Here is a 115,343-nt window from a genome sequence, read left to right as displayed (position 1 = left end):
ATGGCAATGATACCTTATCAGCTGTTGAAACCATCAATAAAGCAAAAGAAACTGTGGCTGTCCGAGCGGATTATTTCATTCCTTTATATGGACTGACTCCGAAACTTGGCCCGATTGCCGACTGGGGATTAAATATTGACAAAAGTGCCATTGAAGTCAATACATTTGATTATTCAACCAATATAGAACGTATTTATGCCATCGGTGACATCAATACTTATCCAGGTAAGCTCAAACTCATCCTCTGTGGCTATCATGAGGCTGCGCTGATGTGCCAAAGTGCTTTCAAATACGTTTATCCGGATCAAAAGCTCTCATTTAAATATACAACCGTTAACGGTATCAATACTTTTTAGCCATGGAAGACTATAATATTCAAGTAACCGTAGTAGATCGTGATGGCACGGAAAATACACTTACCGTACCTACAGATGTCAACTTATCGTTGATGGAGATCCTCAAGGCCTCTGACTATGAAATATTAGCCACCTGTGGCGGGATGGCCTTATGTGCGACCTGTCATATAGAAGTTATTGCGGGGCTCGATCAGCTTACGGCGGCAAGTGATCAAGAACTAGATATGCTGGACACCCTTCCAAATGCAGATGAACAGAGCAGGCTCGCCTGTCAATTACATCTTCAGCCCCAAAACAATGGGATGAAAATCAAGATCAAAGGGGCTTTGCAATAGGTCTTTCATTGTGTACAAAATACACAATGAAAGACCTCTATATTCAAATTATTCAGTCAGCTTCATAATGTACATAATACACTAAGAACCAAAACACTACCTCATTTTGATCGGGGTAAATTGACCCATAAACAATAAAATTCACAAATAATCGATGTAATAAATAAATATTTTTTAGTTTTTTGGTTCAAAATTTAAGATATTTGCAGCTTAATTCGATTGTACCGAATTTTTACAACAAACTATTAAAAATATGCCAAGCAATAGTTCAAATAGGAAATTCCCAAGAGTAATCATTATTGGTGCTGGATTTGGAGGAATTGAAGTTGCTAAAAAGCTTAAAAATAAAGAGGTTGAAGTTCTCCTGCTGGACAGGAATAACTTCCACACTTTTCAGCCATTGATGTACCAGGTTGCTACGGGTACCCTTTCGGCGGACTCCATCTCTTTTCCTGTCCGCAAGATGTTTAAAAATCAGGATAACTTCCATTTTAGACTTGCAGACGTAAAAAGTGTGGACAATGAAGCTAAAGTTGTCCGGACGGACGTTGGCGATTTTGAATACGATTATTTAGTTGTTGCTACCGGCGCCACGACAAATTTCTTCGGCAACCAGCAGATTACGAAATATGCGCTGCCGATGAAAAATATTCAAGAAGCACTCCACATCCGCAGTTACGTTCTTCAAAACCTGGAGGAAGCTGTACGGATAGAGAACCCGGCAGACCGTAAACCTAACATGAACTTTGTCATCGTAGGTGGTGGTCCTACCGGTGTTGAGCTTTCTGGTGCGATTGCCGAGATCAAGAACAATGTGTTAGAGAAAGACTATCCAGAACTCAAAAAATCTGAGATGTCAGTTTACCTGGTTGAAGGATTACCTAAAGTCTTGGCAAACCTCTCTGAAAAATCTTCCAGAGATTCTGAAAAATATTTAAAAGATCTGGGTGTTGAAGTACTGTTGAATGTGCAAGTGACGGGTTATGATGGCAACACGATCACTTTCGCCGATGGCAGGAGCATTGAGACCAAAACAGTTATCTGGGGTGCCGGCGTTGCTGGTCAGTATCCGGATGGTTTCAAGAAAGAAATCATCCAGCGTGGCAACCGGATTCAAACAGACGATCAATGCCGCGTGATTGATATGTCTGCCGTGTATGCTATTGGTGATGTATCCGCATTTATCACAGATGATCTTCCTCGTGGCCTACCGGGTGTTGCCCCCGTAGCGCAACAACAAGGAGCATATGTGGCGAAACATATTCTTCAAACCATGTCCAATCAGCCGACGGAGAAATTCAGCTATTTCGATAAGGGATCGATGGCTACTGTCGGACGCAATAAGGCTGTCGTAGATATGGGCAAAATTCATTTCAATGGATTCTTTGGATGGATGACCTGGATGTTCGTTCACCTAATGTCCATCTACGGATTCAGAAACAAATTGGTCACCTTTGTCAACTGGACCGTCAAATTCTTCACCAAAAATAGTGGGGTGCGCCTGATTTTTCATAAATATGATGAACCGGTCCCTGAAGAAGAAAGCAAAACGGTATAATTATTTTGTCCAATACATCGAAAAGACATCACTATGTTTTTTTCATACACCTCATAAAAAACCCCTGGCATTCCATACCCAGGTTTTTTTTATGAGGTGAAAATTAAAGCTGCAAACCGAACCCAAAAGTAGACAGGCCACCGATTGATAATTTCGGATCTGAAGCGATCTTTCGATTCTGGCACGAAAGTATTTTCATAAAAATAAGTTGGCATACAGGTAAGAATTATAGATTATATTCGTTAAATTTAAAGACAGTTTTTTCCAGTTAGAATTTACTTTCAGAATATAGTTTTTTTTGATGTTGAACCTCAAAAAGATTAATTTTTTTTGTGTAGGTTTGCATATTATTTTAAAATAGCTTAAGGATTAGCAAATGGGCTTATTTAATTGGTTTACGCAAGAAGTTGCGATTGACTTGGGTACTGCAAACACCCTAATAATTCATAATGACAAAGTAGTAGTGGACGAACCTTCTATTGTTGCATTTGACCGCACCACGAACAAGGTGATTGCCATTGGTCGTCAGGCCATGCAAATGGAAGGTAAAACACACGACAATATAAAAACAGTACGCCCTTTACGTGATGGTGTAATTGCTGATTTTACGGCTGCAGAGCACCTGATCAGAGGAATGGTAAAATTGGTCAATAATGGCAAGAGCTGGTTTTTCCCTTCTCTCCGTATGGTTGTCTGTATCCCTTCTGGTATTACGGAAGTAGAAAAGAGGGCCGTACGTGATTCTGCTGAAATTGCAGGAGCTAAGGAAGTATATCTTATTCATGAGCCCATGGCTGCTGCTGTAGGTATCGGCATTGATGTAGAAGAACCGATGGGGAATATGATCATCGATATCGGTGGGGGTACGACCGAAATCGCCGTCATCGCCTTATCTGGGATCGTATGTGACCAATCTATCCGGGTGGCTGGAGATAATTTTGATTCTGATATTGTTCAATATATCCGTAGACAGCACAATATCATGATCGGGGAACGTACCGCTGAGAAAATCAAAATTGAAGTTGGTGCTGCCCTGCCAGAACTACAGGAGCCACCTGCAGATTTTGCTGTTCAAGGCCGTGATTTGATGACTGGCGTTCCTAAACAAATTACCGTTTCTTATACAGAAATTGCCCATTGCTTGGATAAATCCATTTCGAAAATTGAAGAAGCTATTTTGAAGGCTCTTGAGATCACACCTCCAGAATTATCGGCTGATATTTATCAAACAGGAATTTATCTTACTGGTGGCGGTGCATTATTACGTGGATTGGATCGCCGTATTCAGGCGAAGACTAAACTTCCAGTGCATATTGCCGAAGATCCACTCCGTGCGGTAGTGAGAGGAACGGGTACTGCTCTTAAGAATATTGGCCGATTCAAATTCTTGATGCAATAATTAACGTTCAATAATTAAACAATATTTTATTAAAGAGCGATATAATATGCAAAACTATTATATCGCTTGCTTATTAAATACCTGCTATAACAATGAGAAACCTCTGGTTATTCCTAAGACGATATAATGCATTCTTTTGGTTTATCCTATTTTTTGGATTCTCATTATTTTTGATTATTACCAACAACTCATACCAGCGCAGCGCTGTGCTCAACTCATCCAATCGCGTTATCGGCAGTCTTTATGCCAAAGTCAATTCCTGGAAAAGCTATCTGCACTTGGGGGAGACGAATGAAGCTTTAGCGAAAGAAAATGCGCAGCTGCGGAAGGATCTACAGGATTACAAATCAACTGACAGTATAAAAATTGCTCCTTTACCCGCCATCGACAGTAGTGAATTTGGACGTTATCAATTCATTATTGCTACGGTGATCAATAACAGTATCCATCAAAAAGCCAATACCATTACACTGGATAAGGGCAGTAATGATGGTATTGAGAAAGGCATGGGAGTCATTGCCCCCAATGGAGTTGTAGGTATTGTCTTAAATGTCTCACCCCACTTTTCAACTGTACAGTCCTTATTGCATCCGGATACCCGCATCTCAGTAACCTTGGGGCACACTGAGGTTTTCGGATCATTAATCTGGGGCAACAATATCGATTATCGTGCTGGCATGGTTAAGGAAATCCCAAATCATGTCAAAGTAAATAAAGGGGATAAAGTGTATACTTCGGGATATTCGGGGCATTTTCCAAAAGGTATTTTTGTGGGAACAATCATTCAGACGGGTATCTCCTCCGGAGATGCATTCCTGGATCTTAGAATTCTTTTAAGTACAAATTTCTCCAACTTACAGCATGTTTATGTCGTGAAGGATCAATTAAGCAATGAATTAAAAACACTGGAAGAATCGACGAAGGACAATGGCTAGAATTTTAATTTTTAATATTATTCGATTTATCGTTTTGATTGGAATGCAGGTGTTTTTATTCCAAAATATAGGCTATTATAACCTTGCTGCCGCATTTCCCTATATCCTGATTATTTTCCTTCTTCCGACCGCTACGCCCAATTTTATGGTTTACCTCATAGCCTTTCTGACAGGGCTAACAGTAGATGCTTTTTATGATACCCTTGGCGTAAATACAGCCGCCTGTGTGGCCCTGGCCGCTTTCCGGATTTTCTTCATGAAAATCACACTTGAGGTCGAAGAACGTGAATCTTTGCTGACCCCCATGTTGGGATTGATGAATGTACGCTGGTTTTTTTCTTATATCTTTTTTGGGGCATTAATCCATCATGCATTCTTGTACCTATTAGAATCATTCTCCTTCCAACACATTCAATATACACTGCTCAGTATTGTTTTAAGTTGTATATTTACAGTAATTATCATGCTATTATTTAGCATATTATTCTACAAAAAGAAAGATCGGTTGTAGTGATCGATGGATAGAAATTCATTTCTATGAATAGTTTTTTTGCTCGTAAGTACGTCGTATCCGGAATTTTTATCGCCATTGCCTTAACCTTGGTGGCACGTTTATTTTATTTACAGATCATTGATGACTCTTATATACATTCTGCCAATAGCAATGTCATGCGTAAGGTCATTGTCTATCCTGCCAGGGGTGTCATCTTAGACCGAAAAGGTAAGGTATTGGTCCAGAATGAACCTGTATACGACTTGATGGTTACTCCACGTGAAGTCAAAGAAATCGATACTGCTTTATTCTGTAAATTGATCGACATTGACAAAGCAGGTTTTATCAAACGTATGGATAAGGCTAGGGCGCACTCCCCCTACCGGGCTTCCATCTTTGAAAAACAACTTTCAGTCCGAACCTGGGCTCAATATCAGGAGTACCAGTATCAATTTCGTGGTTTTTACGTACAAAAAAGAACCATTAGAAGTTATCCGGATAGTATTGCCGCACAGTTTCTGGGCTATGTAAGTGAAGTCAATGAAAAAGATATTGAACGGTCCGGCGGATTCTATCGGAGTGGTGACTATATAGGCCGTAGTGGAGTAGAGCGTTCATATGAGGATCTGATCCGTGGAAAAAGAGGGGTCAACAATTTAATGGTAGATGCGCTGAACCGCCCGAAGGGGATCTTTATGGAAGGTAAATACGACACCTTGGCTGTTGCTGGTGAAGGCCTGGTCTCTTCCTTGGACAAGGATCTTCAGCTCCTGGGAGAAAGCCTCATGAAAAATAAATTGGGATCTATTGTTGCCATTGAACCTGCCTCAGGAGAGATCCTGGCTTACGTCAGTAGTCCAAGTTACAACCCCAATCTTATGGTTGGCAGACAATCCGGCAATAATTATATGAAATTACTAAAGGATGAGACCAAACCGCTTTTCAACAGGCCTATCCAGGCCTCTTATCCCCCGGGATCAGTCTTCAAGGTTGTTTCCGCATTAACGGCGCAACAGGCCGGAGTAATTGACCGAAATACTGTTTTTTTCTGTCCTCATGGTTATAGTTACGGTGGTGGACGTGGATGGATGGGATGTACCCACTACCATGGATCAACTACCTTACAACGTTCGGTCGCAGTATCATGCAACACTTATTATGGATTTACTTATGCCAAAATGATTGATGGTCGTGGTCTTTCCGGTCCTAAAGCTTATGACCTATGGCGAAATGCGGTCACACAGTTTGGGATTGGACATAAATTGGGCATCGACCTTCCGGGTGAAAAACCCGGGCTATTGCCTACCTCTGATTTCTATACCAAACGATATGGGAATGATAAATGGCGGTCAAGCTTCAACATTTCTTTATCGATTGGGCAAGGTGAAATGGGGATAACACCATTACAGATGGCCAATATCATGGCTATCGTTGCGAACAAAGGTTTTTACTATAGGCCACACCTGATCAAAGGTATTGGCGCAAAAAAAATTGCCAAAAAGGAATTTACCGAGAAAATAAGCGCTGGGGTAGACGAACAATATTATCCAGTGGTCATTCAGGGAATGAGCGATGCTGTCAATACGCCTGAGGGCACTGCCTGGTCAAACCGTATTCCAGGCATTGAAATGTGCGGCAAAACGGGTACCGCCCAAAATCCACATGGTGAAAACCATGCCGTATTTTTTGCTTTTGCCCCCCGCGAAAATCCTAAAATTGCCATTGCTGTATTTGTCGAAAATGCGGGTTATGGTGGCACCTGGGCCGGACCTATAGCCAGTATGATGGTCGAAAAATATCTAAAAGATACGATTACTACACCAAAGTATATTCAGGATCGTATCTATAAGGCAAATTTTCTGCCTGCTCCAAAAAAAGTAGCAGATCCTAAAAGTAAAGATGTCAAGAAGGCTGATTCAGTGAAATCAAAAACGGATACCACAAAATCCAAACGTCAGCTGGCGGCTTTGATAAAACCAAAAGAAACAATTGTTCACCATAGCGCGGTAAGGAGAAGATATGAATAATCAAAAAAATAGTTTCTTTGGAAAGATCGACTGGATTACCATTACCCTATGGCTATCACTATGCCTCATCGGTTTGTTCAATATCCGGGCGGCGGTATTTAATCCTGAACAACCTAATTTTTTTACCTTAGGGACCAATTATGGGAAACAATCATTATATCTTATCTCAGCCATTATTCTGGGGGTATCGATATTGATTATAGATGCTAAATTTTTCAGTTCGGCTTCTCCGATATTTTATGGGATAACAGCCATCCTGTTGGTCATTGTTTTGGTTGTAGGACGCAATGTAGGCGGTAATCAAGCTTGGATTGATCTTGGTTTTTTCAGGCTCCAACCGTCCGAATTTGCAAAGCTTTCCACCTGTTTATTATTAGCTAATTTTCTGAGTTCGCAGAGCAATAAGGCCCCCACGATGCAAACACTTGTCATGGGTGCCGGAATCGTGCTATTTCCTGTATTTCTGGTTATGCTACAGCCTGATACCGGATCTGCACTGGCTTTCTTCTCGTTAATTTTTGTTTTTTACCGTGAAGGATATGTGAATAACGAATTATTAATATTTGGTGGACTCTGTATCCTGCTGTTTGTTTTGGCCCTTCTGTTCAATCCCTGGATTTTGATCTTAGTCCTAGCTGCCATCATCGGTTTTTTCATGTGGAGCTTCCGCAAGAAGAGGAAGTATATCATTAACCTAAGCATCCTCTTTGCAGCAAGCGCTATATTTATATTATGTGTGGACTTGGTTTACGATCATGTGCTCCAATCCCATCAGCGCAATCGTATTGACATCATTTTGGGGAAAATGGACGACCCCAAGGGACAAGGCTATAACCTGAACCAATCCAAAATAGCAATCGGATCAGGACAGTTCTGGGGAAAGGGATATCTGCAGGGAACCCAAACAAAGTACAACTTTGTACCTGAACAAAGTACAGATTTTATTTTTTGTACCGTAGGTGAAGAATGGGGCTTTGTTGGTTCAGTTTCACTGCTGGCGATCTATTTGACCTTATTACTTCGGATTATTCATATTGCTGAACGACAGCGCTCGGCATTTGCTCGAATTTATGCATACGGTGTTGCCTCCATCTTGTTTTTTCACTTCTTCATCAACATTGGGATGACGATAGGGATCGTACCCGTTATCGGGATCCCTTTACCTTTCATAAGCTATGGAGGATCTTCGTTATGGAGTTTTACGATCTTATTATTTATTATGCTGAAGTTTGATTCAAATAGAAAAGGAGTTGTTTAAAACAACTCCTTTTCTATTTGAAAGCCAACAATAAACTCCATAAGGGCACAACTTCCTAAACGGTCACTCATCAGCAATACTGCTCCCACATGTGTAGCCATGTCGATCCAGTTAGATACGTGCCAATACTAACTGTATCGCCTTTTCGACCACAGATTCAGGATTAGCCGAAAATTCCCCGACTACCCTACTGGCCAGGATTGCATTGATCGAGATGGCCTGATGCCCAAACATGCTCGCCAAGGCATAAATACCGGCGGTTTCCATTTCCAGGTTGGTAAAACGAAGATCATGGCACCTAAATGAGTTTATCCAGGCCATTAGATCAGGAATGGTATTATGTGACCTGAGACAACGTCCTTGAGGAGCATAGAACCCTGGCGCCGTCAGTGTCATTCCCGTGGGAAGATCGAAGGCAATACGTGCCAGGAGGTCATCGCTTGCTCGGGCAACATAGGGCTTTAAATTCAGCTGGGGAAAGTCACGGATGATAGCATCCTGAATTCCACGTTCAGTATCATCGTACTTTTTTTGATAATACTGCATCAGTGCATCAAAACCTACAGCATAAGCTGATGCGAGTATCGTTCCCATTTCAACATCTGCCTGTACGGCACCAGAAGTCCCGATCCGGATGATATCCAATGTAGTTAATTCGCTTTTTACAGTCCTGTGCTGAAAGTCAATATTGACCAGGGCATCAAGCTCATTGATAACGATATCGATATTGTCCGTTCCAATACCTGTTGAAATTACCGTTAATCGTCGGGCACCTATGTATCCGGTATGAGTAATAAATTCTCTTTTCCCTTTTTTAAGTTCAATACGATCAAAATACTTTGATACTTTTGCCACACGATCCGGATCGCCGACTGTAATGATTGTATCGGCTACATCTTCGGGCAACAAATTCAGATGATAAATACTACCATCTGGGTTTAAAATCAGTTCTGAATTGTTTATCATATCGTTCTTATATAATTCAATAGACAGCGATCTATTTTTGAGAACCGGTCGACCACCTGATTGACCTGCATCTTGCGCACTTCAAATTCTAAGTAGCAGCTATTGTCAAATTCCTGTTTTTCGATCTCCAGTCCTTCTTCCTTAATAATCCGCATGACGTCATTCATATCCAGATAATCAAACCGCAGCCCATAAACATCATTGACGGTACATTCTTTGATTTCCGCATGGCTTAGCGCGTCCTGTGCCGCCGATTTATATGCATTGATCAATCCAGGAACGCCCAACAATGTGCCCCCGAAATAACGAACGACAACGACAATCACATTTGTGAGATCTGCTGAAAGCAATACATTTAAAATAGGTCGGCCCGCCGTGCCGGATGGTTCCCCGTCATCATTTAATCGAAAGACATTGCGGTCGGGAGTAAGACGATAGGCCCAACAATGATGTCTGGCCTTGGGATGAAGCGCCTTTACTTCTTGTACAAGATCTTTTAATTTCTCCTCGGATTTAAAAGGAAAGGCATAAGCAATGAATTTGCTCCCCTTATCCCTGAAAATTCCCTCATAATTTGTATCGATGGTGCGATATGTATCCTCGAATAAGCTCACAGATATGCAATAATTAAAACTGAAACAATGGAAAGTACTATCCCAAGATAATTTAACCTTGATAATCTTTCCCTGAAAAATAGCACGCCAACCAGTGCCCCCAATGAAATAACCCCTATATTCATTCCAGTGAAGACAATAGATGGATTTTCTGGCAGCGCACGGTGTGCTTTCATATAAAATAAGATATTACAGAAATTAAAAGCTCCCAAAACAGCCCCATAACCTATTGCCTTTATGGAGAAAACTTGCTTTTCAACAATGATAAAATAGAACATGAATAGCAAAGCAGCCAGCATAGCCATAACAAATATAATAAACATCGAGCTGACATAAGGTACAGTTACATGTAAGGCTACCTGTTTAAATAGAATATCAATCACCCCCATCCCGATAAAGACGACAAGCGGATAAAGGGCCATTGTACGGGCACCGGAATCCTTTGCAGCCTTCCTGGATTTTTGCCAGCCAATGGAACATATGATAGCCAGCACCCCTACTCCTATCCCGAGCATTTTATTTGCCTGCCATTTTTCGTGGAAGAGAAAAAAGGCAGCTAGCAAGGGAATAAACAAAGACAGCCTTTGTGCAACTTCTGTCTTTACAAGACCACTGTAACGAATTGACAGGGCTATAAATATAAACATACTGGGCAATAATAGGGCTAAAACACCGTAAAGCAAGAAGGGTAAAGCCCCCCAGTCAATATCATTGAGCTCCGGCTGCAGCATAAAATATGTCAAAGCAACGGCAACGGGATAGTTCCAGACGATAATTTGCTTTGCTTCAACATCATTTTGCTTTGCCAATTTCAGTAATACTGCCACGGTGACACTACAGATAACACTTAATAAGACAAAAATCATTAGTCAGATATCAATTTTAATTTAATTCCAAAGCCCACGTTTAGCTTGCCGGGCCTGACGTTCTAATTTCAAAAACAAATCAGCATATTGCACATTGGGTGCCAATGTATAAGATACAGCATATCCCTGCTTAACCAGCTCTGCATTTACAAATTTGTTTCCAAGATACACATAAGCAAGTAGTCTTCCATAACGGTCTCTTTTTCCTACATCGAATACTAACTTCACCTGTTTACCGTTCAACATAGTTCTTAAATATTCTTTTGCCTCCTGGCCATAATACCCTACTTCTTTCCGCGCTGTTCTTCTCGTTTCAGGCGCGTCAACTCCAATCAATCTTACTTTCTCGCCTTTTGAAGTTCCATTTTCTATCACAAAGGTATCACCATCAATCACCCGCTGTACCCTGGCTTGTTTCTCCTCTCCCCGGAAAGTAAAACTAGACAAAACGACACAAACCAATAAGGCACTCACATAAAAATTAATTCGCTTTAGCATAAAATACATATTTTGCGCAAAGGTAATAAAATCCTTTTTTAACAACTTACGCAGAAAACAGCTTAAAAATCCGTTAAAAAATCACATTATTTAAAGCATAAAAACATTAAATATACCACCTGTTTTACACCACATTTTTCCTATAAAAAACACACTTAATAAAAGACATAAAACAGATAAAAAATCAATAAAAAAACAGATAAAACACGACAAAAACCCTTAAAACACCTATTTAAGTAAAATAAAAGCAATAAAAAACAGATCAATTTACCCCATTAAAAACAACAAAATTTACCCTTAAAAAACAACGAAAAACAAAGTGGAATTCATGGATTATTTTATGAAAAAAATTATTTTTTCTTTGTTATTTAAAAAACATTCGTACATTTGAAATGTCAAACAACACAAGGATGAATAAAACATATACATATTTCTATTTTAACTTCTTTTATTTTAAAGATAAGAGCCGGGATTAGATTGTGTATACATCATAAAAGATATAACAAGAAAGAGTCCCGGTTTAATGACCGGGACTCTTTCTTGTTTAAAGCAAAACAGCGATACAAAAAATGAGTTTAAAAATTGCGATACAAGGAGCAAAAGCTTCATTTCACGAAGAAGCAGCATTCAAATATTTTGGACGAGAAGTTGAAATTGTGGAATGCGATTCATTCAAAAAAACTTGTGAATTGCTCAAGCAAGGAAAAGTTGATTACATTGTCATGGCGATCGAAAATTCGATTGCAGGCAGTCTACTCCCCAACTATAATCTATTGCGAGATTATAAATTCCACATTATAGGGGAGGTATATCTGAATATCCAGCAGAATTTACTGGTCCTGCCTGGTGTTAAATTAAAAGATATCAAGCATATCGAATCGCATCCGATAGCCATTCGTCAATGTGAAGAATTTCTTGCTGACTTGGAAGGTGTACGCATTACCGAGGGGTCTGACACAGCAGCAACGGCCAAGATGATCGCTGAGCGGAAATTGACCGATACTGCCGCTATCGCAGGAGCCTTAGCTGCTGAAATTTACGGTCTTGAGATCCTGGAGAAGAGAATTGAGACCAATAAAAAGAATGCTACCCGTTTCTTGGTACTTTCGAATGAGGTGGTGGAGCACAAAAATGCGAATAAAGCATCGTTGTCATTCCAGACGGGGAACACAGTAGGATCTTTAGCAACAATCTTACAATGCTTTGCGGAGCAAAACATCAATCTCAGTAAAATTCAATCCATGCCTGTTATTGGTAAACGTAACGAATACGATTTTTTCGTCGATGTAGAATGGAAAAAACAATCTGACTATGAGGCAGCTATCCGAAAAGTACTCAAACATAGCATCAATTTCAATATTATGGGTGAGTACATTAAAAATGAAAAGCTGTAAACAATAATTACGCATACAAAATAAAAAGATAATCAAACTTAACATGAAAAATACATTAGACATCGCTCCGTTGAAATCTTGGTTGGATACAGGAGACAAACCTTTAATTATTGCTGGTCCTTGTAGTGCTGAAACAGAAGAGCAACTGGTATCAACAGCACATTTATTGGCCAACACTGGCAAGGTTAATGTTTTACGTGCCGGCATTTGGAAGCCACGTACACGCCCAGGGGAATTCGAAGGTATCGGTTCCATCGGTTTAGAGTGGTTGAAAAGAGCTAAAGCAGAAACGGGCTTATTGATCGCTACAGAAGTAGCTACAGCAAAACATGTGGAAGAAGCTTTAGCTGCTGGTGTGGATGTACTTTGGGTAGGTGCACGTTCAACTGCTAACCCCTTCACTGTACAGGAAATCGCAGATGCTTTACAGGGTGTGGACGTTCCAGTTTTTGTAAAAAACCCGGTTAACCCAGATTTATCGCTGTGGATCGGTGCATTGGAACGTATCAATCGCGCTGGTATCAAAAAATTAGGTGCTATCCATAGAGGATTCTCATCTTACGAAAAAACAGCTTTCCGTAATGAACCGATGTGGGATTTAGCGATTCAACTGAAAACAGCTTGTCCTAATTTGCCGATCATCAATGACCCAAGCCATATCTGTGGAAACCGTGAATTATTACCTTACATTGCGCAAAAAGCAATGGATATGGATATGCAGGGTTTAATCGTGGAATCACACATCGATCCTTCTGTTGCTTGGACTGATGCAAAACAACAAGTTACTCCTGCTGCTTTGGCAGACTTGATCGATCATCTAACTTTGCGTAAAGCAGCTTCTGATAACCCTTCATTTGAGGATAAATTGGCAGAATTACGCAGCAATATTGATAAATTGGATGATTTGATCATTCAAAAAATAGGTGAACGCATGAAAATCGCAGAAAAGATCGGTGAATACAAACGGGACAACAATGTTACCATTTTACAGGTAAACCGTTGGGATGAGATTGTTCAAAAGCGCACAAAACTTGCTGAAGCATTATCATTGGGTAATGAGTTTGCAACCAAATTTTTAGAATTGATCCACAACGAATCTATCCGTAAGCAAAATGCGGTTATGAATCAACAGGAACAACCAACAGCTGAAGCATAATGAATCAACAAGTCATCAGGCTGACGCATCCCTCAAAAAAGGTTAAAGGCACGGTTCAACTCACAGGATCAAAATCTGAGAGCAACCGTGCACTTATCATCCAATCCTTAAGCAAAGGGCAGGTTGCTATTGCGAACCTTTCGGAAGCAGCTGATACGGTCACGCTAAACCGTGTGCTACAGGTTGCTGCAAATCCCCACGCTGGATATAATACCATAGATATTGGCCCAGCAGGTACTGCCATGCGCTTTCTCACAGCTTACTTAAACCTGGTTAAGGGGAACTTTATTCTTACAGGTACGGAACGTATGCAACAACGCCCCATAGGAATTCTGGTGGATGCAATGAAAGAAATTGGCGCCGAGATCCACTATCAGAAAAAAGTGGGTTATCCTCCACTAAAAATTGAAGGAGGATTATTTCAAGGGAAAGACCATGTTCGGATAAAGGGGAATATCAGTAGTCAGTACATATCAGCTTTATTACTCATTGCCCCTGCATTAAAAAAAGGACTCACGCTAGAAATTGATGGTGAGTTGACATCGAAACCATACGTTTCCATGACGTTGGATATGCTCAAAAGCGTGGGTATCCAGTATGTATGGACAGATAATGCGATCAAGATTGAACCCCAGGCTTTTGAAAAGCAGACAATATTCGTGGAGCCCGACTGGAGTGCAGCCTCGTATTGGTATGCTATCGTTGCACTTGCTGAGGCTAATTCATCGATTGTTTTACCCGGGCTAAGAGAGGAAAGTTTACAGGGGGATATAGCGATCGTCGAAATTATGAAATATTTTGGTGTACAATCCAGTTTTGAGCATGATGGTTTACACCTGAGCAAAATACCAGTCAATTCGGACAAAACACGATTTGATTTTAAGGAATGCCCTGACCTTGCACAAACTGTTGTTGTGGTTGCTGCAGCTTTACGCCGTGATGTTTCCTTTACGGGGCTTGAAACGTTAAAGATCAAAGAAACGGACCGTATAGCTGCATTGCAGGCAGAGATCGCTAAATTTGGCGCCGTTTTAATTGAGGATGGGGAAACGTATCATCTACAAACAAGCCAGGTATTTCAACCTAAGGACATTACATTTGACACCTATGAGGATCATCGCATGGCCATGGCTTTTGCACCATTGGCACTTGTCTTTGATCACATTAAGATTGCCGAACCACAGGTTGTCGAAAAATCATATCCAGATTTTTGGAAACATCTACAAGCACAAGCTTTTGTGATTGACTAACATAAGAGAACCGGGACAGATAGAACAGGTATCATCCCGGTTTTCACTGCTATCTCCGCCATAGAAAGATAGGCTAATGCCTTGAGGAGACAGTCTTTGTAAAACAATCAGGAATGCATTTAAATAATCCGTACAGATAATTTGTGTTTTACAGTGATGCTATCATTGCATATGAAAGCAAATTTATCTAAGTTTATTGAAATTTAATTTTTATGGCAGGAAATTCATTTGGCGATTTATTCAGAATCAGCACTTTTGGCGAATCACATGGTAAAGCCATTGGTGTTATTATTGATGGTTGCCCTTCAAATATAACGATAGACGAAGAATTTATACAGTCTGAGCTCGACAAACGAAAACCAGGACAGTCTAAGATTACCACCCAAAGAAAAGAAAGCGACACGGCACAGATCCTGTCCGGCGTATTCGAGGGAAAATCGACAGGCACGCCAATTGCTATTGTTATACCAAATGAAGATCAGCGTTCTAAAGACTATACCCATATTAAAGATATCTTTAGGCCTTCACATGCGGACTTCACTTATCAGATGAAATACGGCATCCGTGACTATCGCGGTGGTGGTCGTTCTTCGGCTCGCGAAACAGCGGCCCGTGTTGCGGCAGGCGCCGTGGCAAAAAGCTTTTTACAGCAATTTGGTATAGAAATCTTTGCCCATGTTTCAGGAGTTGGTACAATAGAGGCGCCCAACGTAGATACAAAAGACCTCAAAACATTGCTTGATTTACGGGAGTCAAATATTGCCCGCTGTGCCGACCCGGCGACAGCCAATGAAATGGTCGAATTTATTGATTCTGTCCGCAAAGCAGGTGATACTGTAGGTGGACGTATTTCTGCGGTGATAAGACATGTCCCAATTGGGCTGGGTGAGCCGGTGTTTGACAAACTCCATGCTGACCTCGCCAAAGCGATGATGAGCATCAATGCCGTACACGGATTTGAATATGGATCAGGTTTTGCAGGATCGGAGTTGCGAGGTTCCGAACATAATGATATATTTGTAGCAGATGACCATGATTTAAATCAAGTGCATACACATACCAATTTCTCTGGAGGAATTCAGGGTGGTATATCAAATGGAATGGATATTACTTTTAAAGTAGCATTTAAACCTGTTGCCACCATCATGAGAGATCAAGAAACAGTGGATATCCATGGTAACCCTGCTATTGCAAGTGGAAAGGGAAGACATGACCCATGTGTTGTTTCTAGAGCAGTTATTATTGTGGAGGCTATGGCGGCACTTGTCATTGCGGATCATCTACTTAAACATCAAAGTTACAAACATGCTGCAAGATAATTATGTCGTCGGCGTTGATATTGGTGGCACACATATTTCCGCCTGTATCATTGACACCAAACAATGGAATATACATTTGGAGAACGTGGTTAGAAACCACGTTTTTTCTCAAGGAGATGCTAAAACGATTTTACACACCTGGGCATCTACCATTCAGGATATTGTAGGCTCTGCTCCTACGGCCATTCAGTTCGTTGGTATAGCAATGCCTGGTCCATTTGATTATGAAAATGGTGTTTCCAAAATGTTGGGACAGAGCAAATACGATAATCTTTACAACAAAGATGTCAAAAGTCTTTTGTCGGCAGAATTAGGTTTGGAGCCCACAGCCATACATTTTATTAATGATGCGGCTGCTTTCTTGCAAGGGGAAATATTTGTGCAAAACCTACAATCCAATGCTAGAATATTGGGGATCACTCTTGGGACTGGACTAGGCTCCTCCGTTTGGAATCAGGGTGAAAAAGCATTTGATGCAGACTTATGGAACACACCTTATCAAGATAGTATATTTGAAGAATACCTTGTTACAAGATGGTTCGTGAAAAGATTTAAGGAAATTACTGGAAAAGATGTAACGGGTCTCAAGCAGATCTTGGATAATTATAGAGAGACCACAGATTTTAAAACCATCAAGGACGAGTATGCCACCCATTTATTTGATTTTATGGAATTTTTCGCGGCCAAGTATCAAACCAATATCTTTATTATGGGGGGCAATATTGCTAAGGCACTTCCTATTTTCATCGCTGATCGGGAGGAATTTAACAAATTCAAGATCCATACAGCCATTCTTGGTGAAAAGGCTGCTATGATTGGTGCTGCAAGTATATTCAGTTAACGGGAATACGGCATAAAAAAGAATGAAAAATATCCATCTATGTTAAAACATAGATGGATATTTTTCTGGATTAGCCTCGTGCATAATTGCATAAACCGCTTCGACGACATCATCTGAAGATGGTTTTGAAAAATAGTCCCCATCTGACCCGTAGGGAGGTCTATGTGCTTTAGCTGTCAAAGTACGCGGCTGGCTATCAAGCAAATAATAGCCGTTTTGCTTTTCAAGTATTTCTTGCAATATAAATGCTGAAGCCCCGCCGGGGACATCCTCATCGACAACCAGTAATTTATTTGTTTTTTTCAGGGACTCGGCACATAATTGACCTTTATCAAATGGCTGTAAAGTCTGTGCATCAATAATCTCGATCAATATTCCAAGCCGTTCAAGTTCTACTGCCGCCTCTTCTACGATGCGTAAAGTCGATCCATAGGAAACCACCGTAATATCCTGCCCTGCTTTCACACATTCCGCATATCCAATTGGCACTGTAAATTCACCTACATTTTCAGGTAAGCGCTCTTTCAAGCGATATCCATTGAGGCATTCAATAACAATAGCAGGTTCATCTGAACGAAAAAGTGTATTATACATGCCTGCTGCCTGTGTCATATTACGTGGTACACAAACATGCAACCCTCGCAGGGCTCCTAAGATAACGGACATAGGGGATCCCGAATGCCATATACCTTCCAGCCGATGTCCCCGTGTACGGATAATGACCGGAGCTTTTTGCCCAGCAAAAGTTCGGTAACTCAAACTCGCAAGATCATCACTGGCTACTGTAATCCCATAGATCAGATAATCTAAATATTGAATCTCAGCAATTGGTCTAAGTCCGCGGATCGCCAGACCAATCCCTTTTCCGATAATTGAATTTTCACGGATTCCTGTATCAAATATACGGTGAGCACCAAGCTTATCCTGCAGCCCAGCAAACCCCTGATTCACATCGCCTATCTTACCTACATCTTCGCCGAATGCCAGTAATCTTTCATCCCTTCTAAAGTTTTCTTCAAAGCAAAGATTCAGAACTTCACGGCCATCAACAATTTTAGCTTCTTCTCCATAAGTAACCGAGACGCTGGGCACATTAAACGGGGAGTCTACTCCATCTGTAAAAAGCTTAGCATTATAACGCTTTGCATTAATTTCCTGCTGTTTTTTATACCAATTCAATAGTTCAAGCCTACCTTCTGTATCTTTTCCTTTTAGTTCATGCAAGACTTTGCGAACCTGTCCATACACTTCCTTTAAGGAGGGTTCGACCATGGATTGTAGTTTTTTGGATGCAAAATCAGCTCTTTCATTAGGAATCTGCTGTAATAAGCCGATGGCTTCTTTAGCTTCCTGATTTAAGGTTTTTATATAATCTGTCCAAGCTCTTTTTTGCTCTTGACGGACGTATTCTTTGGCCTGGGTATCTAACTGATCCAGCTCCTCCTCAGTCGCAATACCCGAGCTTAACATCCATTCTTTCATTTTCGACATACAGTCGAAGTCATTCTCCCATTGTAACCTCTCTTGCGATTTATAACGTTCATGCGACCCGGAGGAAGAATGTCCCTGAGGTTGTGTCAATTCGGTCACGTGCACCAAACATGGAATATGCTTCTCACGTGCTATCATTGTGGCCTGTTCATAAGTTTCACAGAGCCCTGCATAATCCCAGCCCCTTACTTTAAAAATTTCAATCCCATTGGTCAGCTCTTCCTTCTGGAACCCTCTCAATACCTCAGAGATATCACCTTTCGTGGTCTGAATTTCATTTGGAACTGAAATTCCATAACCATCATCCCACACGGAAATAACTGCCGGAATCTGATGAACGCCAACAGCATTGATCACTTCAAAAAATACACCTTCTGAAGTTGCAGCATTACCGATTGAGCAGAATACAACTTCATTTCCTTTATTTGAGAAATAAGACAAGTAATCTAAATTTCTATTCTGCTTATACAATTTGGATGCTAGCCCCAATCCCAGTACCCTGGCCATCTGACCACCTGTGGTAGATATATCCGAAAAGGAATTTTTCTGCACCATCTGGTCCAGCCAATTGCCTTGATCGTCCACAACGCGTGTTGAAAAGTGACAGTTCATCTGCCGGCCCGCTGAAGAAGGATCAGCTTCGACATCCGGGTGCGCATATAACTGTGAGAAAAAATGATAGACATCACTGATGCCTGAAGCAAATATAAATGTTTGGTCACGGTAATATCCCGACCGCCAGTCTCCATTTCTGAAAACCTTAGCCATCGCAATTTGTGCCAATTCTTTTCCATCGCCAAAAATACCAAACTTCGCCTTACCAGTAAGCACTTCTTTACGTCCCAATAAACTCACGTAACGACTTTCCAAGGCAGTTCGATAATCATTCACAATAATCTTTTTGAACTCATCAAAGCTCAAAGCGGAAATAGATTCATTGTTTTGGTCAAATGCAGTATCAAACATATTCTTTTTTGTTTCAACAAATTTAACAAAAATATTATTCTATATAATTGGTGTTTATCAAATAAATTGACAATCAATAGTTCAGATTTGAAATAGAATATTCTAATTTCTCAAATTAGTACTTTTTGAGAAAAATTCCTAATTTTTGCAGATTTTTAATTATTTTGATAATTATACTGTTTATCAACAATCTGATATATTTTGAACTTTTCAGCACTACAACTCCACAAGCTCCTTATTTCCAATCTTGAAAAGCAACAGCTTTCCGTTCTAACGGCAGTTCAAGAAATGGCCATACCGACTATTTTCGATGCAAAAGATTGTTTGGTCATTGCCCCCACTGGGACCGGTAAAACCGAGGCCGTCGCTATTCCTATAGTACAGCGATTATTAGAAAACGAGACTAAAACACAGGTTTCAGTGCTCATCCTCCTTCCAACACGTGAACTTTGCATACAAACAAAAAATAGGATTGCCAATCTCTTAACAGGAACTGATCTCCATCTTGCCTGCTTTTATGGAGGTGGAACTTATGAAAGCCAGCTCGATGAATATGCGAATGCTCATATGATCCTAGCCACTCCAGGCAGGCTTTTGGATTTTATGGAACAGGGCTTCATTGATTTAAAACACCTAAATACTTTAGTAATCGACGAATTTGATCAGTTGTTAAATCTTGGATTCGCCATGGAGATCAACAAAATCCTGCAAGCTCTTCCAACTGAAAGACAGTCGATCTTTATGTCAGCGACCAAAACTGCTGAAATGGAAAAAATTGCCCAGAAAAGATTAAAGGATCCCGTTGAGATTTCAATAAGGGAAGACTTTAAAAAGGGTAAAATTGAAGAGTACGTCCTTTACGTTGATAAAAATGATAAGAAAGATCTCATCCGATATCTCCTTGAAACCAAGATCAAATCACAAGTGATCATTTTTACCCGTACCATACATGCTGTAGAACGGATTGCTGCTGATCTCAGCCGGAATGGAATTTCGGCGCTGGCCTTATATGGTGAAAAGTCGCAGCAGCAACGGGAAGAAATCATCCGAAAATTCAGAAATAAAGAGGATAACATCCTGATTTCAACGGACCTATTGGCCAGGGGAATAGACTTTCCAAATCTGGAAGCTATCATAAATTACGAAGTACCTGACTCACCGGAAATATACACACACCGCATCGGGAGAACCGGACGCTCGGCTGCCAATGGGCATGCATTTACGCTCTGTGACGCTGAGGATAATCAAAAATGGATCAAACTCCAATTATCGTTAAAGAAACAAGTAAACATCGATGATCAACACCCATTCTTATTGAGCTGGGAAAAAATGCTGTCCAATAGCCAAAACACTCGCCGAAAAGGGCAAGCAAAATCAAGAAAACGTCGTTAAATTATAATTATTCTTTTACTTTTACCTGCAATTATCAAAATCACAATCCAAGATGAATACAATACATTTATTTGATGATAGTAACAATGCGAACGACAATCGATTAGGGGATCTCGAAAAGACCATCATCGTTAATAATCTCCTGGAGGTTCCTTTTGAGGAGCGGGATGAATTATGGCGTGACACTTTTTTACAGAATATCGCAGAATGTACCTTAAAATTGGCCGAAACGGAAGTCGTTATCGGTCCGGATGGATTTCCTTATTTTCAATTGGGAAGCATACCAAAGGATCAAAACTTCCAAGCTTTTGTCATTAAAAACAGGGTCAAAGATTTTATTCTACCCAAAGGTTTTGGTATTGCAATTAATACACAAAATGAAAATCCTGATTGGATATTTACCTATGGCGATTTAGTCAATTATTTCTTGAACGGGGAGTTCTATACCGACGATAGCATTTTCTCACAGAAAAATGAACAGACGGTAATTGGCAGAGATGAGGAAATTTTGGTCGGACAACCATCAGAAACCATCCTCCCCTCTCATGCTCGTACACAACTGCGTGAATTTTTGGATTATTACGGTGTGAAAAATGCCAAAATCATGCTTATTGCACGTAATTATAAGGATGAAAATCAGGTTTCGCAAGATCTGGCTTTTAATATTGTTGCGAATCAATTCAGGACAGAGAAGGAATTTACCACAATCATGGAAGCCATTGGCTGGTTTTTACCAAGACATTATTCATATATAGGATTGGATGAATTTGCAGTTGAGAACGGCTTTATGCCACTATAGTAGAAAAAATTGAATATAATATAAAACATAACCAGATAATGTTTCCATTTAACGTAAGAGTATACGGAATACTGATCAATGAAAAACAAGAAGTGCTGATCAGTGATGAAAGGACGGAAAATGTATCATTCACCAAATTTCCAGGCGGGGGGCTGGAATACGGAGAAGGGTTACTGGAGGCTTTGACCAGAGAGTATCAAGAGGAATGTGCATTTGACATTGCTATTGTAAAACATATCTATACCACTGATTTTTACGAAAAATCCAGTTTCAACGACAGTCAGATCATATCAATTTACTACCAGGTTGAAAACACATCTGCGATACAGATCAGAACCACAACAAAGGCTTTTAACTTTGATCCGGATCAACAGCCTGACGATAACAAGCTCCAGTCCTTTAGATGGGTACCCTTAGCTGAACTTTCTGTACATGAATTAACATTTAAAACGGACCAGATTGCATGGATAGAATTTTTAAAGACAATCAAATGCTAATAATTTTTTAATTTTCGTCAATTTTATTTGTATTTAAAAAATAAACATATATCTTTACGTAAACCAATGGAAATACTACATTTTTTTGAAGTATTGACCTTAATAATTACATTTTATTATTTATTTGATATCTCGTTTATCGGCGAGATCAACGAAGGGAAAAATAATATCAAACAGAAGTTGGTTTATTGAATTTGTAAATTCCTAGTCCTATAGGTTTTTTAATAGTTAGTGTGATTTTATGGCGATACTCCCCGTATCGCCTTATTTATGTATTATAGTTTTGAATACTCATCATTTAAACGCCACATAAGACGCAAAACAGAGGTTTTTATGCAAGACATCCACTTCTTTAAATCCTACTTTAGACAATAAATTGAGCTGGTAAACGAGCGATCTTGGTGTATCCTCATGTGCGACATAGGCAAAAACATGATCGCGATATGCCTCATCCTTTAAATGAGTTAAATATTCACCATATTTTTCCCTATAAATTAATTCCTGAAGGTGTGTGTTATTTTGTTCAATTAAATCAAAGATCCACAAGCTTCCTCCTTTTTTAAGTAAATTAAAGAGCTTCAGAAAAGCATTTTCCCAGTCCTGGTCATCTCTTAAATGATGCAGTACCGATGTTGCTATTATGACATCAAACTTGTCTTCGTCTAATACAGCATCGCGAAAATCACGTTTAATTATCTGGATTTCACCCTGAGTCATGACTCCCACACGCTCCTTCGCCCTATCCAACATTGGCTGACTTAAATCTACCAAGGTTACGTTTGGATTCGCTTGTGTTTTTTGGAGTAATTTCACATCATAATTTCCAGCTCCACAACCGATATCCAACACGTTTTCAAGATCTGGATACAGTCTAACGATCGCATCAGTGATAAGTTCCATATTCCAGACTGCATCCATGGTTGTAGCCTGCCCTGTTTCTAAATTAGAAAAACGTTCGACATCTTTGTCGAATCTTACTTCAATCTCTTGTAGTGTCGCTTTATTCATAGCTTAATTTTTAATAATTTAAAGGTAACACTAACTAAAATTCATTAAAAATATCTATTTTGTCATTAATTCATACCAAAAAAGTATCGATGGAAATCCGACATCTTATTTATTTCAAAACAGTTGCCGAAGAACTTCATTTTGGAAGGGCGGCAGAACGTTTATTCATATCTCAGCCACCCCTAAGCAGACAAATTAAGGACCTTGAAGACGAACTTGGTGTCATTCTCTTTTTTAGAACAAATAAACGGGTAGAACTCACTGAGGCAGGCAAGTATTTCTTAGAAGAGGTGGTCGAAATCTTACAGAATATTGAACATAGTAAGACGATTACCAAACAGATCCATAATAATATCTCAGGCGAATTTAAACTAGGTTATATCAGTTCAACACCAAAACAGATGCTGGCAACGGTATTGAAACAGATTCAACAGCAATTTCCATATCTTAGAGTCAGCTTATTCGAAACCTCAACACAGAAGCAAAAAATGGCTTTGGAAAATGGGAAATTAGACCTGGGGATTATGCGTGCCCCCATTTATTCCAACGAATTACTTGTAACCCCTTTATTTGCGGATCCTTTGGTGATTGTTGGATCTGCAAAGGTTAATTTTGAAGGAGTCAACTTCTTTAATGAAAACTTTATTTCTTTCAATCAAAAATATGCTTCCGAGTACCACAGGCTAGTCATCAATACCTGTAATCGTATGGGATTTGAGCCAAAAATTGTGCATCAAAGCAACTCAATGTCCTCGATCCTCGAACTTGTTTCTCAGGGTCTCGGATTTGCTGTCGTCCCTGCCTCCACAATCAAACAGTATCCCCATCTAAAGTTGAAAACCATGACACTTAATGATATGGATAGTAAAACTGAGGTTATTTTAGTTTCCAACATAAAAAGCAAAAATAGTGCTCTTGGTGAATTTATTGAGTGCATTCAAAAAGAATACCTTAAATTTAACACTTGATAAACACTGGATTATAAACCTTATCGTTCCATGTCGACATGAAAAAAATCATTCTTTTCCTATTACAGATCCCTCTACTATCTCTACTATCATTTGGGCAGGAATCCCAGATAGATCAAAAGATAACTGCAATCATGAAGCAATATAAAGCGATAGGGCTTAATGTGGTGGTGGTTAAGAACAATAAGGTCGACTTTCATAAAAATTACGGTTATAAAAATCTGGAAGACAAAACAGTTTTTCAGGAAAATGATATTTTTCGAATCGCCTCAATCTCGAAATCTTTTACAGCCACTTCGTTTATGCAGCTTATTGAAAAAGGCGACTGTGCATTGGATGATGACTTCGGCAGTTTAATTGGTTTTCCCATCAGAAATCCATATTATCCTGATAAAAAAATTACGCTAAGAATGGTACTTTCGCATACCTCGAGTATTAATGACAGTAATGGATACTTCGACCTGGATGTCATTAATCCTGCTAAAAATCCGAATTGGAAAAATTCATACAACCACTATGAACCTGGCAGTCGATATCAATACTGTAACCTCAATTTTAATATGGCAGGGGCAGTTTTGGAGAACCTAACAGGTACACGTTTCGATACGTACATCTCCAACCATATCCTCAAGCCTCTTAATCTATACGGTGGATATTGCATTGACTCACTGGATCACACAAGATTTATTCCTTTATATACTTTTGATGAACAGGGCGTTTTCCATATCGAACCCAATGCGTATCATCCTCGTCGGGAAGAAATCAATAAGTATCAATTAGGCCGCAGTACACCGGTACTCTCTCCCACTGGTGGTATGAAAATATCCGCTATAGATCTGGCAAAATACATGCTTATGCAGATGAATTACGGTTATAGCCAAGGAGAAAGAATTATGGGGAGGGAATATGCAAAAACCATGCAGTCTGCTGTTAACAAGGAATCTGGCTATGGTTTGGCGATTATGAATAACCATGAAGTAATTCCTGAAGTTAGCCTTACAGGGCATACAGGTTCGGCTTATGGACTATATAGCGCCATGTTTTTCAATCCAGAAAGAAAGTTTGGTTTTGTCGTTATCACCAATGGCTGCAATCTTCCTGACAGCGAAGAATTCAACCCACTTCTCAGGGATTGTATCCGTGCCTTATATGACACCTTTATCAAGTAAAATAAAAAAGAGCTGCAGGATCCTGCAGCTCTTTTTTATTTTTTGTTCTGTACCCAATTCACGATAGCTGGATCTAATGGATTGACTGCCGAGCGGAACCGGTGTACCAATTGACCATTTTCATCAATCAGGAATTTCTCAAAGTTCCATTTGATATCTCCAGTAAAATCTGGGTTATTTTGTGTGATCAAATATTTAAACAATGGCGAAATCTGCTCACCTTTCACATCTACTTTTTCTGCCATTAAGAAGTCTACGCCATAGTTCTGCTCACAGAATTCCTGAATTTGGGCATTTGATCCTGGTTCCTGTTGTCCAAAATTATTCGCTGGAAAACCAATAATCACCAATTTATCCCCAAAGGTTTTGTGCAGCTCCTCAAGGTCTTTGTACTGTTTTGTAAATCCACATTTTGAGGCAGTATTTACAATCAGTATTTTTTTCCCTTTGAAATCGGACATTTTTACCTCTTGTCCTTCAAGCGTCTTGAAGGTAAAATTATAAATTTCTGGGTTGCCAAATAACATTGACATATACACCATAATAGTTGCAACAATCATATCTAACTATATTAAAGACTTAATAATGAATTACTCTCACGCTCCAAAACAGCATCAAACAGTTCGTTAATAGGAGATTTCAAAATCGTGCCAACCTTAATCTGATGGGTCTCACACACTTCCCGCAGCAATAGGTCAAAGCTATATGCAATAGATCCTACAAAGTGGCACTCATATTGGTTATAATCAGGGTAGGTCAAAATTGATGCCTGGACAAACTCTTCGAATCCACTTTTCACCAGGTCGATAATAAAAGGATGTGTAATATTATCAGACATAAAAGGAGCAAAAGATGCTAAAAAAGCATTCGGCCGCTCTTTTTGATATACATTTTTAATAACGATTTCCTTATTGATTCTATATTTAGCAGCGAATTTCTCGTTCAGATCTTTTGGCATCCGACCATATAGGAAAAGTTTGACCAGAATTTTGCCAAAATAAGCCCCAGATCCCTCGTCACCTAATACATAACCATTACCATTATGCGAAGGCATAAGCTCCTCTCCATCAAAAAAACTCAGGTCAGAGCCTGTACCCAAGGTCGCAACATATCCTTTTTTATTTCCACATGTCGCCAGGGCACTGCCAAAAAGATCATTTTCTACAGAAATGTAAGCATTTTCAAATAAGGGAGTCAGTGCATTTGACACCATTTCACGTCGATCAGGTGTAATACAACCGGCACCAAAGAAATAAAGCTCAGTGACCTCATCAGCATAGGGAATTATTTCCGGTATTTCTTTAATAACCCTCGTGATTTCTTTTTCATTAACAAAAAATGGGTTTAGTCCATTGGTACTGAACGAAATCGGTGCACTATCTGGCAATTCTAATTTCCAGTCTGATTTTGACGAACCGCTATCAACAACTAAGATCATACATATTCTGATTATTTTCCCCTATAAACTAGTGTATCAAATATACGAAAATTAGCTCCAATCTGAAACGTCAATTCTTAAAGAAAATATGTACCTTGGATTTTCTGATGTGACATCGCTGGCCATGGCTTTATCATTGTATCCTGTTGATTTAACATTAAATTGAGTTTTCCTAATTATAAAAAATAGACTGCTTTTTTATTGGATTAAGCATAGGATACTTTAATTTTGTAAGCTACTAAAATCATCATTCATGGACAGTGACTATTTAAATATACCAGAAATAACCTTTGAGGTATCGTTCCCAGAAGTACAGGCTCATTATGTTGCCATAAAAATGAGCATTAAAAATCTTAACCAACCTTATATTGACCTCAAAATGCCTGTCTGGTCCCCGGGTTCTTATCTAATACGTGAGTATGCAAAAAATGTGGAGCGGTTTAATCCGCTCGATGCAGACGGTAACTCCCTAGTGTGCAATAAGACCTCAAAAAACACCTGGCGTGTTGTCACTGACTCATTGAATCAAATAGAAGTTTTTTATGCCGTATATGGCTTTGAAGTTTCGGTTCGTACTAATTTCTTTGACAGCGACCATGCTTTCATCGTTCCAACGGCGACTTTTCTGTATATAGATGGTTATTTAAGCAATTCGTCCACCATAAAAATAGTTCCGAAAGAAACCTGGAAAAACATATCTACCGGACTTGAACAAATTGAACAGTGCATATTCTATGCGCCTAATTTTGACATCTTATACGATAGTCCTATTGAAGTTGGAAACCAAGATTGTTGGACATTCCAAGCTGCAGGTGTGGAACATGAATGTGCGATGGTTGGCGGTGGTTCCTATGACAAAGAGCGTCTAACCAAAGACATAACACGTATCGTAGAAGAGGAAACCCGAATATGGGGATCAAATCCAAATAAACGTTATGTCATTATTACTCACAATTATCAATCTGGAGGCGGTGGACTTGAACACCTTAACTCTACTGTATTGGGAGCATCAAGAAATGGTTATTTAAACGAAAGCAGCTATAAAAACTACCTGAGTCTTGTCGCCCATGAATATTTTCATCTCTGGAATGTAAAACGGCTCCGCCCAAAAGCTTTAGGTCCTTTTGATTATGATGCTGAGAATTATACGACAGGGTTATGGATCATGGAAGGATTTACATCGTATTATGACAATTTGATCATTAAGCGCTGTGGCTTTTATGATGAGAAGGAATACCTCGCGCTTTTGGCTAATGATTTCAATATTGTACTGAACCGTCCAGGCCATGCCATACAATCGGCAGCAGCTTCCAGTTTTGATACCTGGATCAAGTATTATAGACCTGATGAAAATGCGATCAATTCTTCCATTTCATATTATAATAAGGGAGCCATGCTTACAGCATTGCTCGATATCAAGATCATAGCAGCAACAGACGGAAAAATAAAATTGGATGATGTCATTCGGGCTGCGTATGAGGAGTTTTTTCTTAAACTTGACCGTGGGTTTGAAGAAAATGAATTTCAAAGTCTTGCTGAACGTATCGCTGGAACCTCCCTTGATGATATATTCAAAGCAGCTCATGACGATGGCGAGCTAGATTATAATGATTATTTTAATCTGGTAGGTTATGAAATCATCGATACCAGCACGAGCAGTCCCTTATCCCTGGGAATTACCACAGCCAAAACAGATGGATTAATTACAGTTGTTACCGTCGAAAAAGGATCTGGTGCTTATGATGCAGGATTAAACGTGAGGGATGAGCTTATTGCCATTAATAACATACGACTGGATATAAAAGATAAGGAAATTGACTTCATCACGCAGCATGCCCATGAAGGTGACATCCTTAACTTCTTAATTTCTCGAGATGGATTAATTCGAGAAATACCCGTCCAGATCAGAACCAACACCCGAAAGAACTTTGAAATCCGTCAGCTCAAAGACCAAACATTCTTACAAGAGCTGCTGGGCAAGATCTGGATGGCTTAAAGTTGATCCAGTAAAAACAAACAGCCAGGCAGCATATAGGGCTGCCTGGCTGTTTGTTTTAAAACTTATATCTTACTGAAAAACCAATAGGATCAAACAGTTTAATACTCGATTCATTCAGAAAGTCAAAATAAGGTTTGACATCCAATGATATCTGAAAAGGAGTCCGAGGAATATTATACTCTATTCCGACAATACCATCAATACTTAAGTTTAGATTAGAGTCAAATGAGTGGCGTTGACCATCGATAATCTTATCTTTCTCCTTATAGGAGCCGATACTCCCACCAAAACCGTAGTACCAGTTGAGACCGGAGGTCAGCGGTTTATAAATTTCGTATAATCCAACGACACGAAATCGACGGTAATCTGAATTACTCTGGATACTCATAATCCCTTCCAAGGCATGATTCGTATTCAGTGTATGACGATAGGTCACCCCTTGTGCAGAACCAAATCGTCCACCTATAGCACCTCTATTATCCAACTGAGCCACAGCTTTATTGGATAACATCCCAAACATCAGCATTCCACCGACAGCCAAAAATATTTTTCTCATAAAATAATACGCTTTATTTTCTCCTTTATACTTATCAAAAGTAATAATTACAGCTATAACGACACAATGTTTAATTTGTTATGACATTAATACCGTTATCGCCAATTTTATTTCTGATATTTTTTTTATATTTAAATAAGCAGTAGTAACCAAATAAACTCAAGTGATATGGGCAGAATTTTTGACTTTATAACCTTATATAAAGAAAAATACGCAAAGGACGTCATGGTGGCTGGTAGAGATGCCAATGGGAACTGGAAAACCTATTCCACACAGGAATATATTGGGGCCATTGATACCCTGAGTAGAGCACTGATAAAGCTAAATCTCAAGAAGGGAGACCGCATTGGTATCATGGCTGGCAATAGGCCAGAATGGAATTTGGTCGATTTTGCCTGCAACCAGATCGGCCTTGCTACTGTCCCGCTGTATCCAACCCTATCTGCTCCGGATCTCTCATTCATTATTAATGATTCTGAGGTCAATGTACTGTTTGTAAGCAACCAGGAACTGACTGACCGGGTAGAGCTTGCGATCAAAGAGCACGGCATACAACCACAGGTATATACTTTTGATCAAATCGAAAACCACACGCACTTAAGTGAGTTAATTGCGAGTGCAAAGGACGACTCCACAGACCTTTCTTCCTATAGGGACCTCGTGTCAGAAGATGATCTATTGACTTTAATTTATACATCAGGTACTACTGGTCGTCCAAAAGGAGTATATCTATCGCATAAGAATGTTTACAGCAATGTGACTCCCTGTAATCACTTAATACGAGAAGATTTTAAAACAGCGCTCAGCTTTCTTCCTTTATGTCATATCTTCGAACGTATGGTCGTTTATATGTATTATTCCAAAGGTATGCAGATCTACTTTTCCGAAACACTGGATAATGTGGTCGCAGATATCAATGATGTCAAACCTGACGTATTTACCACCGTGCCCCGGGTATTGGAAAAAGTCTATGACAAAATCATTGAAAAAGGCAAAGCGTTGACTGGCATCAAGAGAAAAATCTTCTTTTGGGCCGTTGAATTAGGATTAAAATTCCAGGAGCCCGAAAAAAATGGGATATTCTATAATCTTAAATTAAGCATCGCCCGTAAACTAATCTTTACGAAATGGCAGGAGGCCTTGGGTGGGAATATTAAGATTATCGTATCCGGTGGGGCTGCGCTTCAAGAACGGCTGGCACGCATATTTTGGGCAGCTGATCTTAAGGTACTAGAAGGTTATGGCCTCACAGAAACCTCTCCTGTAATCGCTGTAAATTCCTATTTGCCACATGGATTAAAGTTTGGGACAGTTGGAAAACCTCTTAAAAACCTGGAAGTAAAAATAGCTTCTGATGGAGAAATTCTGGTTAAGGGGCCAAGTATATCGACCGGCTATTATAAAAATGAGGAAGCCACCAAGGAAGCTTTTGATGAAAATGGCTTTTTTAAAACTGGGGATATCGGTGAAATCACTTCTGACGGTTTTCTAAAAATTACGGACCGGAAAAAAGAGATGTTCAAGACCGCTGGAGGAAAATATATCGCCCCACAATCTATCGAGAATAAATTGATGGAATCGACATTTATCGGTCAAGTAATGGTGGTAGGTGAAAACCGAAAATTTCCAAGTGCATTAATAGTTCCTGCGTTTGATGTGCTTTCAAAATGGGCCAAACAAAAAGGAATCGCTGTTAATTCAAACGAAGAAATCGTCAAAAATCCTGAAGTCATTCATAAATATCAGGAGGAAATAAGCAGGCTATCTAGTAACTTTGGCCATTGGGAGATCGTCAAAAAATTCATTCTGCTACCAAAAGAATGGACGATTGATGAAGGGCAACTTACGCCAAAATTGAGTTTGAAACGAAAAGTTATTTTAAAAGAGCATGAAACTGCAATCGACAAACTGTATCAAGAACAGCAGCAAGAATAACAGTTTGCACGATTATTGGGACTGATGATTTTATTATGAAGCAAGTTAGACTAAAAGATTTATTTACTCTCAGCTACTGGAAAAATATCTGGCATGTAATGATCGATGCTTTCAATGGGTTTAATGACGATAAATGCATGAAGAAAAGTGCATCTTTGGCTTATTATACGATCTTTTCGATCGGCCCATTGCTTATGATCGTTATCTGGTGCATTGGTTTTTTTTATGGCGAACATCTTCAAAAGGGATCCTCGGCTCAGGATGAGGTCCTCGAAGAAGTGATGGTCCTGTTCGGTCAGGACGTAACCAACCAGATACAGTCCTATCTTCAGAAAATCACCTTCGAAAACAGATCTAATTTAGGTATTACAATCGGAGTTGTTACTTTGGTCATCTCTTCAACAACATTATTTGTCGATATTCAAGATTCCATAAACAATATCTGGAAAGTTAAGCCCAAGCCAAAAAAAGGATGGTTAAAATTAGTCATTAACAGATTAATTTCTTTTTCCATCATCATTGCCTTAGGATTCCTATTGATCGCCTCATTAATGATCAATGGGATCATCGTTGCCGTAACAAACCTGGTTATGACTTACTTTCCAATTATTCCAATTGCATTGATCGCATGGGTAAATACTGGGATTACATTTTCAGTCATCGTCATTCTATTTGGATTTATTTTCTCCTTTCTTCCTGATGCTAAGGTAAAATTTCGTGACATGCTCGGCGGCGCAGTCTTTACTGGCCTACTTTTTATGTTAGGAAGATATGGGATTTCCCTGTATCTCAATCTGTCCTCTACGGCAAGTTTTTATGGTGCAGCAGGCTCCATCATTGTTATGCTGTTATGGATCTATTATTCAGCTGCCATCCTTTACTTTGGTGCAGAATTTACAAAATTCTATGCCATTAAATTTGGCGCAGGTATTGTCCCCTCCGCATTTGCTGTAGCCATAGAACAAACAGAAAAAGTCAAAAAAATGGGCAGTGAAGCAGAAGCCCATGTCGGGGATACGATTCAAGTCTTAAAGTAGTCACACTATTTTTTTTCTTTTTTCCCACTGATAGAGCCATCTATTCCGATCACATCAATAACCCTGTCACCAATTTGGGTGATATCTGATTTCACACCGATCATCACTGTAAAAATATTGACAGGTGTTTCCTGTATCTTTCTGAAATTATGTAAGTAGCCTAACTCCAGTCCAAGAAAAAAGCCATTGAATTTGTAGTCAGCTCCTGCACCTAGTTTGCTGGACAGGTTCAAACGATTTATATTTTCCATTTTAACCAGCTTCTGTTCAGCCATCACATGCGCACGGGGCTCACTTGTCAAGCCTATCCCCGGCCCTAGAAAACCGTAAACATTCAATCGGCGCATCTGTTTTCGCACGCCACCCGAAAATGCGAAAGTATAAAAATTCGTATTTGCATCCTCAATACGATAAGCAAAATTTGGATCAGGTAAGCGCTGTTTATATTTGAATGACAGGGTATACAATGTTGGAGACACAAAAAACATCGAATTTTTAAGGGAAATATCCAGACCGATGCTACCCGAAAATTTGGGGGAGAGAATATCTTTCGTCTTGCCTATAGGAAATCCCATTCCGGTTGTTCCCCAATAGTAAACTTTCCGATAATGTATTGTATCAACACCGTACTGACCATATGTAGCAATGCAAAACAAAGGAAGAAGAATGAAAACAAGAAGAAGTCTATTCATTTAAAAGCGTTTAATATTGAACAATATTAAACGCAGAATGTTCAAAACAACTAAAACAATTAAAGATAACTTTTCGATTGAGGACCTTGGTTGAACAATAAGTCAATGATGCTCAAATCTGGATAAAATCCATTTTTATCTGAAAAAACTTGATAATATTCCTTTGGGCTATCCAGTAAGCTAGCTTTTTTAGGATGTATTCGTTCGCGATAATCAACCATATGCTCATCAGCCCCATTATATTCAGCCGTCAAAGTAATGGTTCTCTTTAATTTAATCGATTTTAATAGAAGTTCAAGTTGTGCCACATTAAAATCCAAGAGGTATTCAAACTTCTCCCGGTAAAACCGCACAAAGTCATCCTCGTAATACTCAAAATATGCTGAGCTACGATAAGCCGTTTGTATACTTAACCAATGTAGGCGTTGCCAGTCAAATTCATAGCTTATTCGAATATCCTTCATGGGAACCCGGTCTTTATTTCCATGTTGTATCGGCACGATTAAATCTTGTGTTCCATTGGCAGAAGCGATCCGGGCTCTGGTACGATAACTCTGTTTCTGAAAATGTTCATATTGTTCTATCACTAGAGGACTGCTATTTTCTTGTATGATATGAAAATACGATACAGGTGGAAGATAACAAGCTGGAAGTAGTAACTGCGATTCCATAAAAACTGACGATTTTTGTTATAAGTGACGCAAAAATAACTTAAATTAAGGATATTTGTAAAATACAACTGGGAATTTTAGCTATAGCATGAAACAAAAAGCGTTAAACGCATTAATCTATATTATTTCACTTCTCCCCTATTGGTTTCTATATTTGATTTCCGATGGGTTGTACTATATTCTCTATTATATTGTCGGATATAGAAAAAGCATCGTATTCCAAAATTTAAAAAATGCTTTTCCTGAAAAAACGGACAAAGAAAGGCTTATCATCGCCAAGAAATTCTATCGTTTTTTTCCTGACCTGCTTGTAGAATCCATTAAATTAAAAACGATTACAGCAGCAACAGTTAAAAAGAAGATGACACTGGAGAATGAGGAGGAATTGACCCGTCATTTGGCCGCAGGCAAGAATGTCATAGGTGTCACCTCGCACTATGCCAATTGGGAACTTGGGATACATCGTTTGAGTTTGATTACCAGTTTTCCGACTTTAATCGTATACAAACCCTTAAACAATAAAGATATTGATACTGTCTATAACACTATGCGCAGCCGTTTTGGTGCGGAGATGGTACCAATGAAACAAATTCTCAGGCATATTGTAAAGCTAAAAGGACAGCCCAATGTAAGCATGCTTGTAGCTGACCAGACTCCTTTGTATTCGGACTCCGATTACTTTATCAACTGGTTAAACCAAGAGACATTGGTCTATACGGGAGCGGAACGGTTGTCAAGAATAAGTAAAGCACCGATCGTGTACTGCTATATTGGCAGAAAACCACAAAGAGGGCAATATTTCTGTAAATTTGTAACTTTGGTGGAAGATCCCACAGAATTCGCTGAACACGAAATAACCGACTTGCACAATCAATTTGCGGAAAAGCTAATTTGTGAAACGCCAGAATATTGGCTATGGTCGCATAATCGCTGGAAAAGAAAACGTAGAAAATGAGTAGATTACCTAAAGTAGCTGTCGTTATCCTGAATTGGAATGGTCGTTTTTTCCTAGAGAAATTTCTACCTTCTGTATACAACAGTTCTTATCCAAATATTGAGTTCATCATTGGAGACAATGCTTCAGATGATGACTCCATTTTATTTGTTAGACAATATTATCCGACCATTACCATTCTTCAGAACGACAAGAATTATGGTTTTGCGGGCGGATATAATAAAATATTGGAACGTGTGGAGGCAGATTATTATGTTTTGCTCAATTCTGATGTTGAAGTTAGTCAGAATTGGATAGAACCAGTGGTTGAGTATCTAGAAAGAACGCCTACTATTGCTGCGGCACAACCTAAGATTCTTTCTTTTCATGATAAGCAGAAGTTCGAGCATGCCGGTGCTGCAGGAGGATACCTGGATTACTTCGGCTTCCCTTTCTGCAAAGGACGCATGCTACATGTTGTGGAAGACGACCTCGGACAATACGACCAGGAAAGCGAAATTTTTTGGGCATCCGGGGCAGCGCTGTTTATCCGTGCCGAGGCATGGAAAGAAGCTGGCGGTCTTGATGAAGATTTTTTTGCCCATATGGAAGAAATTGATCTTTGCTGGCGTTTAAAAAAAATGGGCTATGGCATTGGTTATTGCCCAGCATCTGTGGTTTATCATGTGGGAGGGGGGACCTTAAATGCAAGCAACCCTAAAAAGACCTATCTCAACTTTAGGAATAATATGGTTATGCTGCAAAAGAACCTTCCCTTCATAAAAGCAATATGGGTCATCTTCTTCAGACTTTGGTTTGACCTGGCTGCCTTGATCAAATTTCTCATCGATGGCAAACCGAAAGATGCTTGGGCTATAAGCCGCGCACATCAGTATTTTTTCTTGAACATTTTCAAAAATGCTAGAAAACGGAGAAAATACCATACAATTGAGAACAAAAAGGGCTATTATAACAATTCAATTATAATTGATTTTTATGCCAATAACAAACATAAATTTTCACAATTGAACCCCAAGGACTTCAAATAATGCCAGATTCGTTCGAGCAAAAAGATGCATAAAAATGCATTTTATTAATAAAGCACTCTTTAGACTAAGATTCTTTATTTATTTTATTTAAACGTATTTTTTATTTGTAATTTTGCAAAATGTTGGCGATGGATATTGAAAAAAAGATAAAAGACTTAACGGCAGAACTCAACCATTATAATTACCAATACTATGTATTGGCAGCTAGCCTGATTTCGGATTATGATTTCGATCTTAAGTTAAAAGAGCTCGAAGCATTGGAGGCTCAATACCCAGACTTTGCCGACCCAAATTCACCAACACAACGTGTTGGGGGTGATATCACATCTCGATTCAAAACCGAGAAGCATCGTTGGCCTATGCTTTCTTTGGGCAATACCTATAATCAGGAAGAACTGCAGGACTTTGATCAAAGAATCCGTAAAATTATCGGGGATCACTTTGAATATGTCTGTGAACTAAAGTTCGACGGCCTTTCCATTAGTCTGACCTATGAGCATGGCACCTTGACCAAAGCTGTCACCCGTGGAGATGGGATCCAGGGTGATGTGGTCACCAATAATGTGAAGACTATCCGATCCATTCCGATCAAACTTAAAAACGGTGACTATCCTGATCAGTTTGAAATCCGTGGCGAGATATTTATGCATAAATCTGCTTTCCTTCGCCTGAATAAAGAGCGGGAGGAAAATGAAGAACAAACTTATGCCAACCCAAGAAATTTTGCCTCTGGTACCCTAAAGCTCCAAGATTCTGCCGAAGTCGCCAAGCGACCTCTGGATTGCTTCTTATATTTTTTGTACTGTGATCACAGAACAAATTTATTTCATGACCACTGGAATAGTCTTGAACGGGTAAAAAGCTGGGGGTTCCATGTCAGTGAGCATACTAAAAAATGTGCATCATTGATGGAGGTTTTTGAATTTATTGATTACTGGGATACCCATCGTCACGACCTTGGTTATGAGATAGACGGCATCGTAATCAAAGTGAACGATTATGCCCAGCAAGAAGAATTAGGCTTCACCGCTAAGAATCCGAGGTGGGCGATATCGTACAAATTCAAAGCTGAGCGTGTCGAGACCGTGCTAAACTCAATTAGCTATCAAGTGGGCCGTACTGGCGCTGTGACACCAGTGGCTAATCTCCAGCCAGTAAAATTAGCCGGTACAATTGTAAAACGAGCCTCGTTACATAATGCGAATGAGATCGCGCGCTTAGATTTACACCAGGGTGATACGGTGTATGTTGAAAAGGGGGGCGAGATCATCCCTAAAATTATTGCCGTAAATATGGACAAGAGGTTGTTGGCTGCGACCGCATTTATATACCCTCTATCCTGTCCTGAGTGTTCCACTCCATTGATAAGACAAGAGGGCGAAGCTGTACATTATTGTCCAAATGAAACAGGATGTCCTCCACAAATTGTAGGGAAGATGCAACATTTCATTGGACGCAAGATGATGGACATAGAAGGTATGGGGGATGAAACGGTGGATAATTTCTTCAAAAAAGGTCTGTTGCATAATATCGTTGATATATATGGACTGAAAGACCACCAGGAAGAGCTGCAGCAACTGGAGCGTTTCGGTCAAAAATCAATAGACAATATGCTTGCTGGCATTGAAAAATCAAAAGAAAAACCCTTTGAAAAAGTACTCTTCTCGCTGGGCATACGTCATGTTGGGGAGACTATTGCCAAAAAGTTAGCGCAGCATTTCAAAAATATAGACTCCCTGGCTCAGGCTTCGATTGAAGAGATTGAAGCTGTCCAGGATATTGGACGTCGAATCGCGGAAAGTGTCAAAGAATATTTAGACAACCCCATCCATCAGCAGCAGATCATTGCACTTAGGCAGTATGGCCTGAACTTTGAAATTGAAGAAAAGGAAATCGTGCTGGCGAGCAATCGTCTCAATGGAAAAACCTTTTTAATTTCAGGTGTGTTTGCGGAGCATTCCCGTGAAGAGTTGGCTGCATTGATTGAGAGCAACGGTGGCAAGATGATATCTTCTATTTCTGCCAAACTAAGTTATCTCGTAGCGGGGGATAAAATGGGACCTTCCAAATTGGCGAAAGCAGAAAAGTTAGGCATCCCAATGATTAATGATCAAGAACTATTCGAACTCATTAATCTCAAATAAGATTTTTTTAATTAAATTTATATAAATACAAAAACAAGATGAACGAGCTTCACGGCGCAGGAGTAGCCTTGGTCACTCCTTTTAACTCAGATGAATCTGTTGATTTCGAAGCATTAGGTCAGCTAATTGACTTGCAAATCAATGAAGGTATGGATTATTTGGTTTCTTTAGGTACAACTGGGGAAGTTGCCACATTAACCAATGACGAACGAAAGCGCATCTGGGATTTTACTGTCAAGCGCGTGAACGGTAGACTTCCTTTGGTTGCTGGTATAGGTGGCAACAATACCGCTGAGATTGTAGAACAGGTCAAAAACTTTGATCCAACAGGTTTCTGTGCCATCTTATCCGTATCGCCTTACTACAATAAACCGACACAAGAAGGAATTTATCAGCATTACAAGGCCATTGCTGAAGTTTCTCCCTTGCCGATTATCCTATACAACGTACCAGGGCGTACAGGCAGTAATATAACAGCACAGACAACATTGCGTTTGGCACATGATTTTGCAAATATCGTAGCCGTCAAAGAAGCGTCTGGAAGTTTTGCTCAATTCAGTGAAATCTTGCGTGACAAGCCTACAGATTTTATCTTGATCTCAGGTGACGACCCTGTTACTTTACCGATGATGTCTCTTGGTGCTGCTGGCATAATCTCGGTTATCGGCAATGCATTTCCGAAGCGAGTGGCTACGCTAGCCAAATTATGTGCAGATGGCAACTATCATAATGCAAGGACTATACACAATGAACTACTTGATATCACAGATCTTTGTTTTATCGAAGGAAATCCTGCTGGAGTAAAATATATTCTTAAGGAATTGGGAATAGGCACTGATATTGTACGGCTTCCGTTAGTGTCTGTCAGTGAAAAAGTACGCCTCGCAATACAAGAAGAGCTAAAGAAACTGAAGTAAATGCCAAAGACCTGATTCAGTAAAAAGTTTAGTCTCCAGGGAGGCTAAACTTTTTTACTTCAAGGCATTGCAATATACCAATATAATAACTACCTTTGCACTTCCACAAAAGTGGAATTTTAAATAACAAAATTAATTAACACAATGCAACAGTACGAATCTGTAATCGTTCTTACCCCGTTGCTTTCTGAAGATGCTGCGAAAGAAGTAATCGCAAAATTCAAAAACATCTTAGCAGAAGGCGGAGCCGAGATTGTCGCTGAAGACAATTGGGGTTTGAAAAAATTAGCGTATCCAATCCAGAAAAAAACAACTGGGTTTTATCACTTAACTGAATTCAAGGCTCCAGGTGAATTAATCAATAAATTAGAGGTTGAATACAAACGTGATGAGCGCATTATGCGTTTCTTGACTGTAAGCCTAGACAAACATGCTAGAGCATATAACGAGAAAAAACGTAGCGGTGCATTCAACAAAAAAGCTGAAACTAAAACTGAGGAGGGCGCAAACTAATGGCTAACGAAAATATCCAATACGTAACTGCTCCTAAAGTAGAGGACAATCGTAAAAAATACTGTCGTTTCAAAAAGAATGGTATCAAGTATATCGATTATAAAGATGCTAACTTCTTGATGAAATTTGTAAATGATCAAGGTAAAATCTTACCTCGTCGTTTAACTGGTACATCTTTGAAATTTCAACGTAAAGTAGCTCAAGCTGTTAAACGTGCTCGTCACATTGGCTTGTTACCTTACTTAGCTGATGCAATTAAATAAGGAGGACGATAGAAAATGGAAGTAATTTTAAAACAAGATATCAAAGGCTTAGGTGAGCAAAACGATATCGTTAACGTAAAACCAGGTTTCGGTCGTAACTACTTAATCCCGCAAGGATTTGCTATTCAAGCGACTGAATCTGCAAAAAAAGTATTGGCAGAGAACATCAAACAAGCTCAGTTCAAGCAAGAGAAAATCAAAAAAGACGCTACTGAATTGGCTGGAAAATTAGAATCTGTTAAACTTTCAATTGGAGCTAAAGCCGGTGAAACTGGTAAAATCTTTGGTAAAGTAAACAGCATTCAAATTGCTGATGCTTTGAAAGCAAAAGGTTTTGACGTAGACCGCCGTCGTATCACATTCGAAGTAGAACCTAAAGAGTTAGGTGAATATATTGCTAACTTAAACTTACATAAAGAAGTTAAAGTTCAAGTTCCTTTCGAAGTAATTGCTGAATAATTTTATTATTGAGTAAACGATAAAAAGAGGCTACCCAAAAGGATAGCCTCTTTCTTTTTACCTTACCTTACCTTACCTTACCTTACCTTACCTTACCTTACCTTACCTTACCTTACCTTAAAACAAAAAAAACTCGCGCTGCTGAGAACAACGCGAGGCATAATCTAGGGTATTTGAAAGGGAAAATCTTTATCTATATCAAAATATCAACGAAAAACAAAAAATAAAACAAACAAATCAATAAAATATTCATTTTTCACATTGTTTTCATACCCAAAATAAGTTAAAATTATCCATTTATCAAAATTAAATCTATTTTTTTTAACAAAAACATAAATAATCAAAATAAATACATAAAAAACACTATAAAAAAAATAAAATCATAAAGAAAATAACAATAAAATTGGTTTTATATCGAAAATATACCATAAACACCCCTTGAAATAAAATTAAATCAAAAAAAAGACCTGAAACACAAATATTTCAGGTCTTTTTTATAAAAAACGAATTATTAAGCTAATTGTTTTTCTAATTTTTCATTCAAAACTGACTTTGGAACAGCTCCAATTTGTTTATCTACAATTTCTCCGTTTTTGAAGAACAATAAAGCCGGGATATTACGGATACCATAACGAACTGAAATTTCTGGATTTTCATCTACGTTTACTTTTCCTATAACAGCCTTGCCTTCATAATCTTTAGCCAATTCTTCAACAACAGGACCAACCATACGACAAGGACCACACCATTCTGCCCAAAAATCAATTAATACGGGTTTGTCCGCTTTCAAAACAACTTCTTCAAAGTTGCTATCTGTAATTTCTAATGCCATAATCTGTTAATTTTATAAACCGAAGTTATATTTATGATACTACTTAATTGCTAAAATCAATAAACAAAGATAGTAACAACTGTCCATGTAATTGTAATCTTAATTACACAAATTCCAATCCAAACTAATTCAATCGGTAATTAATACCCTCAAACTTGTCTATACAGTCCAAAAACTCATTCGTAAGGTTTATTTTCAGACTTTTAGCTGGCATTTCGACAGAGATCTCGTCTTGAGGATCCCAGATTTTAAATTTCAATTGACAATTTGGCACAACTCCCTCAATTTCATTTTGCGCCAAGATATCCTTGATTCCATCAAGGAACGCTTCATTCAACTTGGGCAATGGAATATTGATGGTAAAACTCTTTGCCATTTTTTCACGGAGCTCGGAAAGCAATTGTACGCTTCTCAACTCAAACCCCCAATTTCCGACCTGTCTAAAACGTTCCTGAACCAATCCACGTAATTGGACAAAATACCCTTCTTGCAAATATCCTTTCAACTTCACATATTCTTCACCAAATACAGCCATGTCGTAAGAATCGCTGTAATCTTCGATAATAAAAGACGCAAATGGTTTTCCATTTTTAGTCAGGCGATGACTGGCCGACGCTATAATTCCTCCAATGACCAGTTCTTTGTTTTTGATACGGTTAAATTCAAGCAATGTTTCCTCATCTACCTCAGCAGCCTTTACTTTATTGATCAATGTCAGGTCCGAAACAGGATTATGGCAAAAATGGTCAATCTCAAAGCGGTAGGTATCCAGCGGATGGCTGGTCAGGTAGATCCCAATAACATCCTTTTCATATTTAAGTTTTTCTATCAACCCCCATTGTGGACAAGGTGTCAATACTGGTTCAGGCAATTCCACTGCTCCTCCAGCTCCAAATAGACTGGCTTGTGCTGAACTTTCATTTTCTTTATAACGCTGTCCAAAACGGATTGCTTTTTCCAGTCCAGTTGAATTATCTTCAGCATGAAAATACTGTGCACGATGCGTACTTTCAAAGCTATCAAAACCACCAGCATAAGCCAGGCTTTCAAACGCCTTCTTGTTGACGGCACGAAGATCTATACGTTTGGCCATATCAAAAACCGACTTGTACAATCCCGATTGTCTCGTCTGCACAATAGCATCCACAGCACCCGCTCCGACTCCCTTAACTGCACCAATGCCAAAGCGGATTGCTCCCCGTTCATTCACCGTAAATTTATAATAAGATTCATTCACATCGGGCCCAAGTACCTCCAGTCCCATTCGCTTACACTCTTCCATAAAAAATGTCACCTGCTTGATGTCATTCATATTATTTGAAAGTACGGCAGCCATATATTCTGCGGGGAAATGTGCTTTTAAATAAGCTGTCTGATAGGCTACCCATGCATAACACGTAGAGTGTGATTTATTAAATGCATAACTGGCAAAAGCTTCCCAGTCAGTCCATATCTTTTCAAGTACTTTCGCATTATGCCCTCTTTCCTCGGCCTGTGAAACAAACTTCGGTTTCATTTTATCAAGTACAGCTTTTTGCTTTTTCCCCATCGCCTTACGCAAAACGTCAGCATCACCTTTGGAAAAGCCTGCAAGCTTTTGAGACAAAAGCATGACCTGCTCTTGATAAACCGTAATCCCATAGGTTTCTTTTAGGTATTCCTCACAGGCATCCAAGTCATAGACAATAGGATCTATCCCATGCTTACGCTTGATAAAACTTGGAATATATTCAATAGGTCCTGGCCGGTATAGCGCATTCATCGCAATCAAATCAGCAAATACTGTTGGTTTAAGATCACGCATATATTTCTGCATTCCTGGTGACTCATATTGAAATACCCCGATCGTCTCACCCCGTTGAAAGAGCTCATAGGTCAACACGTCATCAATTGGAAATTGATCAGGATCCAACGCAATTCCATGACTCAGTTTAACATTTTCCACGGTATCTTTGATGAGTGTCAGTGTTTTTAGCCCTAAGAAGTCCATCTTCAACAATCCGGCACTCTCCACTACATGGTTATCAAACTGGGTGACATAGAGATCAGAATCCTTCGCTAAAGAGACAGGCACAAAATTGGTAATATCATCGGGTGTAATAATTACCCCACAGGCGTGAATACCTGTGTTCCTAACGGATCCTTCCAATACACGGGCTTGCCTGATCGTTTCCGCTTCAAGACCGGCTCCATCTGCAATAGATTTTAACCGATTGACCGCCTCGATCTCTTCACTCCGTAATTTTTCTTTCAAACCAGCATCATCCAAAGTAAAAATCTTCGATAACTTAAGGTTTGGGATTAACTTGGCAATTTCATTGGCATCCCCAAGAGGTAGATCCAGTACACGCGCCGTATCTTTAATAGAAGATTTGGCAGCCATCGTACCATAGGTAATGATCTGTGCCACCTGATTTGCACCATATTTATTGATCACATACTGCATGACCCGGCCACGCCCCTCATCATCAAAGTCAATATCGATATCGGGCATTGAAACCCGGTCTGGGTTTAAGAAACGCTCAAATAGCAAATCATATTTGATAGGATCAATATTGGTAATACCGAGGCAATAAGCGACTGCTGACCCTGCAGCCGACCCCCGGCCCGGCCCCACTGAAACACCCATATCTCGTGCTGCGGCAATGAAATCCTGAACAATTAGAAAATATCCGGGGTATCCTGTCCTTTCGATCGTCGCTAATTCAAAATCCAGACGCTCTCTAATGTCGTCCGTAATTTCTTCATAACGCTTTTCGGCGCCGACATAACATAAATGTGCAAGGTATTTATTTTCCCCTCTCTTCCCCCCATCTTCATTATCTGCTGCCACTTGAAATTCTTCCGGGATTTCAAATTTAGGAAGTAAAACATCGCGATTCAATTTAAAGATTTCGATCTTATCCACGATTTCCTGAACATTAAGAATGGCCTCAGGCAGATCTTTGAATAAGGCCTTCATTTCTTCAGTGGACTTAAAATAGTATTCCTGATTGGGTAAACCAAAGCGAAAACCGCGACCTCTACCTTTCGGAGTAGAAAGCTTTTCCCCATCTTTCACACATAACAAGATATCGTGCGCATGGGCATCGCCCTTCTTCTCGTAATATGTATTATTGGTCGCTACAATCTTAACATCATATTTGCGGGCAAACTTAAGCAGCGTCTGATTCACACGGTCTTCATCCTCCTGACCATGACGCATCAGTTCAAGATAAAAGTCGTCACCAAACTGCTCTTTCCACCATACTAAAGCTTCCTCTGCCTGATTTTCACCTATATTTAACACTTTATTTGGAACCTCGCCCTGTAAATTTCCTGACAGCACGATCAGATCTTCTTTATATTGCAGAATAAGGTCTTTATCGATACGGGGTACATAATAAAAACCTGCGGTATACGCAAAAGAAGCTAGTTTAGCCAGGTTGTGATAGCCGCGTTTATTCTTTGCCAGTAATACGATCTGATAACCATTGTCCTTTCTTGATTTATCCTTATGGTCTTCACAAACAAAAAACTCACAGCCCACAATTGGTTTCAGGATCTGGCCCGTTGGTTCTTCTCCGTTTTCTATGGCCGCCGCATGCTGTGCTTCTACTTCCTTATTATGTCCTATAATACGTGATACAAATTCAAATGCTCCCATCATATTTCCATGATCGGTTAGCGCTACTGCTGGCATATTATCCTTGATGGCCGCAGAAACCAACTTATCATAAGACATTGTTGACTGAAGGACAGAAAACTGTGAGTGATTGTGTAAATGTGTAAATTTTGCCTCTTTAAAAGCTGATAGTGTATCCTTGTCAACAACCACTTTTACCTCATCCGGCTGCGATCTCTTTCTAATCTCATCAGATGCAGCTTTTAGGTTAATATGTTTAAGTCCGACGGTAGGAACAGGCCCAGGATTACTTGTCTTAAAATCAACAAAATACCCTGTATCGACTTGAAGATCCTCGGCTGTGAAGATTTCTCGTCTAACCAGCTCAAGGAAACAGCGTGTCGTTGCCTCAACGTCTGCGGTTGCATTATGTGCCTCTGCAAATGGCACCCCAAACAAGTAAGAGTGTAATTCCGTCAGGTTAGGCAATTTATACCGTCCCCCACGGCCTCCAGGAATCTTCAATAATTCGGCAGTCACTTCAGTACAGGTATCCAATACAGGCATATTCGCCATATTGGATTCTACTCCATAACGGTAGAATTCACAGCCCATAATATTGAGGTCAAAGCCGATGTTTTGTCCCACAACAAATTTCGATCTATCTAATGCCGCATTAAACTTTTCCAGGACTTCCAAAAGTGGCAATCCTTGTTCCTCAGCAAGTGCAGTGGAAATACCATGTATTTTTTCAGAATCATAGGGTATATCAAATCCGTCAGGTTTAATCAGAAAATCCTGATGTTCGACCAAATTCCCCATCTCATCATGAATTTGCCATGCCAGCTGAATACAGCGAGGCCAATTATCTGTATCAGTAATTGGAGCATCCCAGCGTTTCGGCAATCCCGTCGTTTCTGTATCGAAAACAATATACATATAACTCTAAATATCTTTAGTACAACACATTAAATGTAAGAATATTTACATTTTTTAGAACTTGAAATTTACGAAATTCTTAGCTAAGATTGTGTCAGATTTTTGCGAAAATCCACTAAAGTTAGCCTATGAAATAACGATTGATATGGTATTGCTCTGCAAAATTACAACGCTATTTTCTTCAAAATGCCATGATATTATTGTGAGAAAATAAAAATTTAATATTGTACCAGTTACACTATCCTAGGTATTTACTATATTTGAATCTGACAATAAATCCCATGGTTAAAGCTATTTTTTTTGATATTGATGGAACGTTGTTAAGTTTCAAAACTCATCAAGTCCCCGCATCCACCCAACAAGCGTTTCAGCTGTTAAAAGAAAAAGATATTAAAGTGTTTGTATCAACTGGACGATCTTTCAATCAACTGGGCCACATCCGTTATCTTGATTTCGACGGATATATCACATTCAACGGAGGATATTGCCTAACCAAAGAGGAACTGGTTATTTATAAAAATAATATTCTTCAAAAAGATATCCGCTCACTACTTGATTATGCAAAACAGCATAACGATCTTACTTTTTCGTTTATGTCTGAGAAAGAGATATCGTTAAACCGAGACAATCCGGAAGTGACGAAAATGTATCAGCAGGTCAATGTCCCTACACCACCAATACGTGATTATGAAAAAGACTTTGACTTAGCTTCTGTCATGCAGATCAATGTCTTTATTCCTCCTGAGGAAGAAGCTGAATTTATGGAAAACGTTATGCCCAACTCGGTCGCATCACGCTGGACCCCCATCTTTGCTGATATTAATCCCACTGGACAAAGTAAAAAAGTTGGCATAGACATTTTCCTAAACCATTTTGGAATTGAATTATCAGAGACCATGTCATTCGGGGATGGCGGCAACGATATTACAATGCTCGCGCACACCCAAATCGGAATCGCTATGGGAAATGCTAACCCTGAAGTAAAAGAAATCGCTGATTACATCACAGACGATGTTGACAATGATGGTATCTGGAATGCTTTAAAACATTTTAATATTATTTAAAGTGGAGAGTTAGGGTGGCTCTACAGATATTACTGTTGCTGTTCAGCAATAAATTATGTTGCTCGGGGAAAAGATAATCCAGTCTTTTTTGAAAGTCCTGAATCAAAGCGTGCTGAAATTGCCCCTCCAAATAATGGTTCACCCGATGACTTACCTCCAGTTGAATAACCCTAGGCGTTCCAGACAAACGAATTCTTACTGGCTGACTGGCCATACTGTTATAACCCTTTGACAAAGCATGCTGTATCAGAGGGAATAAAATCAGCGGCGGAAGAAATACCTTCCTTTCAGAAGGAAAGCGATTTTCCCATTTCAGCTGAAAAGTGTCGGGCATCAGCTCCTGGACCAACATGAGGTATTGATTCAATCGACCCAGCTCTGCATCCATTAACACTGGCTTTTCAATATCAAGCATCAACATGTTTTTTTGGAATGTCATATATGTGGCTACCAGATCGGGCGTGCGACCTATCACCATTTCAGCGAGAAAACGGTCAAACTGACTATTTCCAAACGACAATCGGTTAGCCAATACCAGCGCCTCTTCATTTCTTACACTCTTTTTACGCAGAAAACGATTGATTATACCTGACATTTCTTAAATTGCTTTAGATTAGAATCACAAAAATAAGGAAACATTATGTCAAATATTGCAATAGTTATCGAAGAAAGAGCCGCAGACATAGGTAATTTCTTGGTTGGAAGATTACTTCCTTTTAGACAAAAACGTATGGTTGGCCCTTTTATCTTTATTGACCATATGGGTCCTGATAAAATCTCCGATCCCCATTTTATGGACATTGCACCGCATCCACATATTGGGTTATCAACGTTGACTTATCTGTTTGAAGGAAGTATCATGCATAGAGACAGTTTAGGGAATGCTATCGAAATAAAACCTGGAGCTGTTAATTGGATGACAGCTGGGCGGGGTGTAACCCACTCTGAAAGAACGCCAGAATCCCTGCGATCAGTAGCCCATGATCTACATGGCCTACAGATTTGGGTGGCCTTACCAAAAGACTTGGAAAAAATGGATCCAAGCTTTGTACACATTGAAGAGCCTCAGCTTCCACATTGGACAGAAGGTGATGTAAGTTACTGCCTGATCGCAGGCGAAATCAATGGACATCGTTCAGAAGTACCTGTCCATAGCCCATTATATCTCATTGAAATTAAAGCCAAAGAAGATGCTCACATTAAACTTGGAAACCATCTATACGGTGAAAGTGGTTTATATATCCTCCATGGTTCCGTTCAGGCTGAAGGACAAGAATTTGGTCCAAAACAGATCCTTGTTGCCAAAGATGCCAGATTATGTGAATTCGAAATGAAAGCCGGAACATCCGTTTATATTTTTGGGGGAGAACCTTTTCCTGAACAACGTTATATCGACTGGAATTTTGTTGCTTCTGATATTGAGACATTAAAAGCTGCCCGAGAAAAGTGGGAACGGCATGAATTCCCCAAAGTACCCGGGGATGACGGCTACATCCCCATTCCCCCAGTAAATCCGGCATTAGGGCAAAAAAAAGCGTAAGGCTTTAATTCATAAATGATAAAAAAGGGTGAAAACATCACAAGTTCTCACCCTTTCTATTGTATCATTGCTATCGTATTAATGATCTATTCCACTGACACCTCCAGAAACAACCAATTTCATAGCATCCGTTGGTGACATATTTAATTTTTTGACCTTATCCCCACTAATAATAACCACTTGCCCCGCAAAAGAATAAGAATAAGGAAAATAAACCATTACATCGTTCTCTAATCCAATACTTTTCAAATCATGTTGTGTCAAAAAGCCTATTTTCTTGAGTCCAAACTCATTTACCGTAATTAATACCGGTTCGTTAAATTTCTTTGCATCGCCAACAAACGCTTCTGTAAAATCCTTGATAGAAGTATATAGCGTATTCAAGAGGGGTATTCTTTTGATCTGATGATTGATCCACCCCTTGATCGGGTCGGTCACAAAATTGGTAAATATCACCCCTGCCAGAACAAGAACCAGCATGACGGTAAGAATTCCTATTCCTGGTATGTACAGGGGATGCCCTTTCTCATCCTGAAGAAAATGTTCCGTTAGATTAAGAGCAGAGTCGATGGACGCAACAATCCACACAATCAAAAAGACAGCTCCTGCTAAAGGCACAACAACCAGTATACCCCGAATTAAATAATTGATAAATCCTCTGAACAGTTTTCTAATCATACGTTAAGTTATCTTCAAATATTAATACAAAAATGCAGAATATCCTTTACTATTCATAAAAATACACTCTTTTTACACGCTGTGAGATACTTGTCAGCAACTCATAAGGAATAGTTCCAATAGATTTTGCAGCTTGCTTGATATCGGGATACACAATCACTTCATCTTCCTCTCCAACCTCGATGTCAGTAACATCCAGCATACACATATCCATACAGATATCACCAATCGTTTGAACAAGATAACCGTTGACCATCATCTTCCCTACTCCGTTCCCAAAGCGTCGATCATAACCATCAGCATAACCGATCTTGATCGTTGCCACTTTGCTGTCCCGGTGCAAAACCCCGTGCCGATTATACCCTACGGTCTCGGTAGCAGAAAGGTATTTTATCTGAGTTACATTTGTCTTCAATGTACTGACTTCCCGGATAGGCAGGTCGTGCCTTTCAATATCAATCCCATATAGGCCGATCCCTAATCGAACCATATCAAAATAGGCTTGGGGCCATAATTCTATGCCTGAAGTTGCTGCAATATGACGGAGAAATGAATAGCCTAATCCCGCTTCCAGTCGTTTCGTAAATTGATCCAAAAGATCAATTTGTCTTTGCGTAAAATCGTTGTCTTTTTCATTTCCTGCTGATGCCAAATGGGAAAATGCTGATTTTACCTGAAGGATGGAATCTGTATTTAATATAGAGACTAGCTGATCCACTTCATCAGGCATAAATCCAAGACGATGCATTCCAGTATCTATCTTAATATGAATCGGAAATGATGAAATACCTTTCCCTTTTAAAAAATTCAAAAAAGCATGCAGTATCCTAAAACTATAAATCTCGGGTTCAAGATCATGCTGGACGATTGATTCAAAAGTATTCTCATCAGGGCTCATCACGACAATGGGTAATGTTATTCCCATACCTCTGAGATCCACACCTTCATCTGCAAATGCAACTGTCAGATAATCAACCCGATTAAATTGAAGAAGATTTGCGATTTCAACGTTTCCACTGCCATAGGAGAACGCTTTTACCATCGTCATCAATTTAACGTGCTTAGGAACCAATTGACGGTAAACATTCAAATTATTCTCCAGTGCATTTAAATTAATCTCAAGAACTGTATCATGCGATTTTGCGACTAGCAATCTGCTGATCCGTTCAAAATGAAATTCTCTCCCTCCTTTTAATAAAATTGTAGAATCGTCAAAATGAACAGATCTAATATCTTTTAAAAATGCAGAGGTGTCCGTATAAGATAGGGTAGGAATATTAAACTGGTCGGCAATCTGTGGGAGAACCTCTCCGATCAATATCAATTTGTCTAAATGAGATTCTGCAAGTAATTTCTTTAATTTGGACAGACTTTTTTCATCACTGACACTGACCCCCGATATATCAGACAAGATCAATATCTTTCGCGCGTGCTGTCCCTGTTGATTCAAAAATTCCAGAGCAATTTGCAGAGCATCCAAATCGTTACTATAGGAATCGTCGATAACTGAACTGTTCTTTTTTCCTTTCTTTAGCTCAAGCCGCATGGCCATTGGTTGCAATTCCTTGATTCGAGAAGCGATCACGTCACTTTCGTAACCAAATCTTAACATCACTGCAACGCAGTTGATTGCATTTTCTACATTCCCTTTATCAACGAAAGGTATTTCTACCGCAAACGTCCGCCCACCATAGAATAATGTTGCCACTGAGCACTTTTCATTAACTTTCTTGATAGAATAGACTTCTAGTGGGAGACCTTCCTCATATCCCCAGGAAAACTTCCTGGGCCTATATGGCAATTGGATATTTACCAGGTAATGATCGGGAAAGATCATCGTTTCAACATCACTGAAAAGATTTATTTTTTCGTATATCTTTTCTTCTTTTGATTCAAAACCAGTCTTATGTGCCACACCTATATTAGTCAATACCCCAATGGTTGGTTTTATCATATTCTCCAACCGCAGCATCTCTCCACGCGCTGAGATCCCAGCTTCAATAATCGCAAGATTATACTGATCGGACAAGCCCCATAACGAGAGGGCCACCCCCAATTGTGAATTATAACTTTTAGGGCTTCGATAGATCTTATATTCTGGCGACATCAGCTGATACAGCCATTCTTTTACAATGGTCTTACCGTTACTTCCTGTGATCCCTATAATTGGGTAATTAAATTTTTGCCTATGAAATGCTGCCAGTATCTGCATGGCTTCAAGACTATTGGATACCCAAATAAGATTAGCATCCGAGAATACGTGTTCCTGCCCTTCATCAATTTGCAATATAAAGTTTCTCACGCCTTTATTGTATGCTTCTTCTATATAACGATGCCCGTCCCTACTCATCTGCAAGGCAAAAAATACACCATTATCTGCTTGGACAATTTTCCGGCTATCGTAAAATAAATGCTGAATTAAAGAATCTGGATCCGTGATAAATGAGCGATTAGGATGTAAAATCTGAACGATTTCCGATATTTTGTACATTCTCCTGATGTTTTGATTGGATCAAAACTGAACATTTTTTTAATTATTTCATATTATTTTTGAAATTTTGACAATATGTTTGAAGAAGAAAAAAAGAACAGCAAATCCCTTACTCCTCGTCAGGCGCAATTAAAAGCCGAGAACTACTGTGCCTATCAAGAAAGGGCACAACAAGAAGTAAGGGACAAACTCTATGGCTGGGGACTTCATGAGGAAGATGTGGAGAATATTATCGCAAATTTGATCACGGAAAACTTTTTAAACGAAGAACGCTTCGCCGTTGCTTATAGCCAAGGTAAGCTTCGGATGAAAGGTTGGGGAAAAATTAAGATTAAACAGGCATTAAAGGCGAAAAGAGTTTCTGAACAATTGATAAAAATTGCATTTCGACAAATTGACACCGATGAGTATGAAACCGTCTTAGCGAATATTATCGATAAAAAAATCCATGAAATCAATGGCCAAACACCTTATATCGTCAAAAATAAAGTTTATCAGTTTGCGCTATCCCGCGGATTTGAAAGCGATCTTATTTTTTCTATACTGAATTCAAAGGAGTTATAGAAAACAATAAAATAAAGTAAACAAATATTTTGCAATATTGAATTTTCGCTCTATATTTGCATCACCAAAAAGGAACGCAAGGTTCTTTTTAAAGTTGAAATAAAATTCCATGCGAAAATAGCTCAGTTGGTAGAGCACAACCTTGCCAAGGTTGGGGTCGCGAGTTCGAATCTCGTTTTTCGCTCACCTGCCTAGGTGGTGGAACTGGTAGACACGCAGGACTTAAAATCCTGTTCCCGTTAAGGGAGTGCGGGTTCGATTCCCGCCCTAGGTACAAAAAAAGCCTCACTATTCATATAGTGAGGCTTTTTTGTTGATACCTACATATAAAGCAATTTACTATAGATTAGACTTAAAGTAATAAGTTATAGCATAGCCAGCTTATACTACAATAAACCATAAAATTGAAGCACTATCGAACTTTGGAGCACAGGCTTTAGTCTATAAAAAAAGCGAGATATTGAATAATATCTCGCTTTTTTCTATGCATAACACCAAAAAGGCTTTATTTCTTATCTAAAATGGTCACCTCTACCCTTCTATTTTTTTGTCGTCCTTCCGGAGTCTTATTATCTCCCACAGGATTCGATTGGCCATATCCTTTTGCTTTAATCCGTGCTTCTGCTACACCAGAATCCACCAAGAATTTCTTGACCGATGCAGCACGTTTATCAGAAAGCCACTGGTTATACTCTTCCGTACCTGTCGCATCTGTATACCCGTCAACTTTAATCTTATTATTGTTTTCTTTTAAAATGAGGGCAAGCTTACTTACTTCAGTTTTTGCCTTGTCAGATAGATAGGAAGAATTTGTTGGAAACAACAAATCCGATGAAATACTAAATTTAATCCCTTCATCTGTCCTTTTAGCATCATTAAATTCCTTTTTCACATTTTTCAGACCGTCATCGGTACCGTCCTTGGTCACAACAGCCCCTGGATTGACCACAATAGCCTGCTGCTTACAGGAAAATAACGATAAACTTGCACATAAGGCTAATATTCCCCAATTAATTTTTCTAAGCATCGTTTTTAACGTATTTAATATCGATTTAAGCTGTGTAAATATAATGAAAAAAGTCCAGAAAATAGCGCTTTCAACCACATCTATCGTAACAAATCTATTTCTTCAAATAGACTGTCGCTAAGGTCTTTTTTATCTCTGGAATCTGTTCATATAACTTCCATATCATCCCTGAATTGGCATTTTCAAGCATGATTGCTATTGTCGCCTGATTTCTGGCACGATAACTTTCTGAGACATCATTATTTCGAATATCGATCCATGCCCGAAATCCATATTGCGTAAATAGCACATCAGCATATTCTTCATAAAATTTACGCAATGCTTTCAACCCAATCTCTTTTTCGAATGGATAGGAAGCAATTGAAATTGCAGGATTGACCAAATATCTTTGATGGGTACTATCAGTCCTTTCCACACCCCAAATATCGGTAAACCTTGTGCCAATGTTCAATTCATTATCTCTTCTTTTATAAGCAAGTATATAATCCTTTAAATATTTCTGATAATCCACAAAATCATCAACTTTTCCACTTGGGTTCATCAGAAGAAATGGTCTATACACTGACACTAATGACTCAGCCAAATTACCGCCGGCAATATTTTTGGCAAAAATCACCTTATCATCAGCATAGATAGACACTGCGGGGTTTCCTTCCTCAGTCCCTCCTATTAATGGGTTTAGACTGATGGACTGTGCTAGAGAATCCCTCAATTTCATTTTTATTTCAGTGGCTAAATCATTGGAATCATCAGGGAAATATCCTGCGTCTATATGCTTTGTTGCAAATCCATTCATATAGGCTGACGCTGCCAAGGGATGAGTGGGTGAAGACATCGCCAATATGTAGGCACTCAAACTCTCATTAAAACCACCCAAAGGTCTTGACCGTGCTGTGCTGTCTATCGGCGACCATTTATCCCAAAGAACATCTGTATTATTGGCGCCCGTAAAATAAGGCCAATCTATGCGTTCCCATAATTTAGTGATGTTTTCCCGCAGAAGCTGCTCTTGAGAATCATCTTTTGAAAAATATTCCCGTGCTACCAACAAGGACTCCATCAAATGCGAGGTCCCCCTGATATCATATGTCGGTATTGAATCCCTATAATAAGGCACTCCTAACCTTCCATCATAAAAAGTTGTAAAAACTCCACGATGATTTTGTGCTGTTTCAAGAAACTTCACCATGCGAGTCAATCTTGACAATAAGGCCTGTCTGGATATCAACTTATGTTCACCGGCAACAAGCAGTCCCAGTATAGCATAACCCGTTTCATTTGTTGAAACAATGGCCTGTCTATTTCCTCTGTCAGGAAGAAACATTCCACTATTTACATCATAATTATCAATAAAGTAGTTTACATGGGCATCACGAATAAATCCCAGCATCTCTGCATCAGTACCTTTTTTTGTCTGTATTTCCTGAACATCAGAAAAAGGTGACTCGACATAATTATAATCAACCCACGCTATTTTATAGTAATAAGTTTTATTATATTCATTCACCTTATTCAGACACTTTTGCATATAGATTGGCAAAATCGCTATTGGTTGAAAATTCACTTTGTCCTCCGACCTATAAATCTTGACGTAACGTATACTAGGTGTCAACGGGAGCTGCCAAACAAGCTCTACTTGTTTATCCACCGAACTGAGTTTAGATAAAATAGCCGCAGATGAGAGTTTTACTTTTGGAAAATTTCTGGGCAAAAACTCGATTTGATCAATAAACAGTTGATGCGTCATCGCTGAGGTGCCGTTTTGTTCCAAAAGTAAAGCAGATACAGCTTTTCCAATTTCAATGCCTTCAAATTTAGCGACTGGAATAGACACATTCAACCAAGTATCAAAAGCGAAATCATCAATAAAACTACCAATATCCAAGAGGCTGGTTCGCATCTCATTTTGTTGTAAAGCTACCCGAGGTAATTGAGTTTTATCCGTATTACTCTGAACAAACAACTTGAAAGTCAAATGATCATCTTTCGAGATCATATACTGGAACTTTTGTTTATCGTTCATTATACTGGCTTCCCATTTACCATTTGGCGACGATACATAACGTAGCGAAAGCGAATTTCCAGGCGTAAAAAATAAGCTATCTGAAACGGGCAGGCTTTGGCTCACACTCTGTATCCAAGATTCTCCTGTATAATTGGTCATACTCTTGGCATAACTTCCATTGATAATGCTATTGTCAAACAGCACTTCGGGATAGCTTTCCGATCGAACAAACAATGGTAAAATCAGCAGGAAAAGAAAATAAAAATATTTTTTTAGCATAAGACAACATTTTTCACTGGCCTATAATCAAAAACTAAGCCATCCCCTCTATTATATCACAAATGTAACAAAGGATTTCCAATGATATTGCGTTCTCCAATTTTAATTTCGGAAAAAATGCGCTAAATTAGCCCTCTGATTATTTTCATAAAATTGATATATGAAAACTACGTTTGATTTTGAAAAGCCAATTGCTGATTTGCAATTGCAGATTGAAAAGGTAACACAGGTTGCTGAAAAGACGCAAGTCGACATGAGTGCAACCGTGCGTGAGCTTGAGGAAAAACTTGCTTCTACAGAAAAAGAGATATATGGCAATTTAACTGGTTGGCAGAATGTACAGATGTCGCGCCATCCGGATCGTCCACAGACCTATGATTATATCGAGGCCATCTGTGACGAGTTTATTGAATTACATGGCGACCGTACCGTAAAAGATGACAAGGCGATTGTAGGTGGCATGGCCTCTATTGATGGCAATCCAGTTATGATCATTGGACATCAAAAGGGTAAAAATACCAAAGAACGCCAATATCATAATTTTGGCATGGCCAATCCTGAAGGATACCGGAAAGCATTACGATTGATGAAAATGGCAGAGAAATTCAATAAGCCTGTCATTACTTTGATCGACACCATGGGTGCTTATCCTGGATTAGAGGCTGAAGAACGTGGGCAAGGAGAAGCAATTGCACGTAATTTAATGGAAATGGCAGTACTTAAGATTCCTATTATTTGTGTTGTAATTGGTGAGGGAGCCTCTGGAGGTGCCTTGGGTATTGGAGTTGGAAACCGGGTTTATATGATGGAGCACACATGGTATTCAGTTATTTCACCTGAATCTTGCTCCTCAATTTTATGGAGAAGCTGGGATCATAAAGAAAAGGCTGCCGAAGCATTGAAGTTAACAGCGCACGACATGCTTGGCAACGGGCTAATAGATGGTATTATTCCGGAACCATTAGGCGGGGCACATCAAGATCCTACAGCAGCGGCCAATAATCTTAAGAGCCAATTGTTAAAAGATATCGCTGAGCTGACCACAAAAGATAGTGATACATTAATTAAAGAAAGGATTGACAAATTCAGCAACATGGGCGTTGTGACAGAATAAATTTTAATCCTATCTATTCCAAAATATAAAGTCGGCAATTAATGCCGACTTTTTTTATGTACCCGTCATAAAAAGGTGCTGATTTCATGTCATCGGCCTATTCGATCATTGTATCACTTTTCTTGCTCCATGATCACACAATAAAAAAAATAAACCACTATAATATAGACCATTACAGATTAACGGCATAAAAGAAAAAAAACATTTGCATTCGTTACGGTATTTTCATACCTTTGCATCACTTTCAAAAACAGAAAGGATTCCGTAGCTCAGCTGGTAGAGCAATACACTTTTAATGTATGGGTCCTGGGTTCGAATCCCAGCGGGATCACAAAAGAAAAGCTAATCTTCCGATTAGCTTTTCTTTGTTTAACGGTATCAGGATTCGAAAGAAGCCCCGGCCGAATTTGATCCTAGGGAGACGCTATAAGCTACATTTAAGTACATTTGATTATTGGCGTTCTTTAGGAAGATGCTCCGACCGAGTTAAAACAACTTCCAAAAATTTCACTGTTTCGCCCCCATTTATATTTTTCGCCCGTAATTCTATCGTTTGACTTCCTTCGGATAAGTCCACTTCCCCCAATACAAGTTCATTGGCACCTGTATTCTTGGGGGAACCCGCTTCGATCGTGAAATCGATTTTTCTTTTTCCAATCTTCAAGAACATATCTCCTCCGGTTCCCACTTTATCCTTTACATACCTTACGGCGACTTCAAACCGGGCAGGCTGTAATACATTCACATGCCATGTAAGATACTGATCCGTACTGACCCAATCCGAGACATAATAGCGATCCTTTTTACCATCTCCGAATCTCATGGATGGCCCCTGTTGTCTTGCATAGAACGATAACAGTCTATTTTTTGCAATAGCACTGTCTACATAAATCAAATCATCAACTGCAGGAGCCTTTAATTCCTGATTCAATTGAACAACAATTACTTCATCAGCCATATTATCTTTCATTTGATCCATTGAAATATGGAGTCCGATCGAATCTAAACTATACGTTTCAATCCTTTTACCAGAAGATAATAAAGAAATAGATTTAACATCTGCTGTCAGGCCGCCAACTATCAGCTGCTTATCCTTGGGCTTTTTAAATAAATGTAGATAAAGAGTATGTTCTCTTTTAGTAACAACTCCCCATTGTTGACGGCCTAAAGGAGAAGGGGACACATCGATCACACTTTCCTTATTTGATTTCATCCATTCCGCTATTCCTTTTAGAATTTCCACATCTGGTCCATCAATACTTCCGTCACCTTTAGGTCCGATATTCATCAGAATATTCCCTCCCATTGCCGTTGCTTTTGCTAAAAGCTGAATAAAATGTGCCGTGGGTTTGTGATTCTTATCGGTCACAGAAAACCCATAAGAATCATTGGTGGTCGGAATGGCTTCCCAATAAGCTCCGGCTGGAACAGGATAAAATTCCTCGGGCCTGTCGGCCGTATTCAAGTAATCGCCGTAATTTTGATTTCCTGTACGTGCCAAACGTCCGTTGACCACAATATTAGGATCAGTATCCCGAATAGCTTTTAAAATCCTAAGGTTCTCGGATAAAGGAAGCTTATGCGGTGTATCAAACCACAAGAGATCCGGATGATAACTATGAATGAGTTCCTTGATCTGTGGAATAGCTTTTTCATCAACATAACGTTTAGCTTTCGGTAACCATTCGGGATGGTTATCAAACCAATCTGCCCCGCCCAATAATTTATCCCCGCCCGGATTATGATAATCCCAGTCATTCCCGGGGGCATCAGGATGTTCCCAATCAAAAGCATGTGAATAATAAAACCCAAACAGCAGACCATGCTTACGACAGGCCACTGCAAGATCTGCTAATGGATCCCTTTTAAATGCGGTACTTTTCAAGGAATAATTGCTTGCATATTGAGATGGATATATTGCGAATCCATCATGGTGCTTGGCCGTAATAATAAAATATTTCATACCCGCATTCTTCGCCAATAATACCCATTCTTCAGCATCAAATTTTTTTGGATTGAACCGTTTCGCAGAGTCCAGATATTCCGCACGTGGAATTTGCATTACCCGCATCAAATGCTCAGCATACCCTCCGCCGGGTTTTCCCTTCCAAATATTTCCATACTGCGCATAAACTCCCCAATGAACAAACATGCCAAATGTGGCTTCCTTCCATTTTTTGATTCGTTGGTCCTGTCCTGCAAGAGATTGCCTCCACCATCCATTTTCTGCTGCTGAAATGGCTTCTTGGTCCCTTGTCGTAGGGTCATTGAACATATCTCTTGCCTCATTTCCCCGATTGGCATGCTGTATCTGTGCAATAGAGACCAACGTACAGGTGGAAAATATTAAGGCGAGGATATTTTTAATTTTTATCATAAATTCAGCTATTTCAATTACTTTGTTCATTTGAACTAACATGATTAGGGAATTACAGCCAGTTCTGTGTAAAAGTATTTGTTATTTAAGTCAAAAATAACCAAAAAAGCAGCTATTGAAGTGTAATTTCTGTTCGTTTAAGAGGAAATAATGACCCCAGCAAAAAAACAGAAAAACCTATTCGTCCATTGCGTGTTTTTAATTATAATATCATTAAAAATATAAACTATCTAATTTAGTATAAAATCGGTCTTAAGATAAAAAACATGGAAAAACTAACTGCCAAAGCAAGTATTCAAATTCAAAAACCCATTGAAGAAGTTTTTGAAGCTATAGTAGATCCCAATAAAATGAATCATTATTTTATCAAAGCTTCCACGGGACGCCTAGAGACAGGAAAAACTGTTGAATGGACTTTTCCAGAATTCCCGGACAGTTTTCCCGTAACCGGAAAAACAATCCATAACCATACGTATATTTCCTTTGATTGGAGTGGTGGGATAGCGGATCAGCTCGTCGAAATCAACTTGTCCACATATGGAACAAATTCAACAATTGTCAAAATTACGGAACATGAAATGAACAATGACCAAGATGGTATTTTGACCATGATGCGTCAGACTGAGGGCTGGGCAAATTTCTTAGCCTGTATGAAGGCATACCTTGAATATGACATTAATCTCAGAACTGGCGCTTTCGACTTTATGTTTCCGCAATCCTGATTCGCGTGAAATATGGATCCGAACTAAAATATGGTTCAAACTACATAAGGTGTCTTACCAATTGCAATGATGCAATATACCATCCAATTTTTAGAAACGAAATATACCCGCATTAAGATTAACATCCAAACCATGACCAATAGCATTTCAACCATTGATGAATATATCAATCAATTTGAGGGGGACAAGAAAAATTACCTTATTCAGGTCAGAAAACTCATTGCCGAAACAGCACCTTCTTCGGTAACAGAAACAATTTCCTACCAGATGCCAACATTTCGCTATAATGGAAACTTGATCCATTTTGCAATGAACAAGCAACATCTCGGTTTATACCCAGGCCCCCAAGCTATTGAGCATTTTGCAGCACAATTGAAAGAATTCAAAACGTCTAAAGGAGCAATACAGATTCCTTTAGATCAACCAATCCCAAAAAAGTTAATTCATGATATCGTGATCTTCAATATAGAGCAACTCAAAAACAAACAGGCCCCCAATTGGCATCAAAACCGAGGAAACTGGCAAGAGGCCGAAGAGTTGATGCAGCAGGTGATACAGCAAACTTCATTGAAAAAAGAGTTTAAATGGGGAAGTTATATTTACACACATAAGGGTAAAAACGTTATTGGCTGGGGAGGCTTCAAACATTTTTTTTCACTATGGTTTTATAATGGAGTATTTCTAGCCGACAAAGATCAAGTCCTGGTCAGTGCTTCAGAAGGCAAAACGAAGGCACTGCGACAATGGCGTTTTAATCATGTCCGTGAAATGGATAGCGCTAGAATCAAAGCCTATATTCTAGAATCCATTCAAACGATAGATGACGGCAAGGGGCTTAAGCCAACAAAGAGTGAGGCTAAAGTTCCATCAGGGATACTGCTGTCGGCATTGGAATCTGACAAGCTATTACAGGAGCATTTTCATGCACTCAGTCTGGGAAAACAAAAGGAATATATTGAATATATTGATGATGCAAAGCAAGAAAAAACCAAACAGTCCCGACTGACGAAAATCAAACCTATGATTATGGCCAAAAAGGGATTGAATGACCAATATAAAAGATAATTTTTTAGATATTATAAACTAGACAAACATGGAAAATTCAATTATACCATCCATTTGGTTTGATCAAAATGCCAAAGAGGCCTTCAATCTGTACTCTGATACTTTTTCCAACAGCAAAATTAGCAGCGACTCGGCAATCGTTGTTGAAGCAGTCTTGAATGGCATCAAATTTATAGGTATCAATGGCGGGCCGATGTTTAAACCTAACCCTTCCATATCTTTTATGGTGATTTGTGAATCAAAAGAAGAAGTGGACCATATCTGGACTGCATTTTCAAAAGAAGGGAATGTACTCATGGCATTAGATAATTATCCGTGGAGCCCATACTATGGTTGGGTAGCGGACAAGTATGGAGTCAATTGGCAGCTGTATCAGGGCAAGGTGGACGACACCAACCAACAAGCTATTGTGCCTACACTGATGTACTGTGGTCAGCAGCAAGGAAAATGTGAAGCGGCCCTTCACTTTTACGAAAATGTATTTAAAGATTTCCGCAGCAATGGTATGCTGCGCTACACAGAAGGTGAATTTAAAGGATCAATTCAACATACACAATTTGTCATCAATGGTGTTACATTGATGGCTATGGATAGTGGTGTCAAACAAGATTTTACATTCAACGAGGGAATATCATTGACTATCCTCTGTAAAGATCAAGAGGAAATTGATTATTACTGGAATGCCATTACCCAACAGGGGGAAGAGAGCAGATGTGGTTGGTGCAAAGACGAATTTGGTGTTAGCTGGCAAATTGTTCCTGAACAAATTGCAGACTACCTTCAGCGTCCGGGCGCTGGTGAAGCTTTGATGAATATGAAGAAAATTATTATCAAAGATCTCTTGGGGTAAAACAGCAACATCTTCTGAATAAAATAAAAAAAGGGATGATGATCATCCCTTTTTTAAGCATTTACCTGAAGGGCCAATGCGTATAACTTCATCTGCTTAATCATTGACAACAAGCCATTTGCCCGTGTGGGTGACAGATGTTCTTTTAAACCGATCTGGTCTATAAAGTACAGATCAGCATCCATAATTTCTTTTGCGGTATGTCCAGATAGCACTTTTACCATAAGACTTACCAGACCTTTGGTGATAATGGCATCACTATCTGCAGTAAAATATACTTTTCCATCCTTCACCTCCGGATATAACCAAACCTTGGATTGGCATCCTTTGATAATATATTCCTCGGTTTTATATTGCTCATCAATCAAAGGTACTTCTTTCCCGAGCTGGATAATATATTCATACTTCTCCATCCAATCGGTATAGAAAGCAAAGTCTTCGATTAATTCGTCTTGTATCTCGTTAATAGTCATACTATTTTCATTAAACTAACATATTGACAGCACGTTGTATACCTGCCACCAAAATATCTATTTCTTCTTTTGTGTTATAAAGCGCAAGTGAAGCCCGGATTGTTCCAGGGATACCAAACCGGTCCATTACAGGTTGTGCACAGTGGTGACCTGTACGAACAGCTATTCCCAATTTATCCAAAATTACACCAACGTCATAAGGATGTGTTCCCGCTATGATAAATGAAATTACCGAGCTTTTTTGCGCTGCTGTACCTATAAATCTCATTCCTGGGATCTGAGCTAATTTTTCATGCGCATACACCAGCAGTTCATGTTCATAGGATTCAATATTCTTTAGACCTATAGAATTGATATAATCTATGGCTTCATTGAGGCATATTCCGGCCTCGATATTAGGTGTCCCGGCCTCAAATTTGAACGGCAGCTCGTTGTATGTTGTTTTTTCGAATGTTACCTCTTTAATCATATCACCTCCCCCTTGATAAGGAGGCATCATATTCAATAACTCTTCTTTACCATATAACACGCCCACACCGGTAGGCCCGTACATTTTATGTCCTGAAAAAGCTAAAAAGTCAACATCCAGGTCCTGTACATCAACTTGAATATGCTGAATGGCCTGCGCTGCATCCACTAATACAACTGCTCCATGCTCATGTGCTATTGAAATCATTTCCTTCACCGGATTAATTGTACCCAATGCATTGGAAACGTAGGTTACAGCAACCAGTTTTGTCTTATTATTGAATAAAGCACGATATGCATCCATATCCAGCTCGCCTTTATCATTCATCGGGATAACACGGATTTTACAACCCTTTTCATCGCAAAGCATTTGCCAAGGCACGATATTGGAATGGTGCTCCATCGCAGAAATAATAATCTCATCCCCTTCGTGAATAAAAGCCCTTCCATAACATGTGGCTACCAAATTAATGCTATCGGTGGTTCCCTTCGTAATGATTACCTGTTTATCTTCCGGTGAATTGATAAAGGCTTGAAGTTTCTTTCGTGTTATTTCAAAAGCATCGGTAGATATCTGACTCAAATAGTGAACCCCACGATGTACATTACTATTCATATCTGTATAATAATGTGCAATTGAGCGAATCACTGTAGCTGGTTTTTGCGTTGTAGCGCCATTGTCCAGATATACCAAAGGCTTGCCATTTACCTCTCTTTTCAGGATCGGAAAATCTGCACGTATTTTATCTATATTATATTTCTCCAAAGTCGTCTAAATAATTTATACAAAGTTAATAGTATTTTACCGAATACAGGATGTTCAATCTGTTTTTTATGTCATTATCGGATGCTGTTGTTACGCTGTCCCAGGCTTATATCCAGCTCAATGAGGTAGTTAAACCCATTTTTGCCATTTTACACAATTATATTCTGCTTTTATAATTTATTGATGCTATTTAATTACCTTTGTAAGGATATGCAAGAATTACCTCTAAATTTACCAGAAGGGTCACGTAAAGAAGTGATGGCCTACTTGGAACCGTTCATGTTAAATGAAATGAGCGAATACCTGAAGCCTGTAGAAGAAATGTGGCAACCTGCTGATTTTCTCCCGGACGCTTCAAGGGATACATTTTTTGAGGAAATAAGAGATTTACAAGAAAGTGCCAAGGAACTCTCGTACGATCTGGTCGCTGTATTGATTGGAGACACGATTACTGAAGAAGCCCTTCCAACCTATGAATCATGGCTGACCATGGTTGAAGATGTTAATAAAAATGAACAAGGAGGATGGATGAAATGGGTTCGTGCCTGGACTGCAGAAGAAAACCGCCATGGAGACCTATTAAATAAATATCTTTATTTGTCGGGAAGGATTGATATGCGGCAATTTGAAATGTCTACACAATATCTTATTCAAGATGGCTTTGATATTGGCACCGGAGCAGATCCTTATCGGAATTTTATCTATACTTCTTTTCAAGAACTTGCAACCAATGTATCACACCGACGTGTTGCCGGACTTTCCAAAAAAAGTGGTGATAAACTTTTGGCAAAAATGTGCGGTGTCATTGCATCGGATGAAGCACGTCACGCAAAAGCATATATGTCCTTTATCTCCAAGGCGATGACAGTAGATCCAAGTGAAGTCATGATTGCTTTCGAAGATATGATGCGCAAGAAAATTGTTATGCCTGCACAGTTCTTAAGGGAATCTGGTGAGCCGCAGGGCGAAGCATTCGCTCATTTTTCTGATGCCGCACAACGTTTGGGAATCTATACAGCATTAGATTATGTAGATATCTTAAAGGAACTTAACAATGAATGGCAAATTGACCGAGTTTCGGGACTCAATGATAAAGGCGAAAAAGCCCGGGATTACCTGCTAAAATTGCCTGACCGCCTGACAAGACTGGCAGACCGTATGAAGGTTCCTGAAAAAGAATATAAATTCAAATGGATTTACGGCTAAATAAAAAGGCTTGATTAGAAATAATCAAGCCTTTTTATTTAGCTCCCCATGCTGCGAGATTCTGTTTTTTTCATTACTCCGATCAAGTCCAGAAATCAGAAACAACGACTGAGCAAGAATGCCTAACATATACGTTTATTTTCGGAACAGAGTCCGAGTATTATACGCTATCGGGCTATTCTTCACCTCTGTTATTGTGCATATAAGCCCCTTTTTCGGCCCAGAGATCAGGTGAAAGCACCATGTCATCAGGTTATCTCCACCTAAAGTCTGTGTTTAACTCGGACTCACCACGGACGCATGACGCTTTCATCACGGATGCATTTCGAAGCTGATGCGATTATGTATCGGAGCAGCGGCAACCTTTCATTATCGGTTTTCTTGATGGCAAACAAAGAATGTCAAACTCCAAAAAGTTATCATGAACAATTCTTATTTTACATTTCCCATTAATTTCCGAACAACAGGTGACAATGCGATAAGTACAACTCCGGCAATTAAGGAATATAGTCCCAATTGCTTATAACTTTCTGTATAAGTCATTAAGTTGTCCGCTAATGAGCTTCCCTCTTTTGCTTCAGCCATACTTGCACCGATCAAACCCGCAACATACTGTCCATAGGCGCTTGCCAAGAACCACATTCCCATCATAATACCTTGTAACCTTGCTGGGGACAGTTTTGTCATAATGGAAAGGCCTATCGGAGAAAGACACAGTTCACCTATTGTAATCACTAACAGGGCCAACGTAAAGATATCCAATGAAGTCATTCCATCATGAGCAAACAGACGTGTGCCGAAAAGCACATAATACCCTAATCCTAGAAAAACAAAGCCCAGGCCAAACTTAATGATCGTATTGGGTTCGAGCTTACGTTTGGCTAGCCATATCCAGAATAGCCCAAATAATGGTGCCAGCGCGATAATAAACAAAGCCCCCCCAGAATTATTAACACCATTTGGGTCAAGAGTCACCACACCAAGTAAAGAATCGTTTAAGTGCTTGGCTGCAAAAATACTGAGCGATCCACCACTCTGCTCATATATCCCCCAAAAAATGATGGAAAACAGGATAAAAACCAAAGCTGCAATAAGCTTGTTCCGCTCCTCCTTTGTTACTTTTGACATTTCATAAAAAAGGTACAATAGGGTCAATGGACCAATTGTGTACATGAAATAATCTGTATATTGGGTTTTTGATACCATGATCTGTATGATCGGGATAAAGATTAATGTCAAGATATACACCCCATATTCTACCCATTTCGGCAATGCTTTGGTTTTTACAATAGCCTCCGGATCACCAGGTTGCAGTCCGATTGGGCCAAGATGCCTTTTTGTAAAATGGAAGTTAATTAAACTGATCAGCATCCCTACCGCAGCTAGGCCAAATGCAACATTCCAGCGGTGTTCTTCAGAGATAATTGACGTTAGCATATATCCTTTTCCAATTGCTACACAAATGTAACCGCCTAAGAATGCGCCTAAGTTTATCCCTGCATAAAACAACGAAAAGCCGCCATCACGACGGTTATCTCCCTCACGATAAAGCTCTCCTACCATTGTCGAGATATTAGGCTTAAAGAAACCCGTACCAATAATTATAAAAGAGAGACCAAAGAAAAAATACTGATGTGGATCAGCAGCCAAAAAAAGACTTCCGACGATCATCAATAATCCACCCCAAAACAGGGATTTACGAAAACCCAATATCTTATCGGCGAAAAGCCCTCCAATAAAGGTAAAAGCATAGACAAATGCCTGGGTAGCTCCATACTGTAAATTAGCTTCTTTCTCAGCGAAGTTCAGTTGTGTGATCATAAAGAATACCAACATGCCCCGCATTCCATAAAAGCAAAATCTTTCCCACATTTCAGAAAAAAACAGGCTCCAAATTTGCTTTGGATACTTTCCTTGAAAACTTTGAATCTCTTCTAATGACTCGCGTTTACTAACCTCCATACTTAATTTATGTTAATCAAAAAAGCTTCTTTCGTAAAAAGAAGCTTATATATTTATTATTTAATTCCATGCATCAATCGTTTAATCAATGGATTAAACAGCATTACTAATAACCCTGCCAAAGCTGGAATAGCCGTAAACAAAAAGAAAAAGTAACTCAACGAATGTTCTTCTTGAATAGCCTCCACTTGCCCACCAAGCAAGGCCGCAACCTTCTGTGCAATAGCAATCGCCAAATACCAGATCCCAAACATAAATGCAAGCATCCGTGCGGGCACTAACTTGGAGACATACGATAAGCCAACAGGAGAGATAAACAGTTCTCCCAATGTATGGAACAAATAGGTAAGTACTAAAAATACCATCGAAATTTTTGTTCCTGGAGCAATTCCAAAAGAGCCTAGACCAATGATCAAAAAGCCGATAGCAACCAGAATCAAGCCAAAGCCGTACTTAAAGGCTGCTGACGGGTTGTACTTAGATTCCCAAATTTTAGATACAGAAGAGGCAAGAGCAATGATAAAAAAGGAGTTTAAGATCGAAAACCAGGATACCTTGATCTCTGAAGTTTCCTTATTGAACTCTTGGTATAACATCCAAAACGCCGCTGCCCAGATCAGACCAAAACAGATAAATAATACGATATTTGAAATTGCAATTTTATTCCATGTTACTTTTGCCAACCTGATCAGCACCCAAGTAATGATCGAAAGTGGCACAATTGTCAACAGGCCATTGACAATATTGAACGTTGCCAATGCTGGACCTGTAAGTGTCCTGTCGATATTATCCCTGGCGACAATGACAAGTGAGGTGGCGGCTTGTTCAAAGCTCATAAAAAAGAATACCAGGAAAAAAGCTAATAGTACCACGGCAAACATTCGATCCCTTACGACCTTATCATACCGCAATATCCTAGAAACAATAAGATAAATAAAGAGAATCAATGCTATGATTACCATGATATATTGACCTCTTAAAAAAGATGTATCCAAGCTCGAAAATATATCGACAATACCATTTTTGGATAATGGGTCGTTGAAAGCGTACACAAAACCAATAATAGAAACAATCGCGATCAACACATAGTCTCTCACGGTAAAGGGGTTTCTTGTATCCGTATCCTCAACCACGACTTTCTGTCCCTCAGTCACAGATTTATTTAAGACCCCCAGGTTCCCCATCAACGGTTTGGCAAAAACAAACTGTAAGGTCCCCAATAACATAAAAATCCCCGCAAGTCCGAATCCCCAATGCCAGCCATAGGTCTCAGCAATATAACCGCAGAGCATCATACCAAAAAATGCACCGGCATTTACGCCCATATAAAAGATGGTATAGGCTCCATCCTTCTTTTCTGGCAGATCCTTATACATTTCACCTAAAATCGATGGCATATTGGGCTTAAAAAAACCAGTTCCAACAACTAGGCAGATCAGTCCAAGAAAAAACATGATTGATGTATCAAAAGCCATCGCAGCATGCCCCAATGTCATGATTAGCGAACCGATGATCACGGCTTTACGGGATCCGATATATTTATCTGCGATAATTCCACCGAGAATTGGGGTCAGGTAAAGCATCATGGCATAGGTACCATATAATGCGCCCGCTTGTTGGGCTGTCCAGGACCAACCTGAAAACGGACTCCCCTGAATAACCGCAGCAGTCAGAAACTGTATTAATAGAACACGCATTCCATAGAACGAAAATCGTTCCCACATTTCTGTAAAGAAAAGCACAAATAATCCTGAGCGCTGTCCTAATACAGTGGACTTAAAAAAATCTTTCGACGGGCTTGTAGTGATCTCCCCGCTTAATCTCCCCATAAGTAATCTATCTCTATTTTTATAAAATACTTACAAAGAAACAAAAACAAAATCACTTTTGACCAAAATAAAGTTGCATAAACAAAAAAAGGCAGCCCTAAGGGTTGCCTTTTCAGTAACAATTTTAATATGCCTTATCTTTTGTGCAATTGTTCATAGAGATCAATGACCTTCTTTTGAAGCTCAATAACTTCTCCATCACGTTGTTGCAATTTTTGCGTCAACGCGTTCACTTCATTGACATACTCTTTATCTTCTTCACTATCAGAAGTAGACAATAATTGAACAACTGTCAAATTGAATAATTTTGAAATCTGATTGAGGCGAGACAGATTCACATCTGTAATTCCTGTTTCAATTTTTGAAAACGCCGGAATTGAGATATCCAATCGTTTTGCCACATCTTCTTGACTCCAGCCCTTTTGGTGTCTAAGTAATCTAATTTTTTTTCCTAATGCATTCATCTGGTAGATATTTTAAACAAAAATAGCAAATAAAAATTAATTTACATTAAATTATATTTTTTTCACTAAAAATCTCTAAAAAACCGATCTGCCAACACGGACAAGTTAACCCCATTATAATTATTTAAACTCATAAGCAGTAAATTGTAACCTCTAGATTTAACTCCATCCAAAAAGGAATAGAGGCCATCCAAGCTTACAACAACCTCTAAATCAGGATCATTAAAGCTGTTTTTAATATTATTGGGCACACCTTCAATATCTTTATTAAGTTCCTTACATGAATTTATATTTACATAGACCACAGACATATCCGACTCTTTCGTTGAACCAGCATATTGTAACAAAAATGATGAATCCAAACTATCATAGGAGTTTAATTCAATAACTGTCACCAATTTCTGATTAGGAAATTGTTCTTTTACTGCGTGAATACTTGATCTTACTTTATCTGCATTGTATGCATAATCCTGATACACAACAGAACCTTCAGAACTCGCCACAAATTCGAGGTAACGAATAGATGTATTAAAGCTCTTTATTGCTTCATAAAAATCTTTCTTTTTGATCCCTAACCATTCGCATACAGTATACGCTCCGGCAATATTAGAGAGGTTATATTTGCCAAAGACCTGTAGTGGAACATCCTCATCAGGTGTGTTAAGATAAGTTACCCCCTTATTAATTGTATAATCGGGGATTTTGTACCCATGTCTATTGATCTTACAATCTTTGGTATCTTGAAGGACTTTTTGAAGAATAGCGTCTTCTTTATTATAGATTAATGTGCCTTTAGGTGGGATGGTATCAATAAAATCTTCAAATTGTTTAATGTATTCCTCTTTTGAGATCTTTGAATTGTATTCATTCCATACGATCCCCGAAATCAAAGCAATATTGGGTTTATAATACAAAAACTTAGATTTAGAATCAATCTTAGAAGAAACATATTCATCTCCTTCGATAATTATAATCTTATTATGCTTAGTAATATCTACAAGTTTATCAAATCCGCGCAGTTGTGCGCCAACTAAATAATCAAAGTCTTTGCCCAAAAAACGCAGTACATGCATGATCATACTGGTTATGGTCGTTTTACCATAACTTCCAGCGATAACCACGCGTATTTTGTCCTGTGAAAGCTCTTGAACAAACTCGGGGAAGGAATAAATTTTCAGTCCTAAATGCTGGGCCTTCTTTAATTCGGGATTATCCTCATTCGCATGCGCTCCCAATATCACAGCATCGATATCTTCGGTTACTTGCTCTTCAAACCATCCTAGTTGATCCGGCAATAATCCCGCTTCAATCAAGTGAGACCGGGAAGGTTCTACAATCTGGTCATCAGATCCAGTAACTTGATGCCCTTGCTTGGCCAATGAAATGGCAAGATTATGCATCACACTACCGCCTATTGCTATAAAATGAATACGCATAGCTAAATTATCGTTTCACAAATTTGGCTGCACACCAATTATTTAAAACTTTCTTGGAGACAAATTCAAAGCCTAACAATGATGCGGCATCGCTTAACATGGCCAGGTCTTCTTCTTCATAAAAACCGCTTAAGTACAACGCTCCATCCTGATTGATACTTAATGCATATTGTGGTAACTGTTCCAAAAGAATATTCCGGTTTATATTTGCTAAAATTATATCAAATGTTTTATCCTTTAGAACTTCAAATGAACCACAAATAGTGTCAATATTATTTACATGATTAAGCAAGCTATTCTCTTTAACACTTTCGACACAGATTTCATCGTAATCTACTGCCAGTACAGCACTTGCTTTCTTTTTCGATGTCAATATAGCTAGAATACCAGTACCGCAGCCCATATCCAATACCTCTTTACCCTCAAAATCGTTCTCCAAAATATATTGAAGCATCATAGATGTGGTCTGATGATGTCCTGTCCCAAACGACATTTTAGGGTCAATAATAATTTCAAATGGAAATTCAGGTTTAGATTCATGAAAAGTGGCTCGCACATAACATTGTCCACCAACCTCAATCGGATTAAAATTACTTTCCCATAACTTGTTCCAATTCTGATTTTCGATCTCCTGAACACTGTAATCAACACTAAGTCCATCTGGGAGCCCCAACATGAGGGTTTCAAGTGCCTGTAAATCCAGATTTGCAGCCGGAATATACGCTGCAAATCCAGATTCGGTATCTTCAAAGGTATCAAATCCAATATCCGCCAAATCAGCGATAAACAAATCTTTTTGCCATTCTTCGCCAGATATTATTTGAAAGATTACCTCTATGTATTTCATTTCTAAAAATTAGCCGTTAAACACTTTGGCAATATCAATAAAATCTCTCGATTTCAAAGAAGCCCCCCCAATCAAACCACCATCAATATCAGCCTGTGCAAACAAATCTTTTGCATTCCCTGGATTACAAGATCCACCATAAAGAATACTTGTATTGTCGGCCGTTTCTTGTCCATATTGCTCCGCAAGGACCTTACGAATAAATTGGTGAACCTCTTGCGCTTGTTCAGGGCTAGCCGTGAGCCCTGTACCAATTGCCCAAACAGGTTCATAAGCCAATACCACAGAAGCAAAAGCTTCTTTCGACAAGTGGAACAATCCATCAGCCAATTGTGTTTTAATTATTTCAAAGAAATCACCTGATTCCCGTTCTTCTTTTGTCTCACCAATACAAAATATTGGTGTTAAACCATGTTTCAATGCAATATCAACTTTACTAGCGAGTAATGCATCCGTTTCGCCAAAATAGGCACGTCTTTCTGAGTGTCCCAAAATAACATGCGAAGCGCCCACTGATTTCACCTGTGAGGCTGAAATTTCACCTGTATAAGCTCCAGACTCTGCCTGATGAATATTTTGTGCACCGATATGCACATTAGTCATATTTTTTGATAATTGTCCCAAACTTGACAAATGAATGAATGGGCTGCAAACAACAAGTTCCTGGCTTCCTATTACCTCATCTTTGGCCATATTGATAATTTCTGAAAATAAACTTAATCCAGATTGATAATCCAAATTCATTTTCCAATTACCAGCTACGATTTTTTTACGCATGATTTTACGATTTAATTTTATGTATTGTTAAGTTGATTCAATTCTTTCTTGACTCGCTCAGAAAGCTCCTCATTTTTTGACGCAAATAAAGCCTCAAGATATTCCATAAACTTATCAAATTCATAGGATTGGACAGTTCCATCAAACACCCACGCAAATGACGGTACAAATTTAGCATAAAAACTTGTATCTGCCAGCATACTTCCTATTCCAATTACTGTTCCCGTATTTAAAGACGAATTAATCCCCAACCGTGTAAAGTCCCCGATAAAAGCTCCACATTTTAATAATCCGGTATCTCTGAAGCCTCCCAATCCATAGTCATATATGGAAACGGTTTTCAAATTATTTTTAAGATTTGAATTGGAGGTTCCTGCCCCAAGGTTACACCAATCCCCTATGACAGAGCAACCTAGATACCCATAATGACCTTTAGCCGAAAAATCACCAATGACTGAATGACCAATTTCCCCGCCCACAACACTCTGTTTTCCAATTGAAACATTCCCATAGATCGTGGTCCCCATTTTTACGACAGCTCCCTTCCCAAGATATAGTGGTCCGCGCAAATGTGCGCCTTCCATGATTGTCACATCTTCATCAATATAAATAGGTCCATCGTTTGAATTCAGGCTGGCACATTCCATATGAAGGTTTCCTGCAAAGTAAAACGCCTCCCCTAACAATTGATTCGTTGCCGATACAACAGGTTTAACTGGGGCCGTTACTAAAAGATTGAAATCAATCCTGATTTCTGGCCCGGATAGTAAAAATAGGTCCTCAATACCTTTTAATAAATTAACCTCTTCCGCAAGCTCCCGCCAAGAATACACGCCTTCATATTTGAATCGCCAGGCAAGAATATAACCATCCTTCAGTAATACTTCACCACAATTTAAGTGAAGTATGGAATCCAATAACAGGTCGGAGGGGATAATATTTTCCGAAACCCAAACGACATCCTCTTCCTCTTCATCCCTGTCAATAATTTCAATATCAAATTTTAAGCTGATCTTTTGCCACTTTTCCCTTAAAGTCAAAATACCAACTCGTAGATCTAAACAGGATTTAATACAGGTAAAAGGGTATAGATTCTTTTTATCAAAAGAAGTTAATGGGGAATTAAGTCTATCCGACAGCTGGATAGTATCAAAGCAATCTACAAAAAAGACTTTCACAAAATAAAATTAACAAAAAAAACCCGACAAATACTATTTATCGGGTTCTTAATATTGTAATATACAGATCTGCTACAATTATTTCTTGTTGTAACGGCTACGGAATTTGTCAATACGTCCAGCAGTATCAACCAATTTCATTTTACCTGTATAGAAAGGGTGTGATGTATGAGAAATCTCTAATTTTACAACTGGGTACTCATTACCATCTTCCCACTGAATAGTCTCTTTAGTTTCAACACAAGATTTAGTAATAAAAGCATAGTCGTTTGACATATCTTTAAATACAACTAATCTGTAATTTGAAGGATGCAAATCTTTTTTCATTATTATTATGATTACGTATATTCAATTATTGAGGTGCAAAGATAATTTATAAAAATGTATTTTGCAACAATTGCAAAGAATAATTCATTGAATTTTTCCACACCTTCAGTTACCGGCACTTCAACAACTACAAATGTAACAATCTTTATTATTCCCCCAAGAATTATTTTGTTTTCCAACATTTTTCTCTTAATTTAACTTACTACAATTAAATCATTTACATAATTATGAGCAAATTAGATGAAAAAATTGCTGCATATACTGCAGAATCAAAAAAGCTGGGACTATCACTAGATGATGCATTTATTGCAAAAGTGACAAAAGGAATGGGACCTTCCATTTATAATGCAGATGCAGAAACCATTGCAGCATCAGATCCCGAAGAGCTTAAACGTGTCAAGCAAAATTTCTTGATCAAAAAATTAGGTCTTAAAGATGGTCCTGATTTAGATAAGGCATTAGACGAAGTTATTACGACTATTGGTAAATCGAATAAAAATAAATACCGTGTATTGGTATATGCTTTATTGGCAAAAAAATTCAAAAAAGAATCTGTTTACCAATAAGCATTGAACTTTTTTTAATCCAACTCCTAGCCAAATAGCAATTCGCCAAAGTATTGAGGCAAATGAAAATTAGGAGTTGGATTTTCTATTTTATTCCATGACATAAAATGGGGCTGTTTAAGATGATCACCACATTTATAAAAATTCCCATGAACCTGTTTACCTTTTAGATCGGTAAGTGCATCAAACTTAAATACAGTAAACGGAATTACCTCAATCATGCTCCAATGCTTACGGTTTCCATCACGTTCAATCATCGAAAACGTACGTACTCTTTCAATTTCTACCGCTTCCAATCTATTTCTAGTCGTTTTATCCGCTGAACCGTAACCGATCAAACCAGTTCCGATTAGATTAAATTCAATATTATAATAGTTTTTACGACCATCAAAAGAAACAAAAAACTCGACACAACTATCTTCCCAAACATTTTGGTTTGGTTCTGAATACTGCCCCCGCAATTGTTCCTCATCCACGTCAAACTGCACGATGAGCGCATCATTTGTATAGCCGATTTTAAACCTAGCATTTGGTTCATAAGGATAGGATTCCGGCCAGTTATTAAATTCCAGAGAATGCCACTCCGCATTTTCCAAGAGCGTTGATAACTTAAAATAATCAACAATACCCATTTGATTGAATGCAATAGGTGAAATGGTTAGTTTTTTCATATACATAAACATTAAGAAAAAAGAAGCTTCTCCGATGGGATGGAAGCTTCTCGAAATATTAAAGGTATAAAATCGTTAGATACAATCAAAGATTACCTTTCTCATAAACGACTCATTCTTCTCCATCTCTTCAACTAGTTTCAACTGTGTATTTGTCCGCACCAGATTATGGTCATCATATTTAGTCTTATAATAATGATCACCTTCCAGGTAATCCGTCAAAAAACGTACTCCTTGCATATATGGAAGCAAAAATGCACCATCTACCAATGTTTCTTTTTCTACGTTCGTTAAAAAATCGTTCGCCTCTTCCAAATATCCCTCCGCATAAGCTTTATATAGCGCAAGGTTCAGTACTATCTTCGAAACATCTTTTTCATCTTCGGCCACAGGATTAATAATCGTCCGGATAGCGTCACCAAAGTCGTAAGCAACATATCCTGGCATGACCGTATCCAGATCGATCACACATTGCATTTTGTCATGGCTGTCCAAGAGTACATTATTGAACTTCGTATCATTATGTGTTATGCGCAATGGCAATTTTCCTTTATTCCCTAACTCAAGAATAGTTTTCATACGCTCAGCCCAGCTAAAAATGAAGTCTAATCTATCTTTTACGTGGTCAACTCGTTTACAGGTATCCTTTGCAATAGCTTTACGAAGATTCTCAAGTCTAAATTCGATATTGTGAAAGTTTGGGAGTACCTCTACAATCTGGGTCGTATCCAAATCCGAAAGTTGTTTTTGAAATAAACCAAATGCCCGTCCTCCTTCGGCAGCCTGTACTTCAGTCTCAACAATATCATAACTTTTCGTATCCTCAATTAGGATAAACATCCGCCAATAATTCCCTTGGCTATCTTTTATATATAATTTCCCACCTACAGTAGGGATAATAGTCAATACGTGATCGCTAATTCTTTTCCCTGTAGCAACTTTAACCTTTTTACTAAGATGTTTTGTGACAATTTCGATATTGTGCATCAATCCATCCACATTTGGAAAAACATGGTGATTAATACGTTGCAATAAATATGATACTCCATTATCTACAGAAGTTACTACACGATAAGTATCATTGATATGACCAGAACCAAATGGTTGCACTGAAATGATATCTCCCTCTAATGTGAATTGTTTTGCTGCGCTTTCTATTACTAATTGGTTAAAATCAGACATTAAACTATGTTTTTTAAATCATCAATGTGCTTGCAATATCACAAATTGAATTAATAAATGATAATTTTTATTTCAATCAAACGTTTGCATGAAATTTAATAAAATTAAACAAACGTTTGCACTTTCATTTATCACAAATGAAATAATATATTTGTTAGAAGTAGTCGATCATACAGACGATTTTCGACAATAAAATAAATAACTAATATACAAACTCCTCATATCTCAAAAACAATGGATAGAAGAAATTTCATAAAATCAACTGCCATCACTACGGCTGGGATCGGTGTTCTCTCAAGCACAGACTTATTTGCCCAAAGTAACGGAAAAATAAAAATCGGTTTTATCGGTGTAGGTCTCAGAGGCCGAAATCATGTTCAGATTGCATTAAATAGGGACGATGTAGAAATTGTTGCTGTATGTGACACACAGGAAGAATCGCTTGTACAATGCCGTAAACAGTTCAACGCTAAAGGAACCAAACTTCCAAAAGAATATACTGGTGGTGTAGATGCCTACAAAAAAATGTTAAGCAGTGAGAAGCTGGATGCTGTTATCATTGCAACACCTTGGCAATTTCATAAAGACCAGGCAATAGATGCGATGAAAGCTGGCTTATATGTAGGCTGTGAAGTAATTGCGGGATTGACTGTTCAGGATCACTGGGATGTCGTAAAAGCTTCTGAAGAAACAGGGAAACCCTACATGACACTTGAAAATGTTGCTTTCCGCCGCGATGTACTTGCTGTATTGAATATGCACAGACAAGGACTATTTGGTGAGTTGTTGCATTTAGAAGGTGGTTATCAGCATGATTTGCGTGAGGTTCTCTTCAACGACGGTAAAAATTACTATGGCCATGGAGTAGAATATGGTCCGAAAGCAATTTCTGAAGCACAATGGCGTACCCAATTCAATATTGACCAAGATGGAGATCTTTATCCTACACATGGCTTGGGACCAATCATGCAATTTGTAGATATCAACGCCGGCAACCGATTTACCCACATCACATCTTACTCAAGCAAGGCACGTGGTCTAGCCGCATATGTCAACAAAGTTTCTCCAGGACATCCAAACAGTAAAATAAATTACAAAAACGGAGATATCACACAGACGATGTTACAATGTGCCAATGGCGAAACAATGTTATTGACACATGACACGCATTTACCTAGACCATATTCCATAGGCTTCCGTGTACAAGGAACAGATGGTATCTGGATGGACGTTGCTAAAGGTATCCATATTGAGGGTAAATCGAAACCACATACCTGGGACTCCGCAGATGAATGGGTCAAAAAATATGATCACCCTATTTGGAAAAAATATGAAGAATTAGCAACAGGATCTGGTCATGGTGGCATGGACTGGTTTGTATTCAATGCCTTCATTCAAGCGGTGAAACAAAAAGTACAGACTCCAATTGACGTTTATGACTCGGTAACAATGAGTGCTGTTTTCCCATTGTCAACAGAATCCATTCGAAAAGGTAACAAAACATTAGAATTCCCTGACTTTACAAGAGGTAAATGGAAAACTAAGAAGAATACCTTCATGTTGGATGACAGTGGAATGTAATCCAGCTATTCAATATTTCAATAAAAAAGCCGTGTTTTTAACACGGCTTTTTTATTGAAATGAATTTATTCACGATTATACATCCCTCGGTGATGCCATGTATGTATAGCAGTTCTCCTCTCGGTTTCTCAATATAATTTGAATAAGACTAAAATATGGACAGTCTTTTTCTTAAATTAGCTATAACAAACAACTCCCCTATACATTATGCTCACTGAGGCAATTATTATTTTAGTATTGATTATCCTGAATGGAATATTATCCGCATCCGAAATATCGATAGTATCCAGCAGAAAAGCACGCCTACAAGCAGAGAGTGATAAGAACAATGCTGCTGCTAAAATAGCTCTTAATCTAAAAGAATCTCCGAACAGCTTTCTATCCACAGTACAAATAGGCATTACACTCATTGGTATATTAACTGGTTTCTTTTCTGGCGGAAGTATTTCCGCCTATCTTGTAGAACTCTTTAATAGATCGAGTATGATGGCTCCATATAGTCAACAGCTATCTGTAGTTCTGGTTGTTCTTATTATCACCTATTTCTCATTGGTGCTTGGAGAGCTCGTACCCAAACGTATTGGAATGGCTATTCCCGAAAAATATGCCATGCTCATTGCCTATCCGATGAATCTACTCAGCAAAATTGTGCGACCCTTTGTTTGGCTGCTCAGCATCTCAACTGAATTTATTGTAAAAGCGCTCAACATCAAGAGTAATGGTAACAGTGTGACTGAAGAAGAAATCAAAGCGATGGTGGACGAAGGTGTCGATAGTGGAGTTATCGAAGGCATTGAACACGATATCGTCGACCGTCTGCTTAGTTTAGGTGACAAAAAGGCGGTCAATTTGATGACCCACCGCAAGAACATTGTATTCCTAGATCTGGAAGACTCCTTCGAAGAAAACCGGCAGGTGATTCTGGACAACGATCATTCTATCTATCCGGTTTGCGAAGGGGGACTTGATCATATTAAAGGTGTTATTCATGTAAAATCACTACTAAGGCAGTGCCTTAAAAATGAACCTTTTGACCTGAGAAAACTTATGTTACCCATCAAATTTGTCAATGAATACAGCTCTTCTTATAGCATCATGGATACGCTCAGAGCCTCGCGTGTACATCAAGCGGTAGTGATCGATGAATACGGTTCTCCGCAGGGCATTATTACACTTCGGGATATTGTAGGGGATTTGGTTGGCCATATCACAGAAAGTGACCTGAGTGCCCGTCCAACGATACGTCAATTGGAGAATGGCGATTATGTTGTCGATGGACAATATCAGATTGAAGATCTTTTGGATGAATTTGAAATCGGTCTTTCCGAAGAAGACGAAAATGAGATCAATAATGTGACTACGGTCGGGGGGTTGGTTTTTCTGAAATTAGATCATGTACCTGAAGAAGGTGAGCGGGTACGCTTTAAAAATCTAGTATTTGAAGTACTCGATATGGATGGACACCGCATTGACAAATTACTTCTAAAGGTAGAGGAATAACATCAACTGAGTTCATGTAACCTACAATTGTATAAAAAAGAAGGCCTGAACAGAACTGTTCAGGCCTTCTTTTTTATACAACATTTAACAGTGACTAATTAATACCATGCATCATTTTTTTCAATATGGGATTAAATAAAATCAATAGAAGTGCCGTAACCCCTGGAACAATTGCAAATATCATAAAGAAATAAGACATAGAATGTTCTTCTGTGATTTTATCAATATAAGAACCTAAAAAACCACCAATAAAGTTTGCAATAGCTGAGGCACAAAACCAACAACCGAAGAGAAGTCCCAAAAATTTCTTTGGGGAAAGTTTACTTACATAGGATAAACCAACAGGTGATAAGCAAAGTTCTCCAGCTGAGTGGAAAAAGTAAGCGATCACGAGCCAAATCATACTGACGGCCCCTGTTTTAGCGCCTTGGGGAATTTCACTAGCACCATATGCCAATGCGGCAAAACCTAGACCAACTAAGATTAGACCAAGTGCAAACTTAACAGGACCAGAAGGGTTCCATATTTTTTCCCAAAATTTACTAAAGGATGAAGCTAGGGAAATAATAAAAAATGCATTCAATATTTGAAACCAGGAGGCTCCAACTTCAGAACCTGTAATTCCAATTTCTCTAAACACTTTCCACAGCCCCAAACACCAGATGATGCCAAACGACACAGCCGTAAACAAAATCGTCAATGGATATTGTCTGTAAATCTTTCTGGCCAATGCTCCTAAAACAATGGTAACGATAACGATTGGTACAATCGTCAGGATAGTATCAATCCATTTAAATGTAATAGCAGAACTCCCTGATAAAACCCGTTGTGTATAATCTTTTGCGAAAATGGACATTGAACCACCCGCCTGTTCAAAAGACAGAAAGAAAACCACACTCGCCAACATAAAAATCGTTACAACGATCAATCTATCACGTACCACGTTGGCCGGTATAACTTCTTCTATTTCTTCATGATTTTTGATTTTTTCATTGTGATAAGCTTGAAGTGCCTTAGGTGAATCACCAATGATACCAAATATTTTCTGTCCAAAATAAAATTGTAACATACCAAAAAACATAAACACACCTGCCAGTCCAAAGCCATAATGCCAGCCAATCTTTTCACCGATATAGCCACATAGGAGCATGCCCAGGAACGAACCCGCATTAATTCCCATATAAAAGATCGTATATCCAGCATCTTTTTTAGAACTTTGATCGGGGTATAGATTGCCGACCATGGAAGAAATATTCGGTTTAAACATTCCATTTCCTAAAATCATCAATATCAAACCAAGATAAAAGAAATTTGAATTTACACCTTCAAATGCCATTGATAAATGCCCCAAAGTCATCACCAATGCCCCTATCAATATCGCTTTCTTAAATCCGGTGAGCTTATCTGCAATCATCCCACCAATCAATGGTGTCAAATACACAAAACCAGTATAAAGACCATATAATTTCATGGCCCGCTCATTACTCCACTCCCATCCTCCATCGGCTATTGAGCTTATTAAAAACAAGGTCAATAATGCTCGCATACCATAATAACTGAAGCGTTCCCACATCTCAGTAAAAAATAGTACAAATAATCCGGCAGGATGCCCATTTACCATTTTGTCATCGATTCCCTGTTTGGCCAAATGTGCAACAAGAACTTGATCTTTTTCTTGATTCATATAATTTCAATAATTGTTTTATAACTCAGGTTTTATTTATAATTTGATAAAAATCGCATGAAGATACACTATTTTTCTATGAATTAATCAATTCCATGCATCATCTTTTTTATTTTTTTGTTGGCAATCACCAGGAACAGAGCGGCTATTATTGGGATCACAGTAAATACAGCGAAGAAATAAGACATCGAGTGGGCTTCGGTGATCATGTCAATGTACGACCCAATAAAGCCTCCTATGAAATTAGCGATCGCATTGGCACAGAACCAAAAACCAAATAGAAGCCCCAAGAATTTCTTGGGAGAGAGTTTGCTTACATATGATAATCCTACAGGGCCGATACATAGTTCACCAACTGTATGAAAAAAATAAGCTAATACCAACCAAATCATGCTCACTGAAGCTGTCTTAGCCCCTGTTGGAATTTCCATGCTTCCGATAGATAAAACCGCAAAGCCAACACCTACCAATGTCAGTCCTATGGCAAATTTAATTGGGCCTGAAGGATTCCATACTTTCTCCCAGATCTTACTAAAAGAGGTTGCCAAAGTAATGATAAAAAAGGAATTGAGCATTGGGAACCAGGATACCGTCACTTCGGAATTCCCTCCATAATACTCCCGATATGTCTTCCAAATACATAAAGTCCAAATAATAACAAAGGAAATACTTGAAAAAAGTATGATCATGGGGTATTTGCGGATAATCTTCTTTGCCAAAACAAATAATACCCCCGTAATCACCACAATAGGTAAAATAGTCAATGCCGAATCCAACCATTTAAACAGAACGGCAACCTCTCCATTCAGCAGACGTTGTGTATAATTTTTGGCAAAAATCGTCATTGAACCGCCAGCCTGCTCAAACGCCAGATGAAAAACAATGCTGGACAACATAAAAATAGCGATGACCAATAAACGGTCACGTACAATATGCTGAGGACTTTCATCTTCGAGAGGAAGATGCTCTACTGACTGCGTCCGTTTATCTGGGGTATTTCCAATTTTTCCAAAAATCCGCTGTGCGAAATAGAATTGCAACATTCCCAAGAACATAAACACCCCCGCTAGCCCGAAACCATAATGCCAGCCAATCTTTTCTCCTATATACCCACACAGCATCATCCCTAAAAATGCACCGCCATTGATCCCCATGTAAAATATGGTATAACCAGCATCTTTTTTCCCTCCTTTATCTGGATATAATTTCCCTACCATCGATGAAATATTAGGCTTGAACAGACCATTACCCAAAACAATCAATATCAATCCCGCGAGAAAGAAATTCTGATTGAAGCCTTCCAGAGCCATGGCAATATGCCCTAAAGTCATCACTACTGCTCCTAACATGATAGATTTCTTATACCCGGTCAGCCGATCAGCTATAATACCTCCAAATAAAGGTGTCAGAAAAACCATCCCTGTATATAATCCATACAATTTCATGGCTTCCGAATTGGTCCAGCCCCATCCTTGTTGCGCAATTGTAGAAACGAGAAAATTCACTAATAGGGCACGCATGCCATAATAACTAAATCGTTCCCACATCTCTGTAAAAAATAGCACAAACAACCCTGCAGGATGTCCCTGTACCAATACATGCTCAGCTCCTACATTCTGCAAATGGGATTTAAGAACAGTATTTTCTTCAAAATTCATGATTAAAATAATTATTTTTCAAATACAGGTAGCGTGATTTCCATTTAATTTAACTGGACCATCAGTAAATGGATGAGTATAAAAAATCAAATGCTTTTCAAAAAGGTGCCGAAAGCGGCTCAGAACCCTTAGCTTCAATAGGGCTAACAATTTTTTAAGTTATTTCAAAAAATGGAGTTCTTTTTTACGATAGAAAAGAACTCCATCAGTATGCTATATTAAATTAATGGACGTAAACGTTCCAACAACTTCTTCGTCGCAAAAATTCCTTCTTCTTCACTCAGCTTCGTTCCTTCATATTCAATACCAACATATCCTTTGAATTTTGCTTTTTTCACAATCTTAAGCATACGTTCGTAATCAATTTGAGTCTCGTTGCCATTTGCATCAAAATCATGAGTTTTGGCACTCACACCATGTGCATAAGGCATCAAATCAGTGACTCCCTGATAACGATCATATTCATAAAAGTTACCAAGGTCTGGTAAACTACCACAATATTTACTTCCTACAGCTTTTAATGTATTGGCCAACCAATCACCATGGGAAGAAATGCCACCATGATTCTCTACAATAATGCTAATACCAGCTTTTTTACCAATATCGGATAATGTTGTCAGACTATCTACAACACGTTTACTAACTTCCTCAGGACTGCCTTTACCAGCTGCGTTGACACGAATTGCATGACAACCTAAGAAATTAGCTGCCGAAATCCATTTATAGTGATTTTGTACGGCCTGTTTCCTTTTATTTTCGTCTTCATCTCCAAGATTACCTTCTCCATCCACCATAATAAGCACATTCCTTACACCATTATCCTTTGCACGCATATTAAGTTCAGTGAGATAATTATTGTCATTTGCTTTATCCTTGAAGAACTGATTCACATATTCAACACCATAGATACCATATTTTTTGGCAGCCACTACTGGAAAGTCTAAATTATTCAAATCTCCTTTAAATAAAGTTTGATGTAATGACCATTCCGCTAAGGAAATATCAAACCAGTCTTTCTTTGCCACAGCAAAGCTCTCCAACGAAGGTGCCAATGCTATACCAGCAGAAGCTAATGCAAGGTTTTTAAGAAAATCTCTTCTAGAATTCATGTGTTTAGATTTAAAGTGTTATTTTATATATTTCCCCAGCCGGTCGTCAGCACATCAACAAGATGCATAGTTTGGATAGGTAGTTTATGTTTATCAATATAAGATTGTAGTTGCAATAAGCAGGACGAGTCAGTCGAAATGATATAATCGGCATTTAATGCCTGTGCATTTCTAACTTTTTGTTCGGCCATAGCAGCTGAAATTCCTTCAAACTTAACGGCAAAACTTCCTCCAAAACCACAACAGGTTTCACTGTCTTTTACCTCAACCAATTCTAACCCCAGTACCCTACTTAATAATTTCCTTGGTTCATCCTTGATTTTACACTCACGTAAAGCTGAACAGGAATCGTGATATACCGCTACACCTTCCAGCTCAGCACCAAAATACTCTTTTTTAAGCACATTGACCAAAAAATCGGAGATTTCTATAACCTGTTGTTGAATTTTATGGCACTGATGAGAATCAGCGGAGTTGGAGAACAGATCGTTGTAACTATGTTTCACCATACCCGTACAAGATGCTGAAGGTGAAACAATAACATGATCTCCTGAAAAGTCTGCTAAAAACTTCTGTCCAACAAGTTTTGCATCATCCCAAAAACCTGCATTGTAAGCAGGCTGACCACAACAGGTTTGATCAGGATTATAGATTACCTCACAGCCTACTTTTTCCAATAAACGAATAGTATTAAAAGCGGTGTCAGGATAAAGCTGATCAATAAAACAAGGAACAAAAAGTTCTACTTTCATATTTAATTCAATCAATAAAATTAAGATTTATTAGATAGTAATATCCGTACCAAAAGTAACAATCCGATTACAAAAAATAAAGAAAGAACCAAGGCAGAATTGCGAATATTATGTGTGATCTGCTCTATCAAACCAAATGAAAATAATCCCAGTACAATAGCAACCTTTTCTGTAACATCATAAAAAGAAAAAAAAGCAGTGGTATCTTTGATATCTGTTGGAATCAATTTGGAATAGGTTGATCTAGATAAGGACTGGATCCCTCCCATCACCAAACCTACCAAGGCGGCCAAGATATAAAATTGGAGTGGGGTTGATAAATAGAATGCGGAGATACATATGCCGATCCAGATCATAACCACAATGATCAGTACCTTAATATTTCCAAACAAATTTGATAGATAAGACATAAAAAAGGCTCCTAAAATTGCAACAAGTTGGATCAAAAGAATGGTTGCGATCAATCTTTCAGCGCCAAGATGCAGAATTTTTTCACCAAATGACGAAGCTACGATCATTAAAGTCTGAACTCCGATGGAATAAAAGAAAAAAGCAGGTAAAAACTGCTTAATTTCAGGGATTCCTCTGATTTTTTGAATGACATGATTGAATTCATCTTTGACATTCTGAATAAAATTATTGCCACGATTATTTGCTGTCGCATCAATTTTTGGCAGGTATTTAAACGGAATCATTGAAAACCCAAGCCACCATAAGCCCACCATCAAAAAAGATATGCGAGCCGGTAATGAGGGATCTGTGATACCAAACCATGTTGGTTTTAAGACAACAATAAAGCAAAGAACCTGCAAAGTCACACATCCTACATAGCCATAAGCAAATCCCTGCGCGCTTACGCGATCTTGCTGATCAACCGTTGCTAATAAGGGCAAATAAGAGTTATTAAACAAAACACCGCCTATATAGCCCATTGCAGCCAACACAAAACATATAATACCAACTTCCAGAGTCTCTAACTTAAAGAAGAACAAACACATACATGAAATTGCTCCGATATAGGTAAAAAATTTCATGATCTGTTTCTTCTTTCCTTTCGCATCTGCATAGGAGGAAATAAAAGGTAGCGAAAACGACATCAACAAATAGGCTACTGCCAAGGAAAAATTGGAAAGTGCTGTATTAACGATCTCAAAACCAAAAAAATTAACCACATCACCATGCTCTTTTGTCGTCGTAATGGCGGTATAATACACAGGAAATATCGTTGATGTAATAACAAGATTATATGCGGAATTGGCCCAATCAAACATGGCCCAGGAGCGTATCAATCTCTTATTATTTTTTACAATTGCTTCCATCAAAATGCTTAATAAGTTTGACGAATATAAGTAATTATTTTAGCCATTTCTTTACGAATTGCACTTGCTTTGTCATCGATGTAATTATTGTTCATAAATGAAAAGGCTAAACGGTTCCCCTTTCTTGTCACTAAATATCCACTTTGATTATAGACAGAGGTAATAGTTCCTGTTTTAGCAAAAACAAAAGGCTCCCCAAGATCTTTATCGTATGTTCTCTTTAAAGTACCATCAACACCTCCAGCTGCAAACAAATGAAAACGTTCCCGCTCGCTAGGCACCTTGTTTTTTAGAAGGATTAATAGATCCACATTATCGCGAGGGGTAACTTTATTGTAAGAAGACAAGCCTGATCCATCAAAAATCGCCACCTCGTCGGAAAAGAATTTATAGAAATTATTTTTCATCCAGTCCCTTACCAGATAGGTATCAAACTGACCAAATTGCTTCCAGGAGCACATCATCAAAAATTGTTCAGCAATAAAATTATCACTGGGCAACATCATCTCCCGGATCAAGTTTCTGGTGCTTCCGGAATACAATATCTTTGTATTATGAGGTTTTTTATAAGACAATAAAGTCACGTTTTTCTTCAGGCTATCGGCCAATAGCTGCGTAAACAGACTGTCCGAATATATAAACGGAACTTCATTAACATAACCACGGGGTATAGGCTTTTTGGACATCCAAAAAGTATTGGCATGAAATGAACGTGTAAGCTCAAAATCGCCAGATTTGGGTTCAGATAGAAATGCTAGAGCAGATTGAAAGCATATTGGAGAAGTTGTTAAATAGTTGTCGCCCTTTTGTCTAAAGGTAACCACGTTACCATAGATTGGAAAGGTACTGATTTCAGGCTGATAATACGCTTCAAAATCTTCCATTGCCCAACCATGGGCAAAAGGCTTATTTTTCATTGTTCCTGGGACAACAAATATGCGTTTGTCCGTGTTTTTCAGAAAATTATATACAACACGGGTGTCCAGTCTATTATGTAAAAAAGTGGGATCTCCCGTACCCCATATCAGCAATGAATCGCCCCGTTCTATATATTCTAAACCAGGTATTGAATCTCCTAAAAGCTCCAAGGCGGCATAGCTTGTATACATTTTAGTGTTGGAAGCTGGCGTAAAATGCTTGTCGCTATTAATATTCATGACATATGTATTCGTACTGATGTCATATAATGAAAATCCATAGAAATGGTCATTTAGTACTTTAGACTCCTGGAACATTTTATAAACATCCTCAAAACCTTGGGCCTTCGCAGGGAGGACGGAGATTAGCATGAACCAAAGCTGCAATATGGTGCGTAATAAATTTTTCATTGATTCAAACATACAAAAAAGAGAAAGAACTCCTTTTCCCTTCATGCCAAAATTCGGATAAAACACTAAAAAGGAGAAGGAGAGCATTGTTCATGCTCTCCTTCTCCTTTTACCTAGTTACAGTTATTAATAACCTTGGTTCTGTACCAATGCTCCTCCACTTCTATCAATTTGTGCTTGTGGAATTGGAAAATATTCATTTTGTGGTTTAAAATTCAACCCTTTATAACGTGACATAAAACCACCTTCAAAATTAGAATAACTTTCCAAAACAGACTTTGCTACTCCCCATCTTACTAAATCATAGAAGCGATGGCCTTCCATGGCCAGTTCTAAACGACGTTCAAAACGGACAGCCTTACGAGCATAATTTTGATCCGGAAAAGATGGATATGGTTTTACAGCATACGCTGCTGCTGGAACATCATTTCCTGTCGTTTTTGCAGGTAAGGTCGCTGCTCTCTCCCGAACAGAGTTTACCAATTTCAATGCAGCGTCTAAATCGCCTAATTCAACCTGACATTCTGCTGCCATTAAGATCACATCTGCAAGGCGGATAATATTGACATCAAGATCTGTAATATAAGCTGCTCCAGAAGCTGTATGTCCACTATGTAGGCTCTTTGGAATCATGGTTTTTATACCAACAAAAGGACCTCCAGAACTGACTTCACGGATCCAGGCATCCCCTGGCATCACACCATAATCGTAAAAATTGACACCTCTACGTCCTACCGTATAATCCAAACGTGGATCAAAACGAAGACTCACATCCAATTTATACTTCTCTTTCTGTTCTTTTGACAAGCCAAAATCAGATACATATGGATTGTTACGATAAGTATCCAATAAAGGTAATCCATTTGCATCCACCTTATAGGCATTAACCAAATCAATTGAAGGTTGGTAAAACCCACAACAACCTACAGGGTTATTTCCATTTAAGCCCGACAACATGTCTCCAACATTGGCATTATCACCGCTTCCGTCCGGATTGATCACATGTTTTGATACAAGAAGTGCTTCTGGACCATCCTTTGTAAGAACGTCAAAGTTATTTTGATAAGGCATTGTACGAATATCTTTACTTCCAATAACCTCTTTAAATAAAGTCAGGGCATCAGCATACTTCTTTTGATAAAGATATACTTTTCCTAAATATGCCTTAGCAATGTTCTGGTCCAAACGGCCTGATTGTTTATTGATCTTGGAGGCAGGAAGATTCTCAGACCCAAATTTCAAATCTTCGATAATTTTAGGGATGACATCATCTTTATTGGGTTTAACTTTTGCCTCTTCATCTGTTGTATTTTCGTCTACATAAGCTAAATTTTTAAAGACACGCCAGAGAAAGAAATAATAATGCGCCCGCAAAACCCTTGCCTCGCCTTCGATTTCTTTCGCCCGTTCAGGAGTAACTGTTTTATCACCGGATTGGTCCGATTTCAGAAGCCGCAAGGTATTATTAGCCCGCAAGACTCCCTCATAGTAGACCTCCCACATGGTACTTAAGTTATCATTCGAACTATTGGGTGTATGAAATTCGATCATATTCATATTTGGCTGATCTGTAGCTTCGGATCCTTTATGTGCATTATCCGCGGCAACCTCTCCAAACAACCATTGGCTAGGTGCTGAGGCATAGTTTCCCCACGTTCCGTTCACATTTCCATTTAGAATTCCATACGCGCCTATCAATGAAGCCTCTATTCCTTTCGAGTTTACAATCTGAGATTCTGGCAATTCCGCCTGTGGATCCCGTTCTAAAAAGGACTTACCACAGGAAGATAATAATACCAATGATATCCCCAATATTGTAATTATATTTCTTTTTTTCATTTCAATCAAATTTTATCTTAATTCATCTAATCCTTAAAATCCGAGACTTACACCTAACATATACTGACGTGCCTGCGGATACACACCAAAATCAACACCCAATGCAGGATAGGTCGATGGGGTAGCAGTCACTTCCGGATCCAAGCCCTCATATTTCGTGATAGTAAACAAGTTAGTCACGCCTATATATGCTCTTAATTTCTTCACACCTGTGTTGTTACCAAAAACCTTATTGGTATCAAAATTATAGCCTACTTGAAGATTTTTTAACTTCAAAAAGCTTGCATCCTGAACATAGTAGCTTGAAGAAGCATACTCATAGGCTGATGCATTATTTACTTGAGACGGAATCATACTAGATGGATTACTTGTTTGATCCCAGGCATCAAGCACACGGACACTTTTCTGCCCTCTGAACACCCCAAAATCAGTAAAATAACGTGTTGCTTCATAGTTTTGGTTTCCCTTTGATCCATAGAAATATGCCATAAAATCAAAGTTCTTATAGCCAGCATTAATATTAAATGAATACACAAAATCAGGATGGGGGCTACCAATGATCGTACGGTCTGCGGCATCAATCTTCCCATCACCGTTGATATCTTCAAACTTAAGCCCTCCTGCTCTGGATTTTCCATCTTCGTATTTCGCAACACTTGAATTTGACATATCCTCTTCTGAATAGATACCTAGTACTTTATATCCATAAAAAGCTCCTAATGATTCTCCAGGTTTCAAAATAGATGTCTCCATGCTTCTGAAACTTCCATATACTTGTTGACTGACGGATGGTGCTAGAGATACTATCTTATTTACATTTCGTGATATCGTTGCTGATAGATCTAAGGTGAACGGACTTTCTTGACGTCTACCATAATGGTAATTCAATGAAAACTCGATCCCTTTATTTTGCATATCACCAATATTCACATATGGGGACCCTGCACGACCTGCTGCAACGGCAGGCAAAGGCAGAAGATACAGCATATCTTTTGTCTTTTTATTATACCAATCGAAGGATCCGTCAAAATCGCCTTGTAGTAAAGTAAAATCCAAACCGACGTTCAGTGCCGACACTTGTTCCCATTTCACGTCCGGATTGCTATAGGCATTATGCCACATCCCTGACGTCAGGCTTCCATCGATGGGGTAAGATGAAGAATTAATGGCAACCTGATAACGATTTAAGTATTGATTAGAAGGAATCCGTTGGTTCCCTGTCACCCCATATCCAGCTCTGATCTTTAAATCGGACAGCCAGGGCACACCTTTCATAAATTCCTCTTGCGACAGACGCCAAGCAGCACTTGCCCCAGGGAATGTTCCATATTTATTGTTTGGTCCAAAATTGGAAGAACCATCCCGACGTACAGTCGCACTTAAGATATAGCGATCTTTATATGAATAGTCTACCTTACCGAAGATCGAAAACAAGGAGGCCACGGAACCACCGCCTTCACTTACCCGCCCCGTTGAGGCCGCGTCTAAATAAAGATAATCAAGACTTGACATTGTAAAGAAACCATTGCCTTTACCTCTTATCTGCCTATTTCTATTCTGGATAGCCTCAGTACCAGCAAGTATGCTTAATGTATGCGCATCATTAAATGTCGCTTTATAATTTAAAGTATTTGTCCACGTCCATTCTTTATTTAATCCAAAGTATTCATTGATTCCATTATTAAAACTTCCTTCTGTAAATTCCGGATTGGGATAAGTATAAGCTATACCGTTGTAATTTTCATATTTCATACCAAAACTACTCCGAAAAGTCAATCCAGAAAGTATATCAAACTCACCGAAGACATTTCCGAAGAACATATTGCTTTTATTTTTATTATCCTTAGCACGGTAAGCTATTGCCACGGGATTTTCCCCATTACCATATTGCCCTCCAACAGATCCGGCAAAATTTCCGCCCTCATCATACACGGGGATAATGTTATGGATACGGTAAGCAAAACCTAGAGCGCTTCCCTCACCGATATAATCACCTGCCGTATTCGTATTTACCCCAATACCAAATCCTTCCGTAAAACTATATTGCATATTTTCTCCAAAACGCAATTTATTATTAAAAGCAGAAAATCGTGTATTGGAACGAATGTTATATTTCTCAAAACCAGTATGAATAATTGTACCTTTTTGTTTCAAATACCCACCAGAAATTGCGTAAGAAGCATTTTCACCACCACCAAGCACACTAAGTTGATGCGATTGTGTCGGTGCATTTTGAGAAAGGGCATCGAACCAATTGGTTCCTTCTTTATTTGCCTTGGTGATCTGGTAGAAATCGCTACGGCTAGTGGCGTCGAATTTGTATTTAGACATGTCAATATCAGCAGGCGTAATAACATCCTTTCCACCTACTTTTGCTCCGGCAATCAGATAATCTGGAAGTACATTATTTGTACCATTCAGCTTATTTTCTATATCCAGTGTTTGTTGCGGTGACAACATTTTTGGAAAACGGGAACTGTTTGGCACTTGAACTCCATAGTAAGAATCAAGCGTAAATTGAGGTTTTCCTTCTCTTCCAATTTTTGTTGTAATGATGACAACACCATTATTAGCCCTTGAACCATAGATTGATGCAGCAGATGCATCTTTCAGAACCTGCATAGATTCAATATCTCCCTGATTTAACCAGCTTAATTTCCCTTCATAAGGAACACCATCAATAATATACAGCGGTTCATTATTATTGATCGTACTATAACCTCTAATTTTGATTTGTGGAGTAGATCCTGGAGCGCCATCCACCACAATCTGAACACCTGTCGCTCTTCCTTGCATAGACTCAACAGCACTTGCAGCGGGAGTAGTTTTAAGGTCCTTAACATTAACAACCGCAACAGCTCCTGTCAGATCTTTCTTACGCTGTACAGAATAACCCGTGACGACAACTTCTTCCAATGCATCCTCTGCAGAGTTTAATGTAATGTTAAGATCTGCCTTGCTTGTTACTGTTACTTCGGTACTGGTATAACCAACGTAACTGATCACCAATACATCACCAATCTTGCCCTGGAGTGTAAATGCGCCATTGCCATCAGTTGAAGTACCATTGTTAGTCCCTTTCACTTTAACAGAGACACCGGTGATCCCCTGCCCTGTCGTAGCATCTTTTACTATACCTTTAATAGGTATTTCCTGAAATTCTTTGGTTTTCATTAATGAAACGACCTCAACTCTTCCAGGGGAGGCAACTCCATGTGCAAATCCTTGAGTGCCCATTCCTCCTGCCATGAGCAGAGAGCTCACCAACAGGAACCTCTTATTGAACTTTTGGCCCAATATGAGATCAAAACAGCAATTTTTGTCCGTTTTTTTCATCATAATTTTATAAATAGGTGGTTTAAAAAAATTTATGTTTATATTTTTAGTTGTTTTAGTCGATAATGGTTATTCAAGTCTTTGGTCATTCATCGTCAAACCCGACAATTATGCACTGTCAAGTCCAACCTTTGGTTATCATTCTTAATTTTAGTTTGGTTATTCTCAGAAATGTTAAAATCTGTTAAATAAATGTAAAGAATAATAAATGTAAAAAAAAAGAAAAATCTGATTAAAATTACAAACCGCTATAAATCAAGTTATTGTATTTTATACACTAAGTTAAACATCAATGCTTTTGTTACATAATAAAATCGAGTGATATACATTACATTTATTTAGCCATAAATACGCAGTGACAATGTCAAATATTATTCAAATCCATATAAATACGCCAAAAGGTCGTTATATTTGCAATAGATGAATGTAAGTAATTTATTAGAGCGGGCGCTCCGATTTGAGTTCCTTTCCAAGGAAGAGGGTGTTTTTTTATATCAAAATGCTCCAACAGCTGATTTGACTTTCGTAGCCAATGAATTGCGTAAGGTACAAGTTCCCCACGGCAAAGTTACCTGGCAGATTGATAGAAATGTCAATACGACTAATGTATGTGTTGCAAACTGTAAATTTTGCAATTTCTTTCGTCGTCCTGGTCATCCGGACAGTTATATCACTGATATTGAAAGTTACAAGCAAAAAATTGAAGAAACCTTTAAATATGGTGGTGATCAACTGTTATTACAAGGAGGTCATCATCCTGATTTAGGTATAGAGTTCTATAAGAATCTATACAGACAATTAAAAGAACTTTATCCTACACTTAAACTACATTCTCTAGGCCCGCCAGAAATTGCTCATATAGCCAAGCTGGAGAACATGAGTCATATTGAGGTCCTCACCCAACTAAAAGAAGCTGGTTTGGATTCTTTACCTGGAGCGGGTGCCGAAATCCTCAATGACCGTGTGAGACGCTTGATATCTAAAGGAAAATGCGGTGGCAAAGAGTGGTTAGATGTCATGCGTGCAGCACACAAAATCAATCTACCGACATCTGCGACTATGATGTTTGGTCATATCGAGACAATAGAAGAACGATTTGAGCATCTCGTCTGGATCAGAGAAGTACAGGATGAAAAACCGGAAGATTCACATGGTTTTATAGCCTTCATCCCTTGGCCTTTCCAAGATGATGGCACATTACTAAAGAGACTTCGCGGCATCACCAATGATGTGACAAGTGAAGAATATATTCGCATGATTGCCCTGAGCAGAATCATGCTGCCAAATATCAAAAATATTCAGGCATCCTGGCTTACAGTTGGGAAACGAACTGCTCAATTATGCTTACATGCCGGTGCAAATGATTTCGGTTCGATCATGATTGAGGAAAATGTGGTCTCCGCAGCAGGTGCACCACATCGCTTCACTTCCAAATCTATCCAAGAAGCAATTCTAGAAGCAGGTTTCCAACCGCAACTACGGACACAAAAATATGAATTCAGGGAACTGCCAGCGCATATGGTCGAACAAGTCATCAACTATTAAAACGGTACATTGAAAGACGTTATCAGAAATATTGAAGCAATTATATTTGCTTCAGCAGAAGGAATTGATTTTGCTGATATCAAGCAAATCTTACAGGAAACTTTGGCCATAGAAATATCAAAGGATGAATTAAAGGAACTGATTAAAAAAATTGAAAATAAGTATCAGGATGAGGACTATGTCCTGGAATTACGTTACATCAACAATTCTTATCAATTTTTAACAAAAGCTAACTATCACGAGGCGATACAACAGTTACAAAATCATAATAATAAACGAAAACTTAGCCAATCAGCTTTAGAGACGCTGGCAATTATTGCCTATCGACAACCAATAACCAAACTTGAGGTTGAACAGATCAGAGGTGTCAGCTGTGATTATTCAATTCAGAGACTCCTTGAAAAAAAATTGATTAAGATTGCAGGAAAGGCCAATAGTATCGGTAAACCGCTTTTATACGCGACCAGCCAACAGTTTATGGATCATTTCGGAATCAACGGAGTAAGAGATCTTCCTCAACTGAAAGATATCGTTACAGAGGACAATGTGATCGGTGAAACAAATGAATAAATAAAATAAAATAAATTTTTATTTTTAAAACACAATTCAACACACTGATTAACAGAAAAATAAAGGCCAATATTTTTTTTAAAAAAAGTTTTAAAAGATAGTTTTCTTCTCTAATTTTACAGCATTGAATAAGAAACAATAAAGTATTATTTTATGAACACGGCAATATTAGCTAATGAAGATCTTGAAGAAGTAAAATTCGCATCTTTCAATGGACCTGATGACGACGACGACGATTTCGATGATGATTTCGACTTACCAGAAATTGACTCGATTGGAGGATTGGATGACTTCGATGATGATGATGAATTTTAATATTTTAGTGCAATATAACACTACCTATTAAAACCAGAGAATCATTAAAAAATAAGGCGGTCAATCGAATTGACCGCCTTATTTTATTTCTCCTGATTTATCTTACCTGATCAATCAGCTTATGTAATTCCATTTTAGGGATCATCCCACTCTGCCGCCACACCTGCTGACCATTTTTAAACAATATAAAAGTCGGCACACCGCTGACTTTGTATAGGGACGCAATTTTTGGATTCTTATCTACATCTATCTTTATAATAGAAAGATCATCTTGATAAAACTCTTTTACATCCTGTAAAACTGGCGCCATGGTTTGACATGGACCGCACCACGTAGCAAAAAAATCCACTAAAACCAGCGAATTTGATTGAATAATCTGATCAAAAGTTGCCATTATCGATTCTCCTTTATTTCTTCACTCAATGCTTTATACCCTCCTTGGATATTGCATATATTTTTAAAACCTTTCGCACTCAAAATAGATACAGCAATTGCACTTCGGTATCCTGATTGACAATGCAAATATATTTGATCATCGTCTTTCTTAAGCGTAATACCAAAATTAGCGAAATCGGTCAAAGGAATATTCATTGCATTGTCAATATGTCCAGCAGCAAACTCTTTCTCTGTCCTCACGTCCACAATATGACCTTGATCTGATTTAAAAAAAGTCCGGGGCGTTATATTTTTCAACGAATCCAGTGGTTCATGAGCCTTCCAGATCATTATGCCACCATCCAATATACCCATAATTCTATTATACCCCAATTTAGTCAAGCGCTCCACGGCATCATTCTTATCCATTGTATCTACGACCAATAAAAGCTGTTGATTTCTATTGGGAATAACTTGCATCAGATATGTTTCAAATGGCCCTTTAAGACCAATGTTGATCGACTTGGGAATAAATCCATGTAGGAACTCATCTCCAGACCGAGTATCCACAACTAAAACATTCGTTTGGTTACGCACTTTTTTAAACTGCTCCAATGTAAGCAATGGGACGCTAGATTGTGGTTGATGAACCGGGATATTATTTGTACCTGATGCTGAAAGAGCCGGATGCTTTCCTTGGCAGATCAAGAAAAGGATTCCAAGCATGACAATCCATTTTTTATTCATTTCATTTATTATTTAAAAGGAACTAGCAAACTCTCCAGCTCCTCAATTTTACCATTATAGATATTGAGATCCACATCTCCACGAATCCCCGTTACAGTACCTTTCTCTGAAAACTGCCAGAATGCCCAATGCTTTTTTGGACTTTCTATCCAAAAATTATAATTCGCGATCCACAGCGTATAACTCGAGAATTCTTTTTCCAAGAAATCACTATAGAATTTATCACCTGAATAAATGATTGGTTTGACTTTATAGTGATGCTCCACCTCGTCAAGCCAACGTCTTAAACCGACCCTTAAACTATCCATGGGCTGTTGCCGTGGATGTTCCTCAATATCCAAAACCGGAGGAAGGTCCCCTGGCTGAAGCTTGACCTTACGAATAAAATTCTTTGCCTGCTTCATCGAATTCTCATTGGGTCTAAAATAATGATAAGCCCCTCTTAGAATTGCTCTGTTGTGCATTTTAGTCCAATTCTGACTAAACCTACTATCTACTCCAGTCTCTCCCATCGTTGCTCGAATAAACACAAAATCAATCGGGAATTGGTCATTGATGGTATTGACTTTATGCCAGTCTATTTCTTCTTGATAAGTTGACACATCGATTCCAAATACTTTATCATCGTGCTTACTCATAATTTCGATATTACGAATATCATATTTAGCATCTTTTGATAAGGATTTGCTTTTAGATGCAGCTGCACGGAAATAATAGATGATTCCTGCTCTATAATGCCATCCTATAAGACACAAGAAGAACATTAATACCACGACTACTATCCAAATCCATCGGATATTTTGAGTCATTTTTCCTTTTCCACTGAGCTTTGTTCTTTTTGATTTTGGCCGCACCATACTGCGATGAAGTTACATCAATCGTAATAAACTCGCAAAATTTTCACAACAATTTATATTTTCACACATGATCGCATATAGTCCGAAAGACTGGTTGTCAGCTACTTTTAAACTGCATAAATCGGACACTTTAAAAATTGCTTCCATTACTGTAATTAGGTTAAAGTTCCCTATATTGACTACTGATCAAAAACAATCTACCTCATTTTCAAACCTTAAGATCAATTCAACAAAATAAGTTTTGTAAATCTATCCAGAATTTCTACTTTTGTCGCGGAGAGTTGGCAGAGTGGTCGAATGCGGCGGTCTTGAAAACCGTTAACTGTCACAGGTTCGGGGGTTCGAATCCCTCACTCTCCGCCACCAAAAGTAAAGCCCGACGATTGTCGGGTTTTGTCGTTTATAGACTTTAAACCATGTTTGGTCTAAAGTCTATAAACGACGAAAAAAATGAACGGAGTGAATGGCTTTATTTTATGGTGAAGCCCCCCATTGGGATCATGTTATTATCCCTCACTCTCCGCAGAACAAGCCTTTCAGAAATGAAAGGCTTTTTTCGTTGTATTCAGACTCGCACCAGACGGACTGCCCGGGGTTCGAACTTTAATCATCCTAGGCATTAGCATGGGCATCTGGGACGCGATAAATCCCCCACTCTCCGCAACAAACAGGCTTTATCTTAGGAATCCATCTTACTATTGCTGCCTGACAGGGAAGCCCTGTATTAAAACCAGATTTTAATTTTTGATAAAATCAGTAAAGATCAATTTCATCAAGCCAATGTAAGAACTCAACAGAGCCTGATTTACAACAAAATACTAGCTTAAATAGCCTCAGAACAACTTTAGACAAGGAAAAATATAAAAATAAGTTTTGCAAATCTATCCAGAATTTCTACTTTTGTCGCGGAGAGTTGGCAGAGTGGTCGAATGCGGCGGTCTTGAAAACCGTTAACTGTCACAGGTTCGGGGGTTCGAATCCCTCACTCTCCGCCACCAAAAATAAAGCCCGACGATTGTCGGGTTTTGTCGTTTATAGACTTTTGTTAAACAATGTTTGGTCTAAAGTCTATAAACGACGAAAAAAATGAACGGAGTGAATGGCTTTATTTTATGGTGAAGCCTCCCTCCATTGGGATCATATATTATCCCTTACTCTCCGCAGAACAAGCCTTTCATTCCTGAAAAGCTTGTTTTAGCAGGATTCGCCCAGAAAAATTGGCCTGGATACGATGGTTCTCTTTTCAGCACATTAAACCAATTGCATATTGTTTCCGAAAGTTCCCTAAATCCATTTTCTTTACCAATGAGTTTTCATCATGTTGTTTAATATTCATCATTCCGGGTTAAAAATTGGAATATACATCGAAAAGTGTTGGTGTTTGATCTTTCATTTCCAGGTCCAGGAGAATAGACTTATTTTTCAGACCTCCTGCGAAACCGACGAGCTTTCCGGATCCACCAATAACCCGATGGCAAGGTACAATAATAGATATGGGATTCTTGTTCAATGCACCTCCAACTGCTCGTACTGCTTTTATATCACCCAGTTGGCGTGCTAGCTCACCATAGGTCTTTGTTTGACCAAAAGGAATATCCAATAAAGCGTGCCATACTTTAAGCTGAAAGGGGGTTCCGTGCATATCCAATGGTAGATCAAAAACTGTTCTCTTCCCGTCAAAATATTCCAATAGCTGTTGTTTAGCAAGCTGTAATAAAGGAGCTTGGTCATCTCTATAAGGCGTAGATAATTTTGTTCTTGTATAGTCTTCACCTTCCCATAACACTGCGGCCAACCCTCGTCTCGTTGCCACCACCCTTATTTTTCCTACCTTTGATGCCATATCTGTATAGATGAGTTCGCTATCCTTATCACGTTCCATATCATTACTTTTTTATAAGCAAGTTACTAATCTTTTCTATTTCATTTTCTGATCATGCATTAGAAAAAGATCGTATCATCAGGAGTTTGCTCCTATTCAACCAACACTCAATCTATTTTAATTGAAACTCCTGAAAAATCAAAGTAAAACTATTTAAGGTGTCAAAAAATTATGGAATGGCAGCACTTTGGGCATCATTTCAATGAGTATGAAAAAAAGCAAAACCTAAAGATCAAAAATCATGGCAGAACTAAACCAAAAAATACAAGAAAGTGGGCAAAAAAAAATAAGAAGCCGAAAAATGGCACCAAGTCGATCTGACAGCGATGGTAGACCTTGCATTTCTGTTGATCACCTTTTTTATGCTTACTACTAGCCTGGATAAACCTGCGGCAATGGATATTGCCATGCCTGATAAAAGCAAGAAAGATACAGAATCTGTTCTGATCGACGAAAATCGAACAGCAACATTTATCTTGGGGGACGGAAGATTTATATGGTATCATGGTGATTTTAAGACACCACTTGCTTCTTCCCAAACACTCGCTGATATAGAAAAAACATTACCACAAGTTGTCGCGCAATTAAAAATAAAGATTGGCACTATGCCTAACACTAAAGATATGATTGTACTTATCAAACCGAGCACAGAAGCCAGGGCGAAAGATGTCATCCGGACGATCGACGAACTCAAACAACAAAACATCAAACGCTATCTTATTGGCAAAACTAGAGAAGAGGAAGAAAAACAATTACTGGCATCCATTCATTAAAATATTATAATTAGCAAAACGAGATGTCAAAAAGGTAGGGCAAAATGTTACGAATATTTGCTATTTTATTATCTTTTGTCCAAGTTTTCCCAATAGCGTTCCACATTTTCTTTCACCTCCGCAGGCAAAGAAGCATAGTTATCGGAGTAAGTGGTCTTATTATATCCGTCCTCAGCCTCCGCACGCATGCGATAAAACTGGCCCTTGTATAAAATCAGTGCGATACAGCTCAACTGCTTTTCAATGTTTTCTTTTGGGTGCCTGGAATAGATAAATAAGGCATCCAATTTTCCATCTTTATCCGCGTCAAAGAATGCTTTTCTAGATTCCCAAACAGAAGTAATAATACCATCTTCTGAGACAGTCTCTTCCACAATTGGAACCCACATCCCCTCTTTCTTCTGAAATTGCTGAACATAAAGCTTATCCGGATCTGCCCCACGTTCTTCTTTAGAAAAAATAATATAATTATCTTCCTTTGCTGTTTCGATATGTTCTACTTGCAGAACACGCTTTCCTTTATATGGAAAACCTGAAGACTCAAAATTCTTTTTATTTATTGAGATATTTGTAATTTGTCCCCGTGCAATATAACACCCCATAAAAAGTAGAATAAAAAGAGCATATTTTTTCATACATTTTTTCCCTAGTCATCCATCAATGTACTGACAATTATAGAAAATTGCAACATTTTAACATGTATCTTTACATGACTATGATTTGATTCTCCATAAATGTGGTTAAATTTAGTGAACAAACATTCTAGTTATCGCATTGTAAAAGATATGGCAATCTAATGAAACAGGATATTCAAACAATCGAGGATATAAAACTACTCGTAGACCAGTTCTACGAAACTGTGCGCAAAGACAATTTGTTGGGGCCCGTTTTTCAGGAACGTATACAAAACAACTGGGCTAAGCATTTAGAAAAGATGTACAGTTTTTGGCAAACTATCCTGTTAAATGAACATACCTATTTCGGCAGTCCCTTCCCGCCTCATATTACATTACCAATAGATGCACGACATTTCGAACAATGGCTCGAGTTGTTTGAAATGACTGTTAATCGGCTATACAAAGGAGAAAAAGCTGATGAAGCCAAGTGGCGTGCACAGAAAATGGCTCAGATGTTTCAGTTTAAAAAAGAATATTTCACTGCAAATCCCGAAAAGAAACCTTTAATATAACAAGGCTTATTAAGTACTTCTTTCAAGAAAGCAAAGCTATTTTTTAGTCGAAAGTGGAAGTTGGTGACCTATGATCAAGCCATCTATACTATAGGGAAAAGTTTTTATTGTACCCAATAAAAAACATGCAGCTGCTCCAATCCAAACAGAATAATTAAATGTAGATTTGATACCTAAAGACAATGTCATTGTGATGGCAAAAGCTGTTAATAAAACTCCAGACAGAATTGCACTCAAACGTGTTCGATACCCTATTAATAATAAAACAGCCAGAATTACCTCAAATAAGGTAGCCAAAATAGCCATTAAATTCGCCAATGGTGCAGGCATAAAAAAATTCAATTGATTTGCATATTGCACAAAATTGGCCCAATTACCCCACGAAGCATTGGCACTCCCGGGAGGTCCCCAAAGACCAAATCTGTCTGCCACAGCAGATAAAAAAGCTGTTGCAACAGCTACACGTAAAAAAAGTTGACTATACATGGTATTAAATTTAAGATTCAAATGTAAAAGGATAACAATGGTCATAACTTAAACCAGTTTAAGAAATTTGCTGGCTGACATCAAAAATTATAAACTTCTTAGTCTTATAGCTATCATTTCTTACTGGAGAATACCTGTAGTTCTCATGCAAGCCTTCATTCGCTGGTATGTGCGTTCAATGTCATGATCAAGACCTATCGAAAACCTGATCAGCCCATCAGAAATTCCCATTGTAGCGCGTTCTTCCTCAGGTATTTCAGATGACGTTGAACTCCCTGAACAGGAGAATAGTGTTTTGTAAAAACCGAGGCTGACAGCTAAATAGCCCAAATTTTCCGTCTGCATTAATTCCATCAATTCATTGGCCTTGTCAGTTGTACCAACATCGATAGTTAGAATGCCACCATACCCATAATCCTTGTGCATCATAGTTGTCATCAGTTCATGATTTTTATGGGAAGTCAATCCCGGGTAAGAAACTTTAAGTCCATCTTGTTCAAATTTTTCAGCTAAATACAAGGCATTGTAGCTATGCTGTTTTATCCGAATATGCAGGGTTCTGAGATTTTTCAAGATACTGGCAGAACGAAGACTATCCATTGTTGGACCAAGTAACATACTAGCTCCAGTATTTACATTTTTTGTCGCATCTATAAACTCCTGTGTTCCACAATATACGCCACCTACTGTATCACTACTTCCATTAATAAATTTTGTTAAACTGTGAATAACGACATCAGCACCCAAAAGAGCGGGAGAAATAGATAACGGCGAAAATGTATTATCTACTATAAGTTTTATTTTGTACTGCTTACAAATTTTCGAAAGCTTTCTGAGATCAGCAATTTCTAACAAAGGATTGCTTACACTTTCGCAATAAATTACTTTGGTATTGGATTGTATAGCATTTTCTATGGCATTAAAATTATGGATATCCAAAAAGCTGGTTTGAATATTATAAGCTGGAAGAAAATTCTTCAAAAAGGCATATGTACCACCATAAATTGTCCTACTGGAAATGATATGGTCGCCACCTTTGCAAATTTGTAAAAGCACGGTAGTAATAGCTGCCATTCCTGAGGCCGTTACATTTGCTCCGCTTGTATTTTCCATCTTTGCAAGTGCCTCTGCAAGATATAGATTCATTGGAGTTGAATGTCTTGAATACAAATAACACCCCTCTGCATTTCCCTCAAACGTATCAAACATCGTTTTGGCCGACAGAAAGGTATAAGTTGAGCTATCCGAGATTGAAGGGTTTACTCCTCCAAATTCTCCAAAATATTGTAAATCCTGTATTTCATTTGCCGCATTAAAATTTTCCATATTTTTTATTTATAAAATTGAATGATTTAAAGTTTTATTACAACAAATAATTCATATATTAGAAAATAAATCTAATAAACCAATAAAATAGTAAAAAATAAATCTACAATATCCTTCTTTCAAAAAATTAAGCTAGAAAAAATTCTATGGCCTTTGATGAAATCGATAAAAAGCTACTTCTCTATTTGCAAGATGACGCAAAACAAACCACCAAAGAACTATCCTATAAGCTTAATCTTTCGGTGACAGCTACTTATGAACGTGTTCGAAAACTTGAGAATTCAGGGGTTATTTCAAAATACACTGCATTGCTCAATAGGCGAAAAATAGAGCGGGACTTTATGGTGCTGTGTCACGTAAAGTTAACCCAGCATAAAAAAGAATATATATTACAATTTGAACGAGAAGTAATCAGTTTACAAGAGGTCACAGAATGTTATCATGTCAGTGGAAATTATGACTACATTCTAAAAATATATGTTAAAGATATGGAAGATTACCGGAATTTCATGTTGACAAAACTAACAACCCTACAGCATATTGCGAGTACACAGAGTTCTTTTATGATTACTGAAGTTAAAAATACAATGACAGTAACGGTCTAATAAAATCTATACCAACACTCCATTCTTAGATACAATTGGATCTGGAATATTCACTTCACCTGTCATCTGCAATAGATCAATCTCGATCGTCCGGCAAATCGAAAGCATCGGAATATCAAACATTAGGCCACCAAAGGGATTTTCAGTATAATCCCCGACCAGTTCCATCACGATATAAATCCAACCGATGACCACACAAAAAGGAATACTTGTCCAGATTCCCCAGTCTCCTAATTTGGCAAATTCATTGACCAGTCCCAAAGGAAGCAGCAAGATCAGAATAACATTAAACACAAATGCCGTACTAGCGAACTGTCTTGGTGAAGGAAACTTCTTGATTCGCTCCGCCTGTCCCTGTAAATCATAAAACTGATTGAGACAACCCTGCAATTGTGTTTGATTAAAATCGGTAATCAGCTGGTCGTTTTTCAATGTGTTGACATCCTTGGCTTGTTGTGCAATCAGATAAGTCGCAAAGTTTTTATAGGTTGACTGTAATTCAAACTCTTCCGTTGAGAGGTACTTATGTAAAAAGATCGGGGTACGGCTATAATCCGGAAAACCTGCTCGTATCAATCTATGGCGCTTGACATTCATTGCACCAAAATGTTTTTTTAAGCTTACATGTTCCCATTCCGTTGGAACCAGAAGCTGCTCCCGCAGCTGGTACAGCCATGCAATATGACGGTAGGTTATTTTCCTTCTTCTCTCTTCCAAATCGCTCTGAACTCCTTGCTCTGTATCAAAAGCATAGAGCATAGCCACCAATGAACGGCTTGAATTGACAATCCCGCCCCATATTTTTCGGGCTTCCCACAACCTGTCATAAGCCTGGTTATTTTTAAAACCAACATAAAATGCCTCCGCGGTACCGATCAGCGCCACAGGAACCCAAGGAATAATCATCCATTGCCAATTAAAAAAATAATAGATGATCGCTACCAAAGAACACCATCCGGTTAACCAGATCAAGTGTACTCCTGCAAGATTAAAAATCTGTCTGTAATTAAAATACTTCGTTGTGATCATAAAAAGGAAATATTTTATACTCTAACTATACGGTGAAAGTACAACTTAAATTTTAACTGTCCAATACTCTCCTCCTATTTTATAACTTATCAAAAAAACATAAATAATAGTATTAATCAAAACAGTTATATTTATAACAAAAAACCAATTCTTATGAGCTTAAAAACGCTAATAGCTAACACTGTTGAATACAACAATTGGGTCGTTAATAAATATGTTGACTGGCTTGCTACCAAATCGGATGCCCAACTCAATGAAGACGTAGCTTCCAGCTTTCCCACTATTTTAAAAACATTACAACACATCTGGCAAACACAGGAATACTGGTGGACCTTTATTGCTGAAGAGTATAATTTTGATTTTTCATTGACCTTAACTACAAAAGAAGAGACTTTTCATGCACTCAAAAATAGCGCTCAAAAACTACTGCAATATGTGGATAGCTTATCGGAGGAAGACCTAACTAAAAATATAAAAGTAGAATCACCCTGGTTTCAATGTGATTTTTCTAGATACGAATATATCCAACATGTCATTATGCATGGAACATATCACAGAGGACAAATTGTAACTATGGGACGCAATATTGGAATTACAGATGCACCAATGACAGATTATAATTACTGGAATATCTATAAAGATCTAAAATAGGTTGGCCGCTAAATAAGAAATATCAAACTTACTGACTTAGCATACTTTACAAAAATATTTAATTATTTTGAATATACAGTTGGATTTTCAACCTTATCATCCACCTTTTAATCAAACAGCTTTATAGAGAAAACGGCTGTTCAGCTGTTTGATTAAGAATATCAATTTCGCTATTATAAACTCATTTTTTACTATTTTTCCGTTCAATGGTGGCTTTTAACAAAATCTTTTTACTAGCAGCGGGAATATTCCCATTTCCATCAGGTCCAATATTTAATAATAGATTTCCGCCCATATTATTTATCTCCCGTAATTTTTTGTTTATTTCTTCAGATGTTTTCCAATTTTCGTCAGCTTTTTTAAAACCCCAAGAATTATTTAAGGTATAACATGCTTCCCAGTCATGATTTAACATTCCTCCCGGATGTTCTTGTTCAGGTGTTCCAAAATCGCGCTTGAATTTCTCACGCTTAGCGACACGATTGTTAATAATCAATGAAGGTTTTAGTTCCCGTAAATATTGGTATAGATCCTGTCCAGTCTGAAGATCCCACCAATTCACCCAATCTCCATCAAACCAAAGGATATCCGTATCATATTTGACAATGAGTTCTTTTAATTGATTTTTCATGTACTGAATATACACGGCTTTCTGTTCGGGTTTCATCACGACTTGCCCCCAACGCGCCCCTCCATCCTTTCCTTCAGGATTACGCTGCTGCGAATCATGATGCCAGTCAATAATGCTATAATAAGCCCCAAATTGTAAGTCTCGCTTCTTACACGCAGTAGCAAGTTCTTGTACCAAATCACGGCCTTTCAGTGCGGTTGAAGCTATATCAAAGTCTGTATAGGGTGAATCCCACAAACAAAATCCCTCATGGTGCTTGGTGGTAAGAACAATATATTTCATACCAGCATCTTTTGCCAATTGGGCAATGCTATCTGCATTGAATTTGCTTGGGTTCCAATTTTGTAGAAGGTATGCATAACGTTCTTTGGGAATATCTGCACCAGCTTGTATCCATTCGGCATAGCCTTCAACCGGTTTTCCTTCATACTCACCCCCCAGTTGGCTATACAAGCCAAAGTGTATAAACATTCCATATTTAGCCTCTCTAAACCATTTCATTCGTGTGTCAAATGCGGTCTTTGATTCATTGAGATAATTCATCTGTCCCACTGCAACATGACTTAGCCAAAGCATCATCATAGCAAATAACATACATTTTAATTTCATTATATATTGGCTTATGTATAAATTAAAAATTATTCCTCAAAAAATCTATTAACCTTTTCTAAAGTTGCAAAATCAGAACCTGCTGTTGCTGATTTCTAAAAATGGTCAATTTAGGCTGATTTACGTATGGTATCTTTTTCAATATCAACTGGAGATCATTTAAATTATTTATGTTCTCACTCTGATAGTTAAGTATAACATCTCCCGAACGTAATCCTCCTTGATAAAGATTACTTTTCTCTTCAACATTCACAACCAGCACGCCACTTATCGAAGGCAACCCAGCGGCAGATTGTTCACCTAGAGTTTCAACAGATTTAAACAGGCCACCATTCCATTTCCATGTTTCTGATGTTATATTTGTCTCTTTTCGTCGCAATTGGGGTATTTCCGGATGTATTGCACATGCTTTTAATCGAGGGCTAGTTACCCCCATATGTTGCATATCGAAATTTTTAAAACCTTGATTACTCCATCCTTTGAGTCTGAAATCACCGTGAACAGGATCGATAAACTGATAAGTAATTACACGACCGTGTTCTTCAATCCCCTTCGATTGATCTTTTTTCAAATCTTCGTTTTGTTCATAAATCGAATAATCAACCATATCCCCCCAATACTTAACTTGAATGTCTTGATGGGATTGCATCACCAAATTGTCCCGAAAAACATCATGGCTATTCTGAAACCAAACATGTGGATGGAAACCATTGTTGATCATCACATTATTATATACTTTTCTGTAAAAACCTTCTCTTAGTTTCAAACCTCCACTTAAACATAAATTATTATAAATTTCGTAATTCGACGACCCATCATCAAGATCAATATCCCAGCCATGATCGCATCGAAATCTATTATCATGTATTTTAGTTGTCGTCATGGCATCCAGCAGAATAAGTTCAGGGTGTTTTGCAGTGAGTTCATCCATTTTTTTTCGATCAGGGTGCCAAAAACGATCTCTGCCCCAAGAATTAAACGCACCATGATCACTTGTTTCCAATACTGTATTAAAAACATCATTGTATGCTATTTCATGGCCGCCCCAGGTGCCATCACCAATATTGATGCCTGCACGTGGAACATTATAAATAGTATTGTTCAGCACCCGAAGAGATTCTGACATAGAAATCTGAACTCCAGCAACCTGTTTTTCAATTAGACCAATATCATGGATCAGGTTATCGCTTGCTTCACAATCTTTTGGGTAATTAGTAGATTTCGGACCTTTGCTCTTGTCCATTTGGTCCAATGGCACAAACTGGTTGTACTGAAATACTGGCGAACGAACAGCCTGCGAATCCCCAACAAAATTGATTCCGCCACTACCAATTTGTACAATTCGGTTACCACTAATCTTAACTGCACGATTATAATTACTGACAAATATGGCATTACCACCCAGTTCGTAAAAATCATTTTCACTAATGAAACAATGTTCTGCGCCTTCAATTTTAATGGCCCCCTGTCTATAAATGGTCCAGTCGCTACGAAGAAGAGGTTCAGCCGTTTTCATAAAAGTTGGTGCAGTATGTTCAAACTGGATTCTTTGAATTGTCACCCCATATACTGGTTGAATGGTATCACCAGAAATGGATAACAAATTCTCCAGCACAGGAGCCTCAAACTTCATTTCATTGGGATTTGTTCCCTGCTCCGGCATATAATACAAATTAGCCGTTTGTTCATCCAGATACCATTCCGCTGCAGTGTCTAATTCTTCAAATATATTTTCCACAAAACGATATGTTTCATGCATTTTACTGGGACGATTATTTTGCTGTCCGCCTTCCAATAAGATTTTCGAACTACCTTCTTTCCCAACAATTCGGTAATGAAAGCCTCCCCATCGTCCTTGATGTAAGGCATGCACAATTCCACCCGCTGGATGTTTCCAGCCAGCAATACGCTCGGGACTAACAGCATCTGGTGCATACCCATTAAAAGGTAATATACCTGCTTCAAAGTTTGGATAGCGCGCCCTAATTAACTTTTTTTCATCTGCATATAAACTTTGAAAATGTAAGCCAATGGGGACCTTTGCCTTCCATACCCCTTGGCCCATATTTTTCCATTTTAACGTCAATACTCTTGCACCACTTAGAACAACCTGCTCTCCGTCTTCTGCTTTAATAGACAAAGGCTGCGTTTTACTATTGGATATGGTTGCAGAAATCTCAATTGGTTTCTCCAAATGATATTTCCCTCCGGATAGAACTATCTCCGCTCCAATGGGATTATTTGCCTCTCTCCATCTCTTTACGGTATGTATCGCAGCCTCTATCGTCGCAAAAGGACTATTTTTAGAACCCCGGTTATTGTCACTGCCACTAGTACTTACATAGAGCCGTTTAGATTGTATATGCTGTGCCTGTACTGCTGATAGCAATGCACAACACATTCCTAAAGCAAGCCATCTCGCAACAAAGGTTAATTGTATCTTCATCATATTTAGCAGTTCAAATTGGAAATATTACTATCATTCCCATAGCATCTTGCTAAAAATAGTTTATTTTGACACATGTACAAAGGATATCTAACCAGTACCCAATTTATCTGTAATCCTTAAACTAGATTCAGCAATCAATTTTTTGGAACATGCTCTCAACCTATAACAACAGGTAAAAGCATTGCCAATACAATGAAAATAAAACAATTCTGTCAGAGATACAATATTCTTTGGGTTATTCGTTTAGTTCACTACTGATTTTAGGAACTTTACATCTTTTTCATAGATCCTTTTTCCCTCAGATTAATATGCCAGCTAAAAGCTTCCTCTAATAAATGTGGTGTATGCCCCCCTCTCTCACAGGCCCTGTTATAATAGTCAAGAAGCTGTTCTTTATAATCGGGATGAACACAATTATTGATAATAACCTTTGCACGTTCACGAGGTGCCAATCCACGTAAATCTGCCAATCCATAATCCGTCACTAAAATATCGACATCGTGTTCCGTATGATCCACATGAGATACCATAGGCACGATGTGAGAGATCATATCCCCTTTGGAAGCAGCCTGAGTGACGAAAATACTGAGATAAGCATTACGTGCAAAATCACCAGAGCCTCCAATTCCATTCATAATATTAGTACCTGAAGTGTGTGTTGAGTTTACATTACCATAGATATCAAATTCAATCGCAGTATTAATAGCAATAATCCCTAAACGTTTTATCAATCCAGGGGTGTTGGAAATATTCTGGGGACGAAGCACAATTTTATCCCGATATTTATCTAGATGATCAAAGACACGGGAGTAACACGCTGCTGATACAGTGATTGAAGATGCTGAAGCAAAATCTAACTTACCAGCATCAATTAAATCAAATGTACTGTCTTGCAGTACTTCTGAAAACATGGTTAAATTATGAAATTTACTATGTATAAAACCAGTAAGAACTGCATTTGCTACTTTCCCGATACCTGCCTGAAGAGGCATTAAATTTTCAGACAAATGTCCCAAATCCACTTCATTCTCGAAGAAACGCAAAATATGTTGCGCAATAGCCGTTGTCTTGGCATCTGGTTCAGCAATATCTGCAGGGCTATCGAGCTCATTGGTAAAAACAATACCAACAATTTTACTTGGATCCAACGGGATTGTTTTCCGACCAATTTTATTCTCCGGTGCCACAATAGGAATAACATTTCGGCGTGGATAATCTTCGGCCTGGTAAATATCGTGTATTCCTTTAATTGCAATCGGGATTGCAGTATTCACTTCCAAAATCACTTGTTTGGCTAATGCTGCAAAGGTAACTGAATTACCAACCGACGTAGTAGGAATAATACTGCCGTCAGATTCTATTGCTGCAACCTCCAGCACGGCAATATCCACTTGAGGCAGGTTTTTATTATGAAGAAGCTCCGCAGTTTCACTTAAATGCTGGTCAATAAAGAGCACATCGCCTGCATTGATTTTATGGCGAAGTATGCGATCAACTTGAAAAGGCATACGCTTTGACAATGCACCAGCCTCTGCCAACTTTCCATCAGTACCATGCCCTAAAGAGGCTCCTGTAATTAAAGTAACTTTCAATGGTTCAGTTTTAGCTCTTTCGGCCAATGCAGGCAAAACAACCTTACTATCTCCAGCTTTAGTGAAACCGCTTGATCCAACAACCATACCATCTTCGAATAGTCTGGCAGCTGCTTCAGCAGTAATAACTTTATCATGTAAGCTTTGAATTTTAATTCTTTCGTAAGCCATATGGGTATAATTTTATTTTATGCTCGCTAAGTGTAAACTTAAGAAATTGAAACCTATTTATTCCCCTGTTATAAAAGATATTAATCGATCTTGACAATTTCTTAAACAAACAATTTTAACATTTTTTTTTACTGTGAATTTATCCCCCTATGACACAAAATTATTCAATCATGACTAAAAAACCATAAACATCTATATATCAAATAAATAAACATATAGGAAATATAAAAATCAATTTCAAAATTGAAACAGGCATACAATAGCATCTGAATTTCAAGCAATTACAAATCATCCCCATAAATCAAAGTAAGTAAATACTAACTCCCTAGGGCATTAATTATAATTTCTATGTAAGTATACACTTACTTTAAAACAGTAAAGACATGGTCTGACAAAAAAGTCCTACCTTTGCATCGTAGTTTTATAAGACAACATGAGCACTAAAAATACAACCAACGATGCAAAATATGTCAACCGCTATTATATGACGGAGGTTGATTCGTTTGAAGATAGCATCTACTGCCATCATGCCATCATTGCAGAACAACATATTTCGGAACATAGTCATGAAAAAGATCAATTTCTGTACACTGAGGGTGGTGTTGTTTTTATAAAAACTGAAAAAAAATCATATTTTTTACCTGCAAGGCATTATTTATGGATCCCGGGAGGAGTAAAGCACAGTATTCATCCAAGCACTCCAGAGGTTGTTATGCGAAATCTTTACTTTCCAAAGAGTAATAATGATACGGCATTTTATAGTAAAATGGGAATTTATCCAGTAAACGATCTGCTGATCGAACTAATTATGTTTACTAACCGCTGGAATGGAAATATATTTCCCGTTGAAGAACCCAAATACAGCATAGCCACGGCCTTTAAGCTTATTCTTCCAGAACTATCCTTACATGAACTTCCTTTAGCATTACCATATCCAAATCATCAAAAGTTGAAAGATATAGTAATATACTTGGAAGAAAATATTGAAGAAAATGTAAGCTTTAAAAAACTTTCCTATTTATTCAATATCAGCGAAAGAACATTGGCTAGATTATTCCAAAAAGAATTAAACATGTCTTTTATTCAATATTACACTATTCTAAGAATGTTGACTGCTTTGAAATTATTATTGGATGATAAATTGAGCGTGAATGAAGTGGCTTTGAGAGTTGGTTACAACAGTTTACCAACTTTCAGTAATACATTTAATAAAGTTGTAGGCATTCGCCCAAGTGAATATGTCAAACAAAAAGAATTGCTAATTTAAAAATGTTTCCCTAATTTAGGTCAACAAACCTAATTCAGGATGAAATTCAAACATATTATCTGTGCGGCTGGAATTTTACTACTTAGCTGTTCCGCCTTCGGCAATTCTCAGGAAAAAAAACCAAAACCTATTCAGTTATTCAACGGGAAAGATCTTAAAAACTGGACTCCAAAAATTCGAAACCATCAGGTTGGAGATAACTATAAAAACACGTTTCGTGTAGAAGATGGTTTATTAAAAGTAAGATATGATGGTTATGATAACTTTAATTTTCAATATGGCCATTTATTCTATAACAAAGAATTTTCAGCTTATTTATTACGAGTCACCTACCGTTTTGTAGGTGAGCAGGCTCCCGGTGGAGAGGATTGGGCTTGGCGTAATAGTGGAGCTATGTTACATGGACAAGACCCTAAGACAATGGGAGTCGACCAGGATTTTCCCATATCAATCGAAGGCCAGCTCTTAGGTGGTAATGGGAAGGATGAACGAACAACAAGTAATCTCTGTACTCCTGGTACAAATGTTGTTATGGATAATAAATTATTTACGCCACACTGTATCAGTTCCACATCCAAAACTTATGCAGGAGATCAATGGGTAACGGCAGACTTTCTCGTATTAGGCGATTCTTTGGTACAACATATCATTGAAGATAGAGTTGTTTTAGAATATACAAAGCCTCAAATCGGAGGTAGCAATGTAACAGGCTATGATGCTGCTGTAAAAAAAGACGGTCAACTATTGAATAAAGGAACTATTTCACTCCAAAGTGAAAGTCATCCTATTGATTTTAAAAAGGTTGAGTTATATGACTTAGAACCCTATATGAAAGATCCTCATAAATTGAAAAAGGTCATTGCAGAACTGCTCCCCAATTTACAACAGTAAAAATAATCCTACTGCCGGATTGGATAACCAGGCCAAGCGAATAGTAATAAAAAAAGCATCAATGATATGATGCTTTTTTTATTACTATTCGCTTGGAAAGAGAAATCCAAATATATAACATAAAAGAAAAGGGCTACAGCGAGCTGTACCCCTCTATATCTATACGAAAAGCTTATGCTAAACCGTTAACGAACTTTGTTAACTTAGATTTATTATTTGAAGCTTTTTTCTTGTGGATCACATTTTTCTTTGCCAAACGATCAAGCATAGAAATTACGCGTGGTAACAATGTTTTAGCTTCTTCTGCAGAAGTAGTGTGACGTAATTTTTTGATTGCGTTACGCGTAGTTTTTGCTTGGTAACGGTTTCTTAAACGTTTAGTAGCGTTTGCTCTAATTCTTTTGATCGCTGATTTATGATTTGCCATTTTTTTTAGCTAATTTTTATTCAATTTTTTTCTTGTAATTCGGACTGCAAAAATAACACCTTATTTCCAATATTCAAAATCTATTTTATTTTTTAGGTTTAGTATATTTGCGACATGCAAAAATTATCGATGGATGATCTTCAACGTACAGATGTTGAATCGTTTAAAAAGCAAGAAAAAACTCCTATCGCAATCATTCTGGATAACGTACGAAGTATGCATAACGTAGGATCTGCCTTTCGTACAGCCGACGGATTTGCTATTGAAAAAATATTTCTATGTGGTATTACGGGCACACCTCCGCACCGTGAGATCGAAAAGACAGCATTGGGAGCAACCCATTCAGTATCTTGGGAATATCATGAAGAAACAGCTACAGTTGTTGACCAATTAAAGGCAGATGGTTATACAATAGTTGCTATAGAGCAAGCTGAAGATAGTGTGATGTTACATCATTTCCAGCCTACTGTTGATAAAAAGTATGCCTTGATTTTTGGGAATGAAGTCAATGGCGTGGATGAGGAGATAATGAAAAAAATTGATACCTGCATAGAAATCCCTCAATACGGGACCAAACACTCCTTCAATGTATCTGTCGCAATAGGCATTATTCTTTGGGATTTTATCCAAAAACGCAATCTGAATTAAAAATTTATCAATAAAGGTCACATTCCTATTCACATTGCTTCCATTTTAGAAAGCAAAATAGTAGATTTGTGTGCAAAATTTAAAGAAGAAATGAGTGTATTAGTTAATAAAGATTCAAAAGTAATCGTTCAAGGTTTCACTGGAAACGAAGGTACTTATCATGCTACTCAAATGATTGAGTACGGAACAAATGTAGTTGGTGGTGTAACTCCTGGAAAAGGTGGTCAACAACACTTAGACCGTCCTGTATTCAATACTGTTCAAGATGCAGTAGATACTACAGGAGCTAATGTTTCTATTATTTTTGTACCTCCAGCATTTGCTGCAGATGCGATCATGGAAGCTGCAGCAGCTGGTATCGAAGTCATTGTATGTATCACTGAAGGAATTCCTACAAAAGACATGATCCAAGTAAAATCTTACTTAAGCGACAAAAAATCCCGTCTGATTGGACCAAACTGTCCTGGTATCATCACAGCAGGTGAAGCTAAAATTGGTATCATGCCAGGTTTTATCTTCAAAAAAGGTAGTGTAGGTGTTGTTTCCAAATCAGGAACTTTAACATACGAAGCTGTAGATCAAACAGTAAAAGCTGGATTAGGAATCACAACAGCTATCGGAATCGGTGGTGACCCTATCATCGGTACGACAACTAAAGAAGCAGTAGAATTATTGATGAATGATCCTGAAACTGAAGCTATCATCATGATCGGTGAAATCGGCGGAGGAATGGAAGCTGAAGCTGCTCGCTGGATTAAAGAACATGGTACTAAACCTGTTGTAGGATTTATCGCTGGTCAGACAGCGCCTCCAGGACGTCGTATGGGCCACGCTGGTGCAATTGTAGGCGGTGCAGATGATACTGCAGCAGCAAAAATGAAAATTATGCGTGAATGCGGCATTCGTGTAGTAGAATCTCCTGCTGAAATTGGCAAAGCTATCGCTGAAGAACTAGCTAAATAGTTAGTCTCATCTTAATAAAGAAATAAAGGGGATCAAAATTAATTGGTCCCCTTTATTTTTACCCTCTCTATTTGCTAGAAAGCCTATAATTCCATTGCCCTTTAGAATGGCCATTTTTCATCCGCAGAAGGTCCATATAAACCTGGTACTGCAATATCAAGTAGCCGTAAGTATACGGTCAATTGCCCACGATGATGGACGATATGATTGTTAATAATAAAACGTATGGCACCTGCCCGTGGTAGACGAGAGATCTCATAATCTCCAGATTTCAAAACCCAGTCTTTAAACCAATCTTCATCAGATAAAGATTCTATAGCTACTTTGTTTGCTTCTACGCCGTCAGATAGGACTCTCTTCAACTCTGCTACTGAAGATACCTTCAGTGGTTGATAATCTACCTTAAAATCAAATACCTCTTTTGGTATCGCTTTGGAAACCCAATTGTGTAACTCAACTACATGTGCAGCGAGCTCACCCAGACTCATCGACTTTTCATGTGGGCGCCAATCTAGTTTTTCATCTGGTATCCGATCTAAAATGCGTTTAGTATTTTTTGTTTCATGATCCAGCTCGATCAAATAGCTTTTTTTAATACTCATATAAAATATATTATTTCATTAATTGAAAATCCTTTAATACAGTAACTTTAAATGGAGATGCCACTGCCCGATGCGCTGCTTTCCTTGCAATCTGGCCTTCCACATATGTTACTTTAAGTGGTAAGAAGGTATTATTTAAAATGTTCTCACGAAATAAAGCTTCATACCAAGCACATGCAGCAACAAAACGCCCATAGTTTAAATCCAGATGATATCCATCGCGAGTAAAATGATCACCTAGAAAACTAGAACGAGCATTTTGAATAGCCGTGCCTGATGGTACCAGTACATCAAAGTTTCCCCAATTAAAAACTTCCTTCGAAGTATTTACAATTGCTGCATACATAGTGTCCTGATTTCGATTATACTTCAAGAATCCTTCATGAGATGAGCCATTTTGATATGCCCAGGTCTGGTGTAAAATATATTTCGTACTTGGATATTTAACATTCTTTGTGACATAATCATACAAAAGCGGTAAATCCTTTGCATAAGAACCATAATCACCGGACAATGGACTTGCTTGTTGAAAACTAATATAGTCCCACTCCTCATCCTTTAATGCCTGTGACAATCGTTCATTATTCCTTTCAGACATCTTTCCCTCCAGATTGATCTTACGATAGCGATAAGCAGGTTTATCCGCTTTAGCATTTGCGACATGCAGGCTTAATGGCGCTCCGCCAATATAAAGATTACCAATGATTATCTTTTTTTTTCCAGCTTTTGCCAGGTCATACAGATTTTGCTCAATAGCATCTTCTGAAAAGCTGTTTCCTATGGCCAAAATTTTTAAAACACCATCATCTAAGGGCTCACTTTGTGCATAAGATCTAGTTCCTCTAAAAAGGAATACTATTAAAATACTAAATAAGAATATTTGCTTCAATTTCATCATCTCGACATTACAATATCAACTAAATTAGAGAATATCTTGTAGAAATGCTAATGACAAAAAAATAAAAGAGAAGATCACTTTGGTATCTCAAACTCAATTCAGATCCATTAACGAAAATACCTATACCGGGATAGTGCTACTGCTAATACAGGCCACCAGTTCATCCCTGTCCACTGCTCCACTGGCACTGCCCCCAAATCAAAACTATCCAAACGCAAGAAGCCCTTGACTGTTTCCAGCAAGGGCTTCCGTGTAAAAAAAGGCACCGACCTAC

104 protein-coding genes and 5 tRNA genes (1 of these 109 running past the window's edge) are annotated in these 115,343 nt (G+C 38.5%); 55 read left to right on the top strand and 54 right to left on the bottom strand.

Going from position 1 to position 115,343, the window contains the following annotated elements; translation table 11 throughout:
• The 8 genes from HX021_RS20480 to rodA all read left to right on the top strand — a co-directional run.
• Positions 1–356, top strand: the 3' end of a protein-coding gene (locus tag HX021_RS20480) for an NAD(P)/FAD-dependent oxidoreductase (RefSeq protein WP_286592467.1). Its footprint begins 649 nt before the window's first position; only the last 356 of its 1,005 coding nucleotides appear in the window; the start codon falls outside the window, past its left edge; its stop codon occupies positions 354–356.
• Between the two features lie 2 nt (positions 357–358).
• The gene (locus HX021_RS20475; RefSeq protein ID WP_286592466.1) at positions 359–691 is read left to right on the top strand and encodes a 2Fe-2S iron-sulfur cluster-binding protein; all 333 of its coding nucleotides are present in this window, start codon (positions 359–361) and stop codon (positions 689–691) included.
• Positions 692–944: 253 nt separating this feature from the next.
• Positions 945–2,249 carry an NAD(P)/FAD-dependent oxidoreductase gene (locus tag HX021_RS20470; protein WP_286592465.1) on the top strand — a complete coding sequence of 435 codons (1,305 nt, stop codon included), beginning with the start codon at positions 945–947 and terminating at the stop codon, positions 2,247–2,249.
• Between the two features lie 376 nt (positions 2,250–2,625).
• Entirely contained in the window at positions 2,626–3,648 is a 1,023-nt protein-coding gene (locus tag HX021_RS20465) for a rod shape-determining protein (RefSeq protein ID WP_286592464.1), read from the top strand.
• A 92-nt stretch (positions 3,649–3,740) separates the two neighbouring features.
• A complete protein-coding gene (gene mreC, locus HX021_RS20460) occupies positions 3,741–4,583 on the top strand; it encodes a rod shape-determining protein MreC (RefSeq protein ID WP_286592463.1) in 843 nt (280 codons plus the stop codon).
• A complete protein-coding gene (locus HX021_RS20455; protein WP_286592462.1) occupies positions 4,576–5,094 on the top strand; it encodes a rod shape-determining protein MreD in 519 nt (172 codons plus the stop codon). The genes mreC and HX021_RS20455 overlap by 8 nt, the downstream gene beginning before the upstream one ends.
• Before the next feature lie 26 nt (positions 5,095–5,120).
• A complete protein-coding gene (gene mrdA, locus HX021_RS20450; RefSeq protein WP_286592460.1) occupies positions 5,121–7,103 on the top strand; it encodes a penicillin-binding protein 2 in 1,983 nt (660 codons plus the stop codon).
• A complete protein-coding gene (gene rodA, locus HX021_RS20445) occupies positions 7,096–8,361 on the top strand; it encodes a rod shape-determining protein RodA (protein ID WP_286592459.1) in 1,266 nt (421 codons plus the stop codon). The genes mrdA and rodA overlap by 8 nt, the downstream gene beginning before the upstream one ends.
• A gap of 111 nt (positions 8,362–8,472) precedes the next feature.
• On the opposite strand, the gene HX021_RS20440 is transcribed toward rodA, so the two are convergent.
• The 4 genes from HX021_RS20440 to HX021_RS20425 are packed head-to-tail and all read right to left on the bottom strand — an operon-like array spanning position 8,473 to position 11,305.
• Positions 8,473–9,327 carry a nucleoside phosphorylase gene (locus HX021_RS20440; RefSeq protein ID WP_286592458.1) on the bottom strand — a complete coding sequence of 285 codons (855 nt, stop codon included), beginning with the start codon at positions 9,325–9,327 and terminating at the stop codon, positions 8,473–8,475.
• Positions 9,324–9,941 (bottom strand): IMPACT family protein, encoded by a 618-nt coding sequence (locus tag HX021_RS20435; protein WP_286592457.1) that lies wholly within the window; start codon positions 9,939–9,941, stop codon positions 9,324–9,326. The genes HX021_RS20440 and HX021_RS20435 overlap by 4 nt, the downstream gene beginning before the upstream one ends.
• Entirely contained in the window at positions 9,938–10,807 is an 870-nt protein-coding gene (locus HX021_RS20430) for an EamA family transporter (RefSeq protein ID WP_286592456.1), read from the bottom strand. Before HX021_RS20430 ends, HX021_RS20435 begins: the two co-directional genes overlap by 4 nt.
• Before the next feature lie 21 nt (positions 10,808–10,828).
• Positions 10,829–11,305 carry a thermonuclease family protein gene (locus HX021_RS20425; RefSeq protein ID WP_286592455.1) on the bottom strand — a complete coding sequence of 159 codons (477 nt, stop codon included), beginning with the start codon at positions 11,303–11,305 and terminating at the stop codon, positions 10,829–10,831.
• A 569-nt stretch (positions 11,306–11,874) separates the two neighbouring features.
• On the opposite strand from HX021_RS20425, the gene HX021_RS20420 reads away from it, so the two are divergent.
• The 5 genes from HX021_RS20420 to HX021_RS20400 all read left to right on the top strand — a co-directional run bounded on the left by HX021_RS20420 (position 11,875) and on the right by HX021_RS20400 (position 17,265).
• The gene (locus tag HX021_RS20420; RefSeq protein ID WP_286592454.1) at positions 11,875–12,699 is read left to right on the top strand and encodes a prephenate dehydratase; all 825 of its coding nucleotides are present in this window, start codon (positions 11,875–11,877) and stop codon (positions 12,697–12,699) included.
• 43 nt (positions 12,700–12,742) lie between these two features.
• Complete coding sequence (locus tag HX021_RS20415) at positions 12,743–13,855, top strand: chorismate mutase (RefSeq protein ID WP_286592453.1); 1,113 nt, start codon at positions 12,743–12,745, stop codon at positions 13,853–13,855.
• Positions 13,855–15,105, top strand: coding sequence for a 3-phosphoshikimate 1-carboxyvinyltransferase (gene aroA / locus HX021_RS20410; protein ID WP_286592452.1), 1,251 nt, complete (start codon positions 13,855–13,857; stop codon positions 15,103–15,105). The genes HX021_RS20415 and aroA overlap by 1 nt, the downstream gene beginning before the upstream one ends.
• Positions 15,106–15,317: 212 nt before the next feature.
• Positions 15,318–16,424 (top strand): chorismate synthase, encoded by a 1,107-nt coding sequence (gene aroC / locus HX021_RS20405; protein ID WP_286592451.1) that lies wholly within the window; start codon positions 15,318–15,320, stop codon positions 16,422–16,424.
• On the top strand, positions 16,411–17,265 hold the full coding sequence (locus HX021_RS20400) for an ROK family protein (protein WP_286592450.1): 855 nt from the start codon (positions 16,411–16,413) through the stop codon (positions 17,263–17,265). Before aroC ends, HX021_RS20400 begins: the two co-directional genes overlap by 14 nt.
• A 42-nt stretch (positions 17,266–17,307) precedes the next feature.
• Here HX021_RS20400 and HX021_RS20395 read toward each other — a convergent pair whose 3' ends face one another.
• Positions 17,308–19,722, bottom strand: a complete 2,415-nt coding sequence (locus HX021_RS20395; RefSeq protein ID WP_286592449.1) for an alpha-ketoacid dehydrogenase subunit alpha/beta — start codon at positions 19,720–19,722, stop codon at positions 17,308–17,310.
• Between the two features lie 201 nt (positions 19,723–19,923).
• Between HX021_RS20395 and HX021_RS20390 the strand changes: the two genes are divergently transcribed.
• From HX021_RS20390 to HX021_RS20380, 3 genes are read left to right on the top strand one after another with little or no spacing between them, the layout of a single operon-like run.
• Positions 19,924–21,114: a DEAD/DEAH box helicase gene (locus tag HX021_RS20390; protein WP_286592448.1), complete on the top strand. Its 1,191-nt coding sequence runs from the start codon at positions 19,924–19,926 to the stop codon at positions 21,112–21,114.
• Positions 21,115–21,166: 52 nt separating this feature from the next.
• Positions 21,167–21,913, top strand: coding sequence for a hypothetical protein (locus HX021_RS20385; RefSeq protein WP_286592447.1), 747 nt, complete (start codon positions 21,167–21,169; stop codon positions 21,911–21,913).
• A gap of 38 nt (positions 21,914–21,951) precedes the next feature.
• Positions 21,952–22,410 carry an NUDIX domain-containing protein gene (locus tag HX021_RS20380; protein WP_286592445.1) on the top strand — a complete coding sequence of 153 codons (459 nt, stop codon included), beginning with the start codon at positions 21,952–21,954 and terminating at the stop codon, positions 22,408–22,410.
• 294 nt (positions 22,411–22,704) lie between these two features.
• Here the strand turns inward: HX021_RS20380 and HX021_RS20375 are convergent, their stop codons facing one another.
• Positions 22,705–23,418 (bottom strand): class I SAM-dependent methyltransferase, encoded by a 714-nt coding sequence (locus tag HX021_RS20375; protein WP_286592443.1) that lies wholly within the window; start codon positions 23,416–23,418, stop codon positions 22,705–22,707.
• 89 nt (positions 23,419–23,507) lie between these two features.
• Here HX021_RS20375 and HX021_RS20370 point away from each other — a divergent pair, with 89 nt between their 5' ends.
• Positions 23,508–24,386 carry a LysR family transcriptional regulator gene (locus HX021_RS20370; protein ID WP_286592442.1) on the top strand — a complete coding sequence of 293 codons (879 nt, stop codon included), beginning with the start codon at positions 23,508–23,510 and terminating at the stop codon, positions 24,384–24,386.
• Positions 24,387–24,424: 38 nt separating this feature from the next.
• Positions 24,425–25,555 (top strand): serine hydrolase domain-containing protein, encoded by a 1,131-nt coding sequence (locus HX021_RS20365; RefSeq protein WP_286592441.1) that lies wholly within the window; start codon positions 24,425–24,427, stop codon positions 25,553–25,555.
• 35 nt (positions 25,556–25,590) lie between these two features.
• Here HX021_RS20365 and HX021_RS20360 read toward each other — a convergent pair whose 3' ends face one another.
• Both HX021_RS20360 and HX021_RS20355 read right to left on the bottom strand, forming a co-directional pair.
• Positions 25,591–26,115, bottom strand: a complete 525-nt coding sequence (locus HX021_RS20360; protein ID WP_286592440.1) for a glutathione peroxidase — start codon at positions 26,113–26,115, stop codon at positions 25,591–25,593.
• An 11-nt stretch (positions 26,116–26,126) separates the two neighbouring features.
• Positions 26,127–26,993, bottom strand: coding sequence for an N-acetylglucosamine kinase (locus tag HX021_RS20355; RefSeq protein WP_286592438.1), 867 nt, complete (start codon positions 26,991–26,993; stop codon positions 26,127–26,129).
• Between the two features lie 253 nt (positions 26,994–27,246).
• Here HX021_RS20355 and HX021_RS20350 point away from each other — a divergent pair, with 253 nt between their 5' ends.
• Positions 27,247–28,989, top strand: coding sequence for a M61 family metallopeptidase (locus HX021_RS20350; protein ID WP_286592437.1), 1,743 nt, complete (start codon positions 27,247–27,249; stop codon positions 28,987–28,989).
• Positions 28,990–29,047: 58 nt separating this feature from the next.
• Here the strand turns inward: HX021_RS20350 and HX021_RS20345 are convergent, their stop codons facing one another.
• Entirely contained in the window at positions 29,048–29,548 is a 501-nt protein-coding gene (locus HX021_RS20345; RefSeq protein WP_286592436.1) for a hypothetical protein, read from the bottom strand.
• Positions 29,549–29,716: 168 nt separating this feature from the next.
• Here HX021_RS20345 and HX021_RS20340 point away from each other — a divergent pair, with 168 nt between their 5' ends.
• Positions 29,717–31,483 (top strand): AMP-dependent synthetase/ligase, encoded by a 1,767-nt coding sequence (locus HX021_RS20340; protein ID WP_286592435.1) that lies wholly within the window; start codon positions 29,717–29,719, stop codon positions 31,481–31,483.
• A gap of 35 nt (positions 31,484–31,518) precedes the next feature.
• Positions 31,519–32,520, top strand: a complete 1,002-nt coding sequence (locus tag HX021_RS20335) for a YihY/virulence factor BrkB family protein (RefSeq protein WP_286592434.1) — start codon at positions 31,519–31,521, stop codon at positions 32,518–32,520.
• Between the two features lie 5 nt (positions 32,521–32,525).
• Here the strand turns inward: HX021_RS20335 and HX021_RS20330 are convergent, their stop codons facing one another.
• Together HX021_RS20330 and HX021_RS20325 are read right to left on the bottom strand one after the other, a co-directional pair.
• Complete coding sequence (locus HX021_RS20330) at positions 32,526–33,212, bottom strand: hypothetical protein (RefSeq protein WP_286592433.1); 687 nt, start codon at positions 33,210–33,212, stop codon at positions 32,526–32,528.
• A gap of 59 nt (positions 33,213–33,271) precedes the next feature.
• Positions 33,272–33,883: a WbqC family protein gene (locus HX021_RS20325; RefSeq protein WP_286592432.1), complete on the bottom strand. Its 612-nt coding sequence runs from the start codon at positions 33,881–33,883 to the stop codon at positions 33,272–33,274.
• Between the two features lie 88 nt (positions 33,884–33,971).
• Between HX021_RS20325 and HX021_RS20320 the strand changes: the two genes are divergently transcribed.
• From HX021_RS20320 to rplI, 7 genes are all read left to right on the top strand, one after another.
• Entirely contained in the window at positions 33,972–34,838 is an 867-nt protein-coding gene (locus tag HX021_RS20320) for a lysophospholipid acyltransferase family protein (RefSeq protein ID WP_286592431.1), read from the top strand.
• A complete protein-coding gene (locus tag HX021_RS20315) occupies positions 34,835–35,866 on the top strand; it encodes a glycosyltransferase family 2 protein (protein WP_286592430.1) in 1,032 nt (343 codons plus the stop codon). Before HX021_RS20320 ends, HX021_RS20315 begins: the two co-directional genes overlap by 4 nt.
• A gap of 119 nt (positions 35,867–35,985) precedes the next feature.
• The gene (gene ligA / locus HX021_RS20310; RefSeq protein ID WP_286592429.1) at positions 35,986–38,010 is read left to right on the top strand and encodes an NAD-dependent DNA ligase LigA; all 2,025 of its coding nucleotides are present in this window, start codon (positions 35,986–35,988) and stop codon (positions 38,008–38,010) included.
• 38 nt (positions 38,011–38,048) lie between these two features.
• Entirely contained in the window at positions 38,049–38,927 is an 879-nt protein-coding gene (gene dapA, locus HX021_RS20305; RefSeq protein WP_286592428.1) for a 4-hydroxy-tetrahydrodipicolinate synthase, read from the top strand.
• A 144-nt stretch (positions 38,928–39,071) separates the two neighbouring features.
• On the top strand, positions 39,072–39,440 hold the full coding sequence (rpsF, locus tag HX021_RS20300) for a 30S ribosomal protein S6 (RefSeq protein ID WP_077437454.1): 369 nt from the start codon (positions 39,072–39,074) through the stop codon (positions 39,438–39,440).
• Complete coding sequence (rpsR, locus tag HX021_RS20295) at positions 39,440–39,703, top strand: 30S ribosomal protein S18 (protein ID WP_028071347.1); 264 nt, start codon at positions 39,440–39,442, stop codon at positions 39,701–39,703. Before rpsF ends, rpsR begins: the two co-directional genes overlap by 1 nt.
• 15 nt (positions 39,704–39,718) lie before the next feature.
• The gene (rplI, locus tag HX021_RS20290; RefSeq protein WP_286592426.1) at positions 39,719–40,162 is read left to right on the top strand and encodes a 50S ribosomal protein L9; all 444 of its coding nucleotides are present in this window, start codon (positions 39,719–39,721) and stop codon (positions 40,160–40,162) included.
• A gap of 511 nt (positions 40,163–40,673) precedes the next feature.
• On the opposite strand, the gene trxA (HX021_RS20285) is transcribed toward rplI, so the two are convergent.
• Together trxA (HX021_RS20285) and dnaE are read right to left on the bottom strand one after the other, a co-directional pair.
• The gene (trxA, locus tag HX021_RS20285) at positions 40,674–40,994 is read right to left on the bottom strand and encodes a thioredoxin (RefSeq protein ID WP_104385830.1); all 321 of its coding nucleotides are present in this window, start codon (positions 40,992–40,994) and stop codon (positions 40,674–40,676) included.
• 124 nt (positions 40,995–41,118) lie between these two features.
• Positions 41,119–45,537 carry a DNA polymerase III subunit alpha gene (gene dnaE / locus HX021_RS20280; protein WP_286592424.1) on the bottom strand — a complete coding sequence of 1,473 codons (4,419 nt, stop codon included), beginning with the start codon at positions 45,535–45,537 and terminating at the stop codon, positions 41,119–41,121.
• Between the two features lie 281 nt (positions 45,538–45,818).
• On the opposite strand from dnaE, the gene HX021_RS20275 reads away from it, so the two are divergent.
• On the top strand, positions 45,819–46,601 hold the full coding sequence (locus HX021_RS20275) for a Cof-type HAD-IIB family hydrolase (protein ID WP_286592423.1): 783 nt from the start codon (positions 45,819–45,821) through the stop codon (positions 46,599–46,601).
• On the opposite strand, the gene HX021_RS20270 is transcribed toward HX021_RS20275, so the two are convergent.
• Entirely contained in the window at positions 46,594–47,196 is a 603-nt protein-coding gene (locus HX021_RS20270; RefSeq protein WP_286592422.1) for a LytS family sensor histidine kinase, read from the bottom strand. The two genes, HX021_RS20275 and HX021_RS20270, sit on opposite strands and share 8 nt — an antisense overlap.
• A 45-nt stretch (positions 47,197–47,241) precedes the next feature.
• Between HX021_RS20270 and HX021_RS20265 the strand changes: the two genes are divergently transcribed.
• Complete coding sequence (locus HX021_RS20265) at positions 47,242–48,141, top strand: pirin family protein (RefSeq protein WP_286592421.1); 900 nt, start codon at positions 47,242–47,244, stop codon at positions 48,139–48,141.
• Between the two features lie 78 nt (positions 48,142–48,219).
• Here HX021_RS20265 and HX021_RS20260 read toward each other — a convergent pair whose 3' ends face one another.
• Both HX021_RS20260 and HX021_RS20255 read right to left on the bottom strand, forming a co-directional pair.
• Complete coding sequence (locus tag HX021_RS20260; protein ID WP_286592420.1) at positions 48,220–48,819, bottom strand: DUF502 domain-containing protein; 600 nt, start codon at positions 48,817–48,819, stop codon at positions 48,220–48,222.
• A gap of 49 nt (positions 48,820–48,868) precedes the next feature.
• Entirely contained in the window at positions 48,869–51,310 is a 2,442-nt protein-coding gene (locus HX021_RS20255) for a bifunctional UDP-N-acetylmuramoyl-tripeptide:D-alanyl-D-alanine ligase/alanine racemase (RefSeq protein ID WP_286592419.1), read from the bottom strand.
• Between the two features lie 75 nt (positions 51,311–51,385).
• Between HX021_RS20255 and HX021_RS20250 the strand changes: the two genes are divergently transcribed.
• The 3 genes from HX021_RS20250 (at position 51,386) to HX021_RS20240 (ending at position 52,148) form a co-directional block, all read left to right on the top strand.
• Positions 51,386–51,874: a regulatory protein RecX gene (locus tag HX021_RS20250; RefSeq protein WP_286592418.1), complete on the top strand. Its 489-nt coding sequence runs from the start codon at positions 51,386–51,388 to the stop codon at positions 51,872–51,874.
• A gap of 111 nt (positions 51,875–51,985) precedes the next feature.
• Positions 51,986–52,058: transfer RNA gene (locus HX021_RS20245), tRNA-Gly, on the top strand.
• Positions 52,059–52,063: 5 nt separating this feature from the next.
• Positions 52,064–52,148 (top strand) — tRNA-Leu (locus HX021_RS20240).
• A gap of 231 nt (positions 52,149–52,379) precedes the next feature.
• On the opposite strand, the gene HX021_RS20235 is transcribed toward HX021_RS20240, so the two are convergent.
• Both HX021_RS20235 and HX021_RS20230 read right to left on the bottom strand, forming a co-directional pair.
• A complete protein-coding gene (locus HX021_RS20235; RefSeq protein ID WP_286592417.1) occupies positions 52,380–52,901 on the bottom strand; it encodes an OmpA family protein in 522 nt (173 codons plus the stop codon).
• A 94-nt stretch (positions 52,902–52,995) separates the two neighbouring features.
• Positions 52,996–55,185, bottom strand: coding sequence for a glucoamylase family protein (locus HX021_RS20230; protein ID WP_286592416.1), 2,190 nt, complete (start codon positions 55,183–55,185; stop codon positions 52,996–52,998).
• A 160-nt stretch (positions 55,186–55,345) separates the two neighbouring features.
• Between HX021_RS20230 and HX021_RS20225 the strand changes: the two genes are divergently transcribed.
• Positions 55,346–56,299 (top strand): acetyl-CoA carboxylase carboxyltransferase subunit alpha, encoded by a 954-nt coding sequence (locus HX021_RS20225; RefSeq protein WP_286592415.1) that lies wholly within the window; start codon positions 55,346–55,348, stop codon positions 56,297–56,299.
• 258 nt (positions 56,300–56,557) lie between these two features.
• A tRNA-Lys gene (locus HX021_RS20220) sits at positions 56,558–56,630 on the top strand.
• Between the two features lie 120 nt (positions 56,631–56,750).
• On the opposite strand, the gene HX021_RS20215 is transcribed toward HX021_RS20220, so the two are convergent.
• Positions 56,751–58,676 carry an alpha-L-fucosidase gene (locus tag HX021_RS20215; protein WP_286592414.1) on the bottom strand — a complete coding sequence of 642 codons (1,926 nt, stop codon included), beginning with the start codon at positions 58,674–58,676 and terminating at the stop codon, positions 56,751–56,753.
• 266 nt (positions 58,677–58,942) lie between these two features.
• Here HX021_RS20215 and HX021_RS20210 point away from each other — a divergent pair, with 266 nt between their 5' ends.
• The 3 genes from HX021_RS20210 to HX021_RS20200 all read left to right on the top strand — a co-directional run bounded on the left by HX021_RS20210 (position 58,943) and on the right by HX021_RS20200 (position 61,313).
• A complete protein-coding gene (locus tag HX021_RS20210; protein WP_286592413.1) occupies positions 58,943–59,398 on the top strand; it encodes an SRPBCC domain-containing protein in 456 nt (151 codons plus the stop codon).
• A 66-nt stretch (positions 59,399–59,464) separates the two neighbouring features.
• Positions 59,465–60,463, top strand: a complete 999-nt coding sequence (locus HX021_RS20205) for a DUF1801 domain-containing protein (RefSeq protein ID WP_286592412.1) — start codon at positions 59,465–59,467, stop codon at positions 60,461–60,463.
• A gap of 28 nt (positions 60,464–60,491) precedes the next feature.
• Entirely contained in the window at positions 60,492–61,313 is an 822-nt protein-coding gene (locus tag HX021_RS20200; protein ID WP_286592411.1) for a VOC family protein, read from the top strand.
• A 53-nt stretch (positions 61,314–61,366) separates the two neighbouring features.
• Here HX021_RS20200 and HX021_RS20195 read toward each other — a convergent pair whose 3' ends face one another.
• Together HX021_RS20195 and HX021_RS20190 are read right to left on the bottom strand one after the other, a co-directional pair.
• Positions 61,367–61,786, bottom strand: coding sequence for a SufE family protein (locus HX021_RS20195; protein WP_286592410.1), 420 nt, complete (start codon positions 61,784–61,786; stop codon positions 61,367–61,369).
• 10 nt (positions 61,787–61,796) lie between these two features.
• Positions 61,797–63,020: a cysteine desulfurase gene (locus HX021_RS20190; RefSeq protein ID WP_286592409.1), complete on the bottom strand. Its 1,224-nt coding sequence runs from the start codon at positions 63,018–63,020 to the stop codon at positions 61,797–61,799.
• A gap of 210 nt (positions 63,021–63,230) precedes the next feature.
• Between HX021_RS20190 and HX021_RS20185 the strand changes: the two genes are divergently transcribed.
• Positions 63,231–64,226 (top strand): acyl-ACP desaturase, encoded by a 996-nt coding sequence (locus HX021_RS20185; protein ID WP_286592408.1) that lies wholly within the window; start codon positions 63,231–63,233, stop codon positions 64,224–64,226.
• A 432-nt stretch (positions 64,227–64,658) separates the two neighbouring features.
• Here HX021_RS20185 and HX021_RS20180 read toward each other — a convergent pair whose 3' ends face one another.
• The 9 genes from HX021_RS20180 to HX021_RS20140 all read right to left on the bottom strand — a co-directional run bounded on the left by HX021_RS20180 (position 64,659) and on the right by HX021_RS20140 (position 73,228).
• A complete protein-coding gene (locus tag HX021_RS20180; RefSeq protein WP_286592407.1) occupies positions 64,659–66,188 on the bottom strand; it encodes a peptide MFS transporter in 1,530 nt (509 codons plus the stop codon).
• A 56-nt stretch (positions 66,189–66,244) separates the two neighbouring features.
• A complete protein-coding gene (locus tag HX021_RS20175; RefSeq protein ID WP_286592406.1) occupies positions 66,245–68,017 on the bottom strand; it encodes a peptide MFS transporter in 1,773 nt (590 codons plus the stop codon).
• A gap of 134 nt (positions 68,018–68,151) precedes the next feature.
• A complete protein-coding gene (locus HX021_RS20170; RefSeq protein WP_070566095.1) occupies positions 68,152–68,481 on the bottom strand; it encodes a helix-turn-helix domain-containing protein in 330 nt (109 codons plus the stop codon).
• Between the two features lie 65 nt (positions 68,482–68,546).
• The gene (locus tag HX021_RS20165) at positions 68,547–69,917 is read right to left on the bottom strand and encodes a Mur ligase domain-containing protein (protein ID WP_286592401.1); all 1,371 of its coding nucleotides are present in this window, start codon (positions 69,915–69,917) and stop codon (positions 68,547–68,549) included.
• A 7-nt stretch (positions 69,918–69,924) separates the two neighbouring features.
• Positions 69,925–70,764, bottom strand: coding sequence for a 50S ribosomal protein L11 methyltransferase (gene prmA, locus HX021_RS20160; protein ID WP_286592400.1), 840 nt, complete (start codon positions 70,762–70,764; stop codon positions 69,925–69,927).
• Positions 70,765–70,773: 9 nt separating this feature from the next.
• Entirely contained in the window at positions 70,774–71,541 is a 768-nt protein-coding gene (gene tpiA / locus HX021_RS20155; protein WP_286592399.1) for a triose-phosphate isomerase, read from the bottom strand.
• 17 nt (positions 71,542–71,558) lie between these two features.
• Positions 71,559–72,719: a putative sugar nucleotidyl transferase gene (locus HX021_RS20150; RefSeq protein ID WP_286592398.1), complete on the bottom strand. Its 1,161-nt coding sequence runs from the start codon at positions 72,717–72,719 to the stop codon at positions 71,559–71,561.
• A gap of 78 nt (positions 72,720–72,797) precedes the next feature.
• Complete coding sequence (locus HX021_RS20145) at positions 72,798–73,046, bottom strand: type B 50S ribosomal protein L31 (RefSeq protein ID WP_286592396.1); 249 nt, start codon at positions 73,044–73,046, stop codon at positions 72,798–72,800.
• 11 nt (positions 73,047–73,057) lie between these two features.
• Complete coding sequence (locus tag HX021_RS20140) at positions 73,058–73,228, bottom strand: hypothetical protein (protein ID WP_286592395.1); 171 nt, start codon at positions 73,226–73,228, stop codon at positions 73,058–73,060.
• Positions 73,229–73,273: 45 nt separating this feature from the next.
• Here HX021_RS20140 and HX021_RS20135 point away from each other — a divergent pair, with 45 nt between their 5' ends.
• A complete protein-coding gene (locus HX021_RS20135; protein ID WP_286592394.1) occupies positions 73,274–73,612 on the top strand; it encodes a DUF2853 family protein in 339 nt (112 codons plus the stop codon).
• Positions 73,613–73,638: 26 nt separating this feature from the next.
• On the opposite strand, the gene HX021_RS20130 is transcribed toward HX021_RS20135, so the two are convergent.
• Together HX021_RS20130 and HX021_RS20125 are read right to left on the bottom strand one after the other, a co-directional pair.
• Positions 73,639–74,283, bottom strand: coding sequence for a carbohydrate-binding family 9-like protein (locus HX021_RS20130; RefSeq protein ID WP_286592393.1), 645 nt, complete (start codon positions 74,281–74,283; stop codon positions 73,639–73,641).
• Positions 74,284–74,358: 75 nt separating this feature from the next.
• A complete protein-coding gene (locus HX021_RS20125; RefSeq protein WP_286592392.1) occupies positions 74,359–75,465 on the bottom strand; it encodes a phosphotransferase enzyme family protein in 1,107 nt (368 codons plus the stop codon).
• 234 nt (positions 75,466–75,699) lie between these two features.
• On the opposite strand from HX021_RS20125, the gene HX021_RS20120 reads away from it, so the two are divergent.
• Both HX021_RS20120 and HX021_RS20115 read left to right on the top strand, forming a co-directional pair.
• Positions 75,700–77,046, top strand: coding sequence for a Gfo/Idh/MocA family protein (locus HX021_RS20120; protein WP_286592391.1), 1,347 nt, complete (start codon positions 75,700–75,702; stop codon positions 77,044–77,046).
• 207 nt (positions 77,047–77,253) lie between these two features.
• The gene (locus tag HX021_RS20115) at positions 77,254–78,546 is read left to right on the top strand and encodes a hemolysin family protein (protein ID WP_286592390.1); all 1,293 of its coding nucleotides are present in this window, start codon (positions 77,254–77,256) and stop codon (positions 78,544–78,546) included.
• A 94-nt stretch (positions 78,547–78,640) separates the two neighbouring features.
• Here the strand turns inward: HX021_RS20115 and HX021_RS20110 are convergent, their stop codons facing one another.
• The 8 genes from HX021_RS20110 to HX021_RS20075 form a co-directional block, all read right to left on the bottom strand.
• Positions 78,641–80,230 (bottom strand): peptide MFS transporter, encoded by a 1,590-nt coding sequence (locus HX021_RS20110; protein WP_286592389.1) that lies wholly within the window; start codon positions 80,228–80,230, stop codon positions 78,641–78,643.
• A gap of 83 nt (positions 80,231–80,313) precedes the next feature.
• Positions 80,314–81,888: a peptide MFS transporter gene (locus HX021_RS20105; protein WP_286592388.1), complete on the bottom strand. Its 1,575-nt coding sequence runs from the start codon at positions 81,886–81,888 to the stop codon at positions 80,314–80,316.
• A gap of 218 nt (positions 81,889–82,106) precedes the next feature.
• Positions 82,107–82,997 carry a TIM barrel protein gene (locus HX021_RS20100; protein WP_286592386.1) on the bottom strand — a complete coding sequence of 297 codons (891 nt, stop codon included), beginning with the start codon at positions 82,995–82,997 and terminating at the stop codon, positions 82,107–82,109.
• Between the two features lie 23 nt (positions 82,998–83,020).
• Complete coding sequence (locus HX021_RS20095; protein ID WP_286592385.1) at positions 83,021–83,749, bottom strand: (Fe-S)-binding protein; 729 nt, start codon at positions 83,747–83,749, stop codon at positions 83,021–83,023.
• Positions 83,750–83,769: 20 nt separating this feature from the next.
• Positions 83,770–85,068 (bottom strand): MFS transporter, encoded by a 1,299-nt coding sequence (locus HX021_RS20090; protein ID WP_286592384.1) that lies wholly within the window; start codon positions 85,066–85,068, stop codon positions 83,770–83,772.
• A gap of 8 nt (positions 85,069–85,076) precedes the next feature.
• On the bottom strand, positions 85,077–86,396 hold the full coding sequence (locus tag HX021_RS20085) for a D-alanyl-D-alanine carboxypeptidase (RefSeq protein WP_286592383.1): 1,320 nt from the start codon (positions 86,394–86,396) through the stop codon (positions 85,077–85,079).
• Between the two features lie 126 nt (positions 86,397–86,522).
• The gene (locus HX021_RS20080) at positions 86,523–88,235 is read right to left on the bottom strand and encodes a RagB/SusD family nutrient uptake outer membrane protein (RefSeq protein WP_286592382.1); all 1,713 of its coding nucleotides are present in this window, start codon (positions 88,233–88,235) and stop codon (positions 86,523–86,525) included.
• A 33-nt stretch (positions 88,236–88,268) separates the two neighbouring features.
• A complete protein-coding gene (locus tag HX021_RS20075; RefSeq protein WP_286592380.1) occupies positions 88,269–91,574 on the bottom strand; it encodes a SusC/RagA family TonB-linked outer membrane protein in 3,306 nt (1,101 codons plus the stop codon).
• Between the two features lie 417 nt (positions 91,575–91,991).
• Between HX021_RS20075 and mqnC the strand changes: the two genes are divergently transcribed.
• The 3 genes from mqnC (at position 91,992) to HX021_RS20060 (ending at position 94,001) form a co-directional block, all read left to right on the top strand.
• Positions 91,992–93,116 carry a cyclic dehypoxanthinyl futalosine synthase gene (gene mqnC / locus HX021_RS20070; protein WP_286592378.1) on the top strand — a complete coding sequence of 375 codons (1,125 nt, stop codon included), beginning with the start codon at positions 91,992–91,994 and terminating at the stop codon, positions 93,114–93,116.
• Positions 93,117–93,125: 9 nt separating this feature from the next.
• Positions 93,126–93,686: an SMC-Scp complex subunit ScpB gene (gene scpB / locus HX021_RS20065; protein ID WP_286592377.1), complete on the top strand. Its 561-nt coding sequence runs from the start codon at positions 93,126–93,128 to the stop codon at positions 93,684–93,686.
• A gap of 153 nt (positions 93,687–93,839) precedes the next feature.
• Complete coding sequence (locus HX021_RS20060; protein WP_286592376.1) at positions 93,840–94,001, top strand: hypothetical protein; 162 nt, start codon at positions 93,840–93,842, stop codon at positions 93,999–94,001.
• A gap of 97 nt (positions 94,002–94,098) precedes the next feature.
• Here the strand turns inward: HX021_RS20060 and trxA (HX021_RS20055) are convergent, their stop codons facing one another.
• From trxA (HX021_RS20055) to HX021_RS20045, 3 genes are read right to left on the bottom strand one after another with little or no spacing between them, the layout of a single operon-like run.
• Positions 94,099–94,395 carry a thioredoxin gene (trxA, locus tag HX021_RS20055; protein ID WP_286592375.1) on the bottom strand — a complete coding sequence of 99 codons (297 nt, stop codon included), beginning with the start codon at positions 94,393–94,395 and terminating at the stop codon, positions 94,099–94,101.
• Positions 94,395–95,123, bottom strand: a complete 729-nt coding sequence (locus HX021_RS20050) for a rhodanese-like domain-containing protein (RefSeq protein WP_286592374.1) — start codon at positions 95,121–95,123, stop codon at positions 94,395–94,397. The genes trxA (HX021_RS20055) and HX021_RS20050 overlap by 1 nt, the downstream gene beginning before the upstream one ends.
• 8 nt (positions 95,124–95,131) lie before the next feature.
• Positions 95,132–95,761, bottom strand: a complete 630-nt coding sequence (locus tag HX021_RS20045; protein ID WP_286592373.1) for a glycoside hydrolase family 25 protein — start codon at positions 95,759–95,761, stop codon at positions 95,132–95,134.
• 494 nt (positions 95,762–96,255) lie between these two features.
• Here HX021_RS20045 and HX021_RS20040 point away from each other — a divergent pair.
• Together HX021_RS20040 and HX021_RS20035 are read left to right on the top strand one after the other, a co-directional pair.
• Positions 96,256–96,343 (top strand) — tRNA-Ser (locus HX021_RS20040).
• 544 nt (positions 96,344–96,887) lie between these two features.
• Positions 96,888–96,975 (top strand) — tRNA-Ser (locus tag HX021_RS20035).
• Positions 96,976–97,325: 350 nt separating this feature from the next.
• Here the strand turns inward: HX021_RS20035 and HX021_RS20030 are convergent.
• Complete coding sequence (locus tag HX021_RS20030) at positions 97,326–97,862, bottom strand: methylated-DNA--[protein]-cysteine S-methyltransferase (protein ID WP_286592372.1); 537 nt, start codon at positions 97,860–97,862, stop codon at positions 97,326–97,328.
• Positions 97,863–98,179: 317 nt separating this feature from the next.
• Between HX021_RS20030 and HX021_RS20025 the strand changes: the two genes are divergently transcribed.
• Positions 98,180–98,635, top strand: a complete 456-nt coding sequence (locus tag HX021_RS20025; RefSeq protein ID WP_286592491.1) for an ExbD/TolR family protein — start codon at positions 98,180–98,182, stop codon at positions 98,633–98,635.
• Between the two features lie 68 nt (positions 98,636–98,703).
• Here HX021_RS20025 and HX021_RS20020 read toward each other — a convergent pair whose 3' ends face one another.
• Entirely contained in the window at positions 98,704–99,270 is a 567-nt protein-coding gene (locus HX021_RS20020) for a hypothetical protein (RefSeq protein ID WP_286592370.1), read from the bottom strand.
• Positions 99,271–99,431: 161 nt separating this feature from the next.
• Between HX021_RS20020 and HX021_RS20015 the strand changes: the two genes are divergently transcribed.
• Positions 99,432–99,824, top strand: a complete 393-nt coding sequence (locus HX021_RS20015; protein WP_286592368.1) for a group III truncated hemoglobin — start codon at positions 99,432–99,434, stop codon at positions 99,822–99,824.
• Between the two features lie 36 nt (positions 99,825–99,860).
• Here the strand turns inward: HX021_RS20015 and HX021_RS20010 are convergent, their stop codons facing one another.
• The gene (locus HX021_RS20010; protein ID WP_286592366.1) at positions 99,861–100,355 is read right to left on the bottom strand and encodes a DoxX family protein; all 495 of its coding nucleotides are present in this window, start codon (positions 100,353–100,355) and stop codon (positions 99,861–99,863) included.
• A 75-nt stretch (positions 100,356–100,430) separates the two neighbouring features.
• Entirely contained in the window at positions 100,431–101,636 is a 1,206-nt protein-coding gene (locus tag HX021_RS20005; protein ID WP_286592365.1) for an aminotransferase class I/II-fold pyridoxal phosphate-dependent enzyme, read from the bottom strand.
• A gap of 146 nt (positions 101,637–101,782) precedes the next feature.
• Between HX021_RS20005 and HX021_RS20000 the strand changes: the two genes are divergently transcribed.
• On the top strand, positions 101,783–102,241 hold the full coding sequence (locus HX021_RS20000) for an Lrp/AsnC family transcriptional regulator (protein ID WP_286592363.1): 459 nt from the start codon (positions 101,783–101,785) through the stop codon (positions 102,239–102,241).
• A gap of 6 nt (positions 102,242–102,247) precedes the next feature.
• On the opposite strand, the gene HX021_RS19995 is transcribed toward HX021_RS20000, so the two are convergent.
• Positions 102,248–103,270, bottom strand: coding sequence for a bestrophin family protein (locus tag HX021_RS19995; RefSeq protein ID WP_286592362.1), 1,023 nt, complete (start codon positions 103,268–103,270; stop codon positions 102,248–102,250).
• Positions 103,271–103,423: 153 nt separating this feature from the next.
• Between HX021_RS19995 and HX021_RS19990 the strand changes: the two genes are divergently transcribed.
• Positions 103,424–103,921 carry a DinB family protein gene (locus HX021_RS19990; protein WP_286592361.1) on the top strand — a complete coding sequence of 166 codons (498 nt, stop codon included), beginning with the start codon at positions 103,424–103,426 and terminating at the stop codon, positions 103,919–103,921.
• Between the two features lie 181 nt (positions 103,922–104,102).
• Here the strand turns inward: HX021_RS19990 and HX021_RS19985 are convergent, their stop codons facing one another.
• The 3 genes from HX021_RS19985 to scpC all read right to left on the bottom strand — a co-directional run bounded on the left by HX021_RS19985 (position 104,103) and on the right by scpC (position 109,373).
• Positions 104,103–105,161, bottom strand: a complete 1,059-nt coding sequence (locus HX021_RS19985; RefSeq protein WP_286592360.1) for an alpha-L-fucosidase — start codon at positions 105,159–105,161, stop codon at positions 104,103–104,105.
• A 58-nt stretch (positions 105,162–105,219) separates the two neighbouring features.
• Positions 105,220–107,610 carry a PDZ domain-containing protein gene (locus HX021_RS19980; protein WP_286592359.1) on the bottom strand — a complete coding sequence of 797 codons (2,391 nt, stop codon included), beginning with the start codon at positions 107,608–107,610 and terminating at the stop codon, positions 105,220–105,222.
• A 269-nt stretch (positions 107,611–107,879) separates the two neighbouring features.
• Positions 107,880–109,373: a succinyl-CoA:acetate CoA-transferase ScpC gene (gene scpC, locus HX021_RS19975; protein ID WP_286592358.1), complete on the bottom strand. Its 1,494-nt coding sequence runs from the start codon at positions 109,371–109,373 to the stop codon at positions 107,880–107,882.
• Positions 109,374–109,806: 433 nt separating this feature from the next.
• On the opposite strand from scpC, the gene HX021_RS19970 reads away from it, so the two are divergent.
• Both HX021_RS19970 and HX021_RS19965 read left to right on the top strand, forming a co-directional pair.
• Positions 109,807–110,640: an AraC family transcriptional regulator gene (locus HX021_RS19970; protein WP_286592357.1), complete on the top strand. Its 834-nt coding sequence runs from the start codon at positions 109,807–109,809 to the stop codon at positions 110,638–110,640.
• A 39-nt stretch (positions 110,641–110,679) separates the two neighbouring features.
• A complete protein-coding gene (locus HX021_RS19965) occupies positions 110,680–111,531 on the top strand; it encodes a 3-keto-disaccharide hydrolase (protein WP_286592356.1) in 852 nt (283 codons plus the stop codon).
• 172 nt (positions 111,532–111,703) lie between these two features.
• Here HX021_RS19965 and rpsT read toward each other — a convergent pair whose 3' ends face one another.
• On the bottom strand, positions 111,704–111,958 hold the full coding sequence (gene rpsT / locus HX021_RS19960; protein WP_046671646.1) for a 30S ribosomal protein S20: 255 nt from the start codon (positions 111,956–111,958) through the stop codon (positions 111,704–111,706).
• 114 nt (positions 111,959–112,072) lie between these two features.
• On the opposite strand from rpsT, the gene HX021_RS19955 reads away from it, so the two are divergent.
• Complete coding sequence (locus HX021_RS19955; protein ID WP_286592355.1) at positions 112,073–112,606, top strand: RNA methyltransferase; 534 nt, start codon at positions 112,073–112,075, stop codon at positions 112,604–112,606.
• A 90-nt stretch (positions 112,607–112,696) separates the two neighbouring features.
• A complete protein-coding gene (gene sucD, locus HX021_RS19950) occupies positions 112,697–113,569 on the top strand; it encodes a succinate--CoA ligase subunit alpha (RefSeq protein WP_286592354.1) in 873 nt (290 codons plus the stop codon).
• A 101-nt stretch (positions 113,570–113,670) separates the two neighbouring features.
• Here the strand turns inward: sucD and HX021_RS19945 are convergent, their stop codons facing one another.
• Together HX021_RS19945 and HX021_RS19940 are read right to left on the bottom strand one after the other, a co-directional pair.
• The gene (locus HX021_RS19945) at positions 113,671–114,171 is read right to left on the bottom strand and encodes a DinB family protein (RefSeq protein ID WP_286592353.1); all 501 of its coding nucleotides are present in this window, start codon (positions 114,169–114,171) and stop codon (positions 113,671–113,673) included.
• A gap of 10 nt (positions 114,172–114,181) precedes the next feature.
• Positions 114,182–115,069 (bottom strand): DUF4886 domain-containing protein, encoded by an 888-nt coding sequence (locus tag HX021_RS19940; protein ID WP_286592352.1) that lies wholly within the window; start codon positions 115,067–115,069, stop codon positions 114,182–114,184.
• Positions 115,070–115,343: the final 274 nt, after the last annotated feature.

The organism is Sphingobacterium sp. N143 (assembly GCF_030325625.1).
Classification (GTDB): Bacteria; Bacteroidota; Bacteroidia; order Sphingobacteriales; family Sphingobacteriaceae; genus Sphingobacterium.
This window is presented reverse-complemented; position numbering and strand designations above follow the sequence as displayed.

What these genes read in the sequence shown, in the direction of transcription:
- HX021_RS20475 (WP_286592466.1), top strand. Translation starts at nt 359, where the DNA reads ATGGAAGACTATAATATTCAAGTAACCGTAGTAGATCGTGATGGCACG.
- HX021_RS20470 (WP_286592465.1), top strand. Translation starts at nt 945, where the DNA reads ATGCCAAGCAATAGTTCAAATAGGAAATTCCCAAGAGTAATCATTATT.
- HX021_RS20465 (WP_286592464.1), top strand. Translation starts at nt 2,626, where the DNA reads ATGGGCTTATTTAATTGGTTTACGCAAGAAGTTGCGATTGACTTGGGT.
- mreC (WP_286592463.1), top strand. Translation starts at nt 3,741, where the DNA reads ATGAGAAACCTCTGGTTATTCCTAAGACGATATAATGCATTCTTTTGG.
- HX021_RS20455 (WP_286592462.1), top strand. Translation starts at nt 4,576, where the DNA reads ATGGCTAGAATTTTAATTTTTAATATTATTCGATTTATCGTTTTGATT.
- mrdA (WP_286592460.1), top strand. Translation starts at nt 5,121, where the DNA reads ATGAATAGTTTTTTTGCTCGTAAGTACGTCGTATCCGGAATTTTTATC.
- rodA (WP_286592459.1), top strand. Translation starts at nt 7,096, where the DNA reads ATGAATAATCAAAAAAATAGTTTCTTTGGAAAGATCGACTGGATTACC.
- HX021_RS20440 (WP_286592458.1), bottom strand. Translation starts at nt 9,327, where the DNA reads ATGATAAACAATTCAGAACTGATTTTAAACCCAGATGGTAGTATTTAT.
- HX021_RS20430 (WP_286592456.1), bottom strand. Translation starts at nt 10,807, where the DNA reads ATGATTTTTGTCTTATTAAGTGTTATCTGTAGTGTCACCGTGGCAGTA.
- HX021_RS20425 (WP_286592455.1), bottom strand. Translation starts at nt 11,305, where the DNA reads ATGCTAAAGCGAATTAATTTTTATGTGAGTGCCTTATTGGTTTGTGTC.
- HX021_RS20420 (WP_286592454.1), top strand. Translation starts at nt 11,875, where the DNA reads ATGAGTTTAAAAATTGCGATACAAGGAGCAAAAGCTTCATTTCACGAA.
- HX021_RS20415 (WP_286592453.1), top strand. Translation starts at nt 12,743, where the DNA reads ATGAAAAATACATTAGACATCGCTCCGTTGAAATCTTGGTTGGATACA.
- aroA (WP_286592452.1), top strand. Translation starts at nt 13,855, where the DNA reads ATGAATCAACAAGTCATCAGGCTGACGCATCCCTCAAAAAAGGTTAAA.
- aroC (WP_286592451.1), top strand. Translation starts at nt 15,318, where the DNA reads ATGGCAGGAAATTCATTTGGCGATTTATTCAGAATCAGCACTTTTGGC.
- HX021_RS20400 (WP_286592450.1), top strand. Translation starts at nt 16,411, where the DNA reads ATGCTGCAAGATAATTATGTCGTCGGCGTTGATATTGGTGGCACACAT.
- HX021_RS20395 (WP_286592449.1), bottom strand. Translation starts at nt 19,722, where the DNA reads ATGTTTGATACTGCATTTGACCAAAACAATGAATCTATTTCCGCTTTG.
- HX021_RS20385 (WP_286592447.1), top strand. Translation starts at nt 21,167, where the DNA reads ATGAATACAATACATTTATTTGATGATAGTAACAATGCGAACGACAAT.
- HX021_RS20380 (WP_286592445.1), top strand. Translation starts at nt 21,952, where the DNA reads ATGTTTCCATTTAACGTAAGAGTATACGGAATACTGATCAATGAAAAA.
- HX021_RS20375 (WP_286592443.1), bottom strand. Translation starts at nt 23,418, where the DNA reads ATGAATAAAGCGACACTACAAGAGATTGAAGTAAGATTCGACAAAGAT.
- HX021_RS20370 (WP_286592442.1), top strand. Translation starts at nt 23,508, where the DNA reads ATGGAAATCCGACATCTTATTTATTTCAAAACAGTTGCCGAAGAACTT.
- HX021_RS20365 (WP_286592441.1), top strand. Translation starts at nt 24,425, where the DNA reads ATGAAAAAAATCATTCTTTTCCTATTACAGATCCCTCTACTATCTCTA.
- HX021_RS20360 (WP_286592440.1), bottom strand. Translation starts at nt 26,115, where the DNA reads ATGATTGTTGCAACTATTATGGTGTATATGTCAATGTTATTTGGCAAC.
- HX021_RS20355 (WP_286592438.1), bottom strand. Translation starts at nt 26,993, where the DNA reads ATGATCTTAGTTGTTGATAGCGGTTCGTCAAAATCAGACTGGAAATTA.
- HX021_RS20350 (WP_286592437.1), top strand. Translation starts at nt 27,247, where the DNA reads ATGGACAGTGACTATTTAAATATACCAGAAATAACCTTTGAGGTATCG.
- HX021_RS20345 (WP_286592436.1), bottom strand. Translation starts at nt 29,548, where the DNA reads ATGAGAAAAATATTTTTGGCTGTCGGTGGAATGCTGATGTTTGGGATG.
- HX021_RS20340 (WP_286592435.1), top strand. Translation starts at nt 29,717, where the DNA reads ATGGGCAGAATTTTTGACTTTATAACCTTATATAAAGAAAAATACGCA.
- HX021_RS20335 (WP_286592434.1), top strand. Translation starts at nt 31,519, where the DNA reads ATGAAGCAAGTTAGACTAAAAGATTTATTTACTCTCAGCTACTGGAAA.
- HX021_RS20330 (WP_286592433.1), bottom strand. Translation starts at nt 33,212, where the DNA reads ATGAATAGACTTCTTCTTGTTTTCATTCTTCTTCCTTTGTTTTGCATT.
- HX021_RS20325 (WP_286592432.1), bottom strand. Translation starts at nt 33,883, where the DNA reads ATGGAATCGCAGTTACTACTTCCAGCTTGTTATCTTCCACCTGTATCG.
- HX021_RS20320 (WP_286592431.1), top strand. Translation starts at nt 33,972, where the DNA reads ATGAAACAAAAAGCGTTAAACGCATTAATCTATATTATTTCACTTCTC.
- HX021_RS20315 (WP_286592430.1), top strand. Translation starts at nt 34,835, where the DNA reads ATGAGTAGATTACCTAAAGTAGCTGTCGTTATCCTGAATTGGAATGGT.
- ligA (WP_286592429.1), top strand. Translation starts at nt 35,986, where the DNA reads ATGTTGGCGATGGATATTGAAAAAAAGATAAAAGACTTAACGGCAGAA.
- dapA (WP_286592428.1), top strand. Translation starts at nt 38,049, where the DNA reads ATGAACGAGCTTCACGGCGCAGGAGTAGCCTTGGTCACTCCTTTTAAC.
- rpsF (WP_077437454.1), top strand. Translation starts at nt 39,072, where the DNA reads ATGCAACAGTACGAATCTGTAATCGTTCTTACCCCGTTGCTTTCTGAA.
- rpsR (WP_028071347.1), top strand. Translation starts at nt 39,440, where the DNA reads ATGGCTAACGAAAATATCCAATACGTAACTGCTCCTAAAGTAGAGGAC.
- rplI (WP_286592426.1), top strand. Translation starts at nt 39,719, where the DNA reads ATGGAAGTAATTTTAAAACAAGATATCAAAGGCTTAGGTGAGCAAAAC.
- trxA (WP_104385830.1), bottom strand. Translation starts at nt 40,994, where the DNA reads ATGGCATTAGAAATTACAGATAGCAACTTTGAAGAAGTTGTTTTGAAA.
- dnaE (WP_286592424.1), bottom strand. Translation starts at nt 45,537, where the DNA reads ATGTATATTGTTTTCGATACAGAAACGACGGGATTGCCGAAACGCTGG.
- HX021_RS20275 (WP_286592423.1), top strand. Translation starts at nt 45,819, where the DNA reads ATGGTTAAAGCTATTTTTTTTGATATTGATGGAACGTTGTTAAGTTTC.
- HX021_RS20270 (WP_286592422.1), bottom strand. Translation starts at nt 47,196, where the DNA reads ATGTCAGGTATAATCAATCGTTTTCTGCGTAAAAAGAGTGTAAGAAAT.
- HX021_RS20265 (WP_286592421.1), top strand. Translation starts at nt 47,242, where the DNA reads ATGTCAAATATTGCAATAGTTATCGAAGAAAGAGCCGCAGACATAGGT.
- HX021_RS20260 (WP_286592420.1), bottom strand. Translation starts at nt 48,819, where the DNA reads ATGATTAGAAAACTGTTCAGAGGATTTATCAATTATTTAATTCGGGGT.
- HX021_RS20255 (WP_286592419.1), bottom strand. Translation starts at nt 51,310, where the DNA reads ATGTACAAAATATCGGAAATCGTTCAGATTTTACATCCTAATCGCTCA.
- HX021_RS20250 (WP_286592418.1), top strand. Translation starts at nt 51,386, where the DNA reads ATGTTTGAAGAAGAAAAAAAGAACAGCAAATCCCTTACTCCTCGTCAG.
- HX021_RS20235 (WP_286592417.1), bottom strand. Translation starts at nt 52,901, where the DNA reads ATGCTTAGAAAAATTAATTGGGGAATATTAGCCTTATGTGCAAGTTTA.
- HX021_RS20230 (WP_286592416.1), bottom strand. Translation starts at nt 55,185, where the DNA reads ATGCTAAAAAAATATTTTTATTTTCTTTTCCTGCTGATTTTACCATTG.
- HX021_RS20225 (WP_286592415.1), top strand. Translation starts at nt 55,346, where the DNA reads ATGAAAACTACGTTTGATTTTGAAAAGCCAATTGCTGATTTGCAATTG.
- HX021_RS20215 (WP_286592414.1), bottom strand. Translation starts at nt 58,676, where the DNA reads ATGATAAAAATTAAAAATATCCTCGCCTTAATATTTTCCACCTGTACG.
- HX021_RS20210 (WP_286592413.1), top strand. Translation starts at nt 58,943, where the DNA reads ATGGAAAAACTAACTGCCAAAGCAAGTATTCAAATTCAAAAACCCATT.
- HX021_RS20205 (WP_286592412.1), top strand. Translation starts at nt 59,465, where the DNA reads ATGATGCAATATACCATCCAATTTTTAGAAACGAAATATACCCGCATT.
- HX021_RS20200 (WP_286592411.1), top strand. Translation starts at nt 60,492, where the DNA reads ATGGAAAATTCAATTATACCATCCATTTGGTTTGATCAAAATGCCAAA.
- HX021_RS20195 (WP_286592410.1), bottom strand. Translation starts at nt 61,786, where the DNA reads ATGACTATTAACGAGATACAAGACGAATTAATCGAAGACTTTGCTTTC.
- HX021_RS20185 (WP_286592408.1), top strand. Translation starts at nt 63,231, where the DNA reads ATGCAAGAATTACCTCTAAATTTACCAGAAGGGTCACGTAAAGAAGTG.
- HX021_RS20180 (WP_286592407.1), bottom strand. Translation starts at nt 66,188, where the DNA reads ATGGAGGTTAGTAAACGCGAGTCATTAGAAGAGATTCAAAGTTTTCAA.
- HX021_RS20175 (WP_286592406.1), bottom strand. Translation starts at nt 68,017, where the DNA reads ATGGGGAGATTAAGCGGGGAGATCACTACAAGCCCGTCGAAAGATTTT.
- HX021_RS20170 (WP_070566095.1), bottom strand. Translation starts at nt 68,481, where the DNA reads ATGAATGCATTAGGAAAAAAAATTAGATTACTTAGACACCAAAAGGGC.
- HX021_RS20165 (WP_286592401.1), bottom strand. Translation starts at nt 69,917, where the DNA reads ATGCGTATTCATTTTATAGCAATAGGCGGTAGTGTGATGCATAATCTT.
- prmA (WP_286592400.1), bottom strand. Translation starts at nt 70,764, where the DNA reads ATGAAATACATAGAGGTAATCTTTCAAATAATATCTGGCGAAGAATGG.
- tpiA (WP_286592399.1), bottom strand. Translation starts at nt 71,541, where the DNA reads ATGCGTAAAAAAATCGTAGCTGGTAATTGGAAAATGAATTTGGATTAT.
- HX021_RS20145 (WP_286592396.1), bottom strand. Translation starts at nt 73,046, where the DNA reads ATGAAAAAAGATTTGCATCCTTCAAATTACAGATTAGTTGTATTTAAA.
- HX021_RS20140 (WP_286592395.1), bottom strand. Translation starts at nt 73,228, where the DNA reads ATGTTGGAAAACAAAATAATTCTTGGGGGAATAATAAAGATTGTTACA.
- HX021_RS20135 (WP_286592394.1), top strand. Translation starts at nt 73,274, where the DNA reads ATGAGCAAATTAGATGAAAAAATTGCTGCATATACTGCAGAATCAAAA.
- HX021_RS20130 (WP_286592393.1), bottom strand. Translation starts at nt 74,283, where the DNA reads ATGAAAAAACTAACCATTTCACCTATTGCATTCAATCAAATGGGTATT.
- HX021_RS20125 (WP_286592392.1), bottom strand. Translation starts at nt 75,465, where the DNA reads ATGTCTGATTTTAACCAATTAGTAATAGAAAGCGCAGCAAAACAATTC.
- HX021_RS20120 (WP_286592391.1), top strand. Translation starts at nt 75,700, where the DNA reads ATGGATAGAAGAAATTTCATAAAATCAACTGCCATCACTACGGCTGGG.
- HX021_RS20115 (WP_286592390.1), top strand. Translation starts at nt 77,254, where the DNA reads ATGCTCACTGAGGCAATTATTATTTTAGTATTGATTATCCTGAATGGA.
- HX021_RS20110 (WP_286592389.1), bottom strand. Translation starts at nt 80,230, where the DNA reads ATGAATCAAGAAAAAGATCAAGTTCTTGTTGCACATTTGGCCAAACAG.
- HX021_RS20105 (WP_286592388.1), bottom strand. Translation starts at nt 81,888, where the DNA reads ATGAATTTTGAAGAAAATACTGTTCTTAAATCCCATTTGCAGAATGTA.
- HX021_RS20100 (WP_286592386.1), bottom strand. Translation starts at nt 82,997, where the DNA reads ATGAATTCTAGAAGAGATTTTCTTAAAAACCTTGCATTAGCTTCTGCT.
- HX021_RS20095 (WP_286592385.1), bottom strand. Translation starts at nt 83,749, where the DNA reads ATGAAAGTAGAACTTTTTGTTCCTTGTTTTATTGATCAGCTTTATCCT.
- HX021_RS20090 (WP_286592384.1), bottom strand. Translation starts at nt 85,068, where the DNA reads ATGGAAGCAATTGTAAAAAATAATAAGAGATTGATACGCTCCTGGGCC.
- HX021_RS20085 (WP_286592383.1), bottom strand. Translation starts at nt 86,396, where the DNA reads ATGAAAAATTTATTACGCACCATATTGCAGCTTTGGTTCATGCTAATC.
- HX021_RS20080 (WP_286592382.1), bottom strand. Translation starts at nt 88,235, where the DNA reads ATGAAAAAAAGAAATATAATTACAATATTGGGGATATCATTGGTATTA.
- HX021_RS20075 (WP_286592380.1), bottom strand. Translation starts at nt 91,574, where the DNA reads ATGATGAAAAAAACGGACAAAAATTGCTGTTTTGATCTCATATTGGGC.
- mqnC (WP_286592378.1), top strand. Translation starts at nt 91,992, where the DNA reads ATGAATGTAAGTAATTTATTAGAGCGGGCGCTCCGATTTGAGTTCCTT.
- HX021_RS20060 (WP_286592376.1), top strand. Translation starts at nt 93,840, where the DNA reads ATGAACACGGCAATATTAGCTAATGAAGATCTTGAAGAAGTAAAATTC.
- trxA (WP_286592375.1), bottom strand. Translation starts at nt 94,395, where the DNA reads ATGGCAACTTTTGATCAGATTATTCAATCAAATTCGCTGGTTTTAGTG.
- HX021_RS20050 (WP_286592374.1), bottom strand. Translation starts at nt 95,123, where the DNA reads ATGAATAAAAAATGGATTGTCATGCTTGGAATCCTTTTCTTGATCTGC.
- HX021_RS20045 (WP_286592373.1), bottom strand. Translation starts at nt 95,761, where the DNA reads ATGAGTAAGCACGATGATAAAGTATTTGGAATCGATGTGTCAACTTAT.
- HX021_RS20030 (WP_286592372.1), bottom strand. Translation starts at nt 97,862, where the DNA reads ATGGAACGTGATAAGGATAGCGAACTCATCTATACAGATATGGCATCA.
- HX021_RS20020 (WP_286592370.1), bottom strand. Translation starts at nt 99,270, where the DNA reads ATGAAAAAATATGCTCTTTTTATTCTACTTTTTATGGGGTGTTATATT.
- HX021_RS20015 (WP_286592368.1), top strand. Translation starts at nt 99,432, where the DNA reads ATGAAACAGGATATTCAAACAATCGAGGATATAAAACTACTCGTAGAC.
- HX021_RS20010 (WP_286592366.1), bottom strand. Translation starts at nt 100,355, where the DNA reads ATGACCATTGTTATCCTTTTACATTTGAATCTTAAATTTAATACCATG.
- HX021_RS20005 (WP_286592365.1), bottom strand. Translation starts at nt 101,636, where the DNA reads ATGGAAAATTTTAATGCGGCAAATGAAATACAGGATTTACAATATTTT.
- HX021_RS20000 (WP_286592363.1), top strand. Translation starts at nt 101,783, where the DNA reads ATGGCCTTTGATGAAATCGATAAAAAGCTACTTCTCTATTTGCAAGAT.
- HX021_RS19995 (WP_286592362.1), bottom strand. Translation starts at nt 103,270, where the DNA reads ATGATCACAACGAAGTATTTTAATTACAGACAGATTTTTAATCTTGCA.
- HX021_RS19990 (WP_286592361.1), top strand. Translation starts at nt 103,424, where the DNA reads ATGAGCTTAAAAACGCTAATAGCTAACACTGTTGAATACAACAATTGG.
- HX021_RS19985 (WP_286592360.1), bottom strand. Translation starts at nt 105,161, where the DNA reads ATGAAATTAAAATGTATGTTATTTGCTATGATGATGCTTTGGCTAAGT.
- HX021_RS19980 (WP_286592359.1), bottom strand. Translation starts at nt 107,610, where the DNA reads ATGATGAAGATACAATTAACCTTTGTTGCGAGATGGCTTGCTTTAGGA.
- scpC (WP_286592358.1), bottom strand. Translation starts at nt 109,373, where the DNA reads ATGGCTTACGAAAGAATTAAAATTCAAAGCTTACATGATAAAGTTATT.
- HX021_RS19970 (WP_286592357.1), top strand. Translation starts at nt 109,807, where the DNA reads ATGAGCACTAAAAATACAACCAACGATGCAAAATATGTCAACCGCTAT.
- HX021_RS19965 (WP_286592356.1), top strand. Translation starts at nt 110,680, where the DNA reads ATGAAATTCAAACATATTATCTGTGCGGCTGGAATTTTACTACTTAGC.
- rpsT (WP_046671646.1), bottom strand. Translation starts at nt 111,958, where the DNA reads ATGGCAAATCATAAATCAGCGATCAAAAGAATTAGAGCAAACGCTACT.
- HX021_RS19955 (WP_286592355.1), top strand. Translation starts at nt 112,073, where the DNA reads ATGCAAAAATTATCGATGGATGATCTTCAACGTACAGATGTTGAATCG.
- sucD (WP_286592354.1), top strand. Translation starts at nt 112,697, where the DNA reads ATGAGTGTATTAGTTAATAAAGATTCAAAAGTAATCGTTCAAGGTTTC.
- HX021_RS19945 (WP_286592353.1), bottom strand. Translation starts at nt 114,171, where the DNA reads ATGAGTATTAAAAAAAGCTATTTGATCGAGCTGGATCATGAAACAAAA.
- HX021_RS19940 (WP_286592352.1), bottom strand. Translation starts at nt 115,069, where the DNA reads ATGATGAAATTGAAGCAAATATTCTTATTTAGTATTTTAATAGTATTC.